The sequence below is a fragment of the Priestia megaterium genome (assembly GCF_009497655.1).
GTDB lineage: Bacteria > Bacillota > Bacilli > Bacillales > Bacillaceae_H > Priestia > Priestia zanthoxyli.
Genome location: NZ_CP023317.1, coordinates 2,086,374 through 2,201,716, shown reverse-complemented (window position 1 = coordinate 2,201,716; position 115,343 = coordinate 2,086,374). Strand labels below are relative to the sequence as shown.

The following is a 115,343-nucleotide window of genomic DNA, read 5'->3' as shown; positions in this document are numbered from 1 at the left end:
CTGTATAATACTCAAGATAAAAAATCTCCTTGATGAGCAAGGAGATTTTTTTCTATTGACTTTATCTTCTAGCACCAACCTATTTATTAAGCATTTCAACAATTTTTATACCTTTAGATGTTTGTACCATCACTATTATAAATTGCTGAATGGGATGCTTTTTCTTCCACTCATCATAATCAATTTTATATGTAACATTTCTTAGCTGTGTTTATCCTTTTCTGCTGAAGGTAATAATGAAGATGCATAAACTATATAAAGGGTGAAAAGTTATGATTAACGTCATTGAGACACTACTTGATTATATAAAGAACTCTTCTACAGATGATCCGCCCCCTCGCCCACATATCGGTGAGACTATGGGATGCTGGCTGTATTTTACTGCTTTAGCGGAAGAAATACCTGCCTTAGAAACTTGTCTTAATACAACAACCAACAGTGAACTGCTTAAGCTTGCTCAAGACTCAAAAAACCTGGCTGAATCTCAGATTGATACACTAAAAAAATTAATGATTAAAGAAGGAATTCCCCTTCCTGAAATACCGGCTACCAAACCGAAATCCGACCCTAACAGTATTCCATTAGGAGCAAAAGCCACGGATTCTGAAATCGCTAACTTAATATCTATAAAAATTGCCTCTAATATCGTCATGTGCAGCACGAATATGGGACAATCTATTAGAACCGATATTGGACTAATGTGGTTGAAATTCCACACTGAAAAGGTCATATTAGGATCAAAAATAAAAATTCTAATGCAGCAAAAAGGATGGCTCAAAATTCCGCCTTATTATTATCCACCTGGAGCCCCTCATAACTCTAATTGAAGTGTTCTTAGGTAAAACAGCATAGATAATCTTACATCCAACACATTTAACGAGGTGCTTGAACATGGATTTCCCTACAATTCATACAAATTTTTGGGACGCAGTCATTGGTGTTCCTGTCGTATTAATCGTGACGCAGCTGATCAAATGGCTTTTTCATCCTAAAAAGCAATTTGTTCCGACTATCGCTTTAGCTGTCGGCGTGCTTTTTTCAGTATTGATCAGTCACCCTCATCATATTATTGCCGGATTGTTTATGGGATATTTTTATGGATACGCCGCAATTGGAAGCTATGCAGGTCTTAAAACAACGTGGAGAACGATTAGAAAAGATACGTCTCCTTATTCATCAGACTAAAAACCAGCGAAGTATTCGCTGGTTTTTTATTCTTCATTGCTTATTTCTTCTGCTCCTAGCTCTTTGGCTAAGTGAACAACCGATTGATTGATTTTCCATACGTAATAAATGTTATGCAGCAGCTGCAGATGCTGTAAGTTTCTTGATTGAACGGACGTATCAAAATAATCTAAAGATTGTTCAATCTTTTGTCTTACATCTTCAAGCGTGTATACATACGTTCCTCTTTCTCCTCGTAATGCTTTTTCAAGCTGAGTGAAGTTGCTTGCCACTTTCTCTTCCACTTCCTTTACTACGCCATGAAATTCTGCTTCCTTATAAAAAGCTTCGTTTCTAGTAGAAGATGCCACCAAATGCTTAGCGTAATAATTAATAGCGGTAAAAACAGTTAAAAATTGCTGAAGACGTGAACGGCCAACGAAACCTTTGATAATAGGATCTGAATCGACATGAAGCTGTTTTAGCTTTTTTTCTAATTCCATTCCTTTATCAGCTAAATTGGCAAATGCGTACTGATTCGTAAAACGATGTAAATAAGTATGAACAAATTCTTTTAAAGCCGCTACGTATTCTACTGAAGTGTCGGTTATTTTATCTCTTGTTCTTTTAGGAAACACAAGAGCAGATACGGCTAAGCCAATTCCAACTCCTACGACCGTATCTAACACGCGGGCCAGCAATAAACTCTCTGAAATTCCGCCAAGAAGCATGTCATACATAAAGGCCAGCATCATCGTAATCCAAAAACTCATAAACGAATACGTAATGGGAAAGAAATAAAAAGCCATAAACACACAGATAAAAAGCAGCGTTACTTCAAGTATTCCAGGGGAAACGTAGCTTGCAACAACAAAGCCGACAGCTGCTCCTAAAAGCGTGCCTACGCTTCGCTGCACGGCTTTTACAAACGTACTTCCTATCGTTTCTGTACCGAGAAGCACTAAATAGCCTGCTAAGAGCGCCCAATATTGATGCGATGGAGATAAAAACGAGCCAAATATTAATGTCGCAACAGCAGTGATGACCGCTTGAATAGACTTTTTCGTAGACGGTTTTAATCCTTTTTCTTCATCATTATCCTCTTCGTCTTCTTGTTCTTCCGCTTCTTTTTGAGGCTGTTTTTCTTGTTTCACAATTGCTTGCTGCAGCTCATACGCTTCATCAATGACATGATTTGATATCGTTTCGATACGGCGTATTAAGTAAAGCCAGTCTTTATACCTTTCGTCTTGAGGTTCGAGTTCGCTTAATTTTTGGCGCAGCTCTTGCAAATGCTGAGCTGCATCCGTTAAGGAATGAGTAGGATTTTCATTTAATACCTCTGCTTCGCGAATCGATTCCACTAGCTTTAACAGCACCTGCTGAATATCAAAATGATTAAATGCCTTTAATTCACTGAGTTTTCGGATCGCCGGAGAATATGTCTGCAGCAGCATCACTGTATCAAATACATAAAGGCGCATTTGCTCAGCTGTTACGCCAGGCCATATGTCGTGAGGATCTGTATTTCCAAGCTCTTCTGATGCTACACGGGCATACTCCGCTAGTTTTTTAATATTGCGGTTATACTGTTTGATTTGAGCTGGTTCAATTTGTTTCTTTTGAATTAACTCAATAATTAAATCAAGCACCAAATTTACTTGAATATGAAAGGATTTCATTGAAGACCTTAGCACGTTGGAAGGCCGGTCTTTAAAAATAACAAAATTATAGATAAATGCACAGCAGGCTCCTACTATAACGCCAGCTAACAGCCACGGCAGCTGAGAAAATGTAACGTGTAAAATAGAAGCAAAATAAAACGACATAAATGCTACCATCGACAGAGAGAAGTAGCGAATACCAAATTTCTGTAAATAAAAAGACAAAAACACCAATAGAACGAGAAAAACATTTTCTGCTTGTCCATATCGTGATAAAAACGAGCCAATTCCAAGAGAAACGGCGCTAGAAAGTGCTACTAAGACGGTTGTCACTTTTTTTGCTTTTGTTGTTTCATCATTTACAACCAATATACCCATCAGGCCGATTACGCCGGATAAAATAGCAGCGGTAATTTGAGAGCTTCCCGCTGCTTTTAATACAATCAGCATAATAACGACCGCTGTAATGACACTGATTGTAGCTTTAGAAGCTGTTTTGAGCCTTTTTCGTCCAGGATCTGCAGCGACTAAGCGACTAAACCAATATGAAAAAATAAACACCCTCTCCTTTCGTGCTGTAAAGTTCTTTGTAGAAAGAGTAATATTATTACTTATACCCTTTTTAATTCTTTTCTATCGTATGTAAGTATGTTTTTCACTATAACATTGCAAACGGCTAAAGAGCTAAACAAATGATTAAAAACACATCTGTTTTCTGTCAGATGTGTTTTTAAAAAATAATGGTTCATTACAGTGTAAGAGAAGAAATTTCCCACCCGTTTGTTAACGGATTTCTTTTTAAAGTAAAAACCATCGTTGTCTTGTGAGCCCCTTTATTTTCGTAATAAATAAGGCAATCTACGGAGATTTTCTCTTTTGTTTTATACTTTTTTGCATGAAATAAGTCCGTTTTATAATAAATGGTGGAGATACTATGCAGCTTTGCCCATAGCTTATGCTCTTGCTTTACGCGCAAAACCGGCTGCATTAAGGCATCGTCATCTTGCTTTAATCCGGTTAAAAACATATTGACGACTTCTGCCGGCTCAGCTTTTAATGCATATTCATCAAGCTTTCCTCCTGCTTTTAATACCATTAACTGATGACCTGGATCTACATTTTGGGACTTGTGAGTCGTACTTCCTGCAAAATGAATGCAAAAATGACCGGGGAACCCATTGTCAAGCGCACCGGCTCCATGAGGCATTCCATTCATGGAAGCTGCAAGCATTTTTCCTTTAAATGGAATAAGAACAGCTCTTCGGTTCCAGCTCCATTTTCCATTATATAAGTGCTTCATTACTTTCGTATCTTGACGTGTAAGCGGCTGAACATCTGCGTGGTGTGAGCCTGCTCTTCGCTGCACATAAAAGTAAAAACCGGTTTCTACATCGATTACTTTAAATTTTTTTCCCTTTGGCAGTAAGGTTTCTACACGTTTCCACTTTAATACTTTTCCTGTGTCGCTTACCGGAAAGTACGTAAGGTTTTCTTCTGCTTTCATCTTTTGGGGATGCACAAAAAAACTAATAAGCATAAAGACTAAAATCATTAATTTTATCATTGTCTACCCTCATTACCTTGTAGTTTCTCTATGTAATATGCGAAAGTACACATACAATTATAAATAGAAATTTTTACACGCTCGTCTCATGGAAAATAATACAAAAAAGAGCTTGTGAATCCTATACATTAAACGGTTCATTTTATTCATACTAACAGGTGAAAGCGAGGTATATGATATGAATTTCACTTGGATGGTTGGACTTTTAATGCTTATTCAACCTCTTTCTACACAAGACCACCTCTCTATTACTCATGACGGTAAACCAATTGAACGGATTGAACGGGACAAAGTGGTAGTACCTCTTCTTCCTGTACCCATGGTGGATTATGATCGATACAATCTTCTTCTAAAAGAATTGGATAAAAAAACATATAGAGAGCCCATAAATGCCCGCATTGATAAAAGCGGACAAATTGTTCCTGAGCAAGCGGGTGTCAAACTATATCATAAAGATTTTGCGGAGAAATTTTATACTTATTTTTTTAACGGCGGTACGTCAATCTTAGAAATCCCGACGCTTCCTGTTCCGCCTCGCGTGGATAAGGAGCTGCTTGCAACGATTCGTATTAAGCAAATCGGTCATTATCATACGGTATTTAACCCCCATAATAAAAATCGTTCTCACAATATTTCTCTTGCAGCTGAATCACTAGACAGCAGCGTCATATTTCCTGGGGAAGTTTTCTCTTTTAATCAAACCGTTGGAAAAAGAACGGCAGCAAAAGGGTATATGCGTGCCCCAATCATTGTAAAAGGAGAGTATTCTGAAGGAGTTGGAGGAGGAATTTGCCAAGTTTCTTCTACTTTATTTAACGCCGTCGATAACGCTGGCGTCACGATTACGCAGCGCTACTCCCACAGCCGCAGTGTTTCCTACGTACCTCCTGGGCGAGACGCTACCGTCAGCTGGTATGGACCTGACTTTCATTTTAAAAATACGTATAGTGATCCTTTGTTGATTCGAGCACAGGTGCAAGGCGGAGTCGTAAGCGTAGCCGTTTATTCTACCGATGCGATTGAATATAAGCCTCGCCGCGTGCCTTGGTCTTCTAATGAACCCTTGCCAAAAGAGAAAAAACCTAAATCACATGTTCATAGTGACATTGCTGATTAAAACATAAAAAAGCAAGGAGTAAGTTCTCCTTGCTTTTATTTATACAGCTTTTGTTTCATCCGCTTCTTTAATCGCAGCATTTTTATCTACCTTTGTAGTTCGATCGTATTTGGCTGGATTTTGAGCAATTTTGACTAACGCAATAAGAACACCTATACCTAAAAACAGTGCAGGAACTCCTCCTAGATTGGCTAACATTTTAATTCCGTCTAGCTTTGCAAAACTAATCATTACCCATCCTACCAAACTTACGGTCACACCCCATACTACTTTAATCATAATGCCCGGAGACGGACTTTGAGGAGAAATCCCCGATGAACTGATTCCGCCCATCGCTTCCATGTTAGAATCCGCGGCTGTAACGAAGGAAATGAACACGATAAACAAGTAGAACGGAATAACAAATTTCGCAAATGGTAAAGCAGCAAATACTGCATACAAAACGGCTTCAGGCCCGTTTTGTGCCATAATATCTGCGAGTTCCCCTCCTGTCATTTGCATATGAATCGATGTTCCGCCAAATATCGTCATCCATACGCCTCCAAAAAAGGCTGGTAAAATAAAGTTAACAAGAATCATCGTTTTCACTTTATATCCATATGCAATTCTTCCTAAAAATAATGCGGTGATAGCGGCCCATGAAAACCAGCTTGCCCAATAAAAAGTAGTCCATGACTGCGGCCACGTATCACCTGCTGCCGCTCCTGTAAATAAACTTTTTTCAAAAAAATGAGTAAAATAATTACCCGCCGATTCCGTTCCTAAATTTAAAATATAAGAGCTTGGTCCTACAATAAAGATAAAGATGGCAATTCCATAGAATGCTTTCATATTAATATCTGATAAAATTCTAATTCCTTTCATTAAGCCGCTTGATGCGGATAAAATAAAGGTAATGGTAACGGCAGCCGTTATAATCGCCCACAGTAAAGGGTTGCTGGCAATACCGCTCAAATGATTAACGCCTCCTGCTAAATTTAAAACACTCGTTCCAAGAGAAGAGGCCATTCCAAGAGCAAGAGTGTACAAACATACTGCATCAATTACTTTTCCTGTTTTCCCGTTAATTTTATCCCCTAAAATCGGAGCTAGCGTAGACCCTAGACTGAACGGTTTTTTCATATTGTAATAAGCAAATGCAAATACAATTGCAGGTACGCAATAAATTGCATATGGCGAAATGGTCCAGTGAAGATACATAGAAGACATAGAGAAAATGGCTGCTTCTGGAGAATTCGGTTTAATTCCTAACGATTCAGGAGGTGCAGATACATGGTAAATCGGTTCCACAATCCCCCAAAACGTAACGCCTGCAGCTATTGTTGTACATAAGGTAATCGCAAACCAGTTGCCAAATTTAAGAATGGGTTTTGCATCAGGTCCTCCTATTTTAACATTGCCAAGCGGTGAAAAATAAACACCAATGCATGCAATTACCATCAGCAGCCCGCTAATGCTAAACAGCCAGCCTAGATTGGAAATAACCCAATTATTTGCATTAGTTGTAACTGTAGTAAATGTTTCACGGTTTGTAAAACTTAGTAATGCAGCTCCAATTAACAATAAAAATGGAGGCCAAAATACAGCATGTCTGATCTTTTTCATTACGCTTCCTCCTGCCTAATTAATGAGATGGTACATACCGCTTCTTGGAAACGGTATGTGCTTCTATCAAACTTTCGACGCTCCTACGCTCATAATTGCATGTGCAAACTGCTGTAAATCATCTTCACTGGCAAAACGTGCATTATTTACTCTCATCGGTTCATTTTCAACTGAAAGCATCACGTCCACAAAGTCAGAGATGTTCACAGCCGGTTCATGCCCCTCTCCAATCGCAAGGTTTAATCCACTTACAGCCACTAGACGCTTAAATTCTTCTGCCCCTGCATAAGCAAGCTCTTCCTTCGTTGAAAATGTTTCTTTTACTCCCAAAGCTCTTGCTACGTCTGCATACAGTTCCACTGCACCTTCAGTATTCCAGTCGTACACAGCGTGCAAGGCAATTGAAACCGCACGGCCGTGATGGATTTTCCCGACTGTTCCCAAGGCGTGTCCTATGCAGTGTGCAAGCCCCGTTCCTCCTTGTTCGATTGCCATTCCTGCAAGCGTTGCCGCTATCGCGAGGTTTCCTCTTGCCTCTAAGTTTTCAGGTTGTTGCAGAGCTGTTTCTAAATTTTGACTCACTAATGAAATCGCTTGAAGGCTCAGCGCTTGAATAAAAGGGTTCGTACGCTTGCCTGTGCATGCTTCAATTGCATGTACAAGCGCATCTAACGTAGTGGCAGCTGTCAAGAAATCCGGCAGTTTTGTAGTAAATCGCGGTTCTAGTATCGCTAGTTCCGGTGCCATATCTTGATCCCACGCCCACACCTTGACTTGATTATGTGTAGAGAAGACAACCGTGCTCGTGACTTCTGCTCCTGTACCGGAAGTAGTGGGAAGCATAATCGTTTTCACTTTCTTTTTCGCAAAAGGGTTCGCCATGAGAGCATAATGCATCGTTTCATACTGATCACCTGCAACTAGCGCAGCCATTTTAGCCACGTCCATAGCTGAACCGCCTCCAAGACCAATGACGCACTTTATCTGTTGTTCACGAATAAGCTGTGCAGCAGCATCTATTGAAGCGGCCGTAGGATCACTTTTCACATCATGAAAAACGAACGTTTCTACACCATTATTTTGAAGCGCTTTCAATGCAATGTCTGCTAAACCAACTTTTATTACCCCTGGATCCGTCACTAACACGGCTCTTTTTTCCCCGCTCACTGCTTCAACATCTTTTCCAATTTGCAAAGCTCGGTCTACTCCATACGCTATGCTTGTTTTTGTTGTAAATTCAAATACTGAATTCATTGTTTTTCCCCTTTCTTAGCTCATTTACATTATGAAACGATGTCAAATTCATCTCCGTTTTCTAACGAATCTTGAGATGCAATTGATGGAAATTCGATTACTGACCGGCCTACGTTTACACAATTACAATCGTGAAATGATTGAAAAGCTTCGTTAATATCGTCAAGCTGCATGCGCCCAAGAATCAGTTCGTCTAACATAAATTTTCCGTCTAAATAAAGCTGAGCAATTTTAGGGAAATCACGAAACGGCTGCGTGTCTCCGTAAAAGCTTCCTTTCAATATTTTGCCGACACGATGAAACCCTCCGCCTGGTAAACTGATAGACATGGATGGGTTAAAGGCTCCTACTACAACTACCGTGCCTCCTTTTCTCGTTCCATTCCAAGCAGATTCAGTAGCTTTTGTATGACCCGAGCAGTCAATCGCGAAATGGACGCCGTGGCCTCCTGTTAAAGCTTTTAAAGCTTCACTTGCTTCTTCTGAAGCTACATTTATCGTATGAGTAGCTCCGAATGTTTTAGCAAGTTCCAAATTAGCTGGTTTTACATCGCATGCAATAATTTTGCTCGCTCCTGCAATCCGAGCCCCTTGAATGGCGTTAATGCCTACTCCTCCGATGCCAAAGACGGCTACGGTAGAACCCGGCGTAACTTTGGCTGCGTTTACAGCTGCTCCGTACCCCGTCGCTACACCGCATCCAATTAAAGAGGCTTGAGCCATCGGCATCTCATCAGGAAGCTTAATACAAGACATTTCCGGCACCACCGCATATTCAGCAAAAGTGGAAAGCAGCGAGTTGTGAAAAACCAGCTCTCCATCTTTGCTTAATCGAGAGGTACCGTCTAACAGCGTTCCGTTAAACATCGGACCAAAAGCTGAATCACACAGATGTACGGCCCCCGTCACACAAAACTCACACGTGCCGCAGTAAGGAACCCAGCTAAGCGCTACTTTATCTCCTACTTTTACCGTTTTTACATTCAAACCGACTGCCGTTACAATACCTGCACCTTCGTGTCCTAAAATAGTAGGCGTTGGTGTAGAAGGATCTTCCAAAGCATTTAAATCACTATGACACACGCCCGTTGCTTCTATTTTCACAAGTACTTCATTGGCTTTTGGTGCTGCTAAATCCACCGCTAAAATTTCAAGAGGCGCATTAACGCCCGTCATGACCGCTGCTTTCATCTTCATCATACTTTCCTCCAGCTTTTTAATTTAATAAGCCATCCATATTGCTTTTACTTTTGTGTAAGATTGAAGAGAATGAATCGCATATTCTTTCCCCCATCCGCTTTGTTTCCATCCTCCAAACGGGCTAGCAAAATCATAGCAGCCGTATTTATTGATAAAAACCATGCCTGCTTCTAGCTTTTTTGCTACACGATTGGCTCTTGATACATCTTTTGTCCAGAGTCCAGCTGCTAAACCATAAATCGTATCATTCGCAATTTGCACCGCTTCATCTTCTGTATCAAATGGAATCACACACAGGACAGGGCCAAAAATTTCTTCTTGTGCAATAGTCATCTTATTATCAACATCTGCAAAAATAGTAGGACGGATAAAATACCCGTGCTTATTATCTCCGCTCATATCGCGCTCGCCGCCCGCTGCTAGCGTAGCTCCTTCACGTATGCCACTCTCGATATAGTGCAAGATTGACTGCATATGAGATTCAGAGACTTGAGCTCCTTGATTTGAATCAGGATCAAAAGGGTTGCCGCACTTGTAGCTATTTGCATAATCTGCTAGCTTATCAACTACTTGCTTATAAATGTCACGCTGTACTAACAAGCGCGTAGGCGCTGAGCATTTTTCTCCTTTATGTGTAAACAAGCCGTAAAAAGAACGTTCAATCGCTTCATTCAAATCCGGTGCATCGCTAAAGATAATATTAGGTGATTTCCCTCCAAGCTCAAGCGTGACAGGCTTTAAATTAGAGTCAGCAGAATCGTGAACCAATTGTTTGCCTACTCCTGTGCTTCCAGTAAAAGATACTTTATCAACTCCCATATGACGGCTGATATGAGAACCAATCGATCCTTTTCCTAGAATTAAATTTAAAACACCTGGCGGTAAGATGTTTGCTTCATCGATGATTTCTACCAAGCGAATCGCAGAAAAAGATGTGGTGCTAGACGGCTTTAAAATAACGGTGTTCCCCATTGCTAGAGCCGGCGCTAGTTTCCATGCGGCCATATCGATTGGAAAGTTAAATGGTACAATTTGACCGCATACACCGATCGGATCGCGGGTTGTATAACTCACAAAATCTCCTTCCACCGGATTATTTTCACCGTAATATTTATCCGTCCAGCCAGCGTAATACTCAAATAAATCGGACGCTTCTTGCACATCATCATGGTATGATTCTGTATAAAGCTTGCCGTTATCAAGAGACTCTAATGTGGCGAGCTCTGCCTGATGTTTTTTAATTAAGCTGCTTATTTCTCTTAAGATTCGCGCGCGTTCTTTTCTTGTAACGCTTGGCCAAGGACCGTGGTCAAACGCGTGTCTAGCTGAGGCTACTGCTTCATCGATATCTTGTTTTGCTGCACTTTGAATTTGACCATTAATTTCTCCGTTTGCAGGGTTAATAGAATCTATTAATTCGCCGCTTGAACTCTCTTGCCACTTGCCGTTGATGTATAGTTTTTTAGGCTCTTTCAGCCACTCTTTTGCCCATACCAATGCAGGTTGTTCCATTCCTTTAAATAAGGTTTTTTCATTTAGTTTTGTCATATTCACGTTCCCTCCATTTTTTGAGTCCTTCATATCCTGTCTTTTTTAAACGATCTGCAACGCGGCTGTAGCCATGCTTTTCTTTCATTTCTACAATCAATGGAATAAACGATTGAGAAAGCTGCTGACAGCGCTCTGAATTAGCTGATAAATCTTGCACACAAAAAGTCGCAAAATTCCTTACAGCTTTTGTTAAAAACTGAATGCTGTCTAAAATATTAATTCCAGCAGCTCCTTCAAATACATTTAAATTCAATTCTCCATGTTCAAGGGCAGCTTGAACGGTTCTGTCACACCCTAACACTTGAAAACAGCATTGAATCAACGTTTCTGGTACAACCGGGTTGACTTTGCCCGGAAAAAATGAGGAACCTGCTTGAACAGACGGCAATTGAATTTCTCCAAAGCCAGCTTCTGGTCCGGAAGACAGCAGTCTTAAATCTTTAGCAAATTTTATAAAAGATGTAGCCAGCTGTTTTAATTCGTTCGAAACATTAGCTAAATCATCAATATTTTGTGCTGCATCAAATAAATTAGCGCGGTGGTAAAGCCCCATACCAGATAGACGAGACAGCTGCTGAACGACTTTACTTCGGTATATTTCTGATGCTCCCGTCCCAGAGCCAATAACCGTACCTCCAAGATTAACAGCGTGCAGTTCTTCTGCAGCTCTTTTTAAATAGTGCGTACGCCGTGAAAAAACCGCTTCATATCCGCTGAATATATTACTAAGCGAAATACTCATCGCATCTTGCAAGCAAGTCCTTGCGATTGTCATCACAGGCTGGAACTCTTCAATCTTTTTTTGAAGAATAGAATGGAGATGCTCCATTTCTTTTTCTAAAAAATGATAGCTTTTAATAATCGCAATTCGAATAGCGGTATGACAAACATCAGAAGTTGATTGAGATGCATTTACATGTTCAATCGGATGAACGGGAAGATGATGTGGCCACTGCTGGTTTATCCAGCCTGCTATTACTTCGTTCACATTCATATTCGTCCCAATACCGCCTCCGCCGTGCAGCACATCAATCAAAAAATGATGTTGATAAGCAGTGCTTTGCAATTGGTCACATGCATTTGATATGGATTCTCCAATGTCTTTTGGAATTACGCTAGCTTCTACATTTGTTAAGGCAGCTGCTTTTTTTACGGTTAACAGTGCATACACGTAGTCCGGATATTCATGCAATCTTTTATTAGAAAATGATAAATTTTCAATTGTCCGGGCCGTCTGAATGCCATACAAAACCTCTGCTGGGAGCTCAACTTTTCCTACACTATCTTCTTCCACACGCGTTTTCTCCACCTGTGTTCACCTGCTTTTTAAAATTAAAATTTCATATAAACTGTTTTTACCTGTAAAAACTCTTCAAATCCATGCTTGCCATCGTCTCCGCCGATTCCCGACTGCTTCCATCCGGAGTGATAGCCTTGATACGCCTCGCCCTGCTGGCGGTTCACGTATACTTCACCGCATTCTAGCTGCGTAGTCAGCTCCATTACGTAGCGATAGCTGGATGTATATACATTAGCGGTTAAGCCGTATTCAGAATCGTTCGCTAGATCAATTGCTTCTTCAAGAGATTCAAACGAGATAATTGGAAGAACGGGTCCAAACACTTCTTTTTGCACGATGTTCATTTGTTGCGTGCACTGATCTAATAGCGTTGGCGGATAAAAGCTGTCACCTAATTCCTCTAGCAAATAGCCTCCGCATAATATAGCGGCTCCTTCTTCTGCGGCCTCAAGTACCATTTGATGAACGCGATTTGCTTCAGATTTGTTAATCAGACAGCTCATTTCTGCATCTGGATTAGCCAAACCATCTTTCACTTCTACATTTTGAAACGCTTTCAATAGTTTAGTAGTAAACGCTTCTTTTACACTTTTATGAACGTATACACGCTCAGTATTATTGCAGACTTGACCGGAGTTAGCTAACCTGCCTCCCTTAATTGCTTCAACCGCTAAATCAATATCGGCATCTTCCATTACAATAGCAGGAGCTTTTCCGCCTAATTCAAGCGATGTCCGGATCATATGACGAGAGCATTTTTCCATAATGCCTTTGCCTACTTTAGTACTTCCGGTAAATGTCACCATGTTCACATCAGGAGATGAAGTTAACGTTTCTCCTACAATGTCATCCATACCTGTTACGATATTAATAACACCTTTTGGAAAGCCGGATTGATGAATGCACTCCGCTAATGCTAAAGCAGATAAAGAAGATTTTACGCTTGGCTTGACTACAACCGTATTACCTGCGACAAGCGCCGGCACGATTTTTCTCATCAAAACATAAATTGGAAAATTCCAAGGTACAATCACCGCGACTACGCCAAGAGGCTCTTTATAAGAAATAATCTTTTCTTTTACGTTATCGCTGTCTACTACGTGACCTTCAATGCGTCTTGCCCACTGAGTTTGGTATTCGCCAAGCTCCGCTCCGTAAAACACCTCTGATTTCGCTGCATTTAAAGGTTTTCCCATTTCCTGTGTAATAGCTGTTCCAATGCGTTCAATATGTTCTTCTGTTTTCATGTTTGTTAAAAATTTTTTAATTTGTTCAGACCGGTCATATGAAGGACGAAGCTTCCACTCTTTAAAAGCTTGTTTAGCGCAATAAACAGCGTGCTCTGTTTCTTCTATACTGCAGGAAGAGACTTGGGCTACGACTTCACCCGTTCCTGGGTACGTAACATTCATTTGATTGCTGCTTTGAACAAATTCTCCGTTTATATAAGCACTATATTTCTTCATTTTGTGTTCACCCTTTATATCAGTTAAATAGAAACTGTATTTTTTTCACCCACGTAGAAATGATTAATTTCGTACTGCTTTAAAGCTTCTTCATCCAAATCGATACCTAAACCCGGCTGTTCTGGAGCTACTAAGTAACCATCTTTGTCGATCATAAGTGGTTTTTGCTGAATATAATCTCTCCGTTCGTTAGACCATGCCGGAGGATCATAAGGAAATTCTAAATACGGACAGTGGCTGACCGCCGCTGCTAGATGTAAATTTGCCAGTAAACCAATGCCGTTTGTCCATGTATGCGGGCTGAACCAAGCGCCGCTTCCTTGAACAAGATCCGCAACTTTTTTCGTTTGCGTAATTCCTCCTGACAATGCTACATCCGGCTGATAGACGTCTAATGCATTTACTTTGTTCAACTCTCTAAAGTCATGCATATGACGGTTCATCTCTCCCCCTGCGATTCGAATACCTACTGAGTCCCGAAGTTTTGCCATCAGTTCAAACTGATGAGAAGGCAGTGGTTCTTCAAGCCAAAAAACTTTCAGCTCTTCAAGTTCTTTCGCTACTTGATAGGCCATTTTTAAATCCCACGTCCGTTCAACGTCCCAAGGCATTTTCCATCCTTGATTTGCGTCAACCATAATTTCTAGCTTGTCGCCAACTGCTTTTCTGACCGCTTCCACTACTTGAATATCGTCTTTTACATCTTTGTGATGAAAACGAATTTTCATTGCTTTGAACCCTTGCTCTACAAATCGAACCGCACGTTCCGCACGTTCTTCAGGAGTCACGATTTCTCCCGTTGAAGCATAAGCGAGAAGCTTGTTAGATCGGGCTCCAAGCAGTTTATAGACGGGCTGTTTTGTTGCTTTTCCCATCAAATCCCATAGAGCTAAATCAAGCGGCCAGCATCTTCCATAGTGAAAATCTATATTTTGTATCACTTGTGCATGTCGTTCAATGGCAAAAGGATCTTGACCGATAAACAAATGTTCATGTCCCTCAAGCCCCATCATTAAATCTCCTGATCCCACTCCCGTTATTCCTTCATCCGTATGTACATAGACAACGGTAGAAGCAAACTTCTTGCGGGGCTCGGGGTCCCAAGCTGCTTTAAAAGGCGGATTTAAAGGCAGTAAATAATGTTTGATCTCTATTCCCGTAATTTTCATTGAATACTAATCTCCTTACATTTCAGCATTTTTACTTTCACTTATATCTATTGCAAGATGCGTGCCAAGTTTAAATGATTGATGTAATCAATACTTAATAGAAAACAAAAAATAAATTGTAGAAAATTCACACAATTAACTGTAGAAATTTTCTACACTCTACAATAAAAAAGAGGTTGAGACATAACGAAATAAATCCAATTGAAAGACGAACAAATGAGATACATGAGCTGGACTGCTTATGACACCGCAATTGATTTCCGTGCAAGACTTCGCTTTCCGCGGGCGGCCGCTGAGCCTCCTCGTCGCTTTCGCTCCTGCGGGGTCTCACCTGTTCCGCTTTTCCCGCAGGAGTCTTCGCCTTGCCCTCCAAATCAACTGCTAGAAGCAACGAAACAAATAAAACGATATGCACCATCACAAAAAAAACGAACCACTCATCAAACAGGTTGATGAATGGTTCGTTTTTTACTTGGGCTCAACTACTTTTGTCCCAGCCTCTTTTTTTATTATATCTATCAACGAGTAATCAAGTGATTTTCCAGTAAAAATTTATAGGCAACATCTGATACGTCTTTGTGTAAAATATCAACTTGGTAATTCAGCTCTACCATCTTTTTATTCGTTAGTTTACTTGATAGTTCATTTAAAGTGGAAACAACAGACGGATAACGGCTTGCTAATGATTGTTTTACTACAGGAGCCGCATAATAAGGCGGAAAAAGAGATTGATCTTCCTTTAGTAACACAAGGTCGTATGCTTGAATTCGACTATCAGATATCATTCCAATCCCTACGTCTACTCTGCCTTCTTTCACCGCCAAAGGAATAATTTCTGAATCGATTCCAATGATTTCAGTTGAAACGGACTTTAACTCATAGTTATTAGCTAATTGCATCAAGCCGTCTTTTCTTTTTAGAAATTCATTGTTTGTAGCTATCTTTACTTCTTTATTTTGCTTTTTTATGTAGGAAATCAAGTCAGAAACAGAGTTTAAATGATGCTCCTTTGCAAAAGAACGGTTAACTAAAACCCCCCAGCTGCTGTTAAAATGGCTAGTGTTCAGCCACGTTAAGTGGTTTTTCGCATCCGTTTCTTTCACCAGCTGATACAACTTTTTTTCATTATAAACCGGCTCTTGGTTTTGATGCACAATCCTTGCCGTACTCGTATATTCCCAGTACATATCAATATAGCCCGCCAAGCTTGCTTTTCGAATAGAATCGCTGTCTAAAAAGCGCCTTTCGTGTACAGTAGCTCCTTGTTCTTTTAATAGAAGCGCGGTCATTTTCATTAGTAGATATTGCTCTGTCATAGATTTCGACCCAACTGTAATACTAACAGAATCGAGAGACTTCTTTTCTTCCCTAAGAGGGGTAGTACTGTGCTGCTGACATGCTCCCAGTACTGTAAAACACAGTACTAGTAAGCTGAATATTTTACGATAGGTCATTTCTTTCATATCCTTTTTCTAAAATTTAAGACCCATTTTTTTCATTTTATAAATTAACGTATGGCGAGCAATTCCTAGTTTTTGAGCTGCTTTCGTTTGATTGCCTTTCATTTCTTCAAGAGCGTTTTTAATCATTTCTTCCTCTACTTCACCTAATGCATGTGATAAGTTTGTTTGTTTTGCTTTCACCTGCTGATTCCTATATGAATGAGACTCTTGCTTATTAAAAAGATATGTTAAATCAGAGAGCTCAATTGTCCCATACCGTTTTAAAATATGAACTCTTTCAATCGCATTTAACAGCTCACGAATATTTCCCGGCCACTCATAAGAAATTAGCTGTTGAAGTGCCGCGTTTGAAACAGTAAGCGTCTTATTGTATTTTGTATTTAACTTTATAATGTGGTGATGAATGAGCGGCTCAATATCTTCTTTTCGGTGCCTTAGAGGAGGAATGGTGATCTCCATTAAATTTAATCGATAGTATAAATCTTCCCGAAATTTCTTTTGTTCTACTAACTGTTGAAGCGGTTTATTTGTAGCTGAAATAATTCGGACGTCCAAGGATTCATACTCGTTGCTTCCGAGCTGCATTACTTTTTTTTCTTCGATTACATGCAATAGCTTTGCCTGCATGCTTAACGAAATTTCTCCAATTTCATCTAAAAAGATTGTACCGCCGTCCGCAGCAGAAAACTTTCCTTTTTGAGAAGAAGCAGCCCCTGTAAACGCTCCTTTTCTATAGCCAAACAGTTCACTTTCAAGAAGGGCTTCTGGTATGGCTGCGCAGTTGATAGCCACAAAAGGACTGTTTTTTCTATGACTCTGCTCATGTATCCATTTAGCCATCGCGGTTTTACCTACTCCGCTTTCACCTAGAATTAAAATGCTAGCGTCTGTATCTTTTACGTACTCTACCATTTCCACTAACTTGTTCATTTCTGAGCTTTTTGAAATAAAGTCTTTGTCTTTACCTTTTTCCATCACGGCATCCGGTTGCTTGTCCGTACATAGCGAAGCAATAATATTCTTTAGTTCTTCAAGTTCAACAGGCTTATTCAAATAATCAGCAGCCCCTATTTTCATAGATTGCACAGCGCTCTCAACATTTCCGTATGCAGTAAGCATGATTACTTTTGATTGCGTTACCTCTTTTAACTTCTTTAACACATCGATCCCCGTCATATCCGGAAGCATATAATCTAGTATCACCACATCGATATCCAGCGTTTTAGCCATTTCGATTCCTTTTCCTCCAGTATATGCCGCGTGCGTATGAAAACCAGATTTCTGAAGCTTTTTGGCTACCAGCTTACAAAGGTTCTGTTCATCATCAATCATTAACACACTGCACTTATTCTCCATGTTTTTTAGCCTCCTTTTGTATTTTTCTGTTTGGGAAAACGACATGTAATGGTTGTCCCTTTGCCTTCTATACTTTCAATAAATAATTCTCCTCCATGTTCTTTTACAATATCTCTTGCAATCGTTAACCCTAGTCCTGAACCTGTTTCTTTCGTTGAGTAAAAGGGATTAAACAGCCACTCTAAGTCCTGCTTGTTAATGCCTGAACCCGTATCTTCTATACGAACAACCACATATTCTTCGTTCATATTCATCGTTTGAATCGAAGCGATAATATACCCGCCCTCATCCATTGCTTCCATTGCGTTTAAGACAATATTTAAAAACACTTGAATCAATTGATCATAGACCCCTGCAATCAAACATTTTTCCTCAAAGTCTTTTACAATGCTAATGTTTGCTTCATTACACTTTAAACGCAGTAAATGAAACACTTCTTCTAACACTTGTACAAGTGACACTTCCTTCTTTTTCTTTTGACTCATGTTTGCAAAATTAAGAAAATTATTTGTAATCTCTTTGAGACGGTTTACAACGATGAATACATCCGCAGCAAGCTCTTTTACTTCTTCTGAGCAGGCGCTTTCTTCCGCTTCATCTAGCAAAAGTTCAGCTGATCCTGATAAAATGGCTAGAGGATTCTTTATTTCGTGGGCAATTCCTGCCGTAATTTGCCCAATAGACGCCAGCTTATCACTTTGCTGCAGTCTTAGCTGTAACTGCTTTATTTCGGTAATATCTTGCATGACCGCGATAATCCCCATCACTTCACTTGTGTCGGTATAAAAAGTAGAGGTCGTAACTTTAACAATTCTTTTTCTGCCGTCTGAATCGAGAATATAGCTTTCTACCTCTTCCATGTCTTTTCCCGATGCCAATGTGTGAAGCAAAATAAAATCTACGCTTTCCGATTTTATTGGTAAATCTTCTAAGTTAACACCAATCATGTCCTGACGCTGAAAAGCAACCATTCTTTCAAACTGCTGATTCACGTATGTAATTTTACTCCTCGGGTCAATTGTAATAATTCCATAAGGAATTCCTTCTAATACATCGTGAAGGTATCTCTCACTTTGCTCAAGCATTTTTTGTTTTTCATAATTGCTATTTCCCATTTCAATAATTGTACGTGTCAATATACTCAGCTCATCATCCCTTGCCGGCGCTTCTTTATTTAATGGCACGAACGTTTGAGAATTCCGGTACGTTTTTGCATAGCTTGTAAGCTTTACGATTGGCTGTAAAATATTTTTGATGCCTAACCATATAAAAAATAAAGCAAGCAGCAATATACTAATAAAACTAACGCGCAGTAAAAGAGATAATTTATGTAAAGGAGAAAAGGCTACGTTAGTCGGTACACCATAAACCAAGTTCCAGCCTTCTTGGTTCGTTTGATAAGCTGCTAAACTCTCTTGTCCATTATGATTTATTTGAGTATAGCCAGAAACGTTTGGTATTTTGTCTACTGAAAACTTCTTGTTAAGCTGCTTATCGCTTGTAGATGCGATGACATTTCCTTTGCGATCTGCTAAAAAACCGAAGTGTCCTCGTGACAGGCTGACGCTTTTTAACACCTCTGATAAATAATCCCGGCTTAGTTCTGCAACAATAATTCCTTTAAATTCTTTATCCTTAGTAAGAACGGGTACAGAAATGGTTACTACTTTTTGATGACGATAATTTTGAATAAGATCCGATAAAGCGTACGTATGTGTCCAATACACCTGGGTAAAATTAGGGTGATGATAAATTAAATTGTTTTGACTTGAAGCAAAAGGCGTTTCAAACTTTACGCGTTTTTGTTCATTGATATAGTAAATGGAATGAATAACTGAACTTTGTGAATTTGCTTGTTTAGCTCGGTTATACATTCTATTTATGTTAAGATCTGACTCTAGCCCCTCTCCTGCAATAAGCTGCAGCTGCGAAGCCACATGCTCAATTTCTGAATTCAGCCTTTTAGCTATAATATCTTTACTTGCAATGTTTTGAACCTTTACATCTTCTTTAATAATTTTGCTTGCATAACCCGTAATGATGTAATAAATGATGATGCCCGGTACAATTAAAATAACCGTAAATAAAAGAAGATATTTAGTTGTAATACTTTTCGAAATAGGAAAGTTCACCTTATGCCCTCTCTTTTTTGTTTGCTTCTTCATAAATGTAAGCGTTATTATCTTTATTAAAAGTATAGCAGATATCGATCGTAATAGGGTTTTTAATTGTTCAACCGTTCATCATAGCCGCTAATGGGTAAGTAATTCTCTTAAAAGCTAACGGACGTTTAAAACACAAAAAAGCCTAAAGAAATTTCTTTAGGCTATTCAGTGATCTAATTAGCAGCCGTAGCCGCCACCGTAACCACCGCTATAACAACTACATCCGATAATTACTAATAGAATAAATAATACAACTAATAAAGCGAAACCAGAACCAAATCCACATCCAGCATTAGACATACAAGCACTCCCTTTCAACGTAATTTTCTGTTGCTAAAACAAAGAAGGTTCAAACATGGGGTGTTTCTCATGGATAGGTTATTGTATGTCTGCCTAGACGTTTTGGTTTGCTGTCCTGCTCATTTTTTAAAAATTGGGCTTGTTTTCATCTTTACAACTCGTAAAATGTAATTCCTTAAGAGTAAAGCTCATTTCCACTCTTCCTTTAAAATCGCGTAATAATATTCATCCCACCATCCTTTTTCAGTTGGAATACATTTTTTGAAATACCCTTCTCTTCTCATCCCGATCTTCTCCATAACACGATAAGAAGAAATATTCTCAGGTTGACAAGTAGCAATAACCCGATGCAGTTTCATTGTATTAAAGCCATAGTCCACGATTGCTTTTGCCGCTTCTGACGCATATCCTTTCTGATGATAGAGGGAATTAAATACCCAGCCAATTTCATAAGTATGGTCCTCAAAATAGTTGAAAAAGACGATATGACCAATTAGGATTTTTTCGTTTTTTAATAAAACTGGAAAATTTTTAACGTTTTCTTTCATATTTTCATTTACAAATTTCTTCGCATCATCCTTACTAAAAACACCTTCTGGTATGTATTTCATGACATTAGCATCAGAAGTATATGTGTAGACATCTTGCCAATCTTCATATTTAAATTTGCGTATTAGTAGTCTGCTAGTCTCAATGTTCATGTGGTTCTCCCCTATCTCAAAGCTATCTTTCTATACGCTTGTTTCGATAGCGAAGAGATAAAAACCTCTTTGCACCAAGTTACTAGTGCTTTTGTTGACGCTTCTTTAAAACAAGGTAAAGCGACTCTGCAAAAAAGAAAAACAAAAGAGAAAAAAGGACAAATAATTCGGCCACTTCCATTACACGAAACGGGCTTAAAGCATTGTATAGTGCCTGCAGTACGTTCGCTCCTTGAAAAAGATCAATTCCTACAGAAAGAGCAATCACAGATCCAAATAGCAGCAGGCTAACTCCAATAATTTTCATTCCTTTCACTCCTTACCTAATGGTTACTTACCTCATAGGGTCGTCATTTTCATTTACCGTCATGCAAAAGATATTTTGTTAAAAATTACATAATTATACGGTTTTTGGTCAAATTAATAAAAACTATAGTAAGGGTGCTTTCATTTATGCCTTCGTTTTTTAAAAATCAAAAACTTAAAAATAAGCTTGAACCTCAGGCAGATCAAACAAACAGCGAACAAACAGCTTCTTCTCTTAAGAATCTGCTGTCGGAGAACCTTACCTTAATTAAAGAAAAAACTGGAAACAGCTCAGATATTGTGATTCGTCATTTTAAACTAGGTGTCAATAACAGCTTGGCTGCTGCTATCGTCTATATAGAAGGGATTGTAGATAATCAGGCTATTCAAGATTACTTACTGCAGTCTCTGATGAAAGATAATCAAAAAAATGACCTAAACGATCAAAATGCATTAGAGTTAATCTCCGAAGACATCGTCACAATCGGCAACGTATCGTTTGCAGACAACTGGAATGATTTACTTTCTTCTTTGATGTCAGGCGATAGCCTTCTTATTGTCGACGGCATAAACCGCGTACTCAGCGTGAGTACACAAGGCGGTGAAAAGCGTGCCATTTCAGAATCTACTACCCAAATGGTAGTGCGGGGACCAAAAGGTGCCTTTACTGAGTCTATTGGCACAAACTTAGCCATGGTGCGCCGAATTATTAAAACACCCGACTTATGGCTAGAGTCGATGAAGATTGGCCGAGTAACTAAAACGGATGTCACTCTTATGTATATTCATGGCATCGCAAACGATAAAGTTGTGAAAGAAATTCGAAAGCGATTAAAAAACATTGATATTGATAGTATTTTGGAATCAGGTTATGTTGAGCAGCTGATTGAAGATCAAACGGTCACTCCTTTTCCCACTATTTACAACACAGAAAGACCCGATGTGGTGGCGGGTAACCTTTTGGAAGGAAGAATTGCTATTTTTGTGGACGGAACTCCTTTTGTCCTTATTGCTCCAGCGTTGTTCATTCAATTTTTCCAATCGGCTGAAGATTACTACGCACGCTTTGATATTGCCACGTCCATTCGTCTTTTGCGGGTGTTTATGTTTATGATTTCACTTATCGCGCCTGCTACGTATGTAGCGGTTACAACATTTCATCAAGAGATGGTACCTACAACGCTTATTGTAGCTCTTGCAGCACAGCGAGAATCCGTTCCATTTCCCGCGTTCGTGGAAGCTTTTTTTATGGAAGTCACCTTTGAAATTTTGCGTGAAGCAGGTATTCGTTTACCAAAAGCTATCGGCTCAGCTGTATCGATCGTTGGAGCTCTTGTTATTGGGCAAGCAGCAGTTCAAGCAGGGATTGTCTCACCAGCTATGGTTATTATTGTATCGATTACAGCCATTGCTAGCTTTGCCACACCATCTTTCGATATGGCTATTTCAGCGCGTTTAATTCGTTTTTTATTTATACTAGGAGCGGCTACATTCGGTTTCTATGGCATTATCCTTATTCTTTTAATGGGGGTTGGACACCTATGCAGCTTACGTTCATTTGGTGTTCCTTACATGACCCCATTAGCACCCTTTATTCCTGCAAGCAATGAAGATACATTGCTGCGGTTACCTTGGTGGACGATGAGAAGAAGACCTAAATTAATTAGTGATAACAAAGTTCGTCAAAGCAAACATCAAAAGCCTGAGCCTCCTTCTTCAAGAGGTATGATTAACCAGGAACTTGAAAAAGGTGATCAAAATGAAACGTAAAAGTTTATTTTTACTGGTAATGACCATAATGATGGTATTGCTTACGAGCTGCTGGAGTAAAAAAGAATTAACAGACCTTGCATTTGTATCGGCAATGGGCATTGATAAAACGAAAAACGGACGGTATGAGCTTACCTTTCAAATTATTAACCCGGGAAACGTAGCTGGCTTACAAGGGGGCGGCGGTACCCAAAGTCCGCCTGTTACGATCTATTCTGCTTCTGGCGATAATTTAGTTGAAGCAAGCAGACGCGCTTCAGCTAGAATTTCCCGAAGACTTTATTATGCCCATACCAACTTAGTCGTGATCGGAGAAAAACTAGCGCGTGAAGAAGGAATTAACATTCTTATTGATTCTATTGATCGCGATCCTGAATTTCGAATTACGACTTCCCTAGTCATCGCAAACCAGTCAAGTGCTGCTGATTTGGTAAAAGCACTAACGCCTGTCGATAAAATTCCAGCAAACAAAATTATGAAAACGCTGGAGTTCACTCAAAGAAAATGGGGAGAAAATCTAAAGGTTTCCTTTCAAGAAGTGATGAGGTCTCTCGAATCTCCCGGAGGAGAAGCACTAGTCTCGGGTTTTCGTTTAGTTGGAAATCCTCAACAAGCAGAAAAATTAGATAACCTCCAGCAAAGCGCACCAGAAGCTACCCTTCGTGCTTCTGGCATTGCTGTTTTTAAAAATGGAAAGTTAATCGACTGGTTGTACAATAGTCCAGCCAGAGGCAGCGTTTGGATTCTTGATAAAATACAAGGAACGGATATTAATATAGATTGGAAAGGAAAAAAAGAAGCGCTTGCCTATCAAACAGTTCGTCAAAAAACGGATGTATCTGTAAAAATGAAAAAAGGAAAACCTTACGTGTCCGTTCACACTCGCGTAGAAGGCGATCTTGGAGAAGTGGAGGTCCCTGTTGATACACGTCAACCTGCCGTAATCAAAAAAATGGAAAAAGCTGCAGGTAAAGAAATAAAAAAAGAATTACAAACAGCTATTAAACAAGCTCAGACAGACAAAGTTGACATCTTTGGGTTTGGAGAAGCACTGGAACGCACGCGCCCCAATCAGTGGGAAAAATTCAAATCAGAATGGGATGACGTTTATTTTCCAAAATTAGATGTAGACGTTACAGTAGAAGCTTACATTCGCCGAACGGGTCTGCGCAATAAATCGTTTCTCTCTAGCGTAAAAGAAAAACAACAATGAGGTAAGGAGGTTCTGGCTATATGGAAAAAGCAAAAATCAGCGCCACTCAATTATTCATTCTCATGGTATTATTCGAACTGGGGAGCGCTTTATTAGTTCCTCTTGCAATGAGAGCGAAGCAAGATGCATGGCTAGCTATTTTAATTGGAATGCTGTTCAGCTTTTTTTTCTTCTTAGTCTATCATAAGCTCTATTCCTACTATCCGGACCTCCTGCCTACAGAGTATATGCAGAAAATTTTAGGTAAGGTACTGGGAACGCTTCTTGCATTCGTATATATTGTTTATTTTTTATACGATGCATCACGAGTTCTAAGAGATTTCGGAGAAATGCTTCTTACCTTTGCTTATCCCGATACGCCTTTATTTATTGCTAATGCTTTATTAATGCTGGTCATTATCTATATAACACGAAAAGGAATTGAAGCGATAGCGAGGTCAGGAGAGCTTCTGTTTATTTTTATGTATTTTCTGGCTGTTGCAGGCTTCATTTTAATTATTAGCTCAGGATTAATTGATTTTAAGAACTTACAGCCGGTATTAAAAGAAGGAGTGCTCCCTGTTGCAAAAATTGCTTTAACCGAAACGCTGTATTTTCCTTTCACAGAGGCTATTGTATTTACCATGCTTCTTCCTTATTTGAGCAATCCCAAAAAAGCAAGTGTCACCATGCTATGCGCAACGGGATTAAGCGGAATTAATCTAATTATTACGATGATCATTAACATTAGCGTGCTTGGAGTTGATCTGACGACAAGATCACAGTTCCCTCTTCTTAGTACTGTCCAAACGATCCAAGTAGCTGATTTTTTAGAGCGTCTAGATGTATTTTTTATGTTCGCTATGGTGATTGGGATTTATTTCAAAGTTAGCATCTTGTTTTATGCTTCTATAATAGGTACAGCTACTTTATTTAAAATTAAATCTCCTTCACGTCTAGCGTATCCTTTAGGCATCATTGTGTTATTTTTGTCGATTACAATCGCTAGTAATTTTCAAGAACACCTTTATGAAGGACTACACGTAGCGAGATTTCTTTTGCATATGCCGCTATTTTCTATCGTACCCCTACTGCTTCTGATTATCGCCTTTTTGAAGAATAGGAAGAAGCAGCACAGATAGTGTATCTCTACTAAATAAAAAAATGGCGTTAAAATTATTGAGGTGATGTGCGTGTATATATGGTTTTATGATCATTTTGTTAATACCATCTTATTTCCGCTTACTTGTATCATCCTAGTGTGCCTGTCATTAGGACTGTATGCATACTTTAAATTAAAAAAAATGAAAAATTGATACTAGACGGCTATTTTTCTCATTCAAAATAAGAAAGATACAACAAGATAGAAAGCAACTGTTATTCCCGCTGCAATTAAAGCTGGCTTTAATTTATATTTGGCATATTCAATAACAGATAAATCTAATATTTTGGCGATGGTATTCGTATCATCGCTTAAAGGTGAAGAAAACGCTCCAAAGGAACCGCTCGCAAACACCGCACCGATAATTAACGGCAAAGAAAGATCTGCAGAACTTGCAAGCGATACGCCAAGCGGCATTAAAATCCCCCACGTTCCCCAAGCAGATCCGATAAAGTAAGAAATAGCGGCTCCAAAGATAAACATGAACGGAGTGACAAACATTTGAGGAATCCACTTAGAATGTGCCGTCACGAAATTTGAAAAACCTAAGTCTTCTGTCACAGCGGATAATCCCCATACTACCGATAACAACAAAATAACGGACATCAAGTCATTGCCTCCTGTGATAAAACCATTAAGCAAATTCTGTAATGTAAAGCGCTGAAACAAGAAAAAAATGAGGGTAATTAACGTAGTCATAATTAAAGCTACTACCATCGCTTCTAACACGTCTGCTTTAATAAATGCTTCAAAAAAGGTGTGACTCTTACGATGTCCACTCCACCATGTTAAAAGTAAGGTAAGTGAAATCACAACAAGTAAAGGTACTAACAAATTCCAAGGCTTAGAAGGCAAATCCTTCGATACGCAAGGATGACAATCATGCCAATCTTTTTCGTCTTCTTCCTCGAGCTTCATAGGAGCCGTAGACGTTGAATGATGAAAAAAGCTGAAATAAATCCCTACTAAAATAATCACAATCGAAAAGAAATTATAAGGAATGCTTTGAATAAACAAAGAATAAGCGTCTTGTTTTATGCCTTGATGATCAATTGCCATTTGAATGATTGAGACCATATATCCCACAAATGCCGTTGCCACGGGAATTAAGACGATAACAGGAGTAGCAGTTGTTTCAATAACAAACCCTAGCTCTGCTGTCGTCATTTTCACTTTTTTCAGCAGCGCTCTCATAATGGGCGCGATCGTCACAAAACGAAAGGTGGGAGCACTGAATGTTCCAATGGTTGAAACATAGGTTAAAATAAGAGCTTTTTTTCTTGTATCAATTCTTTCTGCAGCTGTTTCCACAAAACCTTTAACTCCTCCAGCCATCTTAATCATTCCGATAAGCCCTGAAAACGCGTATAAAAAGACAACGATTTCTATATTACTTTTATTTCTAAGAGCTTGTACAACGTAGTGAAGTAACTTTTCAACACCTCCGACAATCGAATGATCAATCAAATAAGCGCCTACTAATAAGCCTAAAAACAACCCTGGCAGCACTTGTTTGGTGAAAATAGCTATTGGAATAACAATTAAAAACGGTATAATTGAAAACCAACTAGATTCCATAGGACTCTCCCCTATCTTAAAAACCATATTAGACGTCTTCACGTATCGTTCATTAGCTTTTAATGTAACCCCAATAATATGTGTATATTCATGAAAGCAATACGTATAAGCAGCACTGATTGAATAAACTATTTCTAATTAAAAACAGCATAGTAAAAATCTTTATTTCTACAACAAAAAAAGCAGTTTGCACATGCAAACTGCTTTTGAAAAGAAGCGGAAGACGAGGTTCGAACTCGCGACCCCCACCTTGGCAAGGTGGTGTTCTACCACTGAACTACTTCCGCGCAATATATAAAAGTAAAGATGCGGGTGAAGGGACTTGAACCCCCACGTCATAAGACACTAGATCCTAAGTCTAGCGCGTCTGCCAATTCCGCCACACCCGCGTGTGAATTGAAAAATAACTCCAAAATGGCAGGGGCAGTAGGAATCGAACCCACACTGACGGTTTTGGAGACCGTAGTTCTACCTTTAAACTATGCCCCTAGAAATGATTTCTTCAAAAGAACCTCGTTTATTGACGACGCTATATTATAATAAAACATATATGGAATTTCGTCAATAGGTCTTTTTATGAATCATGACTAGTACTGGCGACTTCAAAAAAACTGTGAGGCATATCACAGCTTTTCACACTTCCCACCACCAGTTGCAGCACCTTTTATCCTCTACCATTTATTTTTATAAGCTTTCTGCAAAAGCACTTTTTCAGGAAAAGTGCAGAACTATACAAAATGTCTCCAAAATCGCGTGAAGACTGAAAGAATATGGAGGAGTGCAGATTTTACAGGAGGCACGTTTTTTTGAGAATCCGTATTAAAACCCACAGGTTCCCCCTCATTTCCCACAAGCGTACTGTGAGAAATTTTAGTTTCAATAGCCCCTGTTAGCTCGGCTGCAAATTCTTCACTATCTATCATAACCATAGATTCAGTATTTAAAAATACAGAACGTGAATCTAAGTTAAAAGAACCAACTGCGCTCAAACGCTGGTCGTAAACAACGGATTTCCCGTGAATGGAATAAGGCTGTTGATATTCATAAAGCTTTGAAGCCGCTTTTATGACGCGGTTTTTCACTCCTAAGTATGCAGAAAAAGCCATAGCATTCGGAGTGGACGTAATAGAATTCGTTAAAATAATTCTTTGCACTTTAGATTTTACTGACTTATCTATATACTGTTCCATCTCTTTTGTTGGTACAATATAAGGACTTTGAACGACAATGGATTTTTCAGCTTGCTCAGAAAGCTTAATAAACGTTTTCCATATAAAAGGGCTTTTATTCATTCTTTGAATAGGATTTGCAATAAAAGAAACCTTTCTTGTAGGCATCGTTGATTCTCTCCATACAATATAAGGATGGACAAAGGGTTCGTTTGCTTTTTTGGCCTCTTCGTATTGATCTATTAACAATTTCTTTCCTGAAAGGCCACGAAATTGTTTAGTTTTCTTAAGCTTTGGAAAAGCTTTGCGCGTATACGGGTGGTTCCATAATTTCTCTACATACTTCTCCATTGAGAGAATGACACTATTACTTTCTTGCTTTGTATTATAAATCAGCACATCACGGTCATAGACAAAATTTTTATCCGGTTGACTGGCCAAGTATTTATCTCCGATATTTCGTCCTCCACTAATACCTAATTGGCCATCGACTACTATTATTTTATCGTGAAGACGGTTATGCCATGTCCAAGGTTTAAGAATAGTAAAGGGCTCATAGTACTTTAATTCAATATTATTGTGGAAAGCTAGAGCATAAAGAACATTTTTTCTCTTGCCTTTTAGCCCATGAGAGATCCCGTCTAACAGCACTCGAATACGTATACCTCGGTCCGCAGCTTCGAATAAAGCACCCATAAGTAAATCCGACGAACGACCTTTGCCGATGGAAAAGTACGCAATATCGATTGTATGCCTCGCTTCTTGAATCATCTGCATCCGAACAAGCCCTGAAAAATAACCGTTTTCCAAAAGCATAACACGGTCTGTGGATTCTTTCTTTCCGTAAAAATTCTCAGTATTCATTACTTTTAAGTCTTTTCCCTTGTGCAAAGGGACATAAAACAGTACCACTGCAGTTACGAATACATATATGAAGTACAATACGACAATCATTATTAGTATATTTATTAGCATGTTTCCTGTCACAATCCCTTTCCATTCTTATCGTTCTGTTTTTATTAGGATTCTTACTTTTTTAACTTCTATACCTTTTAAAATAAGAATGGAACGATGGATTATTTGTTACACTACTGTTGATTTCCGTGCAAGCCTTCGCTTCCGCTCCTGCAGGGTCTCACCTATTCTGTTTTCCCTATAGGAGCCTTCGCCTTGCCCTCCAAACAACTGCTAAAAGCCATTATATACACGAAACCTACATTCACTCTGCCAATAAAAAAAAGCAGAAGTTCATTATCTTCTGCTTTTGCAATTTATACTCTATTGTGAACCTGCTGTAAGTCTAAGTAAAACAGCTACTCTTTTATTGATTAAGGTCGTTTTCCATATCTTTTATGTCTTGCTGAAACTCAGTTAAACGCTGACGCTGTGTTTCAGAAGCATTTTCAAGCGCATTTTCGATTTGCTGAGAGGCTTCGTTCACTTCACCTATCGCTTGCTTCGCTTCATGTCCATACGATGCATCATTTTTAGCTTCATTTGCCTGTTCATATGCATCTACTGCTTCTTTATGCCCCTGCTGTGCTGCTTGAAATGATTGTTGTTTATCTTTGTTATATGGGAATTTTTTCATCATAGTGCTCCTTTCCATTTGTTCACTCTATAGTGTGGCATTTTTCCACTTATTCATACGACGTTTCGATAGGTTGAAGCTGCGTAAATATTCCGCATAACAAATTCCTTTATTATTTAAGAGCGTCCAATGATATCTTTTATCCCTTGAAATACTTTCTATATTTTACATAAATGTATAATCACTTTCTTTAGCGGACATCATACGAATAGCCTATTTGAACGTCAAAATATATTGGGGTTGACTGCATGCACTTGTTTCTTTCCTTTTTGATCATTTGTGCAGGGATTATATGGATGGAAATAAAAAGATTACCTCAACACTCTCATAAAAAAGAACGGAAAATTTTTATTGTATTCATGACAATCAGTATCATGATCGCTCTTGCAAAAATCTTTCGGCTGCCTCTACCGAACCCTTCTGATTGGGTAGAAGCAATGTTTCAGCCTTTAAGTCACTTATTATTCCGTTGGATCACTTAATTCGTGTATATGGCAAAAGGATGTGCTCATTTTGCTTAATGAAATCAATATTTCGGCTGCGCAATTTCGCAAGCTAGTAACTTTATATAGCATCGGAAGCACAATTATTGTTGTGCCTGCTGCTATTACGGCTGATGCTCATCAAGACGCCTGGATTGCAGCACTTTTCGGTGTAGCATCAGGAATTGGCTTAGTTTTGCTTTTTACCTCACTAGGAAAAATGTTTCCAACGCTTACGCTGATGGAAATGAACGAAAAAATTTTAGGTAAACTGTTTGGAAAGATTGTTTCTGCTGTTTTTGTATTATCCAATTTGTTTATCAGCAGTCAAGTTCTTTACTATGTAGGGAATTTTCTCACTACACAAATTCTTCCCTACACGCCGCTTACAGCCATCCACATTGCGTTTATGAGTGTGGTTATCGTAGGAGTACGCCTAGGAATAGAAGTTATTGCACGAAGTGCCGAGATTTTATTCCCTTGGTTTGTCGGATTGTTCGGACTTCTGATTTTGTCTATGATTCCGCAAATTAAAATAGAGCATATTCAGCCTGTGTTCGAAATACATCCAAAAGCTTTTATTCGGGCTGTTTTAACGTTTTTAAGCATGAGTTCTTTGACTTATACGATTCTGCTTATGATTTTCCCTTCCCATACACCAGACACAAAAAAGTCCACTCAATCTTTTTATATAGGGAATATAGCCGGTGGACTAGTGATGGTTACGTTAATCTTACTCGGAATTTTAGTGCTTGGTCCTTATTACTCCCAAATCACCATGTTTCCAAGCTATGAATTAGGAAGAAGAATTGATGTAGGAAACTTTCTTCAAGGAATTGAAGTAGTCATTGCTATTTTGTGGTTTATTACTCTCTTTTTTAAGCTTTGCATTTACTTTTACGCTACTCTTTTGGGGTTTGCCAATGTATTTCATATAAAGGACTACAAGCTATTTTCTTTTCCAGTCGCACTCATCATGATTACACTTTCCCTTATTGTGTATCCAAGCGTTTCTTATCAAAAAGATTGGGATACAAAAACGTGGATTCCCTACAGCTTACTTGTAGGCATCTTATATCCGCTTTTCCTTTTAATTGCAGGATTTATTCAAAACAAAAAGCAGCATTCTTCTAACAGCGACTAAAAAATCAAAAACCTTTAATAGAGAATGCACCTTCAGTATAAGTAGTTATTTTTCTGGAAAATATAACATTAATTATTCATGTATAGGAGCTAGTCTATGCTAGGGGTATTCGGGTTACTTATTGTTTGCACGCTCGTCATTTGGTTTGAAGTACCTAACTTACGGCAAAAAAAAGCGAAGAAAGAATTATGGCTATTCTACACAGTTCTTGTAATTGGAACGTCCGTAAGCATCTGTAAAGCACTGGGTTTGTATGTTCCAAATCCTTCTGATTTATCAGCTGCTATCTTTAGACCAATCAGCATATTTTTACTTCATTTATTATCTTAATACGTAAGACGAGGAAGTGAATACCGTGAAACCTGTAGTTAAAATTTCAACGATTCAATTTCGCATGCTCGTCATGCTTTATACAATTGGAAGCACAATTGTTATTGCTCCAGCGGCTATGACTGTTGATTCTAAGCAAACCGCTTGGATTCCGGCTATCCTTGGAGTAGCATGCGGATTTGTATTAGTGAAAGTATATATAGCTCTCGGACTTTTATTTAAAGATAAAAATCTGGTAGAAATCAATGATGTAGTATTTGGAAAATATCTAGGAAAAGGTGTATCTTGTTTATTTGTCCTATCTACTGTCATAACGTGCAGCCGCATTGTATACTACGTCGGAAGTTTTTTAAATACCCATATTATGATGGAAACGCCGCTGCTTGCTATTCACATTATTTTTATGCTTGTGGTTGTTTTCGGGGCAAGACTCGGGCTAGAAACAATTGCACGCTGCTGTGAAATCTTTTTCCCGTGGTTTGTTGGCCTTCTCGGGATTTTTATTTTTTCACTAACTCCTCAAATGAAACTTGAAAATCTTATGCCTTTAATGGACATTCACTTAAAGCCGCTGACTCATTCGGTTCTTATCTTTCTTAGCATTACTTATTTTACTTTTGCTCCTTTGATGATGATTTTCCCCCTTCATTTAAGAAAACCTGAAAAAGGAGCTAAAGCTTTAATGAGCGGCAGCCTGCTAGGTGGATTTATTATGGTAATTGTTATTTTTTCTTGTATAATCGTTATTGGTTCTTATCATTCTTCAACTACCATGTTTCCCGTATATGAAATGGCTAAGCGAATTGAGGTGGGAAATTTTTTGCAAGGAATCGAGGTAATTATTGCCATTATATGGTTTCTTACTCTTTTCTTTAAAGTTTCTCTTTATTTTCATGCTTCCATCGCTGGACTTTGTCATATTTTTAACATCAATGAAACTCGATTTCTAACGTTACCGATGGGATTAATTGTTACGACTTTTTCCATTATTGTGTACCCAACCATTACCTATCAAAAAACATGGTTAGCCGAAACGTGGATTCCCTATAGTTTTTTGATGGGAGCTTTATATCCTTTTATTCTTCTTATCATAGGATGGATTCGTTTTAAACCAGCTAAAATAAAAATAAAAAAGATAATAAAATCCACATAAAAAAAGGTTGAGACATAACGAAATAAATCCAATCGAAAGACGAACAAATGAGATACATGAGCTCTGGACTGCTTATGACACGGCAATTGATTTCCGTGCAAGGCTTCGCTTTCCGCAGGCGGCCGCTGAGCCTCCTCGTCGCTTTCGCTCCTGCGGGGTCTCACCTGTTCCGCTTTTCCCGCAGGAGTCTTCGCCTTGCCCTCCAATCAATTGCTAGAAGGAACGAAACAAATAAAACGATGTACACCATCACAAAAAAAGCGAACCACTCATCGAACAGGTTGATGAATGGTTCGTTTTTTACTTGGACTCAACTACTTTTGTCCCAGCCTCTTTTTTTATGCTTGAAGCGCTTGAAGCCCTGCTTGGTTTAAGAAATGCCAAGGCTTATTAAAGTGGGGTTGAAAGAAAAAGTCCATAAAGCCAAGCTCATCGATCGTCATTTCCTGCTGTACGCATACGGACAATGTATTAATTGCTTGAGTAGCATCAATTTTAGAAATAACCTGTGCACCTACAATTCGTCTCGTTTCTTCTTCATATACTACTTTTAACGTAATATTTTCGTACGTTGGCATGAATTCTGGTCGGTTATTTTCTGATATTGTGATACTTTTCACATTCATATCAAAAAGAGAAGCCGCTGTTTCAGTTATGCCGGTAGATGCAACATTGTAATCATAAATATGCAAGCCTGATGTTCCTTGTGTTCCCATATACTTGATCGTCGGTTTAACAAGGTTTTGAGCAACTAATGTTCCCATTCTAACCGCATTTGTAGCAAGCGGAATATAGGCATGTTTCTTAATCGGATTGTAGTAAATCGCACAGCTATCTCCGGCCGCAAATATATCTTTTTTGCTTGTTTGCATATATTCATCAACCACAATTGCGCCGTTTGGAAGCATGTCTACCTGCCCTTTTACTAAGTCTGTGTTTGGACGAAAGCCAACACACAAAATAACAAGATCCGCTTCATATTCACCTGCAGTTGTCACTACTTTTTCAACAGATCCATCGCTGCCTGCAAATTTAGTAACCGCTTGGTTTAATGCTAATGTAACTCCCCGCTTTTTAAATTCCGTTTCCATCAAGCTTGTAAACTCTGGATCAAGATATTTATTTAAAATACGATCAGCACTATCAATGAACGTGACTTCTTTTCCATACACTTCAAAGGCTTCTACTAATTCTGCACCAATATAACCCGCACCAATTACGGCGATTTTTTTTGCTTGTTTTGCTTTTTCGATAATGTGATTAGCATGCTGATAGTTTTTACAAAGCACAACATTATTTAAATCGATGCCTTCAAGGTTTGGAATAATCGGCCATGATCCAGTTGTCATCACTAATTTATCAAATGTATCTTCAAATTCTTCGTTTGTTTCTAAGTTTCGCACCGCTATTTTTTTGTCTTCTGTATCAATATTCGTCACTTCGTGTTTCATTTTCATATTTACACCCATCTCTTGCAATTCAGACGGTGAAGAGTAAAATAAACCATTTGCATCTTTTACGACCCCGCCTACATAGAGCGCAATTCCACAAGACAAAAATGAAACATTATCATTTCGCTCATAAACTGTAATTTTAGCTTCTGGATAAAGTTCTGCCATATTTTTTACTGCTGCTGTTCCTGCATGTGTACACCCTACTACTGCAATTTTCATAGATGATATCCCCCTTAGGATTATAGAAAATATAATTTGTGAAGTTTTTCACATATATTGTGAAATGTTTCACATATCTTTTACAATTCTTATTATACAAACATGTTTGTTCTTTTTCAAGATATATGTGAAAAAAATCACATACTTTTTTAAAAAAATATGTTACAGGGTTCTTTAAATAGCATTGAAGCTTGATATGATGCACTTTTTTTGTTGATGCGCTGCTGATGAACAATTTCATCAGCTTGTTTTTTCACGTAGAAACTCACTATCCAATGCACTCTCTAACAAAAAAAATAAACCGGATAAAATAATCATCGCTAAAATAGATACACGGATTCCGCTTACAAGCAAGTCTGCTATATAAACCGATAGAAAAGTAAAAAATATGTCCACAAAAGCCGCAGATGCTACAAATAATACTCTGTTCATCCTAGCATTCTTCATTAAAAAAATAAGCGCCTTTGAAAAAAGCTCTGTGAAAGAGCCAAACACAAAAATAAAAAATAGAAATAAACATATGGCCCAGTAAGAGTCATACTCCACTCCCATCACTCTAAGGAAGCCTATAAAACCAAAAAAGTAGCTTCCCATTAAGATAGCTAAAATGATTAGTACCATCGTTCCTACTATAAAGAACGCGATTAACCGATTCATTCCCCTGCTTTTTCTTTTCATTGTTCCACGCCACCTTGCTTACTCATCACTTAATCCATATTATACCAAAAAAGTGCGATACCATGGTATCGCACTTCTACGTTAATTATCTTTTTTATCTTGAAGAGCTTGTTTTAAAGCATCTCCCAAGCTCGAACCAAATGCTCCGTCATCGTTGTATTTGTTAAGAAGCTTTCGTTCTTCTCGCTTTGAAATCTTTTTCTTTTTGTCCTCAGCTTTTTCCACTACTTGACATGAACGGCACTGGAAGTACGTCCCAGCTTTTCCTGAATGAATTTCCATTCGTTTATGACACTGCGGACAGCGTCGGTTCGATAATTTAGGGTCTTTTGCGCGTCTATAGCTGCACTCAAGGCTTGAACAAACGAGCACTCTTCCTTGCTTTGTTTTCTTTTCTTTTAAGAACGAACCGCATTCTGGGCATTTAGAGCCCGTTAAATTATGGGGTTTGTACGTTTGATTACTTGTTTTCACTTGCTTGACAAGCTTTTCTGTTTGTTCGCGAATATTCGTTAAAAACTCTTTTGCATTTCCTTTTCCTTTAGCAATTGCTTCTAAGTCACGTTCCCATTTAGCCGTAAGCTCAGGAGACTTTAACTCGTCTGCTACCAAGTCAATCAGCTGCTTTCCTTTTTTTGTTGCGTGCAGACGGTTATTTTGGCGATCAATGGATTCGTTTTGCAGAAGTTTTTCAATAATATCTGCGCGTGTTGCCGGCGTACCTAAGTTGTGTTTTTCCATTTGTCCAAGAAGATCGGCTTCTGTATAGCGCTGCGGCGGCTCTGTAAATGCACTTTTCATCGTTACATTTTGAATGAGCAGCTTGCTGCCTTCTTTCATATCAGGCAGCTTCACCGTTGCTTCTGAGTCTCCACCAGAAACTTTTTTGAAGCCTGCATTCACAACTTGCTTTCCGCTCGCTACCAACAGTTCCCCGTTTACTTCAAGCTCTGCTTTAACCACTTCATACTCATATGCAGGATAAAACAATGAAATAAATCGCTTTGCAATTAAGTCATACAGCTTTCGTTCATCAGCTGATAAGTCCTGTAAAAACACAGGCTGATCCGTTACGATAATCGCATGGTGATCACTTACTTTTTCATTATTAACCACTCGCTTTGGCAGCTGTGCATTTTTTAAAATTGGACGAATTTCTTCTTTATATACAGCAGAGATGCTTTCCAAGCGCTCTTTCATAGTGGAAACCATATCTGTTGTTAAATAACGAGAATCTGTACGTGGATACGTGACTAACTTATGCTGTTCGTACAATTTTTGAAGTACATTTAATGTCTTCTTAGCAGAGAAGTTAAAGCGTTTATTAGCGTCGCGCTGCAGTTCATTTAAGTCATAAGGAAGCGGCTGCGCTTCTTTATGCATTTTACGCTTGATTGTTTGCACAACTGCTTCACCTGATAATTTTGAGTGCAGCTCTTTTGCACGTTTTTCATCAAAAATGCGCTTTTCACTGCCCTTTTGCCAAGCTGCTTCAAACGACGAAAACTGAGCTGTAAGCGTCCAATATTCACTAGGTTTGAATGTGTTAATTACTTGTTCACGCTCAATTATCATCGCAAGCGTCGGTGTTTGTACACGTCCTGCTGATAATGGTTCTTCGTATTTAGTCGTTAACGCTCTCGTTACGTTTAAACCGATAAGCCAATCGGCTTCTGAACGGCAAACTGCTGAATCATACAAACGATTAAACTCTTTTCCTGGTTTTAGCTGTTTAAACCCGTCACGAATCGCTTTGTCCGTTTGAGACGAAATCCAAAGACGTTTAAACGGCTTGTTCCAGCGTACCTTTTCCATAATCCAGCGTGCTACAAGCTCTCCTTCACGCCCTGCATCAGTCGCAATAATTAACTCGCCAATATCCTTTCTTTTTGCTAGATCGGATACTGTACGAAACTGAGAGCTCACTTTACGAATTACTTTTAGTTTCATTTTCTCAGGCATAATTGGCAGATCTTCTAATCGCCATGTTTTATATTGGTTATCATAATCCTCTGGTGTTTGTAATTCAACTAAATGGCCGAGTGCCCATGTTACGACATACTTTGGCCCTTCAATATACCCTTTTTTTGTTTGTGTGCTGCCAAGCACGCGCGCAAGATCACGTGCTACACTTGGCTTTTCTGCTAATACAAGTGATTTCATTTTATGTATACCTCCAATTCACTTGTTCCATTATACATGATTGTATACTTTTTGTACGACTTCAAGATTAAGTTTACATAATCATATTATAATAAATAAAGATGAAGAATTTCTCTTCATCTTCTAGCTACTTCTTTTTATAAAATAGTCGCGAGATAATTAAACCGATAGCTCCTAAAACGATAAATAACAAGGCTCGTATAGCCATTGGGATAAAAGGTAAATCATATAAAACGAGTTTAAAAAGTGTTAAGAACAAAATGCCCACGCCGACATATGTTGCTGTTTTAAAATTTCGAAGTGATCCTATTACGAATGCAGCAATGGACAAGCATAACCAAACAGCCGTCATAATAAGCGTTTGTGTATTAGCGGAAAGATCAGTGGTTCCAGCGACCGTCACTTCCGTTACAAAAATTAAAGAAAGAATAGAAAAAACAATACTTCCTCCAATTTTGAACGTATCGTGCTCATCTTTTTCTGTTTTTTGAATACTGATCCATACAAATACTAGAATAGAAGCTAACATAACAACCCAATTTAATGTCGGAAGAGACAGCACTTGTTCGATTGGCGTAACTAAGATATACGTGGCACTCAGTATATAAATCGTATAAGAAAACAGTTGATGAAGTAGATTTTTATACGTCATGGCGATATAGTAAACAGCAAGTCCTTGAATCACATATAAAATGACTCCTTCTCTTAAATCGACGAGCTGATGAATAAAAAACGCTACTGCAACAATTAAATAGGTAATAAAAAATTCAAATTTCTCTTTAGAACTTCTTACTGTGTAAACACCTAATGCGTAAATAATAACTAGCGCAAGCAGCACCATGGTGGTCGTGCCATCGTCAAAAACGGCAAGCAGCCAGCCGTACGTAACTGCTAAACTCGATAGAAGGGTAAACGCATATACTTGGAGTACGGATTGTGATAGAAAAAAGCTAGAAATTAAGCATAAATGCTGAATCAGAATCGCCATACCTAATAACGCTTTTACACCATTATCACCAACAAACGAGTAATAAATGAGTAGCGTAAGATTTAATAGTACCGCGGAAAGAACATATAAAATTGAATATTTTTGTTTGATTGCCACATATAAAAAGGCAATATACAGAAGCGTTTCATAGCCAATGAAAACCAGAGCATTAGGCGAATTACTTTCAATAAGAAAAGGAACTAGTACGCCTCCAACCGCGCTAATAATCCCTAATGCCTGTGAACGATAAAAGACTGTTGCTGCAATTCCTAAGATGATCCAACTCGCATTTAGCATAAAAGCAAGCGTTGGTCCTGCTAAATGATATAGGCTATGCATCGCAAACGTCGTTAACATGAGAATAGGAATAGCTCCTCCTACAAGTACTTGCCCGAGCACCAGCCTACCCTTTTTGATTTGAAAATGACCTGTCACAGCAAAACCTATCGAAACAACGAAACCGAGAACAACTTTTGCTTTTTCATTCATTAATCCATAGTCAGAGGCTGCTTTAAATCCCCATAGCACGCCAATAATAAATACGAAAATAAAAATTCTCGGCAGCCATGTTTGAAAAAGGACTTTTTCCCAATCAACAGGCTCTTCTATTGCCTGTGAGCTTTTAGCTGCTGTTTGAGCAGGACGTTTAGTCGTCTCCTGGCGCAGCTTGGGAGGAGCGTGAACTGCTGGTCTTGGAGAATTTGTTTTATATACAAGCGACTTTAGCTTGGCTACGTCTTCTTCTAAACTGCTTATTTTTCGTTCAAGCTCTTCTATTCTTTCGTTTTCCATATTTCCTCACCCTTCCTCTTTAAAGTATTTGTGATTTTTATATGTATACCTTACAGCACTTAACTATTATACCATTAAAAGGAATATCACTTAAAAACATTCTATTTTTAGCAAAAAAAAATACAGCGCCCTTTTCAAAAGAAAAGTTCGTTGTATAGGATGTGCTGCATTTTTTATGTCACTTTCTCGCTGTATGTACTGTGAAATCCCGCTTCGATATGGGCTACTTGAAAGCTATGATGACCAATTAAATATTTAACAATATCCACACGGTCAATTTTACCTGGCTTATTGTTCATTGCTTCTCGCACCATAGATTGAAATGTTTCTTTGCAAAACTTCTTTTCATGAAGCAGAATCGTTTCACAATACTCTTCATGGTCTCCCTCTGAAATACGATAATAATGCATTTCTTTCACCCCTTTTTAGTGTTATACCTATTACATACCCCAAATATTGCTATTTTAACAAATTAATTTTATTATTCTTTATTTTTCCATTTATATATAATTTACAGCGCAACGTTTCGAAACTCATCGTTATAAATGCTAATTTGAAGACGCTGAGAAAAACGTTCTTCTTCAATGTAGGTCTCAGGCATTAATCCAACAGGATATACCTTAGGGTTTTCGCCACTTCCTAATATGTATACATACATCTTTCCTTCGTTTGTATATCGAACCTTCGTCGAAATACCTCCTTGCCCTTGAAGAGGCGCATAAACCGCTCTTACATTATCTCTAATTTCTTGTACAAATCCATGTAGTTCAACATCCGAATCGTAATAGTGGTTTGCTTCATACAAGCCGTAAATACGAGACTTATCGATATCACATAATATGTTCCAAAATTCAGATAAATCTTCTTGGAACAACACTTGAATAAAATTTCGTGCAGCTTCTTGCTGTTCTTTTGTTAATTCTTTTGTTAGCGCAAACTCTTCATTTTTTAACATCTCAGTCACCTCCCTTATGTATGTAATACGACAAGAGATACAAATAACCTCTTTTTTCAGCTTATTAGCAACCAATTTATTTTTCACATTAAAAATTGAAAAGCTATCTCGACTAAGATGTCAAAATAACTTTTCAATTACTGTAGAATAATTACGTAAAATACTCGATTTTCGCATTTGGAAAATACTGATCAATGTAATATTCCAACGTCTCTCTCAATTCTTGTTCTTCATCTTTTGCGTATACATACTTTCCAATCCCGTAACGCCCCCATTTGTAGCGGCGCTCTTCTTCATTCATCTCAAGCTTTGTTTTCGGATAGTTTTTCTCAATCACTCGTTTGGCCGGCTTGGTAAAGCGATGCTGAATCATTTCAAATGTAATATCATCTCTTGACTCTTCAGGTATAGAAGCATCAAGCTTTTCAAACAGCTGACGGTATCCCTCTTGCCAACCTTCATGGATGTAAATAGGCGCCACAATAAAGCCAAGTGGATATCCGGCTTTTGCAACTTTATTAGCAGCTTCAATCCTGTAATCAAGAGGAGATGTACCAGGTTCAAAGTTTTTTATAACATAATCTGCGTTTATGCTAAAGCGAAAGCGCGTGCGACCATTATGTTTAGCATCCAATAAATGATCCACGTGATGAAATTTAGTCACAAAACGCAGTTGACCTAGTTCACTTTCTCCAAAATATTCAATCGCGCGCTTTAATGAATGTGTTAAATGATCAATTCCTACGATATCAGATGTACAAGCCGCTTCAAATCGCGTTATTTGAGGGGCTCTTTCCTGCATATATTGCTCTGCTTGACCTAATATTTCTTCAACATTCACGTACGTGCGAATATACGGTTTGCTTCCCATTGTTGTCTGCAAATAACAATAGTGACAGTGCCCCATACACCCTGTTGCAAAAGGTATTGCATATTCAGCTGACGGTTTAGATGTATCAAATTTCAAGGTTTTACGCACACCAACTACTAAAGTAGACTTGGCATTGCGGTATTTTTGCAAATCATTCTTTCCCGGTATATTACGCACTTGATTATGAGAAGTTGTTTGACGAATTTCAATTCCCATCTTCTCAAATTTTTCTTTTAATTGAACACCAAGCGGGTACTCCATTGCCCCTGGCTCAATGTATACTAATTGAGGTACAAAAGGTTTTATCATCATGTACACTTCCTTTTTTCTAATACTAATAGCGTTTGAAAAATAAAAAGACTCTATCCATGGTAATTATTTTCCACATCAAAAAAGACTCTCTATTTAAGAGAGCCTTTCGTCAATCATATTGTTCATAATCAAATATCTTGTTATACATGTTCTCTGCTTCTTCATACGTTGAATACACAGCATCATCTTCAGCTAACAAATGATAAGACTCATGCAGAAACAACGCTTTTTCACCTTTATTTTCAGGATGTTCAACAATTTCAGCTTGATTAATATTGGCAACGTTTGCCGTATGAGGATTTCGGTAAATAACAAATACTTGATCTCCTACTTGATATTCTTTTTTCTCCACGATCATCATCCTTTTCTTCTTTCTTTACTCGTATGATGTCCGCTTTTACTCATTTTATCCGATAAAAACACGTGGTGAGATCATCAAGAATTTATACGCTTTTACGCTCAATAAACCGAAAAGGAAGCTCAATTTTTTGAGGATCCTTGCTCCTAACTAGTTTAAAAAGCGTTTCGCCCATTTCTTTGAGAGGAAGTTCGATCGTTGTGATTTGTAAATAAGAAGAAAGCGGATGATTATCAAAACCAATAATAGCTAAATCGCCTGGAACTGATATACCCGCTTGTTCGCACTGAGCTTTTATACCAATAGCGACTTGATCGTTTGTTACTAAAAGCGCCTGAGGCCGATTTTTCATCTGCACCAATTTTTTCACCACTTTTTCACCATCTGTCACGTTCAAACAGCCTTGAAACACCCATTCCGGATGATAAGGCTCATTTATTCTTTCTACATATTCTTTGTATGCTTGCTGCCTCTGTTGACTATTTGTACCCGTCATTCTTCCAATACAGTAGCCAATATCCGTATATCCTTTTTCTTTTAAATACATGAGCGCTTTCTTAAAAGCTGCATAATGATCAACGTATACGGAGCGAATAGAACGATTTTGTACGTTTTCGCACACGGCTATCGGCCCGTACTGCTGATAATATTCAATCGTGCTCCAGCTGCCTGCTCTAGAACAAATAATCACTCCATCAACCTGCTTTGTTTTTAGCATATGAAGCGCTTCTTCTTCTTTTTTTACATCATAGTTCGTCTGACAAATAACAAGCTGATACTGCTTTTCTAACGCTTGAGAGGCCACTCCTTCTAAAAGCAGACTGAAATAAGGATGATTAATAAAAGGCAAGACGACAGCAATCATATTTGTTTTCCCTTTTGATAAGTGAACGGCATTAATGTTTTGTTCGTAATTAAGTTCTTGAATTACTTCTTCTACCAGACGGCGCTTTTCTTCTTTTACATACGGATGATGATTTAAAACCCGTGACACGGTCGAAACAGATACACCAGCTTTTTTTGCGATATCTCGGATATTTGTCATGTTTTCACCTTTTTCTCTTGCGCTGAAACGCGTTTCATACTTTATTCTCATTATAAAGTGAAACAGCAATAAGCTAAACCCGTTACAATCATGTTTTTATTCACTTATATAAGGAGGTCATATCATGGGTATTTTATTATTCATTTTATTATGCGGAATTGAAATCGGAGGAGCGGCTTATGCACTTAAACAAAATGAGACACTTTGGAAGGAGCTAGATGAAAAAAAGCCGACTGATTTTTTCAAACAGTAAAAAACCCTTAAAAAGAATGTTCTTTTTAAGGGTTTGATATTACGCAGCTTCTTTAGATGATTTTGATTTTTTATTTAAACGAGGAAAGCCAATTACAATCGCAATGATACCGCAAACCGCTGTTAACATTGGATAGAATGTAAATGGAATAATCTCAATTGGTGAAACTTTAGCAAATCCTGCTGCTAGAAGCATTTGTGCACCGTAAGGGATAAGCCCTTGAACGCTGCATGAAAACAAGTCGAGCAGACTGGCTGATTTACGATTATCAATTGAATACTTATCAGAGATTTCTTTCGCTAACGGACCTGCTGTAATAATTGAAATCGTGTTATTAGCCGTGGCTAAATTAGTTAAACTTACCAATCCAGCGATACTGAATTCTCCGCCTTTTTTTGTTTGAATGCGTCGTGTTAATAAGTTCAATAAGAACTGAATACCGCCGTTATAGCGAATGAGTTCAACCATTCCGCCAATTAAAAGAGATAAAATAATTAATTCCGACATTCCGCCAATACCTTCTGTCACAGTTTTAGCAAGAGAAGAAAGCGTGTAGCTTCCGTCAGCTAATCCAATCAAGCCGGCTAATACAATTCCTCCGGTTAAAATGCTTAATACGTTTGCACCAAATATGGCAGCAACTAGTACGCCGACATAAGGCAAGATTTTAAACCAGCTAAAATCTTTAATTTCTACTGATGACGTATTGCCTAGCGTCATTACAAGTAATAAAACTACCGTAACAATCGCTGCAGGAAGTACGATAAAAAAGTTTACTTTTAATTTATCTGACATATTTGTTTTTTGCGTACGAACTGCTGCAATGGTCGTATCAGAGATTACGGATAAATTATCTCCAAACATTGCACCACCAACAACGGCAGCAATTGCCAATGTAATGGATACATGCGCCTGCTCACTGATTCCTACAGCGATAGGCCCTAATGCAGCAATTGTTCCCATTGACGTTCCCATCGAAATTGAAATGAATGCGCCAATAACAAAGATTCCGACTACCACTAAGCTTTGCGGAAGAACAGACAGAGCTAAGTTTACCGTTGAATCAACAGCTCCCATGCCTTTAGCGACTTGAGAAAAAGCACCTGCTAAAATAAAAATAAGTACCATAATAATGATATCAGGATGCCCTGCTCCTTTAGCAAATCGTTCCACTTTTACATTAAGTGAATCTTTGCGGTTCATAGCCAGCGCCACAATGGCTGCAATGATAATAGCTACTAATACAGGCAGCTTATAAAAATCTCCCGTTATAATTCCTGATCCGACAAACAGGACTAAAAAGACGCCCAGCGGTAACAGCGCCCAGCCGTTTCCTTTTTGTTGTTCCATTCTTAACACCTCTTGTTTACGTAATAAAAAAAGACCTCTTCTTATTGATAAGAAGAGGTCTCTTATTTGTATCATAAGATTACCCTTCTCATCTTCCAAACGAAACATCGTCTGCTGGATTTGGCACCGCACTGCGTACAGCCAGTTGCCGAGACATCGTAGGGCCAGTCCCTCCGTCTCTCTTGATAAGAAGTTTGTAGTTGTTTTAAAAATAGTCTTTCACTACTGTAATCTCTTTTTATTTAATTGTCAAATGCTATTTTAGAAAAATATATAGTGTGAAAATTCTCACATCAATTAGCTACGTCACGTTTTAAAAACGCCACCCATGCTACCCCCATAAAGAAGACAAAGTGTGCAACTAAGATAAAGATTGAAAATGGAATTGTCATTCCGTCAAACATCGTCTTCATTCCGTCCATATACTGCACAAAGTTTGTGTTGGCGAACAGTAAAAATTTCCCCCACCATAGACCAAACTGTGATACTATCCCAGTTACTGCTTTCGCCCCAATACTTACGACAATAGCTAGACTTGAAGCAAGCGCGCTGTTTCTAAATAAAGACGACAGCATAAAAGCAAACGTCATCATCATAAACGTTTCCATATACGCGCTGTCATACGTAAGCGTAATGTTTTTAAGCAGCTGCGCATCTCCTTCTAGACTGGCAAATCCAAAGAACAATGCTCCCCATACAAACGAAAAAAGCAAATAGCTCAGCAAATAATACAAGCTAATTAAAATGAGCGTTATGTACTTGGACGTTAAAATCGTTGAACGTCTAGCAGGGCGAATTAAAAGAAGCTTAATGGTACCCGCTTCAAACTCTTTTGCAACCATTGATCCTCCAACAGCAAGCGCGAAAAATTGAACGAGGATCAGCATGCCTGCACTAAATGACAGGAAATTCAATATGTTGTCTTCCGTTCCTGCGCTGTTTGCTACTTTCTTCATTAAAAGAGCCATACAAAGAGTTAAGATGCCGATTGTAATAAACGTGACTTTTGTACTTCTTTTGTAAAACCATTTCATATGTTCATTTTGAATTAACTTAAGCATGGTGCTCTCCCTCCGTAACGGACATAAACGAATCTTCAAGCGTCTCATAAACAGGAGTGATTCGGTAGACTAAAATATCGCTGTCCACTAATTTTCTATTCACAGCTGGAATTTGTTCTTTCATAATCACTACATCAATACTATCGGATTTTATTGTTACTTGGAATTCTTGAGATAAAAGATCCGCTGCTTGTTGCACGTCAGATACTTCAAATTCTACATACATCCCTTGATCTTGACGATTTGGAGATAGATCTTGAACAGCTTTTAACTCGCCGTTTTGAATAATACCAACGCGGTCACATAATGCTTCCACTTCTTTTAATAAGTGGCTCGCGATTAAAATTGAAATACCTTCTTCCCTGCAGAGGGTTTGTAAATATGTACGAAATTCTCTCATTCCCGCTGGGTCTAGACCATTTGTTGGTTCGTCTAGTAAAAGCAATGCAGGCCTATGTAAAATAGCTTGAGCTACTCCTAAACGCTGTCTCATCCCAAGGGAATACGTCTTCACTTTTGCATGAATGCTGTTTTCAAGCTTTACTAGCGCAATCACTTCATCCAAGCGTTCTGCTGTGATCCCTTCATGCATATTCGCAAAGTGTTTTAAATTTTGATAGCCCGTCAGATAATCATAAAACTCAGGATTTTCAATAATCGCTCCAATTGATTTCATAGCTGATGTAAACTGTTCTTTTAAAGGAAACCCATTGACGGTAATTGTTCCCTTTGTTTCTTTAATGAGTCCTACGACGGTACGAATGAGCGTTGTTTTTCCAGATCCGTTCGGACCAAGCAATCCGAAAATCTCACCGCGCTCAACCGATAAGGATACATCATGCAAAATGGTTTTCTTCCCAATTACTTTACTGACATGATCTACTTGTAGCACTGTTTCTGTCATCATGTACATCCTTTCTTTAATTAGCAATACGCCTTCTATTGTTTCTCTTTTTTAACTATTTGTCTACTATAACCTTATTTTTGGAAAAGTAGCCCATTCAAATCATTCGTATTATCCGCTTACATTTGATAAAATAAAACAAATCTTAGTTAGAGGAGGACTTCTACATAATGAACTTAACCGTATACCTTGCCGGGCAAATTCACGATAACTGGCGAGACGAAATTAAAAACCAAGCGGAACAATTAAACCTTCCCCTTACCTTTGTCGGTCCCATGACAGACCATGACCGCTCCGACAACATTGGAGAAGAAATTTTAGGAAAACAGCCTAACGCTGTCTTAAAAGATGAAGCTGCTTCTCAAATTAATAATTTACGCACGCAGGTGCTCCTTAAAAAATCTGATGTGGTCATTGCTTTATTTGGTGAAAAATACAAACAGTGGAACAGCGCAATGGATGCGGCGACAGCCATCGCATTAGATAAACCGCTAATTTTGGTTCGCCCTGAAAAACTGCACCACCCGCTTAAAGAACTGTCAAACAAAGCCCAAGTTGTAGTCGAAACGCCAGAACAGGCTCTTCAAGCACTAGCTTATATTTTTGAATAACAACAAATAAGAGCTGTCGAAAACCGGCAGCTCTTATTTGTTGTTTGTTGAAGGCTCTGTACGAAGCATACGATGAGTATTTCGTGGGAAGTTCCGAGATTATTATTTTTTTAGGTTTTTTTCATTTTTGACATAACGATAAGCAAAGTTACAGTCAGGTGCTTACTTTTTTGATCCGGATGCTCCATAATCTTTAATCGTTAACTTCACATCATAGTTAATTGGCACTTCACTAAATGTTTGATCCCAATTTCCTTTGACCCTCATCCATGTTCTAGGCTGCTTAATTCTCAATTGATTTCCGAAACCTGCAACATCAACTTTATATTTTGTTTGCATTTTTTCTAGTACGTTTCTTACCAGGTACTTTACTTTTTTTTCTGAAGTTTTTTGCGCATTCTGTAAAAATTGATTATTAAAAGAGCTCCCTGAGGTCATCCAACTTTCAGATAGCCTTCCCACTGATTCAATGTGTACATCAAAAGAGATATTATCTCCTTTAACATGGGGTTGAATGTGACTTTTCATAGACTCTATTTCATATACAATCAGCTGACCGGTCTTTTTATCAAAGCTTTTTACTAGCCCGCCTTTCCCTTTCCCTGTAATCCAAGCCAAACCATCTAGTTCTTCTTCATTCAAAAAACCAATCATTTTGCTTGTTTCCCCTTTAATTATACCAGCACCCGCAAATTTGATTTCTCCATTTGCTGATAATACATTTTGCAACAGAAAACTAGATCCAGTTTGAATCTTGCTTGCTAATTTAATAAGCGGCATGGGCGGTAAAACCCGCGTTGTTCGATACGTATTGTCTATCATTCCATACAGGTGAAAAGCTGGGATCTCTCCTGCTGTTTTTGATTCTAACGTGTCGCTAGCTCTTCCTTTACTAATAAACACAAGGCAACTAGGTCTAAAATCATTGTCCCGAAGAGTTTGGTCCACTAATTGCTCTAAACTATACGCTCGTGCAAGGGCCTCACTGATAACCATTACTTTCATATGAGGACTAGTTAAAGGAGTGTCACTTCTTAAAGATAATTCACGAAGCATTTGAAAAGGAGAATCTCCTGTTTCCGAAATATTTACGTAAGATTTCTGCTGCGGTCCTCCTTGTTTAGTGGTTGAACTTGCGACTTGAGGAGTGATAAGTTGATAAGTTGACGTAATCAAGTTCTTTTTAGTATACCCTTCTCCTTGTTCATCAAATTCTTTTTCAGCTATGGACTCCTTACCTTTATCATAGGCCACACCCACTCCAAAACTTTGCTCTTCAATTTCATGACTGCTCCAGCAGCCTGCCAGAGGAAAGAGCAAAAAAACAGAAAACAAAACCAATAGGTACTGGAAATGGTTAAAGGTTTGTTTCATATTTTACTCCCTTTACTTTTGAAATAATGAGAAGAAGCAGCGGCAAAAAGCCAAATAAAACTAAGGCGATATTGCCAATCATATCTCCCAATTTAAATACATCATTAATATTTTTAGGAATCATGGAAATAAGATATATGACCGGAAGCAAACCATACATAAATGGATGAATGTTTTTTTGGAAAAGCTGAGACAGTCCTAATGAAGCGGCGTAATGGTTAATAGTAAAAGAAGCAAACATCTGCATGATCCATACAACTAGCAGCAAGGAATCAAATCGTTCAAAAATCAAGCCTGTCAGCTCAAAACTCCTTATTAAATCAAGCGTTGGCCATGTTCTTACTACTACTCCATCAATCGATAACGCTCCAATCACCATTACAACAGTAATCACATAAATAAATATAGGAATAGTAATTCCAACTAGCACAGCTTTTCCTGCTTTGTGCGGTTCTTTCATAAAAGCTAAAATGATTAACATGATTTCAGGACCGGTGAATGCAAGAGCAGTTGTTTTTACCCCTTTTAGTACAGGAAGGACTCCTGATCCAAGTACGGGGCGCAGATTATCTATTTCAAATATTTTCATACTCATAAAAGCTACCAGTAAAAAAAGAATAACGGTAATAGGGAATATAATTTCAAACAGTCGAGCGATCGGATTAATGCCCCCTCTAATTAAATAGAGGCTTATCCACATGAATGGCATAATAATAGCCCACGTCGGCGTTCCTTCCAGCAAGAGATATCCGGTTACTTCTGCCAATGAACGAGCGTGAAAACCACCAAGCAGTAAAAAATAACCTATCATAAGTAAGCTAATTAACTTACTCAACCATTTCCCTGTAATTTCTTTACTGTATTGATAAAACGTCTTTCCAGGGAATTTCCCGCTTAACTTCACCATGATTATCGCTGCTATCATGGTGACTATTCCTCCTAGAATAACAGTTAACCACACATCTGGTGTTTTCACTTGTTCCGCAGCTGTTCGAGGCAACGTCAGAATACCAGTTCCAAGTATAAAATTGATGACAATAATAGCTGTTTGTGGCGTCGTAATACGATCTTTTGAATTTATCATTACCTCTGATTCACTTCCTTTTATCATAAGCTGCTATCCTTTTCGTAGAGAATCTTTGGTGTGCATCATCTTTGGACGTCTTTTCATCATCATAAGAGGCATACGGACCATCAAGTCTTTCCATTCACTTAAACGATAGGGTACCGCTGGACTCATGTAAGATACGCCAAAACTTTTTAGTTTCACCAAATGACTGGTCATAAAAAGGAAAAATAAAACGACGCCGTATAATCCAAGTATGGCAGCGCATAGCATAGCTATGAAGCGAAGAATACGCAATGAAATCCCGACGCTATATTGCGGAATAGCAAACGATGAAATGGCAGTTAACGCCACAATAATCACTAAAATAGGGCTAACAATCCCTGCCTGCACAGCAGCTTCTCCAATAATTAATCCACCGACAATTCCCATTGCTGGACCAATTGGTTTTGGTAACCTGAGTCCAGCTTCTCTCAAGATTTCGATAGCTATTTCCATGAATAAGGCTTCTATAAGGGCTGGAAACGGCACTCCAGACTTTGTTCCTATAATGGAAATAGCCAATTTAGTCGGAATCATCCCTGGGTGGAACGAAATAAAAGCAATATACAAAGCCGGTGTAAAAAGGGAAAGAACTACTGCAATATAACGAAGAAAACGAATAAATGTACCGGGAATCCACCTTTCATAATAATCTTCCGGCGACTGTAGCATCATGCTAAACGTAACGGGGGCAATCAAAGCAAAAGGCGTCCCGTCTAATAAGATGGCTACTCTCCCTTCCATCAAAGCAGCAATTACACGATCAGGACGCTCCGTATTCTGCACCTGAGGAAATAGGCTAAGGTAATTATCTTCAATGAGTTGTTCCACATATCCTGACTCCGGTACATTATCAAGATCAATTTTTTTAATTCGTTTTTCTACTTTTTCAACTAGTTCTGGATCAACAATTTCCTTTATGTAAGCAACAACTAAGTCTTTTTTGGAACGCTTTCCTACTTGAAATTTCACCAGCGACAAATTTTCAATGTCTCCGCTTCCTCTTAATAAAGAAGTATTATCACTTAAAGATTCAGTGAAGCCTACTCTCGGCCCTCTCACTAATGCTTCTGATACGGGCTCTTCAATCGTCCTTGTTTTCACTTTGCTTGTACCAAGAATTAAAGCAGGTGATATTCCGTCAATTAAAAGAGCCGTAGATCCTGTTAAGACTTTTGATGTTACTTCTTTAATGAAATGAACCTCTTCTACATCACTGATTGATAATACTTGGCTTTTAATAAACTGTTTTGAAAGGCTTTCCTTTACGTAAAGCTGATCCTGTTGGTATTCTTTTGAAAAATCAGCCATCAATGATGACAAAATATGTTTTTCAATAAGATCTTTATCTGATAGCCCCTCTACAAAAATAATAGCTGCCTGAATGCCTGTACGTCCTATAATAAACTCCCGAAAATGAACGTCGGAGTTATGACCAATTTCATTTTTAACTGCTTTTAGAGTTAAAGCTAAATGATCCGTAACATGATTAGATGAATTTTGAGATGTAAATTCCTTTTTGTTTTCCTTTTCATTCGCATGGTTTCCTATTTTTTTTATTGTTGATCTCCATTTTTTCACTTTCATCACTCTTCCTCTGAATTACGAATCCCGCTTAATAATTTGTAGATTATATACGGGATGAAAAAAACCAGAACTGCTTGTATAAAAACTGGCCCTTCTGGAAGATAGGAAACAACTAATTTCCACATAATCATCACCCTATTTATGTCTATATCAAACCAACTTTAGAAATAAGCATCCGTAAAATATCAGTGTTTACTTCATAGAAATTCTTTTATTTACCAGGTAGTATTATTCTTCTTTTTGTTTCTTATACAAAGGAATACAACATCCATCTTAAAAATGAAAAAGAGCTGCTTACTGAAGGCTTAGATATACTAGTTTGCTGCTCAAAGTTTTGGTGAATGCTAGAATAATCAAGCGTTACCGCTCAAAAAATCCCTTAAATGGTTGACGAGTGCTTAAAGTGTCGGTTACACTTTATGTTTGAAATATTGTATTCATATCGCTCTTATCTCAAAAGAATGGTATAATTTTATAGATATTGAATTTGGAGGACTGCTCATACATGATTACAGTTAGTAATGTAAGTTTACGATTTGGCGACCGAAAGTTATTTGAAGATGTGAATATTAAATTCACGCCTGGTAACTGCTATGGATTAATCGGCGCAAACGGTGCTGGAAAATCAACGTTTTTAAAAATTTTATCTGGTGAAATTGAATCTCAGACTGGTGATGTACATATGGGCCCTGGCGAACGCCTTGCTGTCTTAAAACAGAACCACTTCGAATATGAAGATCAAGAAGTTATGAAAACCGTTATTATGGGGCACGCTCGCCTTTATGAAGTAATGCAAGAAAAAGATGCTATTTATATGAAAGCAGACTTCACAGATGAAGACGGAATGAAAGCAGCTGAGCTTGAAGGTGAATTTGCTGAATTAAACGGTTGGGAAGCAGAATCAGAAGCGGCTATTCTTTTAAAAGGATTAGGTATTTCTGAAGATCTTCACGCCAAAAAAATGGCTGAACTAACGGGTAGTGAAAAAGTAAAAGTGCTTCTTGCACAAGCTTTATTCGGAAAACCTGATGTATTACTTCTAGATGAGCCTACGAATAACTTGGATATCCAAGCAATTCAATGGTTAGAAGAGTTCTTAATTAACTTTGAAAACACAGTCATTGTTGTATCACATGACCGTCACTTCTTAAACAAAGTATGTACGCACATTGCTGACCTTGACTTCAGTAAAATCCAAGTCTACGTTGGTAACTATGATTTCTGGTATGAATCAAGTCAATTAGCACAAAAAATGGCGTCAGATGCGAATAAGAAAAAAGAAGAAAAAATTAAAGAGCTTCAAGCCTTTATCGCTCGCTTTAGCGCAAATGCATCGAAATCAAAACAAGCAACGTCTCGTAAAAAATTGCTTGATAAAATTTCATTAGATGACATCCGTCCTTCTTCTCGTCGCTATCCGTACGTGAACTTCACGCCGGAACGTGAGATTGGAAATGACGTACTTCGCGTTGAAGGTCTAACAAAAACAATTGACGGCGTAAAAGTACTTGATAACGTAAGCTTTATTATGAATAAAGATGATAAAATTGCTCTTGTAGGCCGAAACGAACTTGCAAATTCAACATTAATGAAGATTTTAATGGGTGAAATGGAAGCGGACAGCGGTACGTACAAGTGGGGTGTCACAACGTCTCAAGCCTTCTTCCCTAAAGATAACTCCGAGTACTTTGAAAACGGAGACTTAAACTTAGTAGACTGGCTGCGTCAATATTCACCTAATGACCAAAGCGAAAGCTTCTTACGCGGTTTCTTAGGCAGAATGCTATTCTCTGGTGAAGAAGTGTTGAAAAAAGCCAACGTTCTTTCCGGAGGAGAAAAAGTTCGCTGTATGCTTTCTAAAATGATGCTAAGCGGTTCAAACGTTCTTTTACTAGACGATCCTACGAATCACCTTGACTTAGAATCAATCACAGCACTAAATAATGGACTTATCAGCTACAAAGGTTCAATGATTTTCACATCTCATGACCATCAGTTCGTTGAAACGATTGCAAATCGTGTAATTGAAATTACGCCAAACGGAGTAATTGACAAGCAAATGACGTACGATGAGTATTTAGAAGACAGCAACCTGCAAAAACAAGTAGCTAGCATGTACGCTTAATAAAAAATCCCCTTTCTATAGAGAAAGGGGATTTTCTATATACGCACCTCTTGATTTAGCGATGACTTCGGAGAATACGTTAAAAACGCTAAGCTAGCAAATACTAGTGCTGCTCCGCATATGTTTACCAAAGTTAGAGATTCTCCTAAAAAAAAGACGCCAAGTAAAAAAGCGGTAACAGGCTCTGCTAGCGATAACGTCACGGCGGTAGACGCTTGCACCGACTTAAGCGCTGTAGAAAATAATACATAAGCAAGCGCCGTCGTAAGTATTCCTAAGTGAAGAGCGATGCCTATTCCATTTAAAGAGGCTAGCCAGCTCATATCATACATAAACCAGCATGGAATCAGTAAAACAGCGGCGGCTGTAAACACAAGCGAAGCTCCTACTTGCGGATCAACATGCTGAACAATTTTTTTATTAACAGTCGTATAGCAAGCAAAAGACGTCCCTGCTCCTATAGCCATACCCAAACCTATCACGTCGATTTGAGTATCTTTTTTTAACAACAAGCAGCTGCACCCTATAATACCAGTAACCGTAGCAAGCAACCATTTTTTTGTAGGTTTCTTGCGGTACACTATGTAATCTAATACTCCTGATAAAACAGGCGCACTGCCGATTGCCACCATTGTTCCTACTGCAACACCCGTTTCAATGACAGCTGAAAAAAATAAAGGCTGATAAGCGGCCATACTTGCTGCAGCAACCGCAAGAGGCAAAATAGGAAGACGTCTTACGTCCACATTCTTTCTTTGTATAAGACAAGCTGTAAGAAGCGATAGTCCCCCTACCGCTAAACGTACGGCTCCAATAGCCACGGAATGCGCTTCAGCAGATGCTAAAGCTTGGGCGGTTCCTGTTGTTCCCCACAAAACTGCGGCACATAAAATAAGTATTTTTGATAATGAAGTATTCATCGTTTCATCTCCTTTCTTTTATCATAGCTAAAAGAAAGAAAAAAGTTTTTCCGCTTTTATGATCTTATTTGTCTGTTTTTAAGATACTTCGATATTGCGTGGGTGAGACTCCTTCTTGTTTTGCAAACCATTTCGTAAATGAAGACAAGCTGTGATAGCCCACTTCATGCGCAATATACGTTACCGAGTAGCTGCTCTCTTTTAGCAGTTCTTTTGCTTTATTTAAACGTATATGCGCTACATAGCTTTGAGGCGAATAACCCGTTTTTTGTTTAAACCAAGTGGAAAAATAGGCAGGATGATAATTTTCCAGCTTAGCAAGACTTTCTATATTTAACTCTTGATTGAAGTTAGCATGAAGGTAATCAATGGATTTAAACGTTTGTTTCTTTGGCAAATAATGCTGAACGTAACGGACTAAATCTTCAAGCGCCCCCCTGTCAGTGCTTTTTTGAAGCCCCTCAAGTAACAGGTAGCGAAGTGCTTTCCACGTTGAATCCCATTGAATAAAAGCTGCTTCTTGAGAAAGATGCGCACTTTCTGTAAATTTCAAAGGAATATCAACAACCAAACATTCATTTGTATTTTTAGCTTGATACGTATGCAGTTGACGAGGCGGAATGTAAAAGCATCCTTCTTGCAGCGTTAAGTGCTGCTCGCTTGCTTGAATATCAAGAGCACCTGCTAGCGGAAACAAAAGCTGACTGTAGTTATGATCATGAGTATGAGGTGAATAGCTGTAGGCTCTTTTTTCGCAAATAATTTCACGTAGCGTATCCATTTTGTTCTCCTTTCCTTATTTCCTGTCTCACAGAAGCTGTTCTATGCCGTCCAAAACGGTTCCCAGCACCCTTAACGATTCTGCTGGAGCATACAAAACATCCAATGAATGATCGGCATTTTCGATGACTGCAATATTCATTGGATTTGTTTTTAATCGATAAACTTCTTCAGTATAATAGTGATCACCACTTCCTATTACAAGAAGACCTTTGTGAGAGCTTTTTAGTAAACTTTCAAACAGTTCTGTTCTTGTTAAAAGCGGCGTCAGTAAAAGCATCACTGCGTCTTTGTAAACTTCATCTTTCATAACTCGCTGAATTAGAGGAATGGTCCCAAGCGATTTCCCTGCAAATATGATATCTTTATAGCTATTTTGAGGCAAAACGTCCTGCAGCACTAAACAAATGTCTTTCATCATAACGTCTGCAATCTCATCTGTAGACTTTGTCATCAGCTCTTTTGAATATGTATAGTGAATCTGAACCACGTCAATTCCGTGTTTTATCATCAGCATCGTTACATAATACAACAGGGGCTTTTCGTACGTATAGCCTAGCCCTGAAAACATAAAGCAAATGCGAGGCCCTCCTGTTTTAATATATGTATAGGTAATCTTATTAGTTTGGCTGCTTACACTTTTTTGCTCTACTTGCATGTCACTCCTCCTTTTTAAATATTCTAACATTTAATTACGTAAAAAAACCCCATCTTTTTCTTAGAAAAATGAGGGTTGAGGAAATAGCTCTGCAAGCAGTTGATAAGACTTCTTTTTTGCTTCATAATCATGGATATTTGTAATAATTAAAAATTCGTCGTTATCGTATTTTTGCTGCAGCTGCGTTAATCCTTGTTTTACTTCAGCTGGATTTCCTACGATCATACGAGGACGATTGGTGCTTATTTTTTTAAGCTCTTCTTCTGAATAAGAACGATTGCGCACTTCTTCTATCGATGAAACCGTTGTGTCTCCGCCTTTGGCTACTTTCAACAGCCAATCATCTAGCGTTTTGGCGTGCTCCTCGGCTTCTTCTGTTGTTTCTGCACATACAACAAATACACATACGTTGGTTTTAGGCTTTGATTGATACGAAGAAGGGATAAATTCTTGTTTATAATGACGAATGGCTTCTTGTCCACCAACTGAATAAATAAAGTGTCCAAACGTAAAAGAAATGCCCAGCTCAGCAGCTGATCTTGCTCCTCTTTTATTGATACCAAGATGCCACAGTTCCGGCTTTGTTTCACTTAACGGATAAGCTGTCACACCGTAATACGGATGATCAGACGGCAAATTATGCTCAAGATGCCCTTTTAACGCCTGAATTTGACGCGGAAATTCATTGAGGCTTTTACGTACTCCATCTGTAAGCGCTAGCCGCGTCAGCGCATCTCCTCCCGGTGAGCGTCCAAGACCTAAATCGATTCGGTTCGGAAACAGATTTTCAAGCAGCTGAGCATCTTCTGCTACTTTATACGGACTGTATTGAGGAAGAAGGACTCCTCCAGATCCAATTCGGATTCGGCTCGTTTGAGAAGCTAAGTGCGTCATTAAAAGAGTTGGAGATGAGCCTGCAAGACCGTTCGTATTATGATGTTCCGCTACCCAAAAGCGGTGGTAGCCCAACTTTTCCGTTAATTTTGCCAGTTCCACCGTACGTTTTAACGCTTCCTTTGGTGTTGATCCGCTTGAAACTGGAGACTGATCCAATACGCTTAGCTTAATCATAGCTGATTCTTCCTTTCGATTTTCAATTTCTATTGTATCTATTGTAGGAGAAAAATATGAATTCGTCTTGAAATTTGCTTCACGCTCATAAAAAAAGCAAATGCTAAGGCGCGTTTGCTTTTTCTTTTTCTTATTTTGCTTCGTGTATTTCTTTCACACGCTTATCGCTCGGCAACAGCCATGTTAACAGCCCTAGGATTGGTAAATAGCTGCAAAACAGCATAATAAACTGAAGGCTGAAGACATCGGCTAATTTACCGAATACAACAGCTCCTAAAGCTCCCATCCCAAAAGCAAGCCCTACAATTAAGCCGGAAACCAAGCCAATTTTCCCCGGCATCAGCTCTTGAGCATAGACGACCGTGACGCTGAAACTTGACTGGAGAATAAAGCCGATTAGTATTAAAAGAGGCGCTGCGACTCCGAGAGAAACGTGAGGGAGTAATAAAGTAAACGGTACTGACCCTAACATAGAAAACAATAAAATATTTCGTTTTCCGAAACGATCGGCAAGCGGACCTCCAAAGAATGTTCCAAACACCCCTGCAATCATAAATAAAAAAACGTAAAGCTGAGCGCTTTTGATAGGCAAATTAAATTTTTCAATAATATAAAACTGAAAGAAATTAAGGATGCCTGCTCCGTACCATGAACGTGCAAAAACGAGAAAAATTAAAAGTCCAATCGCAAAAATAATTTGCTTGTTCATCGTAAATGAAGCATCTGACTGCTTTTTCTTCAAGCGTTGACGAGTAGCTAACTCTGATTTATACCATTTAGACACGCTGTATAAAACCACTACGCCAATACCTGCAATTAACGTAAACCAAATTGTTCCAAACTGACCAAGTCCGATAAAGATAAATGCCGTAAACAGCGGAGCCATCGACTGTCCAGTATTCCCGCCAACTTGATAAATAGACTGTGCCAGCCCCCGCTTTCCTCCTGCTGCCATATACGCTACGCGAGAACCTTCCGGGTGAAAAATAGCGGATCCGAATCCTACAAATAAAACAGATATAATCACAAAATAAAAATTTGGCGCTAAAGCGAGTCCAACCATACCAATCATGCTTAAACACATTGCAATTGGCAATAAAAACGGCGAGGGACGCTTATCGGCAAATACGCCGAATACCGGCTGCATAATCGATGACGTCATGTTTAAAGCAAAGGCAATCCAGCCGATTTGCGTGTAGTTTAAATTCATCGATTTTTCAAGGACTGGAAAAAGTGCCGGTATAACAGACTGCATACAATCATTTAGAAAATGTCCTAAACTAATAGCAAATAAAATACGGTAAATCGTCGCCGGCTGCGCTTGCTGCGTTCGTGCTGCTGCTTGCATTCATAACCCTTCTTTCTTATTTAATCTACATTAAAACTGTTAAAGTCTTACAATGTCTTTTTCTATTATACAGTGAAAAGTAAAATTATAGTTGTTTTCTTTTTTATAAAAAAGGGAAAATTGCCTGTGAGGTGAGAACAGTGAAAAAACATGTGCATATGATTGTAGACGGACGCGTTCAAGGGGTTGGGTTCCGTCACTACACGCAGCTAAAAGCAATGGAATGCTCCATTAACGGATGGGTACGAAATCGAGAAGATCAAAAAGTAGAAATTGATGCTGAAGGTGAAGAAAGTAATATCCAAAAATTTATTGAAGAAATTAAAAAAGGTCCCTCGCCGTTCGCTTCTGTCAGCAATGTGGAAGTAAAGGTAGTAAACACCCCTTCCCACACCCATTCTTTTCGCGTAAAGTACAGTTAAAATACTCGCTAAATTAAGATAATTTTTGATAAAATGGAAAAGTAAGCGATTTTATATCATCTACATATAAGGGGGAAAAAACGATGGTTGAAAACAAAATTGTGTTAATTACAGGTGCAGCTCAAGGTATTGGTTATCAAATTGGTGAGCGCTTTGCTGAAGACGGAGCGACTGTTGTCTTAACTGACTTGAATGAAGACGGAGTTAAGAAAGCAGCAGACAAATTGAAGACAAAAGGCTACGAAGCATTAGGCATTAAAGCAGATGTGACAAATGAAAGTGACATTGAACAAATGATTGCTCAAACGGTTGAAACATATGGCCGCCTTGATGTATTAATTAACAATGCTGGCATGCAATTTGTTTCCCCGCTCGAAGAATTTCCTACTGAAAAATTTGAACTTTTAACGAAAATTATGCTTGTTGCACCTTTTGTTGCGACTAAGCATGCGTTTCCTATTATGAAAAAGCAAAAATTCGGCCGCATTTTGAACATGTCTTCCATTAACGGATTGATTGGTTTCTCAGGAAAAGCGGCATACAACAGTGCTAAGCACGGCGTGATTGGCTTAACGAAAGTGGCTGCTCTTGAAGGTGCGGAGCACGGCATTACGGTAAATGCGATTTGCCCTGGTTATGTTGATACACCGCTTGTTCAAAATCAATTAAAAGATTTAGCACGTACGCGAAATGTAGCGCTTGAAAAAGTACTAGAAGAAGTTATTTATCCTCTTGTTCCTCAAAAACGCTTGCTGGCAGTTGATGAAATTGCAGACTACGCAATGTTTTTAGCAAGTGATTTAGCAAAAGGCGTCACCGGCCAAGCTGCTGTGATCGATGGAGGATATACGGCTCAATAAAAAAAGAGTGTCAGTTAGACTGGCACTCTTTTTTTATTTATTGAATTTCAAATTCTCCTAAAGAACCGGTCGTCTGACCTGCTTTTACTGCTTCTGCGTATAAATAATACGTTCCCGCTGGAAGAGCTTCACCATTAATTTTTCCGTCCCACGTTGCGCTAGAGAATCCTTTTCCTACATTCGTATACGAACTTAACAATTCCCCTTTTTCTAGCGTTGCATCGTAAATGTAATAGCTAAGCTTCTCTGCTCCTCCTGGTAAATAACTGCCGTATTCAAATGAGCCATTTCCTAGTACATCTACATACGCAGAAGTAACGCGAGGATAATCCGGCTCTTTTACAAATAAGATCGTTGGAACATCGTACGTTTCTTTATTGTTACTTACCGTAATGGTCCCTTCGTAATAGCCAGGAGATAATTTCCCCGCATCTACTTTTACATTGAGATTTACTTTTTGCGTTTTTCCTGCATTAACAACTAAATCGTTTGTTGATTTAACGTCAATTGCTTGATGGCTTTTCTTAAATTTCACTTTGACCGAGTATTTTTGACTGTGATTTGATAGATTTTTAATCTTAAAGCTTTGTTTTTCTACTTGTTTCCCTTTATCTTTATAAAAGACGCCGTACGAGTGACTTCCTGGGGTGATAAGCGTTTTTGCTTTAATTGCATCTACTACGCGCATGCTTCCTGCACCTTGCGTATTATGAGGGTAAATGAGCCCGTTGCGGTCACGAAGCAGTTCCGTTGTGTTCATTAAAGATGCTTTTACGTCTTCTACTTTATAATTGGGATGCGCCTGTAAAATTAACGCTGCTGCTCCTGCTACGTGCGGTGCGGCCATACTTGTGCCTTGTTTTGATCCATATCCATGAGGATTGCTCGGATCATCTGTTGGCACTGTACTGATAATATCGACTCCCGGTGCCGAAATGTCCGGCTTAATCATCCACGTATCCACAACGGGTCCGCGAGACGAAAAGTCAGCCATTGTTTCATCGACTGTCTGATCAAATGTTGCGTTAAAAGAGCCGGTGACGGATCCTTTTGCTAAAGAAGCTATCAAAGCTTGTCCATCGGCTTTCGATAGGCGAATACTCGGCAGAGATGTACCTGGAATATCAGGAATTGTTCCTTCTACGTTATTGTAAATGACCGTTGCAACAGCGCCGGCTTTTTTCGCATTGTCAACTTTATCTACAAATGCAATGTCACCGCGGGAAATAACCGCTACTTTTCCTTTTACATCCTTTCCTTCAAAGTCTTCTGGTTTTCCAAGTCCGACAGGGACAAATTCATAATTTTTACCGCTTGCATCCAGTAACGCCTTGTCGTTTGGAAAGCCCATTACTTCAGCTGAAGCATAGCTTGCGTTATCTACGGTTAATGTCGTTTTATACAAATTGTAAGGAAGCTGAGTCGCACCAACTGAAATAGCTTCACGAGACGTTCCCGGAGAGCCTACTGTCCAGTTAGCTGGTCCACTGTTTCCATTTGATGTAACGGCTACTACTCCTTCTTCCATTGCCCAATCTAATGCAATACTCGTTGCCAAGTCCGGATTATTAATCGTATCTCCAAGCGACAGGTTCATTACATCCGCCCCGTCTTCTACCGCACGTTCAATACCGGCAATTACGTCTTCTGTTGAACCTGTTCCTCCTGGGCCTAGTACACGATACGCAAGTAAATGAGCATCAGGAGCTATCCCTTTAATTTTCCCGTCCGCTGCAATTGTTCCCGCTACGTGCGTACCGTGCGTTGTCGCTTCGCCTTTTGGATCTCCAGCCGGCGTTTCTTGAGGGTCTTTGTCATCATCAACAAAATCCCATCCTTTATATTTCTCAAACGCCGACTTTAAATCCGGGTGGTCGTAATCAACGCCTGTATCGATAACAGCTACGGTCATATTTTTACCTGTATATCCTGATTTCCACGCTTGATCTGCTCCCACGTAGTAAATGCTTTTATCCATTTCAGAACCGTATTCTTCGGCGCTCACTTCTTTCGATTTCACTTCTGTTGTATGATATTCAACGCTTGGATAAATAGCTTTTACTCCAGGTAAACTTGCTACTTTTTCAAGGTCATTAGCCGGAAGTTCCGCTGAAAACCCAGAAAACACTTGGTCGTATTCTCGCTTTACTTTTGAAGTTTTAGAAGCTTTTGAAAGTTCTTTTTTCACTTCGTCACGCGCTTTTTTAATCTTTCCTTTACTTTGCGCTACTCCTTTTTTCTTGGCTTCCGCTACAGACTCTTCATTTAACTCCACAATAACTTTTACTTTTTTAGCCGATTTTAAGTTATAGTCTCCTTGAATTTTAACTAGTGACGGTTCCAGCGCCGGCTTTGAATTTCCATTAGCCGATGCTCCCATTGCAAAAGAAGATAAAGCAACCGAAAATGCTACTGTACTCAATACAGCCCGAATTGATACTTTTTTCATCGTTTTTCCCTCTCCATTTCTCTCTATAATTCGTACGACTATGTATGTCTTCATCCCCAAAACATACGCATCTTTTACTTAGCTAATGAGCTAAAAACTAGAATAGTATGGAAGTTCTATATATTACTATAAAATCCTTGAGTCTATGGAATCATTTTATATATTTCTCCAAATTGAGCACTACTGCTCAAAAAAGGAAGAATTTTGTCTGTTCTTTGCTTTTTCAGCACTTTTTTATTCCTAAAATTATGAAAAAATTAGATGAATATACAAGAATACTGACGATTTTCTGTTAATTTAGCTATTTCGATGAGGGACTCATTCCTACTTTCTCTTCGTTTACTTATAAGGTTTTTTTATTATTTTAAGAAAATTGTTCTTATAAGCGTTTTTTATTTTATTAATTATTATTTAGAACATAGTTTAATTAAATATTAAATATCACATTTAATTAAATGAAATTTTTAAAAATTACGAATAATAAAAGTAGTTCGTGCAGATACTAACGTCAACGCTCGCAAAAAGGGAGGTATGATTATGATAGATTTAAATTTCATCCTACTCATCCTTGATCTTCTTTCATCTCTTGTCACGATTGGCATCTACTTTACAACTAAGTAAGTGCTTAACCTTCTCTTTACTCTTCTAGCGTATGTACTTAAGCTATCACAAAAAAGAAGCAAGCCAATTTTTACTGGCTTGCTTCAACTATATAATAAAGTAGTTAGAGTGGAAGGGATTTATCCGCGTCTTCCGCCTCTGCCACCTCGTTTTGATTCAGTGCTGCGTTTTAGTGTAGATAAATTATCTTCACTATCTTTTAAGAAACGCGCCATTTTTTGTTCGAAGTTTTCCTTTGGTTGGAAGTTGCTTTTAGAACGATTATCATTATTTCTTGCCTGACGTGGCGGGCGTTGTGAATAAGAAGATGAGGGTCTTTCCGGTTTATCTATCGCTTTTTTAATCGATAATCCAATTTTTCCGTCTTTCTCATTAACGACTTTCACTTCAATTTCTTGACCAACTTTAAGATGGTCATTAATGTCTTTTACATAGCTGTCAGCTACCTCACTAATATGTACAAGCCCAGTTTGACCTCCAGGTAATTCTACAAATGCTCCAAAATTAGTAATACCTGTTACTTTACCTTGTACCTTGCTACCTACTTCAACTGCCATAAAAAATGTTCCTCCTCAATAATATTAAAAGCACTTCATTATACCAAAGTGCGTAAGAATAACAAAGTGTGTATGAGAAAACAATTTGTTAAATTACACTTTTTCCGCCACTTTTTTGTTTTATGAAAGAAATCAGTCAAAATAATGCCCATATTAGATATACCTAATATGGGCATTTCTCTCATTTCCACCATTCATCAAACATGCTAGCCGGTAACTGACGCTTATGTTCAGTAATACGATAGCGCTGTTCAATTTTTTCAACGGCTTCTTGTGATACTTCTTTTCCTTCCAAATAATCGTCTAGTTCATCATAAGAAATTCCTAGTTCCGTTTCATCAGATTGACCAGGACTATTATCTAATAAGTCAGCGGTTGGTACTTTTTCGTACAATCGTTTATCTGCACCTAATTCTTTTAGCAATGCTTTTCCTTGACGTTTTGTTAATCCCGTTAGAGGCAGCACGTCTGCTCCGCCATCTCCGTATTTTGTAAAAAAGCCTGTTACTGCTTCTGCTGCATGATCGGTTCCGATAACTAAAAGGCCGTTTTCTCCTCCGATTGCATACTGTACAATCATACGCGTACGTGCTTTGACATTTCCTTTATGAAAATCAGACAGTGCTATATCTGTAGAACCTGTAAACGAACTTTCAAATGCTTCCACCGTGTTTTTAATATTAAATGTATATGTTTCATTAGGTTTAATAAATTCTAGTGACGCCTTCGCATCCGCTTCATCATGCTGCGTGCCATGAGGCAAGCGAACGGCTACAAATTTTGCTTCATATTCTTCTTTTCGCAATTCGTCTACAGCAATCTGCGCTAATCGTCCAGCTAAACTAGAGTCCTGCCCTCCGCTTATACCTAATACAAAGCCTTTTGCATTTGCTGACTTTAGGTAGTTTTTCAAAAAATCAACGCGGGCACGAATTTCTTGTGCTGGATCAATTTCAGATTTCACATGTAGCTCTTTTCTTATTTTTTCTTGCATGTCTGACATGATACATGCTCTCCTTCCATTATATGTAGATTTCTTACTGATACAAACCATGTTCTTTACTATAAAAATAACAGAGATCAGGCATTAAATATCGTGGTTCTCCGCCCCTGGCAAATTCTTGACGAATATAAGTAGAGCTGATTTCCATTGCAAGCCCCTTATCAAGAAGCTGAAACCGGCCGTCGTCATAATTTCGAAGCAAAGGAGAATGACTAATAGCTTTCAACATGTCTATTCCCTCTCTTGCCATGATGATAAACTGGTTTTCACTAATAAGTTCATCTGCTTTCTTCCACTTGCCCTCACCAATATCTTGCAGTAAGTCGGCTCCCATAATAAAAAATAAGTCAGCGTGTGGGAGCAATTTTTTAAAGTGCTCCATAGTGTAGTATGTGTAATGATAGCCGGGCAATACGTCTAGCTCATACGTATCGAGCAAAAATTTCGGGTTGTCTTTAATCGCTAAGCTAACCATATTTACACGGTGTTCATCGGACGTTTGGAGCTTTTTATCTGTCCGTTTGTGCGATGAAGGCAAGAAGATAATAGCATCTAACTTCTTTCGATGCGCAACCGTTGATGCCGTCCAAAGATGAACGTTGGTAACCGGATCAAAAGATGAACCATAAATCCCAATTTTCGCTCCTTTTTCTAAAAGCGTATCTATTTTCTTATCAGGGTTTAGCTGTTGAAAATAAGCAAGCGTATCTGACATGTCTCCAGCTCCCTACTATTTTTTATTTAGGGCTTCCGCTACTTTTTGTTTTACGTACGCAATTTGACGCGTTTTATTTTCCCAACACTTTTCGCTTAAATCTACTGGATATTCTTCTGGATTGCGCGTGCGCTTATATTCATCCCAAAGCAGCTCTAAATTATCTTTTACGTACTGCTGAATTTCCTGAAGTTCTTCTGTTTCATACACAAGCTTTCCGTTTACAAAGATATCATGATGAAGTTCTTTTGCCTCAAAATTTGTGACGAATTTACTGATAAACGTATGAACAGGATGGAACATTTTTAAACGCTCTTCGCTTTGAGGGTCTTCGTCTTCCATCGTAATATAATCCCCTTCAGATTTCCCATTCAAATTATTAATAATACGATATACGCGCTTTAACCCTGGTGTACTGACTTTTTCAGGATTCGCACTAATTTTAATCGTATCCATCATCTCGCCATTTTCTCCTTCAATAGAGACGAGTTTATACACTGCTCCAAGCGCCGGCTGATCATATGCAGTAATGAGCTTCGTACCAATTCCCCACATGTCTATCTGTGCACCTTGCGACTTTAAATGCATAATCGTATCTTCATCTAAATCGTTGGAAGCAACAATTTTTGTCTCTGTAAACCCTGCTTCATCCAACATTTGACGAGCTTTTTTAGACAAATAAGTTAAATCGCCGCTGTCTAAACGAATCGCCGTAAAATTAATTTTGTCTCCTAATTCTTTTGCTACTTTAATCGCATTGGGAACTCCTGATTTTAACGTATCGTACGTATCAACTAGAAACACACAGTTTTTATGGCGACGAGCGTATTTATGAAATGCAATATATTCGTCTTTATAAGCTTGCACCATTGCATGGGCATGCGTTCCTGCAACTGGAATTCCAAATTTCTTTCCTGCACGCACGTTAGAAGTAGCACCAAATCCGCCAATATAGGCTGCTCTTGTTCCCCAAATAGCAGCATCCATTTCTTGAGCGCGTCGCGTTCCAAACTCCATTGCCACTTGGTCTCCTACTACATGTTTGATTCGGGCTGCTTTTGTTGCAATCAGCGTTTGGTAATTCACAATATTTAAAATCGCTGTTTCTACAAGCTGAGCTTCAATTAACGGTGCTTCTACACGTAAAATTGGTTCATTATGAAACACAAGCTCACCTTCACGCATACATCGAATTGTCCCAGTAAATGTAAGGTCTTTTAAGTAAGCTAAATAATCTTCTTTAAAACCTAATTCTTCGTGCAAGTACGTTAAATCAGATTCGCTAAATTTAAATGCTTTAATATATTCAATAATTCTTTCTAATCCAGCAAAAACAGCATACCCATTCCCAAAAGGAAGTTTGCGGAAAAAAACTTCAAAAACAGCCTTCTTTTGATGAATGTTATCTTCCCAATACGTTTCTCCCATATTAATTTGATATAAATCGGTGTGTAGCATTACGCTGTCATCTGTAAACATATTCATTGATTTCCTCCACTTTTATGTCCTTAAATAATTTCTGCTCTGAGGCAAGATTTAAAGTGTTCGAGCGCCCACTCATGGCCTTTTTGATTAAAGCTCGCTACGGCTTTTTCATAAATATAAATAGCAAATCCTTTATTATAAGCATCTACTGCTGTATGAAGTACACAGATATCCGTACATACACCTGCTAAGTAGACATCGGTGATCTGTCTTTCTCGCAGTTTAATCTCCAGATCTGTTCCAGCAAATGCGCTGTATCTCGTTTTATTTATCCATTCTACATTTGCCTTTGATTGATACACATTATATAAATCATTTAACTTTCCGTATAGCTTCCTTCCTGCAGAACCTTCAATATTATGAGGCGGAAACAGCGCTGATTCTGGATGCAAGGAATCATTTTCTTTATGAAAATCAATGGCAAAGACGACATACTCGCCTTGCTCAATAAATTGACGCGTGATATCGCTTATGGATGTTTCAATGTGTCGCCCTGGTTCTCCGCATGTCAAAGCCCCGTTTTCAGCTACAAAATCATTGGTATAATCAATGTTAATCAGTGCTTTTTTCATTATGTTTCCCCCTCATAAATAAAAATTAACAGTTAACATATTGTTAATTATTTGAATTGAAAGTTTTTTCTTTTAATAGCGTGCTGTATAGATTGGCTTCATCACATTCATCTCAACAAACCGGTAGAGCTTTGTTGGCTTTTTAGACGTTCTCGTCGTTGTTTTTCCGTCTACTTCTTCAATGAATGGCAGCATTCTTATTTTTCGTGCAAACGCCTGATCACTTTTAATTGCCGCATCATCCGTTACGGTAAGCAGCACAGCCTGCAGTTCAGAGTATGTAAACTGAGAAGGCAGAAACTTCTGAGCAATAGTCGTTTGCAATAAATCTTTCTTAATTTCCTTGATTGCATCTCGAATGATGATTTCATGATCAAAAGCTAAAGGCAATGAAAAGATTTCATCTATTTTAAATAATTCAACTCGAGCAGCATCATCATTCGCTTTTCGTTTTATTAGACTATCTTCTGGGACAATTGCATAATGTGCGTTTGTGATGACCCATCCCCTATCGTCTCTTCCGGGCTCATCATAGACACCATAGTGTTTTAAATGGATATCGTTCACGCCCGTTTCTTCTTCGAGCTCTCTTTTAGCCGCTTCAAAAGCTGATTCATCAGGATGGACAAATCCGCCGGGAAGCGCCCACTTTCCTGCTTCGCTGTTCTTTTCTCCCTCCGCGTTTAGCATTGCTCGCTGGATAAGCATTAATTTTAAATTCATTTTAGGTGGTTTGTAGGGTTCTTTTTCTTCCGTCACAATCGTAAATACAGCAATATCTGACGTATAGCCATAGGGTTTAGGGTATTCTTTTTTCATTTGATTAGTCATTGCTTTTTTGTTCGACATTCAGCATTTCTCCTGATCACTCTTTTTACAATTAACAATATGATTAATGTTAATTATATTTGTTTTATGGAAAATGTCAATACTTTTCCCACTAATTATAAAGAGAAGGTAATTTATGTTGTAAATAACGTTATGTTTCGTATTTTTTAGAGTTTATATGCATAAAAAGCCGAGTGAAGAAGTTCTCATTCCCCCTCTTCCCTCAGCTTTTTTCCCTTTTAATTAACGTGCTGCTAAACCAATCATCATTTTACCGTCTTTAAAATATTCAATGACATAGTCAACAGACGGACAGTAAATAAACGCTTCTTCTGTAAGATCAGCTGTTTGTTGGAAAAACGTTAGAGCCTGAGCTAAATCGACGCTTACGGCTTTAGTTGCTCGTTTCCAAAATAAAACAACCTGATGTTCTTTTATATTCATCTCTTGAAGCCATTTTTTGATTTCTTCAATATGCCGGGCGGACTTTTTAATTAATACTTTTCTCCAATTAATTTGCATGATTGTTAAAAAAGGAAAGGTGTTTGAAAGTTTTTCGAAGTAAATGCTTGTCTGCTTTTTCGTTAGCAAATCTGCACTGTTACCCAATGTTTGAATATAATGTTCTACTTTTGTCATAATCATCCTCCAGTCGAAATTGGAGTTTGCTAGAATTTTCAGAGACGTTCTCTACTCTTCTTGCTAAAAATCCTGCAGCTTTCCAACCGTGCTTTTTCTCAACAATGTTTAAATTTCACCTTTTTATACAAATTATTCAAAATAATTTGTGTATTTTAGTTTACCATAAAACTTAATCTTTGACTTTGTTTATGTAAAACCTTATTTGTGTTTCGACCAAAGAACGAATTCCATAGAAGAAAAGCTATAAAAAAGTTGACATTAACATTTATAAAAGTTAATATACTTACTAAAAGTAACTTAATTGCATATAACAAACAAGGTGAAGAAAATGAACTATCAAACAGATGTGTGTATAATAGGAGCCGGACCAGGCGGTGCTCTACTAGCCTATCTACTGGCTAAACAAAATATATCAACTATACTGATAGAGAGATCTGATAAGCTTGGAAAAGAATTTCGAGGCGAACATTTAAATGAAGATGGAGAAATGATTCTTAAAAAACATCATATATTTGAAGAAATTGAAAGCTTAGGCCTCCTTCGAATGTCTAGGGTCGAATACTGGAAAGATGGACATGTATTCAAAACGATAGAATCTGAACTTGGGCATGCAGGAATTCATGTTCCACAGCAGCATCTTCTTCAGTCTATAGATAGCCGAGCAAGCAGCCATCCCTCCTACAAACTTATGCTGGGCACAAAAGTAACGGAGCTAACGCAAAATGAAAAAGGACAATATACTGGAATAAAAGCTCAGCAAAAAGGCCGGGGTGAAATAATAGTTGAAAGTAAAATCATTATTGGAGCAGATGGTCGATATTCAACTGTTCGCAAACTTGCGCACATAAAAAACAATATTCATAATCATGGATACGATTTGCTTTGGGCGAAAATTCCTGCACCTGCCAACTGGGAGCCTTCTATTAAATTTGCGCTTGTGAAGCAGCAGCAGGTAGCGCTTTTTTCTCAAGCAAAAGGCTTTGTTCAAATCGGATGGAATATTGAAAAAGACAGCTATCCTGCTCTTCGAAAACAATCGTTTAAACCGTTTATTCAGCGTTTAATAGAGGCTTTCCCTAGCTTAAACCTTTCAATTGAAAGGTTTATTAAGTCGTGGTCAGACTTTACGCTTCTTTCTGTGCAAAGCAGCATAAGCGAAGTGTGGTCAAAACATCACCTGCTCTTGTTAGGTGATGCTGCTCATACGATGACTCCTACTGGCGCTTTTGGATTAAACGAGTCATTAAAAGATGCTGACTTACTGTCTGACTTACTGCATCAAGTTTTTTATCAAAACAAAGAGATTTCAGAAACATTGAGACAGTTTGAACAGAAAAGAAAGCCAAGATTAATAACTCTTGAACGTATTCAGTTTCAGCGAGAAAAAGAATTCCCGTCTCATTTTATTTCTTCTTAAGTCAACAAAAAAGAGATTCCATAGATAAATGGAATCTCTTTTTTGCAATCATGATTTTTTAGCAGTTGTGCTATGTAAGTTCTCTTTTATGTATATTCCGCGAAGTTAATCTTGCTTTGCCCGCTGCCATTTTTGAAATTCAAGAAATTGTTTAAACTGCTCTTTGCTTATTCCTGACTCCGCTGCTTCTTTTGCTAACTCAAGCCACTCATTATCAATATCCAACGACTCAGCTTTATCCATAGGCTCATGAATCAATCTATCAATACTCACGTTCAATGAGGTAGAAATTTTGTTTAGAAATTGAATAGATGGGTTGAGCTGAATTCCTCTTTCTACTGAAGATATGTACGATTTAGCAACACCCGCTCGGTTTGCAAGTTCTGTTAGCGATATTCCCTGTTTCATTCTAAGATCTCGAATACGTTGACCAATTGTCATTATAATCACCCTTACTAATGCTTACTTATCGATAATAATACCATAATTTCACTTTATCGTGCATTATAAATAAACGTTCTTACTGTAAAGGGATGATTATACATCTAGTGGACATAGCTTGAGACCCGCTATAAAGGTTAGCTATCCGTAACGAATTCTTTATTTCCTTACTGATGTATCGGCTAAGAATTTGAACTAATACTTTGTAAAAATTGTCTAACTTCCTCGATGCTTATACCTGTTTCTTTTGCTTCCATTATGAGCATAACCCATTCTAAGTCTAACGCATTTTCGTCTTTAAAATTCATAATTCGCTTCCTTTCTTCTTTTTCGGGAATTGAGAACGTTTTCTTTTTGCTGTTTTTGGACATTCTCCCTTATTTTTCACTATGGTTTTACAGTATAATGGATATTACTAGAACATTAGACATTTTACATTTGCTAAAAAGCACCAATTTTTTTGAAATTTTTGTCTATTCCTATCATAATGATTTTACCGTTACACAAACGCTACAGTTAGACACTAGGAGGATTGCTTTTATGCCTTTTCTGCATACGGCGACAGAAAAAATTTACTATGAAATTCATTCGCCCGTGTTCACTAACAAGACAGAAACCGTTGTTATGGTTCATTCTTGTGTCACTGATCATACGCTTTTTGATTCTATTACTGCGGAATTAACCCAACATTACCGTGTTATTCAATACGATTTGAGAGAGACAGGAAAGAGCGCCTCTGCTACAGGGGAATTATCGTTTGAGGCTCATATTGAAGACCTTTTCCTCTTATTACATACATTAAATATAAAGAAGTGCTACTTAGTTGGAGTGGGCTTTGGAGGACAAATCGCTGTTAAATTTACCGCCCGCTATGAATTTCTTATTGAAGGACTGATACTACTGTCTCTTCCTTTTTATTCAGATAGCACCATTCAAAAGATTAAGAGATGTTACAACGAAGAAAGCAAAAATCAAATACCGGTAGAAAAAATTTTCGAATTAGGCAGACTAGAAAGTATTGAACATGCAAATATACAACAGCTGATTGAAAGACTTAAACAAATGGATCCTAATGTATATTTCCGCTTCGTTAAACTTTCTATTACAGCCAGTCTATTTCAAGAGCTGAGCAGCATTTCACTTCCTGTACTCACTTTATCTGGCCAACATGATTTGCTGTTTTCATCTCAGTATCTGATTTCAAAAACGATGTTTTTAAAAAACTACAGTCATATGACCATACCTAACGCACATTCTCTATTTCTAGTAAAAGAAAAAACAGCTTTATTCAGAGAAATTGTCATAGATTTTATTAAAAGTAATACAGGCCAGCTGCCTTCTTTAAAGAATGATTCTATGAAAATACTTAAAAACTGGGAAAGTGATACGGCTATAGACATACAAAAAGATTTTCATGCCCACACACCCTCTCTTAAAGTAGATTTCTTATACTCTTTTTCCGTCTATGTAAATGGTCAGCTTATTACAGAAGGCTGGAATAAGCGCTTTGCTCAAGAAATTTTACTATATCTTATTTTTCATCATTCTATCAGCAGAGAACAGCTATGCGAAGCACTGTGGCCTGACATACCTTTAAGCAATGCTAAAAAGAATTTACGCGTCTACTTGTCTCATTTAAAAAAGTTATTGAACGCAGAAAATTCAGAGCCGGTTTTACTTGTTAACAGGCAGCTCATTTCTTTAAATGCCGATGTGTCAAGCGATGGATTAGATTTACTAACTGACCTTCAGTGGATAACCGAACAGTCTGACCCGTCGCTGAAATTCAAGGAAGCTGAACAGCGCCTACATCAATTAGTTCCTCATTATTTAACAACGATTTATGACGACTGGTTCCTTGATATCCGAGTGAAAATAGAGATTATTCTTCTTGATCTATTAATCTGGATGAAAGAATGGCTTTGTGAGAATGGAAAAGTTTCGAAAGCCGTATTTTTACTCGTTAAATTTATTGATTTAGTAGAAGAAAAAGAATTCATTTATGATGAAATTATCGATTGCTATATCAAGCTCGATAACAATGAAAAATCAGAGTACTGGCTGAATCAAAAAATGCAGTATTTAGTTGAATAAAAAGGATGTGAATACATGAATTCGTACTGTGAGATGGTGTTTAATCAAATACACGTCAACGTCCAGTCTCTCACCGCGATCATTGATGAGGTTACAGAAGAAGAGCTTGCTTATCGTCCCCTCCCTCACAAGCGGTCTATTCAAGAGCTGCTGCAGCATTTATGTCTCATTTGTAGTGCAGACTATTCTATTTCCTCAGGCTACTCTGCAGATAAAATGAACGACTTTTATCTGCAGCATCCAGCTTATACAAAGCTTGAACTCAAAACAGCTTTAATAGATGGCTTCAATCAGCTAAAAGCGGCCTACTCTTCTTTTGACGAACGAAAGCTTTTTTCATTGCAAACGTCCTATTGGGGATGCACGTATACATGTTTTGAGTGGCTACTTGAAATTCAGTCTCATTTATACCATCACCGTGCAGAACTGTATACGCTTCTAACCTGTTACCGCAGAAAGGGATTGGATATAGTGCTTTTTGAGTGATATAGTTTTTCACTCTCTATATTTTCGTAGATTTTTAGAGGCTTAAAGGAAGCTTTTTTTATTTATTTACCATTTTCCATACATTATGAAATATAATAGGAGAAATAGTAATAGCTTTTGTATATAGAAAGCATTAAAAGAAAATGAGGTTGGGTTATGAGAGAAACAATTGTTGCAGCTTTAAAGAAAATTGAAGAAGATTACGACGTAAAGGTATTATACGCTTGTGAATCTGGAAGTAGAGCGTGGGACTTTCCATCTAAAGATAGCGATTATGATGTTAGATTTATTTATATTCATAAGAAAAATAATTATTTAAGCATTGACCCAATCGGTGTAGGTAAAAAGCGAGATGTAATAGAGCTACCTATTAATGACCTATTAGATGTTAGCGGCTGGGACTTAACCAAGACATTAAAACTTTTTAGAAAATCAAACCCACCTTTACTAGAATGGATGCAATCAAACATTGTATATTACAAGGCGTATTCAACATTTGATAAAATGAAAAAACTACATTCTAACATCTTTACTCCTACTTCTTGTATATACCACTATTTAAATATGGCTAGAAATAACTTTAGAGAGTATTTACAAGGTGACGAAGTAAAAATCAAAAAATATTTTTACGTTTTAAGACCCGTGTTAGCTGCTAAGTGGGTTGAACAATATAATGAATTCCCTCCACTAGAATTCCCTATTCTCTTAGAGAAACTGTTACCAGAAGGAGAATTAAAAGAAGAGGTTAGTAAGCTGTTAAAGCGTAAAATTAGTGGTGATGAGTTAGATTTAGAACCACGCATCAATGTTATTAATGAATTTTTAAACTTAGAAATTGGCCGTTTAGACAAATACGTCAGAACTTTATCTGTAGAATTAGATGACCCTACATATGAATTAGATCAATTGTTTAGAGATACTTTAGACGAAGTTTGGAACTAAGTATAAAACAAAAAGGCTTATCCCTAATGCAAGTAGCAGCGGATAAGCCTTTTATTTATAATTTCTATTAAAGCGGTATATTATTATTCGTATTTTTTGTTTCATTCAAATAGCTCTCCACATATATTTGTTCTGCATCTGTAGCATTTTTAATTCCATCCTCCGGACTAAATTCAATGTTTCTCATTATTGCTACACGATCTGCAATGTAACCCATTGCTAACAAAAACACTATACATCCGCCTGCCCATAGCCACATTGTCATTTTAATATCCCCTCTTTCTTCTTTAGTTCACCTAGCGTCGCGTAATACAGCATATATCCTCCGCAGGATAAAAGCCCTCCAACAAGTAAAATGGCAAGTTTTTTAATAACTATCCCCTCCACATTCTTTTAAACAAAACAGAACTAACAGATGATTCGACTTTATGTTAAACGTTTTTCCGCAAAAAGGAATTTAAATTAACATTCCCTATACTTACTATACGTTATAGCACTAATAAAAGTTTCAGAAAATTACATCAATAATTCCCAAGTTGATTTTCAACAAATCTTATTATAATTTTTTATGTTTCATCCTAAATAATTTCAAAACCGCTGCCAATCTATCTATAAAGCATTCGAGGCTTTACGCCGCTTCAATCAGATTTACTATTATTGCCAGGTGCATTAATTATGATGCCGATTGTGACTGAATGCATCAACCAATTACCTCAACATTTAATTTCTCACGGTACAGCTTTAAATAATACAATTCGTCAAGTTGCAGGTTCAATTGGTACTGCTATACTTGTTACAATTATGACGCAACAAACTACGGAACACCTCGCTAAAGCAATAACAACTTCGACTATAGCTATGGCAGTAACGATGTATTCTTATTTGCGACGCTATTGACTCTAATTGCGTTATTACTCTCTCTCTTCTTACGTACACCAAAGATCAATAGAGAGAAATAATAAAAAGCCGTTTCTTTGGTTAAGAAACGGCTTTTTATTTTAATAAACAATTGTATTTAAAGCATATATTTTACATTTGGATATCATATTTAGATTCAAATGCAGACACTTTTTCTTTAGCATCTAAAAATTGTGTTTCAACAGCTTTTGTGTTTTCTTCTAAAGTTGATTTATCCTTACCACTTTCTTTTTGTAGAACTTCTAGCATTTCAACTTGTTTATTTAATGACGAAGTTACGCTAGTGACTGCGGAATTCAATTGATTATATTCTTCAGTACTAAAGCTAGCTTTATATTTCTCCAACTCTTCCTTAATAAGCTTTATTCTTTTCATAGGCATTCCTTGTATAGACTTAATAGCCTCAGTTGCGTCTGCATCAATTTTTTCATAATCGTAGCTATCTGCATTAAAATCTTTGTCTAACTCAATAGTGTTCACCGCATTAAAGTGCTGAGTAATATCCGCTTTAGTTAACACAATATGCATATGAGTACCAATTGCAGCCTCGTACACATCTACTGCCGAACCATAACGCTTCTGAGCTTTTATTGCTTGATCATTACTTAAATGGTCTATCTCAGTTTTTAAGTCTTTTACATGTTTGTCTAGTTCACCATCATCGCCCTGAAGAATATTCTTGCTTTCAATTGACTTTGCTAGTATGTTAAAGTCTGCTTCAAAAACAAGATAATCATCAGATTCCATATATCCTTTTTCTTTTGTATATTCTTCATACTCACTCTCTAATTTAGAGAGTTTTTGTTCGAGTTTTTTCTGCTCTTTCCCCATTTGTTTCTGCTCTTGCTTAGCAGATCCTTGTTTTTGTTCTTCTTTCGTTGATCCACAAGCTACTAAACTAATAGATAGCAAAGATGCTACAAGTCCTAGGCCGATTTTTCTTAAATTCTTCATTTTTTCTCCTTTTTTTGGTATGTAGTTTTTTCACCAAACAATGATAGCATATATTATGTACTCCAAAAGAACGATTTTAGAAAAATTATCAAGTTTTCTATAGATAAACCATTAAAAGCAACAGTATTTTATCTGTTAGTAGCAGCTTTAAAAAATCTCTTATCCTCAGTTTTACGAACAATTGCTTAATTATTAGACCTTTTATCTGACGCGCAACGAAACTAATTAGAAAAAAAGTAAAAACCGTTTCACTGTTTAGAAAACGGTTATTTACTTTAACATATAATTCTATACTTAGAGTTAATTTGATATTTCACCCCCTATTTCTGATTTAAAATAATAAATTTGTAATCTTTTTAGCGGGTTTACTTGTTTTTTAAAATATAAATTAACCATTTTCTTCATAAAAATAGTACTATTTTCAAAAGGAATCTTTTATTTCTCCTGAGAATAGTACTACACTATATTAAATAACCTTTATTTTTGTTTTAATTGTATAATATGTATCTGCTATGAGTCCTACTGCAAGTCCACTAATCATCCCGTACGGTAATACACCTGGTACATTTTGATAAAAAGTGCCGATTAACATTGCAGCTAGGATGCCGAAAAGTACGCCTATCACAATATGCGAACCAAACTTCACCTGTTTTGCGGTATACATTCTTCCTCCTCCTCACTTTTTTTCCATTATATCACAACAGTATCGTTTATTTAATGATAACTGAGCGAGGAATGCGAATGTAATAAAACTGTAACCTTATATAACTATTTTAGTATTACTCTTTTGGCGAATAAAATGTCATATGAGGCTTTTCTTCTTGGTAATACGCTAAACGGTCTTGGAGCGTACCAGTATGAAATTCAAATTTATGACCGTCAGGATCCGTAAAATAAATAGATTTTTTGTCTCTCTCGTCACGATTTCTTCCAGGTAAGATATTTACATTATGCTGTTTTAACAGCTCTTTTGCTTGGTCAAAGCTTTCAATGGAAATAGAAAATGCTAAATGAGTATACGAATACTGAATTTCTGATCTAGGAATATCTTTTTCTTCATTTAACGCGAGCCACAATCCATTTAGACTAAAGTAAGCGGTGGACTTTCCTTCTACTAAAAGTTCCGCCCCTAACACTTTTTGATAAAATGTGATGGACCGTTCTAAATTTGACACAGAAAAGCATATATGATTAATTCCTTGAATCATCTTTACCCCTCGCTTTCTAGAAAAAAGTACTTCTTTCTATTATATAACTTTTCTTTTAGCGTCTATTTTACTGAAAAAACATACTTTTTGCCATGTAAAGAGCTACTCCCCAAATCATACATGCAGAAAACTTATTGACCCAAATCATTATTTTCCCATTCGAATCCATTTTCCCTACCGCTTTTCCGGCAAAAGCTAAGGATAAAAACCATATCCATGAAACGCATATCGTAACGAGCGTAAAAATCCATTTTTCTTTTCCACTGTATAGCAGAGAATTTGTTCCGATTACGCCCATAATATCCATCAGCGCGTGAGGATTTAGCAGAGATACAGAAGCAGCAAATAAAATTTGTGCTTTCACCGTCATCCCTTCCTTTACTGACGTTTTTGAAGGTTCGCTCTTCCACGTCACAAAGCCCATATACGCTAAAAAAAGAAAACCTATTCCAAAAATAAGCGCTTGAAAAAATGAAAAAGCAGCGGCTACTGCTGAAACTCCCAGCACTGCTACTAGAATTAAAATCGTATCACAGACAGAAGCCGTTACGACTACGGGAAGCGCCTGTTTGATCGTTCGTTGATTTGCTCCTTGGTTAAAAACAAACACATTTTGTACTCCTAAAGGTAAAATCAAACCGAATGCTAACAATAAAGCATGCATAACCACTGTAAACATATTACTCTCTCCTTCCTCTTTCATCTTACAATTGACGTACCCTGTTGTCTCCATCCAAGTTTTGATTTATAATACCAACCAAATTACAAAAAGGTGGTATCACATGAATTGGATTCCAGATCCGGCTGATAAAAAGCCAATACACAAACAAATTCAAGAGTATATGAAAGAGAAAATTACAAATGGAGAGTGGCCTATTGGAACGAAAATTCCTTCGCAGCGCCATTTAGCTGCTAGCTTTTCTGTAAATAGAAGCACGGTGGTGACGGCAACCGAAAACTTAATTGCTGAAGGACTTCTCAGTGGAAACAAAGGTGGTGGCACCAAGGTCATCAATAATACGTGGAGCTTACTCGCATCAGCTTCTCAGATGAACTGGAATTCGTATGTAGAAGCAGGAATCTACCAACCAAATTCTCCGACTATCCGCCGTATTAATGAAGCTGAATTTCAACCGGGCATTATTCGTTTAGGTACTGGAGAGTTAGCACCTGACCTGCTTCCTTCCCATCAGCTTTCGGAGCTATTTGGCGGAATGAAACATAGAAGCGTACACTTGGGCTACGAGCCTCCAAAAGGCAACTATGAACTGCGACAAGAGTTAGCCAAGAATTTAAAAGAACGGGGAATTGAAACGTCTCCGTCGTCCATTTTAATTGTATCTGGTTCACTTCAAGCGCTTCAATTAATTTCAATAGGCCTTCTGCCTCCAGGTGCCAATATTTTAGCTGAAAAGCCTTCTTATCTGTATTCTCTACCATTGTTTCAGTCCGCAAAAATGAAACTAATGGGCATTTCGTTAGACAAAGAAGGAATTCATTTATCTTCATTAAAAGACCAGCACGAAAAAGAAAAAGGCACAGTTTTATATACGATACCAAACTTTCATAACCCCACCAATGTGACGATGAGCGAACAAAGGCGTCAAGAGCTGCTTCGCCAGTGTGAAAGAATGCATTTACCTATTATTGAAGATGATGCGTACGGAGAGCTTTGGTTTCATTCACCGCCTCCGCTTTCATTAAAAGCTCGAGATAAAAATGGAATGGTTCTTTATTTAGGAACGTTCTCTAAAACATTCAGTCCCGGATTTCGAATTGGATGGATCGTTGGGCCTGAACATGTAATTGAGCGATTGGCCGACCTTAAAATGCAAGTTGACTACGGAGCCAGTTCCTTATCTCAATGGGCAGCTGCTGAAGCTCTAAAAACCGGAATTTATGACAAGTACGTTGCCAGCGTACGCTATAAATTAAAAGAAAAATCTCAGCAAACGCAGGCTATTTTAGAGAAGCATTTAAAAAGGCTTGCTACGTGGAATACTCCGAGCGGAGGTTTTTATTTTTGGCTGACGCTGCATAAGCCTGTTTCGATGCGGAAATTATTTAAGCACTGTCTCCACGAAGGAGTTCTGTTAAATCCAGGCGCATTGTATGATCATGAAACGTCACAGCATATCAGAATATCCTTTTCTTATGCAACTCTTGCAGAATTTGAATACGGCATCAAAACAGTCGCAAAAAGCCTTAAGAATCTTTACAAGTGATTCTTAAGGCTTTCTTGTGTTAACGGCAGCTTTATCAAAAAAGTGAGCTTATTATGCTGACGCTCTGCTCGTATCTCTCCTTGATGCAGCTGAATGATTTGTTTTGCAATAGCCAGTCCTAAACCTGAACCATTTGCGTCCGTTCTTGATTCATCACCTCGATAAAATCGATCAAATAACTTTTCCACCTCAATTTTTTCACTGATGTTAATGCTGTTCCTAAAGGAAATTACCAACGAATCCTCATCAATTTCCTGATTCACCTCTAATACGGAAGGCTTTTTGCTGTACTTCTTGGCATTTTCGAGCAAGTTTTGAAAGACTCTTACCATTTTTTCTACATCAATAAATGCATGCCATTCACAAGCAAAGTTAGTCTGAACGTCAATGCCTTCTCTTTTTAACATCGGCTCGTACTCTCCTATTACCTGCTGAAGCAAACGTTTCATATCCACTTCATTTCGCTGAAGCTGAAAATCCGGACTCGTTAATTTTGTATAGTCAAACAACTCGTCTATTAAATCCGTTAAATAATTTGCTTTTGAATCAACAATATATAAATAGCTATCTAATGTTTCATCGTCCATATTTTCTCTTTTTTTGATTAAATCGAGGTATCCCACAATGGACGTTAAGGGCGTACGCAAATCGTGAGACACGCTGGATATTAGCTCATTTTTTGCTTGTTCGATTTCTCGTTCCCGATCAAACTTTGTACGAAGCTGTGCAGACATTTTGTTAATATTTTGACTCAATTCAGCCAGTTCATCTTTTCCTCGCACATGGATGGTTGCGCCTAAATCTCCATTTGATATTTTTTGAACCTGTTCGGAAATTTCTTTCAGGTAACGAATATGGGAACGAATAAGTACTAAAAAAACAAAAATAAAGACCACAACCGCCATAGAAATAAGCCCAAACGCCAATAGATTATATGCAGAAACATTCATTTTCTCTTCTTGTATATACCTGCTTAAAACAAGCCTAGCAATTAAAATAAAAGTTAAATTGGTGACCAAAAAGCTTATAATCACAGCGAAAAGAAGCTTTACACTTAATTTTCTCATATCCTGTATCCTACGCCCCATATGGTTTTAATATAAATAGGCTTTTTCGGATCATCCTCAATTTTTTCACGAATCTTTGTGATATGAACCATTACGGTACTATCCGATTTAAACGCGTCTGCTTGCCACACGGCTTCATATATTTTCCCCATGCTCATTACCGTTCCTTTGTTGCGTGCCAGCAGCTCTAAAATATCAAACTCTTTTGGTGTTAAACGAATCTCTTGACCGCGCACAAAGACAAGGCGAGTACTGCGGTTAATTTCCAAATCGCCAATTTGAATAACGTCACGCTCAGCGCGTTCATTGTATTTTTTATAGCGTCTAATTTGTGATTTCACTCGTGCGATGAGTTCGAGTGGGTTAAATGGTTTTGTTAAGTAATCATCTGCTCCTGCTGTTAGACCAGAAATTTTGTCCATATCTTCTGACTTAGCCGAAAGCATAATAATGGGCATATTTTTTTCTTCACGTATTTTAAAAGCAGCGTCGATTCCATTCATCTGCGGCATCATAATATCTAATATAATTAAATCTACTTCTTGTTCCTCTAAAAGCGCTAAGCCAGATACAGCATTAGAAACTTTCAGCGCTTCAAATCCTTCATTTTCTAAGTAAATAGCAATTAAATTACGAATTTGCTCATCATCATCTATAATTAAAATTCTGTCTTTCATTTACAAACTCCTTATATCCCATTCTTTTCGCATGTAAAAATGTATGCGGGAGGAACGTTTCTCCACTCTTTTTCGACTTTAATATGCGGAAAAAACGTGCGAATTAACTCTTTTTTTAAATTTGTATACTGAAACGTAATAAATTTCCCTTCATTAGCTAATACACTTCGCGTGTTTTGTAAAATACCGTCTGACACTTCAGACGCTAAAGAAGCAAAAGGAAGACCTGATAGTACGTAATCCACTTTTGAAATATCATACTGGATCAAGTACTTTTGAACATTTTCAGCCGAGCCGTGTATCACATACACATTTTTTTCATCTCTTACTTGTTCTTTTACTTTTTCGTAAAAATGCCGATTGTATTCGATAAGAAGTAAAGTTGTACAAGCGCTTCGTCTTCTTATCAATTCACGGGTAAAAATTCCGGTTCCTGGCCCGTACTCTACTATACAGGCTGCATGTTCAAAATCAATCCCTTTCACCATTTTTTTCGCTAAGTGCGTAGAGCTTGGCAAAAGCGCTCCTACCGTTCGCGGCTGGTGAAAATATTGATACATAAAAGCTAAATTCATTTTCTATTCCTTCTTTCTACTCTTTCTTTCTAGAATAGAAAAAAAATCTAAAGAAACGTTAAGTAAATTTCTTAAGAATTCTTAAGAAAACAAAAAGGAGGATGGGACATAACGGAATTAACCCAATCTAAAGACGAGCAAATTGGATTAATAAACTCATATGGATTGCTCTTGACACCTCTGTTGATTTCCGTGCAAGACTTCGCTTTCCGCGGCCGGCCGATGAGCCTCCTCGTCGCTTACGCGCCTGTGGGGTCTCATCTGTTCCGCTTTTCCCGCAGGAGTCTTCTACCTTGCCCTCCAATCAACAGCTAGAAGCGGTGAAACCAACGTTTATAATAACAGTAAAAAATCCGAATGGTCAGTCAATAATACCGATTGATTATTCGAATTTATCCTTAACTAAAATATTTTTGTCCAGCCTCGATTACTCGTTTAAAAGATAATTTATCGTAAATAACATCCGCTATTTAAATCAAAGGTAGCTCCTGTATAATGTTTTGCTTGAGGACTCAGTAAAAAAAGAACGGTATCTGCCACGTCTTGAGTCGTAACAAAGCTTGGAATCAGCTGATGATCGATGTATTCATTTTTGCGCCACTCTGGAATATTTTTCATCATATCGGTATTTACCATTGTAGGTGCTACGGCATTCACACGGATATAAGGAGAAAAATTCATTGCACAGCTTTTGGTTAATCCTAATATCGCTGCTTTAGACATTCCATATATAGCATCGGAGCTTCCTTCCATTCCTGATACGGACGATATATTAATAATTGCTCCTTCTGTTTCCTTTTCCATTAATAATTCGCCAAAGTATTTGGAGAAATAAATATATCCTTTAATATTAATGTCCATCACAAAATCTATTTCCTTTTCTTCATAATCCAATAAATTTTTCCCTAAATACACGCCTGCATTATTAACTAATCCATATAAATTTTTATCTTTTATTTGATAGAAAAGATTTCTTACGCCCTTCCCTTCTTTAACATCTATTACATACGTTTCAATATGACCTTTCGTATCTTCAGCTAGCTGTTTCAAAGCTCCTTCATTACTATCACAAGCAATAACTGAATAGCACTTCAACACACACTCTTTTACAATTTCTTTGCCAATTCCAGCACCTGCACCCGTGACGATTACCCATTTTTCTTTCATCTCTACACCTCTTATCTACTTTCTGTTACACATACTTGTTATGTAAATATTCAAACATTCATTATACCATTATTTTCTATATAGACGTCCCTTTCTTACGCTCTTTTTTAGCTTACCTGACAAAGCGCGTATAGTTTTTTATGGGAGTGATAACGATAAGACAGTACATTATTTCAAACAAGAAAGAGATGATAAAACGTGGCAAAAGTACTTTATATTACAGCTCATCCTCACGATGAGTCTCAATCATTCAGTATGGCAACTGGAAAAGCATTTATCGATGCTTACAAAGAGCACAATTCAAGTGACGAAGTTGTACATATTGACCTTTATAAAGAAAATATCCCTCATATTGATGCAGATGTATTTAGCGGCTGGGGCAAACTTCAGTCTGGCTCGGAACTCTCTTCTCATGAACAGGAAAAGGTCAATCGCCTTGCAGAATTGAGCGAACAGTTTGTAGGAGCGGACAAATATGTTTTTGTAACGCCTATGTGGAACTTTTCGTTTCCACCGGTTATGAAAGCTTATTTAGACTCTGTAGCCGTAGCGGGTAAGTCATTTAAATACACGGCCGAAGGTCCGGTTGGACTATTAACAGATAAAAAAGCGCTTCATATTCAAGCACGCGGAGGCATTTATTCTGAAGGTCCTGCAGCTGATATGGAAATGGGGCATCGCTATATTGGAATTATGATGAATTTCTTCGGAGTACCTTCGTTAGACGGCATTTTTGTGGAAGGGCATAATGCAATGCCAGATAAAGCCCAAGAAATTAAAGAAAAAGGAATAGCTGAAGCAAAAAAACTTGCCCAAACTTTTTAATATAAAGAGGCTGTAACAAAAATATTTTGATTGAAGGAAGATCCGAACGAGGACTTGAGACTCTTAATGGAGCATCAACTTTGTTCGGATTTTTCTGTTGGTAAAGTGAACGTAGCTTTCATGCATGGTGGCTGCTTCCAGCAGTTAATTGGAGGGCAAGGCGAAGACTCCTGCGGGAAAAGCGGAACAGATGAGAACCCACAGGCGCGTAAGCGACGAGGAGGCTCATCGTCCGCCCGCGGAAAGCGAAGCCTTGCACGGAAATTAACTGCGATGTAACAAGCCATTCATACTAGATCATTTATCCCGTTTGTTCGTCTTTCGATGGAAGTGATTTCGTTATGTCTAAGTCTCTTTTCTACGCAAAAAAGCTTTCTCTTTCCCTTTCGATCCACCTGTCCATTTCTCGATCACTTTTTTCTACAAGTCTGTTAACGAGGATATCATGCCAAATATAGTTTTCAAGTAAATTAATGTTAACTCCGTTATTGGTATAGTAAGCCATTTCTTTATGACCATAAATCATTTCACTGCTGTCAACAGATATAATAAACCAGTTTTGATTCCCAATATTTTCGGTATAGCTTGTATGGCGGTGCCGGTCAAATTCCTCCATCGCTTCATCTTGTTCAAACACAATTCCTTTTAGTGTGACACTCTCCCTTAGCTGTAATAAAAGAAGCTTCAACTCATTATAAATATCAGGCCAAAGCGAGATGACAATTTTATTTTTTGCTTTTAACAATAGCGACTCACAAAAAGCAAGAATGGCTGTTTCTCCTCTCATCGTCATAACCCGGCTTTCTTCTATAGACTCTGCAGCTTCAAGACGTTTAAGCGTTTCGCTAACGTCTTCATACGTTTCGTTCCATTTTTTCTGCAGCGAATGCAAAAAAGCATCGACGGGCAGCGACGTGTACTGGGTGCCATCATTACTCTCTTCTTTTAACACCATGCCTTTTTCCTCTAGTGTTTGTAAAATATCGTATACACGCGCTCTTGGCACACCTGAATGTTTACTAATGCTATAAGCAGTGGAAGATCCTTTTTTGACAAGCGTCACGTATACTTTTGATTCATACTGATTAAATCCAAGCGACTGCAGCTGCTGAATAATATTTTCCATAAAGGAAACCTCCCTGTTTTTTAAGTTATTTGAAATTTTCATCATTTACATATTTACAACTGCTTTTTATATAGTTACTATTTAAGTAGTCACTATATATATATTATGACATGAGGAAGGTGCTTTATGGAAGAATTAAGTTTACAGATTGTTCTTTTGCTTTTACTCTTTGGTTTTTTAGCTGCATTCATTGACTCCGTAGTGGGCGGAGGCGGTTTAATTTCTACACCCGCTCTTTTATTTTTAGGCCTGCCGCCCGCTGCTGCCTTAGCTACAAATAAATTAGCTGGAACGATGGGCGTATTAACGAGTACCATTCGATTTGTCAAATCCGGAAAAGTCGATTTTCGCGTTGTGGGTAAATGGTTTCCTTTTGTATTTATTGGCTCTTTGGGAGGTTCAATCACCGTTCATTTTCTATCCTCTGCTTTTTTGAAACCTGTTATTTTGATTCTCCTTGTTTTAGTTGCTATTTATACAATCTTCAAAAAAAACTGGGGCACCACGTCCACGTATAAGCCGCTGTCTATTAAGAAACTTATTTTCTTTACTGCACTTATTTTTATTATTGGCTTTTACGATGGATTTTTAGGAGCAGGCACAGGTTCATTTATTTTATTTGCTTTTTTATTTATGGGATTTGATTTCCTGCAGTCAGCAGGCAGCGCAAAATTTTTAAATTTCGGCAGTAATTTAGGTGCTTTGCTTGTATTTCTGTATTTTGATTCTGTTGTATTTTCTTACGGATTAATTATGGGGTTTGCGATGATCGTGGGTTCTTTCGTTGGATCAAACGTCGCTTTATCAAAAGGCGTGACGTACGTCCGAACGCTTTTTATTCTTGTCACTTTAAGCCTTATTAGCAAAAACATATTCGACTATGTAAATCAGTACAAATAGATCAATGGTTTCTTTAGAACTATAACAATAAACTTATATATCTATTAGATTAATAAAACCACCTCTTACTATTTTCTTATTTTTAGGTAAATGTGTAAAAAGACACTAAAATTGTTGTATACTGATCGATGTTGTTTTACATAATTAGAAATATTATACAGAGGTGAACGTTTTGTTTAAGAAATTTAGGTTTTTATGGTTTATTTTGCTGATCTTTGCACTTATTTTTGTCAAAAATACGGTCTTTTCTTCTTCAGAGAACGCCGCTGAGACGCTAGCAACGTCAGATGTTCCACAAGCCGCAGCTACTTTCAAAGAGGGAAACAATCAGCAGGACGGAGTCATTATTCAAAAATATCGCAAACAGCTAGATGCAGCACAGAAAAAAAATGACGAAAAAGCTACTAAAGAAATACAAGAAAAAATTTATGAAGACGGAAGACAGACGGCACTAAACTTTTTACCGCGCAATAAATTTCAAAGAGCTTTTTCTCAGCCTTCGAAAAAATCGGCCGATGACATTTATAACTTTCTAATTGCCCAAGTAGGGTTTGGAGGATATGATTCTCTTTATCAAGAAGCAATAGCCGCAAAAAAAGAAGCAGCTTCTTCTACTGATGAATTAAATATGAGTGGCATTCAAGCTAAAACTGCTGCACTTACATACGGCACACTCGCACAAAGAGAGCAGCTGCTTGTTACAAGTCTTGCCTATGACTTAAGCAGCGTAGGCGTCATTTCTTCCGATACAGCTAAAGGTATTGATAAAAAAGCTACTCATATGCTAGAAGTTAGAAAAGAAGGAATAAATGCCGCGATGCAAGAATAAGCGAAACAGCTCTTTTCTTCTTCCTAATAAAAACGTGTCCGCCTGTTTGGCGAACACGTTTTTTTGTTTAATAAATAATAGCCTGTACGCTCATTATTGTAACGGTTAAAATAAGAATCACGTTTCCTATAATTAACCACGGCTTTGCGCTTCCTCTTCTACCTTTAATAGCCGTGATTAGTCCAGCAATGGGCAATAAAGCCATAATGATGACCCAAATTTTACGAAGAATGCTGGAATCCAAATAAAAACCAAACTGCATCATCGCAAATAACACGACTGTAATAAGGAAGAAAAGTGTAGGCACAGCTAAATGAATGCCTCTTGGTCTCATTGAGTAGTACACAACATCACTTTCTTTCTATGTAAAATCTTACGTAAAATAACGTTATCATTTACACAGAGTTTTGACAACTTTTTGAAGGATTTTGTCAACAAATTTTAATAATCCAGAAGAAATCACTTCTCATTCAGCTGCCCGAAGACTGCCGGAAGTGCAGAAATAACGTCACTTGCTAACATATCTATCATTGTATGCCCCTGATCGAGCAGCACATCCGCTGCTTTTCCATGAACATATACCGCATTGCTGATTGCTTCTTGAAGAGAATCATGCTGCATAATAAAAGCGAGGATGATTCCGGTTAACGTGTCACCCGTTCCACCTTTTGCAAGTCCTGCGTTTCCAGTGGTATTTACGTATTGTTTTCCATCCGGCGTTGTAACGATCGTGTTTGGGCCTTTTAATACAAGATACACACCATTTTCCACTGCGTATTGGCTAGATATCGAAAATCGATTTGCTTCTACTTCTGCGATTGTTGTATCCACGAGTCTAGCCATTTCTCCGGGATGAGGTGTTAAAATCGTTGCGTGTTCTCTTTCTTTTACTTCTTTCATCAAATCCGGCAGATGAAAAAGAGCATCTGCGTCGATTACAACAGAAACGGGCTGTTGAAGTACTTGTTCGACAACTTTCTTTGTTTCTTCCGTTCTCCCAAGCCCTGGTCCAACTGCAATTGCATCGTACTTTGCTTCTTCTAAAGGAATCTCGCCTGCAAAAAAGCCATCTTTGCTTGGGCATGGCTTATACATCACTTCTAACATGTGAGCAGCTGCAATCGCATGAATATCATTCGGAAGCGCAAGCGTTAAGAGCCCTGCTCCGCTTGTGAGTGCTGCTTTTGACGTTAGCATCGGCGCTCCGGGTGTTTGAAGTGAACCTCCTATTACGATTCCTTTTCCATGTGTACCTTTATTGGACGAAGCATTCCGAATGGGAAAAGATTGTTTAATATGCTGAGTTGACCATACCTCTTTAAGGGATGAGCTTTTTCCAATTGCTAGCGGTGGGATACCGATATCTACTACAATCAATTCACCATAGCTTTCTTTGCTCGGGTATGTAAATGCCGTGATCTTTGGCTGCTGAAGCGTAATCGTAGCATCTGCACGTACCGTAAGCTCTTGCTTCTGTTCCATTACTCCACTTGGGACATCGATGCTGTATATGTAAGCCTTAGAGTCGTTTATTTTTTTTATAATGTTATCATAAGGAGATTTGATGCTGCCTTTTACGCCTATACCTAATAAACAATCAATAAGGACCGTATACTTTTTTACAGAGAAGTTGTCTCCCGCCGATTGCCACGCGAATTCAGCATTTTCATAGATGATCATGGCTTTTTTAGCTGCGCCTTTTATTTTCTCCCGTGCAGGAACTACCCAGACGTCAACTTCATAGCCTTTTGACTTCAAAGCACGGGCAATAACAAAGCCGTCTCCTCCGTTGTTTCCCGTTCCTATAAGCAGCCCTATTTTTTCATATTTTTCGATTCGCTCACTCAGCGCGTTTGCAGCAGCCTGTCCGGCATTTTCCATAAGGGACTCTTCACTCATCCCAATTGTATTCGTCATATAATCATCTACTTGATACATCTCTTGATTCGTTACAATTCTCATTATGCTGCTCCTTACTGAAACGGAAATGGTTCGTCTGTATTTACCGTTCCTTTTATTTTCGTTATAGTTAATTGTTCTCCTTTCACCCAATCCTCAAACGAGAAAATAAGAGGTTTTGCTTTTCGTCCAATTCCCACAATGACTTGCAGCGTCTCCGGTACATATGCCACTGTATGAAGCGTTCCAGCAGAATTCCGGTAATCTTCTTTAAAAATACCGTATTCACCTTCATTAAATAAAGAAAAAGCTTCAAGAGGCGATAGCTTTTTTTCAATATGATCTCGAATATGATCGAGCCTTTCCTTTGACTCTACCAAATGATGACGATTTTCTTCGACCAGCTGATTAAAATGGTTCGTACACCCCATCATCGTTCCTCTTTGTACATGAACGCCTCGTCCAGATGCTTCGACTACTGCTCCCTGTCCGCTGCGGTCGTAAATGGAATAATTAAACGCATGACGGTGCGGTGCCCTTTCTAAAATAGCAACAGCCTCTTCTGTCGTTTCACATGTTTCTAAAATAAACCGAGCAAGCGTACAGCAAATAAATCCGTTCGTTTGACGGCGGCGATTAACAAAATGATAGCCAATTGCTAATCCTTTTTCGTTCATTCCATCCATTCGCCCAATCATTCTTGTTCCAAACCCGACGCTTGCATATCCTTCATTTGGCTGAAAAAGCAAAAATCGACCTTCGTACGTTTTCGGATGATAATCGTAATTCCGCACATACACACCGTGCTGCATAAGAGCAGAACATCCCGTTTTCTTCCACTCTTGCTGATACCCGCTGTACTCATGTATGACGTCTTCAAGAGGCCAATCTAAGCCTTCTGCTAAGCCCAATAGCTCGTCCCACAGTCCGGGAGCAAATAAGTCGTAATAATGACGAGCTTCTTTTGCTATCGTTTGATAGCTTCGTAATGAACGTTTTCTTCTTTTTTGATGATTTTCAAACAGCTTTGTTCCTTTATGTGATTCCCCTTGCATTTTACCAAGCTCTCGGTAAGAGCCTCGCCCTTGAATAACTTCTACCTGTATTTCTTTCACTTCTATCACTCCAATTTTCCAGTACCTTTATTGTGCAGCAAGCGCTCTATTCTTTGCAACTTTCTCCTCTCATAGAACGCTCTTCCTTTGAATACAGTTATAAAGAAACAGGTCGAAAGATTGAAAAGCATTATCATAAGAGGTGATCATATTGCTAAAGGAAGTTCAGCTAGAGATTCAGCGAAGAATCGCCTATCTGCGCCCAACACAAAAAAATGACGGGTCATTTCGCTACTGTTTTGAAACAGGCGTTATGCCTGATGCGTTTTTAATTATGCTTCTTCGCACCTTTGATTTAGATAAAGAAGTGTTGATTAAACAATTAACCGAACGGATCGTTTCCCTTCAAAATGAAGATGGTCTTTGGACGTTGTTTGATGATGAAGAACACAACTTATCCGCTACTATTCAAGCTTATACAGCTCTTTTATATTCAGGCTATTACCAAAAAAATGACCGGATTTTGCGAAAAGCAGAAAGATATATTATAGATTCAGGAGGCATTTCTCGCGCTCATTTTCTCACAAGATGGATGCTTTGTGTTAACGGCTTATACGAGTGGCCAAAGCTATTTTACCTCCCGCTTTCTCTTTTGCTCGTGCCTACCTATGTACCGCTTAACTTTTATGAACTAAGCACCTATGCCAGAATTCACTTCGTCCCGATGATGGTAGCTGGAAACAAAAAATTTTCACTTACTTCTAGGCATACACCTTCTCTTTCTCATTTAGATGTAAGAGAGCAGAAACAGGAAGCGGATGAAGCTGCTCAAGAATCACGCGCTTCTATTTTTTTAGTCGACCATTTAAAACAGCTGGCTTCTTTACCTTCTTACATCCACAAGCTTGGTTATCAAGCAGCCGAGCGTTACATGCTAGAAAGACTTGAAAAAGATGGAACACTCTACAGCTACGCAACCTCTACTTTTTTTATGATTTACGGTCTTTTGGCTCTTGGCTATAAAAAAGATTCGTTTGTGGTTCAAAAAGCAATTGACGGTATTTGTTCACTACTTAGTACATGCAGCGGTCACACGCACGTAGAAAACTCCACGTCAACCGTTTGGGATACCGCCCTGCTATCTTACGCTCTACAAGAAGCAGGTGTACCGCAGCAAGATCCCATGATTAAAGGCACAACTCGTTACTTAAAGAAAAGACAGCATACAAAGCTTGGAGACTGGCAGTTTCATAACCCAAATACAGCGCCTGGAGGCTGGGGATTCTCCGATATTAATACGAATAACCCTGACTTAGACGATACGTCTGCTGCTATTAGAGCTCTTTCTAGAAGAGCGCAAACCGATACAGATTATTTGGAGTCTTGGCAAAGGGGCATTAACTGGCTGTTGTCCATGCAAAACAAAGACGGGGGTTTTGCTGCATTTGAAAAAAATACCGATTCTATTTTATTTACTTATCTGCCGCTTGAAAACGCAAAAGACGCAGCAACGGATCCGGCTACTGCCGATTTAACCGGTCGAGTGCTTGAGTGCCTCGGAAACTTTGCCGGTATGAATAAATCCCACCCTTCGATTAAAGCTGCAGTAAAATGGCTGTTTGATCATCAATTGGATAACGGAAGCTGGTACGGCCGGTGGGGTGTTTGCTACATTTACGGAACGTGGGCCGCTATTACTGGACTCCGTGCTGTAGGAATTTCCGCTTCTGATCCGCGTATCATCAAAGCCATCAATTGGCTCAAAAGCATTCAACAAGAAGACGGCGGATTCGGAGAATCATGCTATAGCGCTTCTTTAAAAAAATATGTGCCACTATCGTTTAGCACTCCTTCTCAAACGGCTTGGGCTCTCGATGCTTTAATGACAATATGTCCATTAAAAGATCGAGCAGTTGAAAAAGGAATTAAATTTTTACTGAATCCAAATCTTACAGAACAGCAAATTCATTATCCCACGGGAATTGGTCTTCCTGGACAATTTTATATTCAGTACCACAGCTACAATGATATTTTTCCTCTTCTTGCACTTGCCCACTACGCAAAAAAACATTCTTCATAAAGGGGTTGAGACATGACGAAATGAATCCAATCTAAAGACGAACATATAGGATACATGAGCTCCTATGGATCGCTTGTGACACGGCAGTTGATTTCCGTGCAAGGCTTCGCTTTCCGCGGGAGTCTTCGCCTTGCCCTCCAATCAACTGCTAGAAAGACTTACACACATGAAACCTATGTTTACCCTAACAAAAAAACGAACCACGAATCAAACATCTTGATCAATGGTTCGTTTTTCACTTTGTCTAAAATCCTTTTATTCCAGCCTCTTTTTGTACATAAAAGCAGGTTTTTTTAGGAGACAAGTGGAATACCTTTTTAATGTTGGGAAAGAAAGGATGCATCAAATGAATAATGTTTCACCACTTTTAAAAGGAAAAAACGTGATACTAAGAAAACCAAAAGACAGCGATGTACATGACTATCTAGCGTGCAAGCAAACAAAAGAGCTTATTCGTATGTACGGAGGCGATACCCGAAACTTAAAACCTCTTACATTACAAGATGCCAAGCGGCACGTCGAGTACATAAAGTCTCAAAAGCTGAATTGGTGTGTTGAATATCAGCAGCAGTTTGTTGGAGAAGCCCGGCTGACCGTTAACGAGTACGACCGGCGCGCACGATATGCTATTGGTTTATTCGATTCTTCCGTTTGGAATCAAGGGCTCGGCACTGAAGTTACAAAATTGGTGCTGGCCTACGCATTTGAACACCTTCACTTGCACAGAGTCGATTTACGAGTGCTCGAATACAACCATAGAGCCATTGCTTGTTATGAAAAATGCGGTTTTGTAAAAGAAGGAATAGAGCGTGAAGGTGCTTTTATTGAAGAAGCATTTCAGACAGATATTATCATGAGTATACTCGAACAAGAGTATTATCAGCTTTAGAGGAGAGAATCAGCTGTCATCATCGTACTTCTTTAAAAGTTCGTATAGCCCAAGCCTTTTGTGAATAAAGTAACATAACGATATAACCAAAGGAGCCAACGATGACAGCTTATGATTCCTCTTCTTTTGTATTTGTAACCATTGATAAACATGACATTGCTGCTTTTTTACTCATTGATATTATTTGCAGCACCACTATTTATGTAGCATGTAAACATTATCTCCACAATGAGCTTGTTTCCATTGCAAGCAGCGCTCTTTTTCCCATGGTATGTAAGAAGGTTTCTCGACGCTAGCTCAGCTTTTTACCGGTTCTTTTAATGACAGCCAAGTGCGTTCCTTCTGCTGCTGAATCTCTACGGAGTGATTAAAAAATTTAGAAAGATGCGGCTCAGTGAGCTGGTCTTTCGTTTTTCCAGAAGAAAACACTTCTCCTTGGCGCATACAAAGCGTATGGGTAAAGCAAGGCAAAATTTCTTCTACATGGTGAGTAACATAAATAAGCGTAGGAGCATTTGGCTGCTCTGCCATTTTTGCAATCAGCTGAAGAAGCTGTTCTCGGGCCATTATATCTAGACCTGTACATGGCTCATCAAGTATTAAAAGCTTTGGTGAAGCCATAAGAGCTCGAGCAATTAGCACTCGCTGGCGCTCTCCTTGAGAAAGTGTTCCGTAGGCCTGATTTTGTAAATCTTCGCAATTTAGCAGCTTCATTAATTCTATGGCTTGGTTCATATCTTTTTGCTCCACTTGTTCATATAACCCAATAGATGCAAATTTTCCGCTTAAAATCATTTCTACAACCGTATCGTCATCTCGAAACCGCTGTTGAAGCGAAGAGCTTACCCATCCAATTTCTTTTCTGAGCTCAGACAGATTTGTTTCTCCAAATTTCCTTGAAAGAACTTCTACTTCCCCTTTTGTAGGCCAGATATATCCGTTGATGATATTTAAAAGCGTCGTTTTTCCGGAACCATTTAACCCAAGCAAACACCAATGTTCCCCTTTTTCCACTGACCACGACACGCTTTTTAAAATTTCTTTTTCTGCTCGTTTTACCGAAACGTTGTTAATGTTGATCATGCTAACACTCCTTTACTCTCATTTTTCATTATATATACTATAAAAGAATAATGATTTATCCCATTTGTTAACTTGCTTTTCTTTTTTCATGCCAATTCTTTCAGCCACTTTAATCGATGGATAATTGGCCGGATCAATTAATGATATAATCTTCTGAAATTTCAGCGTATGAAGGCCATAATCTAAACAAGCTTTTGCTGCTTCACTCGCATAGCCTTTTCCCCAGCGGCTGCGTAAAAATAAATAGCCAAGCTCCGGGTCTACCTTGCCGTCTACTTTTTGAAGAACCATGCCGCACTGCCCTAGAAACTCTCGATTCTGTTTATCCTCAGCGATCCACATGCTAATGCCATATGTTTGATAATGCTGCTTCATCCATTGAATCCAGCGATATGTGTCTTGTTCATTTTTAGTAGAAGAATAATACTTCATTGCTTCAGCATCTTCAAATATTTTCATTAAATTGCCTGCATCGCTTTCAGCCATAGCTCGCAGCGTCATTCGCTCTGTCTCAATAATCGTATAAATCCTCTCCTTTCTTCCATTCCAACATCTACTATCTTTATTATCCGCTACTATTTTCTTTTCGTAAAGTTTTCCTTTTTTTATTTAAATGAAACAGAAAAAAGGCACCAAAAAAGGCTGCTACACACAGCCCTTTAATCTGGATCACACGTTTTCCCGTACCGTAATACGTTATATATAGCACGTCCATCACTTGCAGATGTTTCTGTATATTGAATTGGCAGCAGTGAAAAAATAACATAATAGACTGAAAAATAAACAAATTGATAGCAAAATATATCTTCAGGCAGAATATTAGCCATAATTAATCCATTTATTATAAAAATAGTAAGTAAATTAAACAGTACACCGCCCGCATACACCACTGCATGGGAAAAGCGACTGTCGTTCTTAAGATTTTCATATTTACAAAACGAGTCTAGAAAATAGACTGACTTAATTTTAAACTTCCCCATTTTAAGAATCGTTTTCCCCCGCCCAATAGTAAAATCGACCTTCCCTCCGAAAATAATTGCCATGACGGAATGCCCCAGCTGATGAACAAATGATACAAGTGGCAATACAAGACAGAATGACCACACAAACTTTGGAAGATCATTTAACCCAAACACGTTTATCCCTCCTTTTTGTTTCTTCTCTCTACTTTTCCTCCCCGTTTTTACTTAAAACTACATTTAAATTCTTTTTTTAAAACTCATACGAAATAACTAGCATCCACATCATTTCTTATAACCTAGATAAAACCCAATGTATGTAACTTATGAAAAATACATTTTCCGAAAAACAGTTGGAGTCACGTTTTCTTGTTCTTTGAAGCGCTTGATAAAATAGCTTGGATGTTCATACCCTACTTGTCTTGCTATATCTTGTACAGAGATTTGGTTGTTTTTAAGCAGCAGTTTCTTTGCTTTTTGAATTCGGACGCGCGTTACGTATTCAAACGGCCGGATACCAAGAGATTGTTGAAAAAGCAAACACGTATACTGCTCCGTTACGTTGAGCTGCTTCGCCAGTACTTCTAGCGTTAACGGCTGATGATAATATTCCTCAATATAGCGAAGGACTGGGTTTAGCTGAGTAATTTGCTGCAAGCGACTTTTGCTTTCTATATATACGCTGTCTTGGCGAAGTTTCAAAATGACGCTATATAGTAGTTCAGAGCACTTCATGGTGCTAGAGGTATGATTTTCTTCTAACAAATTCATTATCTCTTGCAGCATCCTATAAAGGCTTTCAGCATGTGTAAGGACGATTTTTCCGGAATTAATAAATTGAAGAGAAAGCATGATATCATCAATTACACTTCCATTAAAAGAAACCCAGCATACTTGCCATTCGCTCGTAATGGGGTAGTATTCGTGCGGAACATGCGGCGTCAGAAACATCCCTTCATTTTCTTTTATAATATAAACCTCGTCATTTACACGAAGCTCGCCTCTTCCTTTTATACATTGAATCCATTGATAATCAGGAAACTCTCCCTGACGTTTAATATGCGTTTGATGTCTCCAACTTCCAGCGCTTGTAACATAGAATGGGAGTTTCATATCTTCATCTGAAAGAGCCGGAAAGTACATACGGTCCACATTACTTCCTCCTTTTTATATGAATATAGTTATATTATCATGAAAATAATTAGATTGATAAGGTTTTTAGAAAACGTTATCATTTTCATATAAACTAATAACCTAGTAATCTAGAAATGAGGGATCGACATGTTAAAAACCGGCAAGAAATTTAATTATACAGCACCTGCAAACGGATACCCTGAATGGAATAACAACCCTGAAATTTTTCAATTGAACCGTTCGAAAGCACACGCTTTACTAATGCCTTATCAAACGGTCGAAGAGGCCTTAAAAAATGATAGAAAATCTTCTGTTTACTACCAAAGCTTAAATGGAAGCTGGTACTTTCATTTTGCTGAAAATGCGGATGGCCGCGTCAAAAACTTTTTCGCTCCTGAATTTTCATATAAGAAATGGGACTCTATTTCAGTTCCTTCACACTGGCAGCTGCAAGGATATGACTATCCTCAATATACAAACGTGACATACCCTTGGGTTGAAAACGAAAACCTCGAACCTCCTTTTGCACCGACTAAATATAACCCTGTCGGTCAGTACGTCCGTACTTTTACACCTAAATCAGAATGGGAAAATCAGCCGGTGTACGTCAGCTTCCAAGGCGTCGAATCTGCTTTTTACGTCTGGGTTAACGGTGAGTTTGTTGGATACAGCGAAGACAGCTTTACTCCAGCTGAATTTGATATAACTTCTTATCTTCAAGATGGTGAAAATACGATAGCAGTAGAAGTATATCGCTGGAGTGACGCAAGCTGGCTTGAAGACCAAGATTTTTGGCGAATGAGCGGCATCTTCCGAGATGTGTATCTGTACTCTACTCCACCGGTTCACATCTATGACTTTAGCGTTCGTTCGTCGCTTGATAACAACTACGAAGATGGTGAACTTAGCGTTTCAGCTGATATTTTAAATTACTTTGAGCACGATACTCAAGCTCTAACATTTGAAGCCATGCTGTATGACGCGAATGGCCAAGAAGTACTACAAGCTCCGCTGCAAACAAATGTAAGTGTAAGCGATCAATATACAGCGTCCTTACGTACACACATTAAAAGCCCTGCAAAATGGAGCGCAGAAAGTCCTAATTTGTATACGCTTGTACTCAGCTTAAAGAATGCTGCTGGTTCTATTATCGAAACGGAAAGCTGTAAAGTCGGCTTCCGTACGTTTGAACTAAAGAATGGCCTTATGACAATCAACGGCAAGCGTATTGTACTTCGAGGAGTAAATCGCCACGAATTTGATTCAGTAAAAGGCCGTGCAGGCATCACACGCGAAGACATGATTCACGATATTTTGCTGATGAAACAGCATAATATTAACGCAGTGCGTACATCCCATTACCCTAACGATTCAGTATGGTATGAGCTGTGTGATGAATACGGACTGTACGTAATTGATGAAACCAATTTAGAAACGCACGGAACGTGGACTTATTTACAAGAAGGCGAGCAAAAAGCCGTTCCAGGAAGCAAGCCAGAATGGAAAGAAAACGTACTAGATCGCTGTCGTTCGATGTACGAACGTGACAAAAACCACCCTTCTATTATTATTTGGTCGCTTGGTAATGAATCATTTGGCGGAGAAAACTTTCAGCATATGTATACTTTTTTAAAAGAGAAAGATTCCACGAGACTTGTTCATTATGAAGGAATCTTCCATCACCGCGACTATGATGCTTCTGATATAGAAAGCACGATGTACATTAAGCCAGCAGATGTAGAGCGCTATGCTTTAATGAATCCGAAAAAACCTTATATTCTGTGTGAATACAGTCATGCGATGGGTAATTCTTGCGGAAATCTATACAAATACTGGGAGCTGTTCGATCAATATCCAATCTTGCAAGGCGGTTTTATATGGGACTGGAAAGATCAAGCTCTTCAAACAACAGCAGAAGACGGTACTTCTTACTTAGCTTACGGCGGAGATTTTGGTGATACGCCTAACGACGGCAACTTCTGCGGAAACGGCTTAATCTTTGCTGATGGGACAGCTAGCCCGAAAATTGCAGAAGTAAAAAAATGCTATCAGCCTGTAAAGTGGACAGCAGTCGACGCTGCAAAAGGAAAGTTTGCCGTTCAAAACAAACACCTGTTTACAAACTTGAACGCCTATGATTTTGTTTGGACTGTTGAAAAAAACGGTGAACTACTTGAAAAGCATGCGTCCCTTTTAAATGTAGATCCTGATGGTACAGACGAACTGACGCTTTCTTATCCTTTTTACGAGCAAGAAAACGAAACTGATGAATTTGTTTTAACTCTTTCTATCAGATTATCCAAAGATACAGCCTGGGCTTCAGCTGGATATGAAGTGGCGTACGAACAGTTTGTACTGCCTGCCAAAACCGCTGTACCTTCAGTAAAAGCTATTTATCCTGCTTTATCAGTTGACCAAAACGAACAAACGCTGACGGTTACAGGAACTAACTTCACGGCTATTTTTGACAAGCAAAAAGGGCAGTTTATCTCTTACAACTATGAGCATACCGAGCTGCTTGCATCGGGTTTCCATCCGAACTTTTGGCGCGCAATCACCGATAATGACCTCGGCAATAAATTGCATGAAAGATGTCAAACGTGGCGTCAAGCAAGTTTAGAGCAGCACGTGAAAAAAGTAAGTGTTCAACCGCAAATTGACTTTGTTATCATTTCGGTTGAGCTAGCTTTAGACATCTCTCTTGCTTCTTGCTATGTAACGTATACGCTATATAACGATGGTGAAATGAAGATTGAACAATCTTTAGCACCTTCTGAGTCAATGCCTGAAATTCCTGAAATTGGGATGCTGTTTACGATGGATGCGGCTTTTGATTCTTTAACATGGTACGGCAGAGGCCCTCATGAAAATTATTGGGATCGTAAAACTGGCGCTAAGCTTGGCCTTCATAAAGGCAGTGTAAAAGAGCAAGTTACACCGTATTTACGCCCTCAAGAATGCGGAAACAAAACGGACGTTAGATGGGCAACTATTACAAACGATCAAGGACGCGGCTTTTTACTAAAAGGTTTGCCAACAGTCGAGCTGAATGCTTTACCTTACTCACCTTTTGAACTGGAGGCTTACGATCATTTTTACAAATTGCCGTTAAGCGATTCCGTAACCGTGCGGGTTAACTACAAGCAAATGGGCGTTGGCGGAGACGACAGCTGGGGAGCTAAAACACATCCTGATTACACACTATACGCCAACCGCTCGTATACAAACACGTTTACGCTAAAACCTCTATAAAAATAAAAAGGACTTTCAAATGAAAGTCCTTTTTACTTATGATGTCACCTCTGGCTTTCGCTGAGAAAGCAAAAATACCGTAGCGATAATAAGAATTGTACCTAGCCACTCCGTCCACCCAAAAGTCACATGAAGCCATAGAACAGAGAGCGCCGCTGCTGACAAAGGCTCTGCTGACGCAAGAACAATGGCTTCAGAAGCGCCAATGTGCTTCAAACTTTCCAAGTAGCAATAAAAGGCAATGAGCGTTCCAAAGATAATCACAAATAGCACCGCACACAGCGACAATAGCGACCACTCACCGGCTATATGCCACGGCGGATGAATAAATGAAAAACTTACGCCGCCTATTACCATTCCCCAGCCTACTACTTCAACTGAGCTCCATTTTGCAAGAAGACGTTTAGGCTGAAGCGTATAAAAAGCAGACGTCACAGCTGCTCCAATCCCCCAAAACAACCCCCATCCTGTAATAGACAGCTCGTTAAAATTTCCGCTTGTTGCAAGAAAAAATGTCCCCGTTATGACGAGCGCAACAGAAATCATTTCTACTTTCACCGGCCACTTTCTTGCTTGCACGGCTAAATAGCCAATAATAAATATTGGCGACGTATATTGAAGCACTGTAGCTGTAGCAGCGTTTCCTGCTTCAATAGCTGCAAAATATGTATACTGCACGCCGAGCATACCGATTACACCAAACAAAAGCAGCGAAGTCCTCTCTTCTTTTGTTTTCCAAATTGCAAAAATATTGCGCTGCTTAGAGGCTATTGCCAAAAGCAGCAATCCAGATACTAACATACGAACGACGACCAGCCACTCTGCGTTAAAACTCTTATGCTGAAATAAATATTGAGCTACCGTGCCAGACACTCCCCACATCGTGGCACCAATGATTACAAGCAGCAGCCCCCACGCTCTTTTAGATGAAGTTTGAACTCCTTCCACTTACCATTCCTTCTCTCTTTTTCATATATATTTAACTTACCTCCCTCCGCATTAACGGTCAATAACAAAAAAAGTCGAAGCAATATGCTTCGACTTTTTTTAAATGCTTTTATGAAGTAATTTCTTGAGTAAAGGAAATAGCACATCGGGAAGTTCTTCGATGTTTGGTACTAGAATACTATATTTGCCGTACATATTTTGAATGGTTTTCTTTTGTCCTTCATCAATTTCCCCGTTGGATAAAAAGACGTTGATGACTTCAATTCCGTGCTTGCGTGCTTCTAATACCGCTTCGTGCGTATCTACAATACCATTTTGTTCATATCCCATAGCGGCTGGTTCACCGTCTGAAAACACAAGTAAAAACTTTTGCTGTTCAGAACGCTGAAGCAAGCGGCGTGTCATATGGCGAATGGCAAATCCATCACGGTTGTCTTCTTCAGGCTCAAGCTGCATAATTTCAGGACCGCTTTTACGCTTTAATGATGCTTGAAAGTCCATCACCGTCTGCAGGTAGTTAGGCTGGCTTGTTTCAGTAGCATCATTTGTATCTTCCCAAAATCCAACAATTTGATGAGGCACCATAACAGACTTTAACGCTTCATGAAATAGCGTAATCCCGAGCTTCGTTTCATCCATTTTGTCGTACATCGATGCCGAACAGTCAACTAGAAGAGAAAACACAGCATCAATTTGGGCAGAATCTTCATCTTTTTTATAAAACAAACGAGGATTATCATCCGTCCATAGTTTTAGAAGTTTTTTATTTAATCGGCCAAAGTGCAGCTCGCTTCTAGGTAGCGTTTTTTTATGTTCAAGCGTTTTTTCAATCATTTGCTTTAATTTTTTTTGATACGATGCAATGATTTTTTTATTCTCATCATACTGAACAACGTGATCGTCGCTTGGAAGTTTAGAATCTACAAAAACAGCATAGGCATGCTTATTTTCTTTCCCATACTCATAATCCGCTTCCCCGTCTTTTTCCGGATGCGTTTGCTCCATGGCTTCTATTTGAGAATAATCGTTCCGTGATGTTTTTTGAGAAGATCCTTGCACCATTCCCATTGCTTGATCTCCATCGTCGCCTTCACGAACACCATCGCCTAGCATGTCTGTTTTTGAACCTTGATCCATATCAAACTGTAGAAAACTTTGCGTCGCTTCGCTTGTCTCTCGATGCCACATTTCCATTTTCTCTTCGTGAATGTCTTCATCTCCGTCTTTTTCATGCTCTAAAATATCATCGTTCACTAATGAATCTTTGCGTTTTAAATCTTCAAATGTTAACCCTTCTTCTAACTGATCATACTGAAGTTCAGCCAAGAAGAAATAAGTATTAAGCATATCTTTTTCGATAATATCATCAAAAACATCTACGAGTTCAAGGCAGATGCGCGATACATCTTTTGTTGTTTTCGCTTCATATACATTTGTTAGCTGTCTGCGAATAAAAGGCATCGCTAAGTTAATCGATTCACTCATTGAAGGAATTTCTTCAAACGGATTTTCAGCCGTTAATAGCAAGTAAATGCCGTTAAAAAGTGCATCCGTGTACACGCTTTTTGTTAAATTTGCGCTCATTTGTGTAGCAAAATATTTTCTATAGAGCTGCCTTCTGACGGCGAAGGCTTTTTTCGTTCCAGGACGTTCGCGTTTGCATACTTCTTCTAAACGAATATCTTCAAACAGCATAAACAGCTGCTTAGCTAAGCTAGGTACCGACGTTTTATTTATTTTCTTTAAATATGCATTAATTTCTTTGAAGTTTGAATGCTTATAGCTTCCAATACTTCTTAAAAATACATCACTTTTTAAGCCGTACACTTTGTCTTCTTCTGGACGGTTATCCCAAAAGTGACTGAGATAAATAATGCCGTGTACAGGATCATAATAAGATGAAACGCGATACTCTACTTCAATTTCATCATTTTTTGTTAATGTTTTCGTTAAATCTGCCAGCTCCATATAGAGAAAGGAATCTACATTTTTGTCGTTAAATTTAATAAATCGCATAGCGCCACTCCTTACTCAAATAATGTTTCAGCAATATTTTGAATGGCGGCTTTTTCCCTTTCATCTTCTAGCTTTTCAATAATACCGCGTTTAATCGCGCGAAGAGGCGGCATATAAAGAGCTAAATCACACGTATCAATAAGCGCACGAATAGACGCAGCTTCTTCTGATACATGGCCGCTTTGAACTTGAGTAATTAAATCTGCAGAGAGCGTGACAAATTTATCAATTAATTTTTCGTCTTTTAACTGAGACTGAGACATTAGAACTTGCTTTAAGCTGCTCCCTTGAATATATGGCACTTCAATGACAACAAAACGATTTTTTAACGCTTCGTTTAATGGAACAGTCCCAACATACCCTTCGTTAATAGCCGCTATTACGCCGAATGTTTGCTGACCGCGCACTACATCTCCAGTGAATGGGTTTGTAATCATTTTCCGGTAGTCAAGTACCCCGTTTAAAATAGGAAGCGTTTCAGGTTTCGCCATGTTAATTTCATCAATATATAATAAATGGCCTTTTTTCATTGCCTGAATAACAGGTCCTTCTACAAACTCGATACCTGTTTTCCCTTCTTGTTCAGAAATTGTTTTAAAGCCAAGCAGCGCTTCTGCATCTAAATCAACCGAGCAGTTAACGCTATGCATCGGCTGAGAAAATAAATGCGACAGCGTTTCAGCAAGCTTTGTTTTACCTGAACCTGTTGGCCCTTTTAAAAGTACGTTTTTCCCTAGTGATAAGGCAATAATGGCATCTTCTAAAATATCTGCTTCTTCTGCTGTATAGCCGCCTTTTCCGATTAATAGCTGATCAGCATGAGACAGATTTTCATATTTACGATTCGCTAAAAGCGAAAGAACCTCTTTTGGTAATGATAATTGTGATAATTGAATTGACATAACAAAAAATCCTTTCTTTCTACATACTTTCTATAGTTTACTAAAAAACATTCTTCTTCTCAAAGAATTGCTTTACCTATGCGTTTCTCTAAAGTTTCCGGTAGAAAAATCGCCGTCTTTAAACATATATTCAGTAAAAAAAAGTAGGTTATTCACCTACTTTTTTACGATTTTATAGTTTTTATGATTAACGACTGTTTTCATGGATTCGCCCGTTTCAGCATCTTTTCCAAAATCTACGATAACCGAATTGTCTCGCACTACCATAACAATTCCTTTAAATCCTTTATAGTCGCCTTTTTTAGGCTGAATCGTATCGCCAACTTTAGCTGCCTTGACTTTAGGTGCTTGTTCTTCTGTACCTTGTGTATTTTCTACGTCCATCATGACCCCACCTTTTCCAATTTACCGTGTTTTTTATAAGTGAAAACACAATTTAATTTACTTTTTGTTGAAAATACTTAGTTTATTTTCCCACAAACATCGATGGTTAAACACCATGTGTTTGTCCATTTTCATTCTGCAAACAAACGCTGTATTTTTTATTATGTATGTAGCTGTTTTTTGTAAGAGCACATCCTTGTTCTATCATAACATTTTCTGTTTCCTTCGAACACCAATTACCCTTTAGTTTTTTAAAAAAATGACAAATTACACGGAATTATGTCGAATTTCATATGATTTTCTTTTTAGTATGATAAGCTATATATCGTATTTTAAGCATCTTTTATCTATTACATACGATTTTTGATAAAAAAACCGAAACTTTTATCCACAAATTGCGTTGATTAAATGAAAGGGGGAGAAAATGGCACAACAGCATAACTTTGAACACATTTATAAACAGCACATGCATGATTTGCTGCGCTATCTTCTCTCTCTTACTCGCAGAAAAGAATCAGCGGAAGATTTAATGCAGGAGACCTTTTACCGGGCACTTTTACACTTAGAAACGTATAAAGGCGAGGAAGTAAAGCCTTGGCTGTTCAAAATTGCTTATCACGCCTTTATTGACTGGTATCGAAAAGAAAAAAAACGCCCTACTGTCGAAATAGAAGAATGGCACTTTACTCCTCAGCCAAGTGCTGAAGAACAAGTGATGATTCAAAGTGAAATCGACGGCTGGCTTTCTGATGTATCTGCTTTGCCTCCGGCTAAGCAGAATATTGTACTGTTACGAGATTATCATGGCTTCACATATGAAGAGATTGCAGAAATGACTGGCTTTACTCTGTCAAAAGTGAAAATGGACTTGTATCGTGGTCGTCAACAATTGAAAAAAAGAAAGGAAGAGGACGGATGAGCTGTCAAGATATGAAGCATCAATGGGAAAAATATAAAAACGGCACTTTGACAGACAAAGAAGCAGAAACACTTGAACAACATACGGAAAATTGTGAAGCATGCTCAGCTCATTTAGAGCACTTGCTAACTGAAGATGAACCGTTATCGCCAACTCCATCAACTACTTCACTAAATGACGATACGATGTTGGATAATAAAAAAGTGAAAAAGTCCATTTATATCGCCAAATGGAAGCAGCGCCTTTCAAATGTGACAACTGTCATTAGCTCTGTGGTTCTGCTATGGATGATTGGCAGCTTTTTATCCATTGTATATTATCATCAATCAAAAACCGAATACATAAACAGCGTCAATCAAGCGGCTATCGAATCTGCTTTTCCGAACGTTCATATACGTGAAACCACTTCTGATACACAGTCCTTTTTCCGAATGCAGTCGCAAATGGAAGCTTATAAGCAAATTGGACGTGAAGAGCAGGCCATTGGGACGTTTACATTTCATCAGCTGTTTGATAAAACGAGCGGTGTAGAAAAAGAATTTTCTGGTGGTAAATACGACCTTAACCTTTCCTTTGTCTATCCTGATCCAAAAAAACTAAAGCTGCATGCAAAAGAGTATAAGGAATGGACGAATGAAACATGGAATGCATTAGAAAACCTACCAAAAGGAACGGTAAGCGAAGTGGCTATTTCTTTTGATAATACGTATTCGCTAAAAGAAGTTCAGCAAAAAATGAATGCCATCGACAGCCGTGATTTTTCTACCTCTTGGTACGCGCTTAATACAGGGAACGAACAAAAAACAAGCACAAAAGATGAGCCATTAATTGACTTAACATCAACATTTGGCTTTCCAGAGTTTTTAGACTTGCCTTACGAGCACAAAGGAAATCAAACGCACTCTACTAGCAAGTCGAACGTTTTAGATATGATGAAACTATTAGCCGATAATGAAGAAACAGTCCAAAAAGTTCGTCAGCTAGACCATTCCGATTTGTTGCTAAAGCAGCGATATTCTTATGTAAAGAAACATGGAGTCGGTGTGTACGGCGTTGTGATTACAGGACCTACCAAAAAGCTGCTGAAATTAAAAAACGATCCGTCTATCACCTACGCGTCACTTGGAGATGTAGAGCTATGGAATTGGTTCAACCGCCCTTCATCCGGCACGTTAATGAATCAGTAACAAGCACTTGAAAACAAGTGCTTGTTTTTATTTCTTGGTTAATTCTTCAAACCTTTCTACAGCTTCGCTTTTATCAAATGAACTAAACCATCGATAGTCTTGGTCATCTAAAATACGATAGTGCTGACTAATCATATTTTGCTGCAGACGAAAAGAACCTTCTTTTTGAATCTCTTTCCACCATACTCTTCCTCCGAGCGTTTTATCTTTTGGAGAAGATACGCCGTTATGAGCAATGATTTCTACTACTTCTAAGGGGACGTCTCCTAAAACCGATTGAAGGATTTCACTGTCACGAAACAAACCGCATACTGCAACAGTGGTCGTCCACCCTGCTTCCGTGCGCCCTTTTTCAATTTGAACCAATGTTTTTTTTGAAATACCAATAACTTCAGCCATTCTGTCTTGTGAATAGTTTCTTTCTAAACGAATTAATCGTATTTTATCCGATACGGATTTAATCACTTCTTGTTTATCCATTTTTACAGCCCTTTCTTTCTATACACGCACATGTCTTTAGTGTAATATTACACCTAATTAAAGAAGAGTTTCAAGCGTTTCCCTTCATCACAAAACGGGGAAATATACTGAAATGGTTTTTGTATACTAAAACAATTAAAAGGAGTTGAGAATATGTACATCATTGTATGGACTATGCTTGTACTATACGCCTTTCTGCTAGCTCCGGGAGCAAGCGCCGCTGATGATATGCTGTTTAAAAACCTTGTCACAGGAAATTTTCAACAGGTAGATCCGCTCGTAGTTATGGTATTCTCTTTTTTAGGACTTTTCCCAGTATTGTTCATGGTAATGATTTGTAAAAAAGATACGTACAAACTGCCTGGATGGCCATTTTCTCTCCTATCATTTGCGCTTGGAGCTTTTTCTCTTTTGTTCTATTATCATTGGAAAGGACAAAAAGTTCGAACACGTTCGCGTATTCCTTCACGTTTCATTGCCATCATTTCTTCTCGTCTATGGATTGGACTATGCTTAGCACTCACGATTGCTGGTTACGTATACGGACTATCCATAGGTTCAATAAGAGCTTATGAAGATGCTTTTATGCAGTCACAGCTTGTTAGGGTGATGACCGCTGATTTTTTTGTTTTAACGTGGCTTTCTTATTCCGTTATGACAAAAGAAAAGATAGCATCCCGGCCTTACCTTCTCTCATGTTTCATTCCAGTTGCGGGCCCTTTTTTTATTTTGTTACGGCATAACCGCCAAGATGTTAGAGAAGAAAAACTTTAAATAAAAGTCTTGCGTTCCATTCATTATTCCGTTATAATCATTTCTTGTACGATGAAAGTTGATTAATTAGAAAACATTTATATATCGGCATTTTATTTACATTTGTTATACATACCTGCGCTGTGCGTATACTCATGTTGTCTTAAACCTTTGAGTGTTAAAAGGGAGCTCAAAATTTAGCTGCAGATAGCACGCCCTTCTTGGGACGCTAAACCCGGCTATGAGGGCACCCACCTAGTAGATCTGGGTATTTAAGACACTTAGGGTTACGGCAGTGCGGGCTTATTTTTTAGTTAGCTGTAGCTAGCTTTTTTTATTTTTTTATTTATTAGTTTACATAATTATTTTATTGTTAACTTATATTTTTTTTAGACATGTATGTTTTATTTATCTTCGATTGAGGAACATAAAAAGTAATAAAGGAGATGGATAAAATGAATGAACAAAAAATTGCTAAAAAAGTAAATGAAGTATTAGAAGGAAATCGTGTAGGAACATTAGCCACAGTTGTAAACAACAAACCCCACTCTCGCTATATGACATTTTTCAGCGATGAAGATGGTATCGCTCTTTACACACCAACAAATATCAATACACATAAGGCAGAAGAAATCGAAGCCAATCCGAACGTGCACGTACTATTGGGCTACAGCGGCGAAGGATATGGCGATCAATACTTAGAATTATCCGGGACAGCTGTTCTTCGTACCGGTGATCAATTAAAAGGACGTATATGGAACGATCACATGAAAGAATGGTTTGACGGTCCAAATGACCCTGAGTATGTTGTTCTGGAAATTACACCAAACGAAATTCGCTTTATGAATGAAGGCGAAGAAACTCCTCAAACCGTTCAGCTATAATAAAAAAGCGCACACTGTGCGCTTTTTTTATTTTCCTACCGCTTCTTTCAATTGAGCTGCTTTTTCTTTTGGAGACGCTGCTAAGCTAATCGCGGTAATAATAGAAACACCATCTGCACCTGCTTCTACTACTTGTTTGGCATTTTCAGGCGTGATGCCACCGATTCCTACAATTGGAAAGTCAATATTCTGGTTTCGCACTTCTTCAATTAATTTTGTACCTTGCACTGCTTTTGCGTCTTTTTTTGTAGAAGTAGGAAAAACAGGTCCCATTCCTACATAATCCGCCCCGTCTTTTATGGCTTGCTGCAGCTCTTGTACATTATGAACAGAGACGCCCACAATTCCTTTTCCTATTTTTTCTCGAACAATATGAGCTTTTTCATCTTCTTGTCCAATATGAACGCCATCTGCTTGTAAACGGATCGCTAAGTCAAGATCATCATTCACAACAAAAGGAACGTTGTGCTGCTGACAAATTTGCTGAAGTTCTTTCGCCAGCTGATATTTCGCTTCTCCTTTTAGTGCACCTTCGCCTTTTTCACGAAATTGAAACACGGTAACGCCGCCTTCAATTGCTTCTTTTAATACTTCTTTCGGATTTTTTGTACAGTTATTGCTGCCCATTATAAAATAAACTTTCAGCAGCTTTTTGATTTCTTCGTTTGTCATTTTCCGGCTCCTTTTAACGTTGATGTACTCTTGCATATGATTCAATATCCTGCCCAGATAAAAGATGAAGCTGGTTTAAGAGCTCAATTTGAAAGCTTCCCGGCCCTTCTTCACCTTTTTTCGCTGCGGCGATTTCACCTGCCACTCCGTAAAAACTTAAAGCAGCAACGCTTGCCTCGACATATTCTTTTTCTACAGCAGCGAAAGCTCCTATAATTGATGTCAACAGACATCCAGTCCCCGTCACTTTCGTAAATAACGGGTGACCGTTGTCTACTGTATACGTTGTGTTTCCATCGGTGATTACATCTTGTTTACCCGTAATAACAATCACTGTATCTAATTTGTTCGCCGCTTTCTCAGCAAGTTCAATGACGTCTCCTTGCCCTTCTAATGAATCAACGCCTTTAATGAGCCATGACTCGCCTACTACATTCGCAACTTCAGCAGCGTTACCACGAATAACTGCAATATTTAATTCTTCTACAAGCTGACATGCTACTTCTGTACGAAACGGTGTCGCTCCGGCTCCTACAGGATCGAAAATAACCGGCACGCCATTTTCATTTGCTGATTTTCCTGCTATTCTCATCGCTTCTACTTCTTGAGCCGTCAGTGTACCCATATTTAAGACAAGCGCTCCGGCGATTCGAGCCATATCAGCCACTTCTTCCTTCGCATAAGCCATAACAGGTGACGCTCCTAGGGCAAGCAGTCCATTTGCTGTAAAATTTGTTACCACAACATTCGTAATATTATGAACAAGCGGACTTGTATCTCTTACTTTTTCTAATTGAGCTGAAATTTTACTAATATCCATGTTCTCTCACTCTTTTCATTTAGTTTTAACACTGCAAAAAAAAGACAAAAAAGCACCTTGCATGCGCAAAGTGCTTTGGTATGTACTCACATTCCCTGCGCTGGCATTATCCAACAGGTTCAAATGGTCAACAGGCGCCCCTGTACTCTCAGCCTGCCCCGCGCAAGCTCCCATACTATTCTTGTTACGTTTAAAGTTTACTATTAACCTTTTTTATTTGCAACCATTTCACTGTTTTGCCCATAAAATAAAGCTTCGCTATAGGCTGAGTGGTGTTGTAAATCTTACAGCTTTACTAAAAGCATCATTAAAAGACCTCCAGTAAACTACTGGAGGTCTTCTATCCCCTAAAAATTCTATCATTTTTCTTGAATCGCTTGATTTCTCACAGCTGTTTTTCGGTCCTTTCCTGCTCTTAAAGATAAAAGAAAACAAAGCAGCAGTACAAGTGCAGCTGATACGTACGGGTAATTAATGTTTATATCAAAAAGAAAGCCTGCTACAACAGGTCCAATAATATTACCAAGACTTGTATAAGCAGAATTTAGTCCGGCTACATACCCTTGGTCGTCTTGTGCCATCATCGACATTTGCGTGCTGATTGCCGGACGTAAAATATCTGTTGCTAAAAAGACGATAAATGTCACAACAATAATAAGCCAGTACGTGTGCACAAATAGTGTAAGTAAAATAAAAAGTCCCGTCATCATCAAGCAAAACGAAATCACTCTTTTTTCACCGAATTTATTTAAAATCCAGCCAAAAATCGTAACCTGCACAACAGCCCCTGCAATAGAGCCAAACGTAATAACAAACGCAATATCTTTTGGCGTAAAGCTAAATTTATGATCAACAAATAGTGAAAAGATCGTTTCATAATTGGATAATCCAAACGATGTCACAAAAACGATAATTAAACTTAAAAAATAAGGTTCTTTGTAGGAATTCATAAGCTGCAGTAGCAGCCGATCTTCTTTTGGATTCTCATTGTTTGAAACAGCATGACCTTGTACAGGACGAGACTCCGGCAAAACAAAAAGCGTAATCACTGCAGCCAAGCCTCCTGCTACTGCGGCCATGTAAAATGGCACGCGCATGCCGTATTCAGCTAAAAAGCCTCCAATACCGGGCCCGATAATAAATCCTGTTGTAATCGCTGCCGTCACATAGCCCATTCCTTTAGCGCGTTCTTTAGCAGACGTCACGTCCGCTGTATAGGCCATAACAGCAGGCATAATAAGCGCGGCCCCGACCCCACCTAGCATTCTGGATACAAATAATAAAAGAGGTGTACTCACTGAACCAAAGAACCATTCAGACAGGGCAAAAACAATCATTCCCGCTACAATAATTTTCTTTCTCCCTAACGAATCTGATAATCGCCCCGCTAAAGGCGAAAACAGAAATTGAGTTAGTGAAAACACCGCTACTAAAAGCCCCATCACGCTGCCGTTGATATGAAGCTCCGTCATATAGGTTGGCATAATTGGAATAACGAGACCGATTCCCGTAAAGATAATAAAAATATTTAGCATGAGCAGCAAAATCGCCGCTCGATTTCTTAACAATAATGACATATAAACCTCCTGATTACAAAAATACTGAACGTTCGGTCTATAAAAATACAAAATAATGAGGGATTACTCATTGCCGCAATAAGCATCCCCGCTTATTTAAGAAGACCTTGCTATAATTCCGTTTAAAAATACATCGATTGCTGAATGGTAAAGCTGCAGGGCATTTTCCGTACTCGTTTTTCGAGACATGCGGCTCATTCCAACAAACAACCCTTCTAAAATTACTGCAAGTTGCTCTGCATTTTTATGAGAAAACTCGCCTTCATCGATGCCCTGTTGCAAAAGTTCCCGGTTAAACTCCACGTGTCGTTTCACCATCTCATCAATTCGCTCTTCGATGTCGCTGCCCTTCTCCTCGTTGTTAAAAAACTCATCGGCAGCTTTCGTAAGAGGATGATTCAAATCATCTAAGATGATTTGCTCCGCTATTCCAAAAAGCTTATCTCTTGTTGTTTTGTAAAGAGACTCTCTTTCTTTCCAGTTTCGTTCCCACTCAAGATCCCATTCGTCTATTAAATAAAGAAAAAGCCCTTCTTTACTTTTAAAGTGATAATAAATATTCCCTTTACTGCTTCCCGTAGCTTCTACAATTTCCTCAATAGATGTAGCTTTATAGCCTTTTTGAGAAAACAATGCTTTAGCGGCATCTGCCACTTTTCTTTTGGTTTGTTCACTTTGAAGCTTTTTTTTATTCAAGCTATTTCCACCGCCCCGTACATTTATTATTTATACTGAACATTCGTTTTGTATTATCTGACACCTATACTACATAGGAAAAACCTTTTTGTCTAGTGAGAAAACCTAGTTTATACCTTTTTATATGAATCATTACCAAAACAAAGCCTCCTAAAAAGGCTTTGCCTAAAAAGCTTACTTGCTAACAGGATAAATGACAGCTGCTTGCCCGCACAGTTTGCATACAAACAAATCATCTGCGCCTTCTTTCCTGTCTTTTACTCATTCAATTTCTTTGTCATAAACACACTGTATGGATCTTCTTTGTAGGTAGAAAACGGTTCGCACTCGTAAAATCCAAAACTGGCGTATAGCTTTCTAGCCGGTTCAAAAGCGGGTGCGGATCCTGTTTCTAAGCTTAAGCGTCGGTACCCTCGTTTTTGCGCTTCATTTATTATGTACTGCAGCAGCTCTCTAGCAATTCCTTTCCGCAAATGAGCGGTAGCTGTTCGCATCGATTTAATTTCTCCGTGGTGCTCATCTAACTCTTTTACAGCTCCGCACCCTGCTAGCTGACTTCCTTCCCACACGCTCCAAAACGTAATATGACGTTGTTTTAAACTTTCAATATCTAGAGCATGAATACTTTCAGGGGGGGAATGTAAGTTCATTCCTTGAAGGTGAGAACTTACTAGCTCAATAACTTCATTGTTCGTTAAGTGGTCTCTTTTTATTTTAACCATCTTCTCTTCCTTCCTGCTACTAAAGGGTGGTCAACTACAAACCAACTTATGAATACATTCACTGTCGACCTTTAAAAATCCTTTTATACACTCCCTTCTTTTTCTCCAGTTATTAAAACAGACTTTGCCAAGCAGATGTTTCATACATTGTTAAACGGAGGTGAAATTCGTTGAAGAAAGTTTTATTTTGTCTTGTCCCTCTTTTGTTTTTATTATCCGCCTGCTTTAGTGATCCTGTTCAAGATGATTTAATCGATTATAACAATCAAGATTTAAAGAAAGCCGCTCAGCTTGAAAAAGAGGCGATTGACGCATACGATTCCGTTACAGGCGCTAACTACACAAGTGACGCTGTTATGTACGATACGATGACGAGTGAAGTCATTCCTACCTATCGTAAATTTGTTGACGAACTGGAAAACATCGATGTAGAAACCGACGATCTTCGAAAGGTTCATGAAGGCTATATAAAGGCTGCCAATACCCAGTATAATGCTTTTATTAAAATTGTCAGTGCTTTGGAAAAGCAGGACCGCAACCTTATTGCTGAGGCAAACGCTATGCTTGATGAAGCACGAAAAGGTATACGCGATTACAATGCAGCTATTAAAAAGCTGGCTAAAGAACATGATGTAAAAATTGAAGAACCAAAAACACAGCGCGAAAACAGCCTATAGTTTTGATGCAAAAAGAAGGTCTCTAAAAACAGTAAGAGACCTTCTTTCGTATGATGTTTCAATTTCTCCACGTTCGTTCAATAAATGAAGAAGAATATCAGGAAATATTGCTTAACGATGCATAATAAGAGGCAATAATTTCTTCATCTGAATGCGGAATTTCGTTTCCTTTTACAAGCTGAGCGCCGTTAATACAGCCGCTTGTAAGTAAAATAATATCATTCGCCTTTCCTAAAGAAAGCGACTTTAATACTCCTTCTGTTCGAGTAGGGGCGCGGTGAATATTGCTTGCGCTCGGATTCGAAAAACCTGTCATCACTTGATCTACAATTACGTTAGGATCATGATAACCTGGGTGATCAACCGTTACGATAATTTCATCAGCTTTTCCTTCAATGGTACGCGCCATTTTAGGCATTTTATTAAAATCTCGAATGCCGATCCCTGCAATCATGACAATCAGCTGGTTATACTCCATCTTTTTTACTTCTTCTACCAAACGCGTAAGGGCAACAGGCGTATGGGCATAGTCTAAAATCACTTTTTGGTTATTAGGACCTTCTATCACCTGAAATCGCCCTTCTGGACTTTCCAATTGAGGAAGTACGCTAATAATATCTTCAATGTGGTATTCAAAGTGAAGAGCTGTACCAATGGCCGCTAGCACGTTAGCAATGTTGTAATCACCATATACAGGCACTGCTACTTTGTATGACTGTCCTTTATAAAGTAAATCAAAGAAAGAGCCTCCTTCTTTGACGGTGATGTTTGTTGCTTGCAGAGTTGCCTCCTTGTTATTTAATAAACTATACGTGACTTTAGGTCCTTCAAATACCCTGCTTAAGTCTTTGCCCATGTCCTGATCATCTATATTAATAACGGCATGTTTGGCCTGTTGAAATAATTTCATCTTGCATTTTTTATAGTGCTCAAACGTTTTATGATACTCTAAATGTTCTTCCGATAAGTTTGTATGAATGGCTACATCAAAATAAATATTTTCTACTCGTTGCTGATCAATCGCAATCGAAGATACTTCCATCACTGCCGCTTCATCACCTCTTGTATACAAATCATAAAAAATTTTATGCAAGTCTACCGACTCAGGTGTTGTAGGCGTACTTTTTTTATAAACTAACTTCTGCTTTGATGACCAAATGCCGGTCGTTCCAATCGATCCTGTTGGCAATTTTAAAAGAGTTAAAAGCGACCTTACGTAAGCTGCTACGGTTGTTTTGCCATTTGTACCTGTAACGCCAATTGTCTCAATTTTTTCATCCGTATAATCAAAATACATTTTAGAAAAAGACGCCATTACTTTGCGAACGTCGTCAACAGCTAAAAACGTACAGTGAGAATACTGAGTGCTCAAAAGACGAAGCTCCTCGATGCTTGTCCCAAAGACTGCTACGGCTCCTCTAGCTATAGCTTCTTTAATATATTGATGTCCATCTTCATTTTCACCTTTTATACTAAAAAATACGGATCCGTCGTGAACTTGTTTTGAATGATATGTGAGATGGGTGATTGTTTGAGATGCAGGCCCAAAAATATGTTTAATTGATAAATTCGTTAATGTATCAAAGTAGATGTTCATAGCTATTCCTCACAGTGTATAAATTTTATTTTTAATATGTTCTAAAATCCCTTAAATACTCTTTGAAGGATATTTTTTCTTTATTTCCATTTATAAAGAACTTTCTACAATTCAATCTTTTTATTTTGCTTTCATGTGTAGAACGAAAATAAAGAAAAGACGGATCACTATTTTTTAAAACTAAAAGCATGTAAAATATGGATGAACTGTGTATATCATACCAGCAGCAAAAGCGAAGTATTGTAGTAAAATATTCCCCCTACACGTGCAAAACGAAACCCTTCTTTAAAATAATTTCATAGAGTAAGTTGAATCATGATAAATACTTGAACGTGGGTAAGAAAGATTACTGTATGAATCAATCCCTCCCTTTGCAAAATAACAAAGAAAACATCATAATAAAAGATGCGCAATAACAGCGTGAATGACTTTGCTTTGAAAGGATGGACTACAGCAAATGACGCGTTCTCTTTTAGCGATTGAACCACTTCCTCTTTCGTTTTATCAACAGCCTACGCTTGAACTAGCTCAGTCGCTGTTAGGATGTCTTCTTGTTCACGAAACGGCAGAAGGAGCTGCATCTGGTTTTATTGTGGAAACAGAGGCTTATAAAGGGCCTTTCGACCGAGCAGCTCATAGCTTTAATAACCGGCGCACAAAAAGAACAGAGGTAATGTTCGGTCCTCCTGGTCATGCCTATACGCATACAATGCATACACATTGTTTACTCAATGTTGTAAGCAGCGACATCGATTGTCCAGAAGGCGTCCTCATTCGAGCTATTGAGCCATTTAGCGGAAAAGATTTGATGAAAACTAGACGTCGAGGTATGGAAAATGAAATAAATTGGACAAACGGTCCTGGGAAACTAACAAAAGCACTAGGGGTTTCAATGGATTTGTACGGTCATGATTTAACCACCCCTCCTCTTTATATTGCTCGTGGCTTCACTCCTTCAGCGATTTCCGCCGGACCTCGCGTTGGCATTGATAATTCTGGTGAAGCGAAGGATTACCCTTGGCGCTTTTGGGTTACCAATCACCCGTTTGTATCGAAATTCAGGTGAACAAAAGGCAAATAATTTATCAACGAAAATAAAAGAAGCACCTCTTTTTAAGAGATGCTTCTTTTTGCTTACGCCCACCACATTTGTGACGGAGTTTCTTCAATTAATACACTTTGTAAGTTTGTAACCGCGCGTTTAAATCCTTCTTCAATCGACATGATTGGATCTTCATGCTCAATGCTGACTACATAATCGTATCCGTATGTGCGAAGGGCACTCATCATATCAGACCACTCTTTTACATCATGTCCGCATCCTACGGATCTAAACGTCCATGCACGCGTTTGGACTTCTCCGTATGGCTGCATATCCGTCAGTCCATACATGTTAATATTATCCTGGTCCAAGTACGTATCCTTTGCATGGAAATGATGAATCGCATTTTCTTTTGCTAAAATTTTAATAGCTCCTACCGGATCAATTCCTTGCCACCATAAATGACTTGGATCAAGGTTAGCGCCAATCGCTGGACTTGTTTTTTCGCGAAGCTTTAGGAGCGTATACGGAGTATGAACTAAAAATCCACCGTGAAGTTCTAAACCAATTTTTACGTTATGCTCCTCCGCTAGTTCTCCAATTTCTTTCCAATAAGGAACAAGCTTATTTTCCCACTGCCAATTCAATACGTCTCCATACTCGTTAGGCCAAGGAGTAACAGGCCAGTTTGGGTACTTCGCTTCTTCGTGATCTCCTGCTGTTCCAGAAAAGCAGTTAACCACTGGAACATCTACTAATGATGCTAGTTGGATGGTCTTGCGAAGCGTTTCGTCAGATTCTTTTGCAAAAC

General features: G+C 38.3%; 115 protein-coding genes, 3 tRNA genes, 1 other RNA gene, 1 pseudogene and 2 riboswitches (2 of these 122 cut by a window edge). Of the genes and pseudogenes, 38 read left to right on the top strand and 82 right to left on the bottom strand.

Features of this window, described 5'->3' with window-relative positions; genetic code table 11:
• The 3 genes from CEQ83_RS11050 to CEQ83_RS11040 form a co-directional block, all read left to right on the top strand.
• Positions 1-8 carry the 3' portion of a hypothetical protein gene (locus tag CEQ83_RS11050; protein ID WP_028413424.1) on the top strand. The gene continues 250 nt to the left of window position 1, outside the view, so only the last 8 of its 258 coding nucleotides appear in the window; its start codon lies beyond the left edge, outside the window; it ends in the stop codon at positions 6-8.
• A 264-nt stretch (positions 9-272) separates the two neighbouring features.
• Positions 273-827 (top strand): DUF3231 family protein, encoded by a 555-nt coding sequence (locus tag CEQ83_RS11045; protein ID WP_033578924.1) that lies wholly within the window; start codon positions 273-275, stop codon positions 825-827.
• Positions 828-891: 64 nt separating this feature from the next.
• Positions 892-1,185, top strand: a complete 294-nt coding sequence (locus CEQ83_RS11040; RefSeq protein ID WP_028413425.1) for a hypothetical protein — start codon at positions 892-894, stop codon at positions 1,183-1,185.
• 26 nt (positions 1,186-1,211) lie between these two features.
• Here the strand turns inward: CEQ83_RS11040 and CEQ83_RS11035 are convergent, their stop codons facing one another.
• On the bottom strand, positions 1,212-3,389 hold the full coding sequence (locus CEQ83_RS11035) for an FUSC family protein (RefSeq protein ID WP_098112575.1): 2,178 nt from the start codon (positions 3,387-3,389) through the stop codon (positions 1,212-1,214).
• 187 nt (positions 3,390-3,576) lie between these two features.
• Positions 3,577-4,392 (bottom strand): hypothetical protein, encoded by an 816-nt coding sequence (locus CEQ83_RS11030; protein WP_028413427.1) that lies wholly within the window; start codon positions 4,390-4,392, stop codon positions 3,577-3,579.
• Between the two features lie 178 nt (positions 4,393-4,570).
• On the opposite strand from CEQ83_RS11030, the gene CEQ83_RS11025 reads away from it, so the two are divergent.
• Entirely contained in the window at positions 4,571-5,509 is a 939-nt protein-coding gene (locus tag CEQ83_RS11025) for a VanW family protein (protein ID WP_098112574.1), read from the top strand.
• A gap of 39 nt (positions 5,510-5,548) precedes the next feature.
• Here CEQ83_RS11025 and CEQ83_RS11020 read toward each other — a convergent pair whose 3' ends face one another.
• From CEQ83_RS11020 to CEQ83_RS10990, 7 genes are all read right to left on the bottom strand, one after another.
• Positions 5,549-7,114, bottom strand: a complete 1,566-nt coding sequence (locus tag CEQ83_RS11020) for a BCCT family transporter (RefSeq protein ID WP_034327768.1) — start codon at positions 7,112-7,114, stop codon at positions 5,549-5,551.
• A 66-nt stretch (positions 7,115-7,180) separates the two neighbouring features.
• The gene (locus CEQ83_RS11015) at positions 7,181-8,368 is read right to left on the bottom strand and encodes an iron-containing alcohol dehydrogenase (RefSeq protein ID WP_028413429.1); all 1,188 of its coding nucleotides are present in this window, start codon (positions 8,366-8,368) and stop codon (positions 7,181-7,183) included.
• 29 nt (positions 8,369-8,397) lie between these two features.
• A complete protein-coding gene (locus CEQ83_RS11010) occupies positions 8,398-9,567 on the bottom strand; it encodes a Zn-dependent alcohol dehydrogenase (RefSeq protein WP_223546581.1) in 1,170 nt (389 codons plus the stop codon).
• Between the two features lie 21 nt (positions 9,568-9,588).
• Positions 9,589-11,115, bottom strand: a complete 1,527-nt coding sequence (locus CEQ83_RS11005) for an aldehyde dehydrogenase family protein (protein ID WP_028413431.1) — start codon at positions 11,113-11,115, stop codon at positions 9,589-9,591.
• On the bottom strand, positions 11,099-12,427 hold the full coding sequence (locus tag CEQ83_RS11000; protein ID WP_028413432.1) for a lyase family protein: 1,329 nt from the start codon (positions 12,425-12,427) through the stop codon (positions 11,099-11,101). Before CEQ83_RS11000 ends, CEQ83_RS11005 begins: the two co-directional genes overlap by 17 nt.
• 23 nt (positions 12,428-12,450) lie before the next feature.
• Positions 12,451-13,884, bottom strand: a complete 1,434-nt coding sequence (gene aldA, locus CEQ83_RS10995) for an aldehyde dehydrogenase (RefSeq protein ID WP_028413433.1) — start codon at positions 13,882-13,884, stop codon at positions 12,451-12,453.
• Between the two features lie 23 nt (positions 13,885-13,907).
• Positions 13,908-15,053: a mandelate racemase/muconate lactonizing enzyme family protein gene (locus tag CEQ83_RS10990; RefSeq protein ID WP_033578916.1), complete on the bottom strand. Its 1,146-nt coding sequence runs from the start codon at positions 15,051-15,053 to the stop codon at positions 13,908-13,910.
• 201 nt (positions 15,054-15,254) lie between these two features.
• Between CEQ83_RS10990 and CEQ83_RS10985 the strand changes: the two genes are divergently transcribed.
• A complete protein-coding gene (locus CEQ83_RS10985) occupies positions 15,255-15,506 on the top strand; it encodes a hypothetical protein (RefSeq protein ID WP_154988855.1) in 252 nt (83 codons plus the stop codon).
• Positions 15,507-15,571: 65 nt separating this feature from the next.
• Here CEQ83_RS10985 and CEQ83_RS10980 read toward each other — a convergent pair whose 3' ends face one another.
• The 6 genes from CEQ83_RS10980 to CEQ83_RS10955 all read right to left on the bottom strand — a co-directional run bounded on the left by CEQ83_RS10980 (position 15,572) and on the right by CEQ83_RS10955 (position 21,345).
• Positions 15,572-16,507 carry an ABC transporter substrate-binding protein gene (locus CEQ83_RS10980; RefSeq protein WP_176521395.1) on the bottom strand — a complete coding sequence of 312 codons (936 nt, stop codon included), beginning with the start codon at positions 16,505-16,507 and terminating at the stop codon, positions 15,572-15,574.
• 18 nt (positions 16,508-16,525) lie between these two features.
• Complete coding sequence (locus CEQ83_RS10975; protein ID WP_176521394.1) at positions 16,526-17,872, bottom strand: sigma-54-dependent transcriptional regulator; 1,347 nt, start codon at positions 17,870-17,872, stop codon at positions 16,526-16,528.
• 5 nt (positions 17,873-17,877) lie between these two features.
• On the bottom strand, positions 17,878-20,004 hold the full coding sequence (locus CEQ83_RS10970; protein ID WP_165573429.1) for a sensor histidine kinase: 2,127 nt from the start codon (positions 20,002-20,004) through the stop codon (positions 17,878-17,880).
• A gap of 210 nt (positions 20,005-20,214) precedes the next feature.
• The gene (locus CEQ83_RS10965) at positions 20,215-20,337 is read right to left on the bottom strand and encodes a YjcZ family sporulation protein (RefSeq protein WP_013056948.1); all 123 of its coding nucleotides are present in this window, start codon (positions 20,335-20,337) and stop codon (positions 20,215-20,217) included.
• 188 nt (positions 20,338-20,525) lie between these two features.
• The gene (locus CEQ83_RS10960; protein WP_028413439.1) at positions 20,526-21,038 is read right to left on the bottom strand and encodes a GNAT family N-acetyltransferase; all 513 of its coding nucleotides are present in this window, start codon (positions 21,036-21,038) and stop codon (positions 20,526-20,528) included.
• 82 nt (positions 21,039-21,120) lie between these two features.
• Positions 21,121-21,345 (bottom strand): YczF family membrane protein, encoded by a 225-nt coding sequence (locus CEQ83_RS10955; protein WP_028413440.1) that lies wholly within the window; start codon positions 21,343-21,345, stop codon positions 21,121-21,123.
• Between the two features lie 146 nt (positions 21,346-21,491).
• Between CEQ83_RS10955 and CEQ83_RS10950 the strand changes: the two genes are divergently transcribed.
• The 3 genes from CEQ83_RS10950 to CEQ83_RS10940 are packed head-to-tail and all read left to right on the top strand — an operon-like array spanning position 21,492 to position 25,448.
• On the top strand, positions 21,492-23,114 hold the full coding sequence (locus tag CEQ83_RS10950; RefSeq protein WP_098112571.1) for a spore germination protein: 1,623 nt from the start codon (positions 21,492-21,494) through the stop codon (positions 23,112-23,114).
• Positions 23,104-24,327: a Ger(x)C family spore germination protein gene (locus tag CEQ83_RS10945; protein WP_028413442.1), complete on the top strand. Its 1,224-nt coding sequence runs from the start codon at positions 23,104-23,106 to the stop codon at positions 24,325-24,327. The genes CEQ83_RS10950 and CEQ83_RS10945 overlap by 11 nt, the downstream gene beginning before the upstream one ends.
• A gap of 20 nt (positions 24,328-24,347) precedes the next feature.
• On the top strand, positions 24,348-25,448 hold the full coding sequence (locus CEQ83_RS10940; protein ID WP_028413443.1) for a GerAB/ArcD/ProY family transporter: 1,101 nt from the start codon (positions 24,348-24,350) through the stop codon (positions 25,446-25,448).
• Positions 25,449-25,645: 197 nt separating this feature from the next.
• On the opposite strand, the gene CEQ83_RS10935 is transcribed toward CEQ83_RS10940, so the two are convergent.
• The 6 genes from CEQ83_RS10935 to CEQ83_RS10910 form a co-directional block, all read right to left on the bottom strand.
• Positions 25,646-27,046: a Na+/H+ antiporter NhaC family protein gene (locus CEQ83_RS10935; RefSeq protein ID WP_028413444.1), complete on the bottom strand. Its 1,401-nt coding sequence runs from the start codon at positions 27,044-27,046 to the stop codon at positions 25,646-25,648.
• A gap of 215 nt (positions 27,047-27,261) precedes the next feature.
• A tRNA-Gly gene (locus CEQ83_RS10930) sits at positions 27,262-27,333 on the bottom strand.
• A gap of 20 nt (positions 27,334-27,353) precedes the next feature.
• Positions 27,354-27,435, bottom strand: a tRNA-Leu gene (locus CEQ83_RS10925).
• Between the two features lie 26 nt (positions 27,436-27,461).
• A tRNA-Trp gene (locus CEQ83_RS10920) sits at positions 27,462-27,535 on the bottom strand.
• Positions 27,536-27,774: 239 nt separating this feature from the next.
• Positions 27,775-29,169, bottom strand: coding sequence for a phospholipase D-like domain-containing protein (locus tag CEQ83_RS10915; protein ID WP_028413445.1), 1,395 nt, complete (start codon positions 29,167-29,169; stop codon positions 27,775-27,777).
• A 367-nt stretch (positions 29,170-29,536) separates the two neighbouring features.
• Positions 29,537-29,806 (bottom strand): hypothetical protein, encoded by a 270-nt coding sequence (locus CEQ83_RS10910; RefSeq protein ID WP_014460213.1) that lies wholly within the window; start codon positions 29,804-29,806, stop codon positions 29,537-29,539.
• 296 nt (positions 29,807-30,102) lie between these two features.
• On the opposite strand from CEQ83_RS10910, the gene CEQ83_RS10905 reads away from it, so the two are divergent.
• The 4 genes from CEQ83_RS10905 (at position 30,103) to CEQ83_RS10890 (ending at position 32,915) form a co-directional block, all read left to right on the top strand.
• Complete coding sequence (locus CEQ83_RS10905; RefSeq protein WP_028413446.1) at positions 30,103-30,288, top strand: hypothetical protein; 186 nt, start codon at positions 30,103-30,105, stop codon at positions 30,286-30,288.
• A 22-nt stretch (positions 30,289-30,310) separates the two neighbouring features.
• Entirely contained in the window at positions 30,311-31,432 is a 1,122-nt protein-coding gene (locus CEQ83_RS10900) for a GerAB/ArcD/ProY family transporter (RefSeq protein ID WP_224980117.1), read from the top strand.
• A gap of 96 nt (positions 31,433-31,528) precedes the next feature.
• Positions 31,529-31,762, top strand: coding sequence for a hypothetical protein (locus tag CEQ83_RS10895; protein WP_028413448.1), 234 nt, complete (start codon positions 31,529-31,531; stop codon positions 31,760-31,762).
• A 25-nt stretch (positions 31,763-31,787) separates the two neighbouring features.
• Positions 31,788-32,915 carry a GerAB/ArcD/ProY family transporter gene (locus CEQ83_RS10890; RefSeq protein WP_028413449.1) on the top strand — a complete coding sequence of 376 codons (1,128 nt, stop codon included), beginning with the start codon at positions 31,788-31,790 and terminating at the stop codon, positions 32,913-32,915.
• 72 nt (positions 32,916-32,987) lie between these two features.
• Here CEQ83_RS10890 and CEQ83_RS10885 read toward each other — a convergent pair whose 3' ends face one another.
• The 10 genes from CEQ83_RS10885 to CEQ83_RS10840 form a co-directional block, all read right to left on the bottom strand.
• Entirely contained in the window at positions 32,988-33,125 is a 138-nt protein-coding gene (locus tag CEQ83_RS10885; RefSeq protein WP_186806706.1) for a hypothetical protein, read from the bottom strand.
• A gap of 128 nt (positions 33,126-33,253) precedes the next feature.
• Positions 33,254-34,588 (bottom strand): FAD-dependent oxidoreductase, encoded by a 1,335-nt coding sequence (locus tag CEQ83_RS10880; protein WP_028413450.1) that lies wholly within the window; start codon positions 34,586-34,588, stop codon positions 33,254-33,256.
• Between the two features lie 240 nt (positions 34,589-34,828).
• A complete protein-coding gene (locus tag CEQ83_RS10875; RefSeq protein ID WP_028413451.1) occupies positions 34,829-35,266 on the bottom strand; it encodes a YrvL family regulatory protein in 438 nt (145 codons plus the stop codon).
• A gap of 81 nt (positions 35,267-35,347) precedes the next feature.
• Complete coding sequence (locus tag CEQ83_RS10870; RefSeq protein ID WP_155017233.1) at positions 35,348-37,429, bottom strand: DNA topoisomerase III; 2,082 nt, start codon at positions 37,427-37,429, stop codon at positions 35,348-35,350.
• 127 nt (positions 37,430-37,556) lie between these two features.
• Positions 37,557-39,209, bottom strand: a complete 1,653-nt coding sequence (locus CEQ83_RS10865) for a DUF2339 domain-containing protein (RefSeq protein ID WP_155017232.1) — start codon at positions 39,207-39,209, stop codon at positions 37,557-37,559.
• Positions 39,210-39,382: 173 nt separating this feature from the next.
• Complete coding sequence (locus CEQ83_RS10860) at positions 39,383-39,619, bottom strand: hypothetical protein (protein ID WP_013056931.1); 237 nt, start codon at positions 39,617-39,619, stop codon at positions 39,383-39,385.
• Positions 39,620-39,720: 101 nt separating this feature from the next.
• Positions 39,721-40,164 carry a hypothetical protein gene (locus CEQ83_RS10855; RefSeq protein WP_028413454.1) on the bottom strand — a complete coding sequence of 148 codons (444 nt, stop codon included), beginning with the start codon at positions 40,162-40,164 and terminating at the stop codon, positions 39,721-39,723.
• Between the two features lie 151 nt (positions 40,165-40,315).
• A complete protein-coding gene (gene splB / locus CEQ83_RS10850; RefSeq protein ID WP_025752275.1) occupies positions 40,316-41,344 on the bottom strand; it encodes a spore photoproduct lyase in 1,029 nt (342 codons plus the stop codon).
• Between the two features lie 112 nt (positions 41,345-41,456).
• Positions 41,457-41,705 (bottom strand): transcriptional regulator SplA domain-containing protein, encoded by a 249-nt coding sequence (locus CEQ83_RS10845; RefSeq protein WP_033578899.1) that lies wholly within the window; start codon positions 41,703-41,705, stop codon positions 41,457-41,459.
• Positions 41,706-41,790: 85 nt separating this feature from the next.
• Positions 41,791-42,750: a LacI family DNA-binding transcriptional regulator gene (locus CEQ83_RS10840; RefSeq protein ID WP_028413456.1), complete on the bottom strand. Its 960-nt coding sequence runs from the start codon at positions 42,748-42,750 to the stop codon at positions 41,791-41,793.
• Between the two features lie 124 nt (positions 42,751-42,874).
• On the opposite strand from CEQ83_RS10840, the gene CEQ83_RS27580 reads away from it, so the two are divergent.
• Positions 42,875-43,003, top strand: coding sequence for a hypothetical protein (locus CEQ83_RS27580; RefSeq protein ID WP_255219815.1), 129 nt, complete (start codon positions 42,875-42,877; stop codon positions 43,001-43,003).
• A 39-nt stretch (positions 43,004-43,042) separates the two neighbouring features.
• Here CEQ83_RS27580 and CEQ83_RS10835 read toward each other — a convergent pair whose 3' ends face one another.
• From CEQ83_RS10835 to CEQ83_RS10825, 3 genes are all read right to left on the bottom strand, one after another.
• A complete protein-coding gene (locus CEQ83_RS10835; RefSeq protein WP_098112568.1) occupies positions 43,043-44,353 on the bottom strand; it encodes a Na+/H+ antiporter NhaC family protein in 1,311 nt (436 codons plus the stop codon).
• An 85-nt stretch (positions 44,354-44,438) separates the two neighbouring features.
• Positions 44,439-44,545, bottom strand: a riboswitch (SAM riboswitch).
• Between the two features lie 101 nt (positions 44,546-44,646).
• Positions 44,647-45,414 carry an ABC transporter permease gene (locus tag CEQ83_RS10830; protein ID WP_028413458.1) on the bottom strand — a complete coding sequence of 256 codons (768 nt, stop codon included), beginning with the start codon at positions 45,412-45,414 and terminating at the stop codon, positions 44,647-44,649.
• Positions 45,407-46,318: an ABC transporter ATP-binding protein gene (locus tag CEQ83_RS10825; protein WP_028413459.1), complete on the bottom strand. Its 912-nt coding sequence runs from the start codon at positions 46,316-46,318 to the stop codon at positions 45,407-45,409. Before CEQ83_RS10825 ends, CEQ83_RS10830 begins: the two co-directional genes overlap by 8 nt.
• A gap of 170 nt (positions 46,319-46,488) precedes the next feature.
• On the opposite strand from CEQ83_RS10825, the gene CEQ83_RS10820 reads away from it, so the two are divergent.
• Positions 46,489-46,929 (top strand): YtoQ family protein, encoded by a 441-nt coding sequence (locus CEQ83_RS10820; RefSeq protein WP_025752263.1) that lies wholly within the window; start codon positions 46,489-46,491, stop codon positions 46,927-46,929.
• Between the two features lie 162 nt (positions 46,930-47,091).
• Here the strand turns inward: CEQ83_RS10820 and CEQ83_RS10815 are convergent, their stop codons facing one another.
• From CEQ83_RS10815 to CEQ83_RS10805, 3 genes are read right to left on the bottom strand one after another with little or no spacing between them, the layout of a single operon-like run.
• Positions 47,092-48,303: a Ger(x)C family spore germination protein gene (locus CEQ83_RS10815; protein ID WP_028413460.1), complete on the bottom strand. Its 1,212-nt coding sequence runs from the start codon at positions 48,301-48,303 to the stop codon at positions 47,092-47,094.
• Positions 48,287-49,414, bottom strand: a complete 1,128-nt coding sequence (locus CEQ83_RS10810; RefSeq protein WP_155017231.1) for a spore germination protein — start codon at positions 49,412-49,414, stop codon at positions 48,287-48,289. The genes CEQ83_RS10815 and CEQ83_RS10810 overlap by 17 nt, the downstream gene beginning before the upstream one ends.
• A gap of 6 nt (positions 49,415-49,420) precedes the next feature.
• A complete protein-coding gene (locus CEQ83_RS10805) occupies positions 49,421-50,998 on the bottom strand; it encodes a spore germination protein (protein ID WP_098112566.1) in 1,578 nt (525 codons plus the stop codon).
• 505 nt (positions 50,999-51,503) lie between these two features.
• Between CEQ83_RS10805 and CEQ83_RS10800 the strand changes: the two genes are divergently transcribed.
• On the top strand, positions 51,504-53,123 hold the full coding sequence (locus tag CEQ83_RS10800) for an ABC-F family ATP-binding cassette domain-containing protein (protein ID WP_013083037.1): 1,620 nt from the start codon (positions 51,504-51,506) through the stop codon (positions 53,121-53,123).
• Positions 53,124-53,158: 35 nt separating this feature from the next.
• Here CEQ83_RS10800 and CEQ83_RS10795 read toward each other — a convergent pair whose 3' ends face one another.
• The 5 genes from CEQ83_RS10795 to CEQ83_RS10775 all read right to left on the bottom strand — a co-directional run bounded on the left by CEQ83_RS10795 (position 53,159) and on the right by CEQ83_RS10775 (position 57,900).
• Complete coding sequence (locus tag CEQ83_RS10795; RefSeq protein WP_098112565.1) at positions 53,159-54,043, bottom strand: DMT family transporter; 885 nt, start codon at positions 54,041-54,043, stop codon at positions 53,159-53,161.
• A gap of 64 nt (positions 54,044-54,107) precedes the next feature.
• Positions 54,108-54,824 (bottom strand): helix-turn-helix transcriptional regulator, encoded by a 717-nt coding sequence (locus CEQ83_RS10790; protein WP_098112564.1) that lies wholly within the window; start codon positions 54,822-54,824, stop codon positions 54,108-54,110.
• Between the two features lie 27 nt (positions 54,825-54,851).
• Complete coding sequence (locus CEQ83_RS10785; protein ID WP_028413466.1) at positions 54,852-55,481, bottom strand: hypothetical protein; 630 nt, start codon at positions 55,479-55,481, stop codon at positions 54,852-54,854.
• 60 nt (positions 55,482-55,541) lie between these two features.
• Positions 55,542-56,552, bottom strand: a complete 1,011-nt coding sequence (locus tag CEQ83_RS10780) for an LLM class flavin-dependent oxidoreductase (protein WP_028413467.1) — start codon at positions 56,550-56,552, stop codon at positions 55,542-55,544.
• 130 nt (positions 56,553-56,682) lie between these two features.
• Positions 56,683-57,900 carry an MFS transporter gene (locus tag CEQ83_RS10775; RefSeq protein WP_028413468.1) on the bottom strand — a complete coding sequence of 406 codons (1,218 nt, stop codon included), beginning with the start codon at positions 57,898-57,900 and terminating at the stop codon, positions 56,683-56,685.
• Positions 57,901-58,040: 140 nt separating this feature from the next.
• Between CEQ83_RS10775 and CEQ83_RS10770 the strand changes: the two genes are divergently transcribed.
• Together CEQ83_RS10770 and CEQ83_RS10765 are read left to right on the top strand one after the other, a co-directional pair.
• Entirely contained in the window at positions 58,041-58,322 is a 282-nt protein-coding gene (locus tag CEQ83_RS10770) for an acylphosphatase (protein WP_028413469.1), read from the top strand.
• Positions 58,323-58,405: 83 nt separating this feature from the next.
• The gene (locus CEQ83_RS10765) at positions 58,406-59,182 is read left to right on the top strand and encodes a 3-hydroxybutyrate dehydrogenase (protein ID WP_013056911.1); all 777 of its coding nucleotides are present in this window, start codon (positions 58,406-58,408) and stop codon (positions 59,180-59,182) included.
• 37 nt (positions 59,183-59,219) lie between these two features.
• Here the strand turns inward: CEQ83_RS10765 and CEQ83_RS10760 are convergent, their stop codons facing one another.
• From CEQ83_RS10760 to CEQ83_RS10725, 8 genes are all read right to left on the bottom strand, one after another.
• Positions 59,220-61,631 carry a S8 family serine peptidase gene (locus CEQ83_RS10760; RefSeq protein ID WP_028413470.1) on the bottom strand — a complete coding sequence of 804 codons (2,412 nt, stop codon included), beginning with the start codon at positions 61,629-61,631 and terminating at the stop codon, positions 59,220-59,222.
• Between the two features lie 740 nt (positions 61,632-62,371).
• Entirely contained in the window at positions 62,372-62,809 is a 438-nt protein-coding gene (locus tag CEQ83_RS10755) for a S1 domain-containing RNA-binding protein (RefSeq protein ID WP_013056909.1), read from the bottom strand.
• A 181-nt stretch (positions 62,810-62,990) separates the two neighbouring features.
• Positions 62,991-63,812: an ammonia-dependent NAD(+) synthetase gene (gene nadE / locus CEQ83_RS10750; RefSeq protein ID WP_028413471.1), complete on the bottom strand. Its 822-nt coding sequence runs from the start codon at positions 63,810-63,812 to the stop codon at positions 62,991-62,993.
• Between the two features lie 34 nt (positions 63,813-63,846).
• The gene (nadD, locus tag CEQ83_RS10745; protein ID WP_028413472.1) at positions 63,847-64,527 is read right to left on the bottom strand and encodes a nicotinate (nicotinamide) nucleotide adenylyltransferase; all 681 of its coding nucleotides are present in this window, start codon (positions 64,525-64,527) and stop codon (positions 63,847-63,849) included.
• A gap of 15 nt (positions 64,528-64,542) precedes the next feature.
• On the bottom strand, positions 64,543-66,012 hold the full coding sequence (locus CEQ83_RS10740) for a nicotinate phosphoribosyltransferase (protein WP_028413473.1): 1,470 nt from the start codon (positions 66,010-66,012) through the stop codon (positions 64,543-64,545).
• A 23-nt stretch (positions 66,013-66,035) separates the two neighbouring features.
• On the bottom strand, positions 66,036-66,584 hold the full coding sequence (locus tag CEQ83_RS10735) for a cysteine hydrolase family protein (RefSeq protein ID WP_028413474.1): 549 nt from the start codon (positions 66,582-66,584) through the stop codon (positions 66,036-66,038).
• A gap of 72 nt (positions 66,585-66,656) precedes the next feature.
• A complete protein-coding gene (locus CEQ83_RS10730) occupies positions 66,657-67,433 on the bottom strand; it encodes an NUDIX domain-containing protein (RefSeq protein WP_028413475.1) in 777 nt (258 codons plus the stop codon).
• 222 nt (positions 67,434-67,655) lie between these two features.
• Positions 67,656-68,051 (bottom strand): CDI toxin immunity protein, encoded by a 396-nt coding sequence (locus tag CEQ83_RS10725; RefSeq protein ID WP_014460246.1) that lies wholly within the window; start codon positions 68,049-68,051, stop codon positions 67,656-67,658.
• A 331-nt stretch (positions 68,052-68,382) separates the two neighbouring features.
• On the opposite strand from CEQ83_RS10725, the gene CEQ83_RS10720 reads away from it, so the two are divergent.
• Positions 68,383-69,471, top strand: a complete 1,089-nt coding sequence (locus CEQ83_RS10720) for an FAD-dependent monooxygenase (RefSeq protein ID WP_028413476.1) — start codon at positions 68,383-68,385, stop codon at positions 69,469-69,471.
• 105 nt (positions 69,472-69,576) lie between these two features.
• On the opposite strand, the gene CEQ83_RS10715 is transcribed toward CEQ83_RS10720, so the two are convergent.
• Both CEQ83_RS10715 and CEQ83_RS10710 read right to left on the bottom strand, forming a co-directional pair.
• The gene (locus CEQ83_RS10715) at positions 69,577-69,912 is read right to left on the bottom strand and encodes a helix-turn-helix domain-containing protein (RefSeq protein WP_028413477.1); all 336 of its coding nucleotides are present in this window, start codon (positions 69,910-69,912) and stop codon (positions 69,577-69,579) included.
• A gap of 182 nt (positions 69,913-70,094) precedes the next feature.
• A complete protein-coding gene (locus CEQ83_RS10710; RefSeq protein WP_080754447.1) occupies positions 70,095-70,220 on the bottom strand; it encodes an anti-repressor SinI family protein in 126 nt (41 codons plus the stop codon).
• A gap of 232 nt (positions 70,221-70,452) precedes the next feature.
• On the opposite strand from CEQ83_RS10710, the gene CEQ83_RS10705 reads away from it, so the two are divergent.
• The 3 genes from CEQ83_RS10705 to CEQ83_RS10695 all read left to right on the top strand — a co-directional run bounded on the left by CEQ83_RS10705 (position 70,453) and on the right by CEQ83_RS10695 (position 73,434).
• On the top strand, positions 70,453-72,006 hold the full coding sequence (locus CEQ83_RS10705) for an alpha/beta hydrolase (protein ID WP_155017230.1): 1,554 nt from the start codon (positions 70,453-70,455) through the stop codon (positions 72,004-72,006).
• A gap of 15 nt (positions 72,007-72,021) precedes the next feature.
• Positions 72,022-72,492, top strand: coding sequence for a DinB family protein (locus CEQ83_RS10700; RefSeq protein WP_034265804.1), 471 nt, complete (start codon positions 72,022-72,024; stop codon positions 72,490-72,492).
• Between the two features lie 156 nt (positions 72,493-72,648).
• Positions 72,649-73,434: a nucleotidyltransferase domain-containing protein gene (locus CEQ83_RS10695; RefSeq protein WP_098112563.1), complete on the top strand. Its 786-nt coding sequence runs from the start codon at positions 72,649-72,651 to the stop codon at positions 73,432-73,434.
• A 67-nt stretch (positions 73,435-73,501) separates the two neighbouring features.
• Here the strand turns inward: CEQ83_RS10695 and CEQ83_RS10690 are convergent, their stop codons facing one another.
• Positions 73,502-73,699, bottom strand: a complete 198-nt coding sequence (locus CEQ83_RS10690) for a hypothetical protein (RefSeq protein ID WP_098112562.1) — start codon at positions 73,697-73,699, stop codon at positions 73,502-73,504.
• A 332-nt stretch (positions 73,700-74,031) separates the two neighbouring features.
• Between CEQ83_RS10690 and CEQ83_RS27790 the strand changes: the two are divergent.
• Positions 74,032-74,265 (top strand): annotated as a pseudogene (locus CEQ83_RS27790) (hypothetical protein); the annotation flags it as partial.
• A gap of 198 nt (positions 74,266-74,463) precedes the next feature.
• On the opposite strand, the gene CEQ83_RS10680 reads toward CEQ83_RS27790, so the two are convergent.
• The 4 genes from CEQ83_RS10680 to CEQ83_RS10665 all read right to left on the bottom strand — a co-directional run bounded on the left by CEQ83_RS10680 (position 74,464) and on the right by CEQ83_RS10665 (position 77,193).
• Positions 74,464-75,306 (bottom strand): hypothetical protein, encoded by an 843-nt coding sequence (locus CEQ83_RS10680; RefSeq protein WP_098112561.1) that lies wholly within the window; start codon positions 75,304-75,306, stop codon positions 74,464-74,466.
• A 466-nt stretch (positions 75,307-75,772) separates the two neighbouring features.
• Positions 75,773-75,970 (bottom strand): hypothetical protein, encoded by a 198-nt coding sequence (locus CEQ83_RS10675; protein ID WP_016763981.1) that lies wholly within the window; start codon positions 75,968-75,970, stop codon positions 75,773-75,775.
• Positions 75,971-76,085: 115 nt separating this feature from the next.
• Entirely contained in the window at positions 76,086-76,514 is a 429-nt protein-coding gene (fosB, locus tag CEQ83_RS10670; RefSeq protein WP_098112560.1) for a FosB/FosD family fosfomycin resistance bacillithiol transferase, read from the bottom strand.
• 67 nt (positions 76,515-76,581) lie between these two features.
• Positions 76,582-77,193: a LysE/ArgO family amino acid transporter gene (locus CEQ83_RS10665; RefSeq protein ID WP_098112559.1), complete on the bottom strand. Its 612-nt coding sequence runs from the start codon at positions 77,191-77,193 to the stop codon at positions 76,582-76,584.
• A gap of 103 nt (positions 77,194-77,296) precedes the next feature.
• On the opposite strand from CEQ83_RS10665, the gene CEQ83_RS10660 reads away from it, so the two are divergent.
• On the top strand, positions 77,297-78,739 hold the full coding sequence (locus CEQ83_RS10660; RefSeq protein WP_155017229.1) for an aminotransferase-like domain-containing protein: 1,443 nt from the start codon (positions 77,297-77,299) through the stop codon (positions 78,737-78,739).
• Here the strand turns inward: CEQ83_RS10660 and CEQ83_RS10655 are convergent.
• From CEQ83_RS10655 to CEQ83_RS10635, 5 genes are all read right to left on the bottom strand, one after another.
• Positions 78,730-79,806 carry a HAMP domain-containing sensor histidine kinase gene (locus tag CEQ83_RS10655; protein WP_014460259.1) on the bottom strand — a complete coding sequence of 359 codons (1,077 nt, stop codon included), beginning with the start codon at positions 79,804-79,806 and terminating at the stop codon, positions 78,730-78,732. The two genes, CEQ83_RS10660 and CEQ83_RS10655, sit on opposite strands and share 10 nt — an antisense overlap.
• Positions 79,803-80,483, bottom strand: a complete 681-nt coding sequence (locus tag CEQ83_RS10650; RefSeq protein WP_028413486.1) for a response regulator transcription factor — start codon at positions 80,481-80,483, stop codon at positions 79,803-79,805. The genes CEQ83_RS10655 and CEQ83_RS10650 overlap by 4 nt, the downstream gene beginning before the upstream one ends.
• Positions 80,484-80,494: 11 nt before the next feature.
• Positions 80,495-81,058: a class I SAM-dependent methyltransferase gene (locus CEQ83_RS10645; RefSeq protein ID WP_028413487.1), complete on the bottom strand. Its 564-nt coding sequence runs from the start codon at positions 81,056-81,058 to the stop codon at positions 80,495-80,497.
• 127 nt (positions 81,059-81,185) lie between these two features.
• Positions 81,186-81,362, bottom strand: coding sequence for a hypothetical protein (locus tag CEQ83_RS10640; protein WP_223546567.1), 177 nt, complete (start codon positions 81,360-81,362; stop codon positions 81,186-81,188).
• Positions 81,363-81,505: 143 nt separating this feature from the next.
• On the bottom strand, positions 81,506-82,225 hold the full coding sequence (locus tag CEQ83_RS10635) for an SDR family NAD(P)-dependent oxidoreductase (protein ID WP_028413488.1): 720 nt from the start codon (positions 82,223-82,225) through the stop codon (positions 81,506-81,508).
• A gap of 198 nt (positions 82,226-82,423) precedes the next feature.
• Between CEQ83_RS10635 and CEQ83_RS10630 the strand changes: the two genes are divergently transcribed.
• Positions 82,424-83,050 carry an FMN-dependent NADH-azoreductase gene (locus tag CEQ83_RS10630; protein WP_028413489.1) on the top strand — a complete coding sequence of 209 codons (627 nt, stop codon included), beginning with the start codon at positions 82,424-82,426 and terminating at the stop codon, positions 83,048-83,050.
• 66 nt (positions 83,051-83,116) lie between these two features.
• On the top strand, positions 83,117-83,329 hold the full coding sequence (locus tag CEQ83_RS10625) for a hypothetical protein (protein ID WP_033578872.1): 213 nt from the start codon (positions 83,117-83,119) through the stop codon (positions 83,327-83,329).
• 79 nt (positions 83,330-83,408) lie between these two features.
• Here the strand turns inward: CEQ83_RS10625 and CEQ83_RS10620 are convergent, their stop codons facing one another.
• Positions 83,409-84,176, bottom strand: a complete 768-nt coding sequence (locus CEQ83_RS10620; RefSeq protein WP_028413490.1) for a TrmB family transcriptional regulator — start codon at positions 84,174-84,176, stop codon at positions 83,409-83,411.
• Between the two features lie 126 nt (positions 84,177-84,302).
• On the opposite strand from CEQ83_RS10620, the gene CEQ83_RS10615 reads away from it, so the two are divergent.
• Both CEQ83_RS10615 and CEQ83_RS10610 read left to right on the top strand, forming a co-directional pair.
• The gene (locus tag CEQ83_RS10615) at positions 84,303-85,076 is read left to right on the top strand and encodes a sulfite exporter TauE/SafE family protein (RefSeq protein ID WP_013056888.1); all 774 of its coding nucleotides are present in this window, start codon (positions 84,303-84,305) and stop codon (positions 85,074-85,076) included.
• 163 nt (positions 85,077-85,239) lie between these two features.
• Positions 85,240-85,905: a hypothetical protein gene (locus tag CEQ83_RS10610; protein WP_228123051.1), complete on the top strand. Its 666-nt coding sequence runs from the start codon at positions 85,240-85,242 to the stop codon at positions 85,903-85,905.
• A gap of 67 nt (positions 85,906-85,972) precedes the next feature.
• On the opposite strand, the gene CEQ83_RS10605 is transcribed toward CEQ83_RS10610, so the two are convergent.
• The 3 genes from CEQ83_RS10605 to CEQ83_RS10595 all read right to left on the bottom strand — a co-directional run bounded on the left by CEQ83_RS10605 (position 85,973) and on the right by CEQ83_RS10595 (position 88,919).
• The gene (locus CEQ83_RS10605) at positions 85,973-86,251 is read right to left on the bottom strand and encodes a hypothetical protein (RefSeq protein WP_223260155.1); all 279 of its coding nucleotides are present in this window, start codon (positions 86,249-86,251) and stop codon (positions 85,973-85,975) included.
• Positions 86,252-86,364: 113 nt separating this feature from the next.
• Positions 86,365-87,867 (bottom strand): bifunctional ADP-dependent NAD(P)H-hydrate dehydratase/NAD(P)H-hydrate epimerase, encoded by a 1,503-nt coding sequence (locus CEQ83_RS10600; RefSeq protein WP_028413492.1) that lies wholly within the window; start codon positions 87,865-87,867, stop codon positions 86,365-86,367.
• 11 nt (positions 87,868-87,878) lie between these two features.
• Positions 87,879-88,919: a C45 family autoproteolytic acyltransferase/hydrolase gene (locus CEQ83_RS10595; protein ID WP_155017228.1), complete on the bottom strand. Its 1,041-nt coding sequence runs from the start codon at positions 88,917-88,919 to the stop codon at positions 87,879-87,881.
• A 142-nt stretch (positions 88,920-89,061) separates the two neighbouring features.
• Between CEQ83_RS10595 and CEQ83_RS10590 the strand changes: the two genes are divergently transcribed.
• The 3 genes from CEQ83_RS10590 to CEQ83_RS10580 all read left to right on the top strand — a co-directional run bounded on the left by CEQ83_RS10590 (position 89,062) and on the right by CEQ83_RS10580 (position 92,124).
• Complete coding sequence (locus CEQ83_RS10590) at positions 89,062-90,939, top strand: terpene cyclase/mutase family protein (protein ID WP_098112556.1); 1,878 nt, start codon at positions 89,062-89,064, stop codon at positions 90,937-90,939.
• Positions 90,940-91,285: 346 nt separating this feature from the next.
• Positions 91,286-91,828 carry a GNAT family N-acetyltransferase gene (locus CEQ83_RS10585; protein ID WP_028413495.1) on the top strand — a complete coding sequence of 181 codons (543 nt, stop codon included), beginning with the start codon at positions 91,286-91,288 and terminating at the stop codon, positions 91,826-91,828.
• A gap of 101 nt (positions 91,829-91,929) precedes the next feature.
• The gene (locus CEQ83_RS10580; protein ID WP_013056879.1) at positions 91,930-92,124 is read left to right on the top strand and encodes a hypothetical protein; all 195 of its coding nucleotides are present in this window, start codon (positions 91,930-91,932) and stop codon (positions 92,122-92,124) included.
• Between the two features lies 1 nt (position 92,125).
• On the opposite strand, the gene CEQ83_RS10575 is transcribed toward CEQ83_RS10580, so the two are convergent.
• The 4 genes from CEQ83_RS10575 to CEQ83_RS10560 all read right to left on the bottom strand — a co-directional run bounded on the left by CEQ83_RS10575 (position 92,126) and on the right by CEQ83_RS10560 (position 95,013).
• Positions 92,126-92,911 carry an ABC transporter ATP-binding protein gene (locus CEQ83_RS10575; protein WP_028413496.1) on the bottom strand — a complete coding sequence of 262 codons (786 nt, stop codon included), beginning with the start codon at positions 92,909-92,911 and terminating at the stop codon, positions 92,126-92,128.
• An 18-nt stretch (positions 92,912-92,929) separates the two neighbouring features.
• Positions 92,930-93,412: a GNAT family N-acetyltransferase gene (locus tag CEQ83_RS10570; protein ID WP_098112555.1), complete on the bottom strand. Its 483-nt coding sequence runs from the start codon at positions 93,410-93,412 to the stop codon at positions 92,930-92,932.
• A 158-nt stretch (positions 93,413-93,570) separates the two neighbouring features.
• A complete protein-coding gene (locus CEQ83_RS10565; protein WP_028413498.1) occupies positions 93,571-94,047 on the bottom strand; it encodes a site-2 protease family protein in 477 nt (158 codons plus the stop codon).
• Positions 94,048-94,194: 147 nt separating this feature from the next.
• The gene (locus CEQ83_RS10560) at positions 94,195-95,013 is read right to left on the bottom strand and encodes an AraC family transcriptional regulator (protein ID WP_205827060.1); all 819 of its coding nucleotides are present in this window, start codon (positions 95,011-95,013) and stop codon (positions 94,195-94,197) included.
• A 138-nt stretch (positions 95,014-95,151) separates the two neighbouring features.
• Between CEQ83_RS10560 and CEQ83_RS10555 the strand changes: the two genes are divergently transcribed.
• Complete coding sequence (locus CEQ83_RS10555) at positions 95,152-98,256, top strand: beta-galactosidase, LacZ type (RefSeq protein WP_028413500.1); 3,105 nt, start codon at positions 95,152-95,154, stop codon at positions 98,254-98,256.
• A 36-nt stretch (positions 98,257-98,292) separates the two neighbouring features.
• On the opposite strand, the gene CEQ83_RS10550 is transcribed toward CEQ83_RS10555, so the two are convergent.
• The 4 genes from CEQ83_RS10550 to CEQ83_RS10535 all read right to left on the bottom strand — a co-directional run bounded on the left by CEQ83_RS10550 (position 98,293) and on the right by CEQ83_RS10535 (position 102,509).
• Complete coding sequence (locus CEQ83_RS10550; protein WP_028413501.1) at positions 98,293-99,204, bottom strand: EamA family transporter; 912 nt, start codon at positions 99,202-99,204, stop codon at positions 98,293-98,295.
• Positions 99,205-99,303: 99 nt separating this feature from the next.
• On the bottom strand, positions 99,304-101,220 hold the full coding sequence (locus tag CEQ83_RS10545) for a vWA domain-containing protein (RefSeq protein ID WP_028413502.1): 1,917 nt from the start codon (positions 101,218-101,220) through the stop codon (positions 99,304-99,306).
• Positions 101,221-101,231: 11 nt separating this feature from the next.
• The gene (locus CEQ83_RS10540) at positions 101,232-102,122 is read right to left on the bottom strand and encodes an ATP-binding protein (protein WP_028413503.1); all 891 of its coding nucleotides are present in this window, start codon (positions 102,120-102,122) and stop codon (positions 101,232-101,234) included.
• A 156-nt stretch (positions 102,123-102,278) separates the two neighbouring features.
• Complete coding sequence (locus tag CEQ83_RS10535) at positions 102,279-102,509, bottom strand: YkvS family protein (RefSeq protein ID WP_013056869.1); 231 nt, start codon at positions 102,507-102,509, stop codon at positions 102,279-102,281.
• A gap of 421 nt (positions 102,510-102,930) precedes the next feature.
• On the opposite strand from CEQ83_RS10535, the gene CEQ83_RS10530 reads away from it, so the two are divergent.
• Together CEQ83_RS10530 and CEQ83_RS10525 are read left to right on the top strand one after the other, a co-directional pair.
• Positions 102,931-103,425, top strand: coding sequence for an RNA polymerase sigma factor (locus CEQ83_RS10530; protein WP_013056868.1), 495 nt, complete (start codon positions 102,931-102,933; stop codon positions 103,423-103,425).
• Positions 103,422-104,612 (top strand): anti-sigma factor, encoded by a 1,191-nt coding sequence (locus tag CEQ83_RS10525; RefSeq protein ID WP_155017227.1) that lies wholly within the window; start codon positions 103,422-103,424, stop codon positions 104,610-104,612. Before CEQ83_RS10530 ends, CEQ83_RS10525 begins: the two co-directional genes overlap by 4 nt.
• 27 nt (positions 104,613-104,639) lie before the next feature.
• On the opposite strand, the gene CEQ83_RS10520 is transcribed toward CEQ83_RS10525, so the two are convergent.
• Positions 104,640-105,092, bottom strand: a complete 453-nt coding sequence (locus CEQ83_RS10520; RefSeq protein WP_033578859.1) for a helix-turn-helix transcriptional regulator — start codon at positions 105,090-105,092, stop codon at positions 104,640-104,642.
• 153 nt (positions 105,093-105,245) lie between these two features.
• Between CEQ83_RS10520 and CEQ83_RS10515 the strand changes: the two genes are divergently transcribed.
• The 3 genes from CEQ83_RS10515 (at position 105,246) to CEQ83_RS10505 (ending at position 106,729) form a co-directional block, all read left to right on the top strand.
• Positions 105,246-105,866, top strand: a complete 621-nt coding sequence (locus CEQ83_RS10515; RefSeq protein ID WP_098112553.1) for a hypothetical protein — start codon at positions 105,246-105,248, stop codon at positions 105,864-105,866.
• A gap of 109 nt (positions 105,867-105,975) precedes the next feature.
• Positions 105,976-106,153, top strand: a non-coding RNA gene (ssrS, locus tag CEQ83_RS10510) — 6S RNA.
• A gap of 147 nt (positions 106,154-106,300) precedes the next feature.
• A complete protein-coding gene (locus CEQ83_RS10505) occupies positions 106,301-106,729 on the top strand; it encodes a pyridoxamine 5'-phosphate oxidase family protein (protein WP_013082985.1) in 429 nt (142 codons plus the stop codon).
• A gap of 27 nt (positions 106,730-106,756) precedes the next feature.
• Here CEQ83_RS10505 and thiE read toward each other — a convergent pair whose 3' ends face one another.
• The 5 genes from thiE to CEQ83_RS10480 all read right to left on the bottom strand — a co-directional run bounded on the left by thiE (position 106,757) and on the right by CEQ83_RS10480 (position 111,216).
• Positions 106,757-107,401, bottom strand: coding sequence for a thiamine phosphate synthase (gene thiE, locus CEQ83_RS10500; RefSeq protein ID WP_098112552.1), 645 nt, complete (start codon positions 107,399-107,401; stop codon positions 106,757-106,759).
• A 13-nt stretch (positions 107,402-107,414) separates the two neighbouring features.
• Positions 107,415-108,221, bottom strand: coding sequence for a hydroxyethylthiazole kinase (thiM, locus tag CEQ83_RS10495; protein WP_028413508.1), 807 nt, complete (start codon positions 108,219-108,221; stop codon positions 107,415-107,417).
• 75 nt (positions 108,222-108,296) lie between these two features.
• Positions 108,297-108,405, bottom strand: a riboswitch (TPP riboswitch).
• A gap of 175 nt (positions 108,406-108,580) precedes the next feature.
• A complete protein-coding gene (locus CEQ83_RS10490) occupies positions 108,581-109,798 on the bottom strand; it encodes an MFS transporter (RefSeq protein ID WP_028413509.1) in 1,218 nt (405 codons plus the stop codon).
• Between the two features lie 96 nt (positions 109,799-109,894).
• Positions 109,895-110,494 carry a TetR/AcrR family transcriptional regulator gene (locus CEQ83_RS10485; protein ID WP_028413510.1) on the bottom strand — a complete coding sequence of 200 codons (600 nt, stop codon included), beginning with the start codon at positions 110,492-110,494 and terminating at the stop codon, positions 109,895-109,897.
• A 257-nt stretch (positions 110,495-110,751) separates the two neighbouring features.
• On the bottom strand, positions 110,752-111,216 hold the full coding sequence (locus tag CEQ83_RS10480; RefSeq protein WP_028413511.1) for a GNAT family N-acetyltransferase: 465 nt from the start codon (positions 111,214-111,216) through the stop codon (positions 110,752-110,754).
• 170 nt (positions 111,217-111,386) lie between these two features.
• Between CEQ83_RS10480 and CEQ83_RS10475 the strand changes: the two genes are divergently transcribed.
• On the top strand, positions 111,387-111,893 hold the full coding sequence (locus tag CEQ83_RS10475) for a hypothetical protein (RefSeq protein WP_013082979.1): 507 nt from the start codon (positions 111,387-111,389) through the stop codon (positions 111,891-111,893).
• Positions 111,894-111,990: 97 nt separating this feature from the next.
• Here CEQ83_RS10475 and CEQ83_RS10470 read toward each other — a convergent pair whose 3' ends face one another.
• Positions 111,991-113,490 (bottom strand): UDP-N-acetylmuramoyl-L-alanyl-D-glutamate--2,6-diaminopimelate ligase, encoded by a 1,500-nt coding sequence (locus tag CEQ83_RS10470; protein ID WP_028413512.1) that lies wholly within the window; start codon positions 113,488-113,490, stop codon positions 111,991-111,993.
• 457 nt (positions 113,491-113,947) lie between these two features.
• Here CEQ83_RS10470 and CEQ83_RS10465 point away from each other — a divergent pair, with 457 nt between their 5' ends.
• Positions 113,948-114,556 carry a DNA-3-methyladenine glycosylase gene (locus CEQ83_RS10465; protein WP_028413513.1) on the top strand — a complete coding sequence of 203 codons (609 nt, stop codon included), beginning with the start codon at positions 113,948-113,950 and terminating at the stop codon, positions 114,554-114,556.
• A 68-nt stretch (positions 114,557-114,624) separates the two neighbouring features.
• Here CEQ83_RS10465 and CEQ83_RS10460 read toward each other — a convergent pair whose 3' ends face one another.
• Positions 114,625-115,343 carry the 3' portion of a sugar phosphate isomerase/epimerase family protein gene (locus CEQ83_RS10460; RefSeq protein ID WP_028413514.1) on the bottom strand. Its footprint extends 250 nt past the window's final position, so the window shows 719 of its 969 coding nt (coding positions 251-969); the start codon falls outside the window, past its right edge; it ends in the stop codon at positions 114,625-114,627.

Coding starts and splice junctions, on each gene's coding strand:
- CEQ83_RS10680 (WP_098112561.1), bottom strand. CDS start 75,306: ATGAAGAATTTAAGAAAAATCGGCCTAGGACTTGTAGCATCTTTGCTA.
- CEQ83_RS10915 (WP_028413445.1), bottom strand. CDS start 29,169: ATGATTGTCGTATTGTACTTCATATATGTATTCGTAACTGCAGTGGTA.
- CEQ83_RS10840 (WP_028413456.1), bottom strand. CDS start 42,750: ATGACAAATATCCGAGATATCGCAAAAAAAGCTGGTGTATCTGTTTCG.
- CEQ83_RS10525 (WP_155017227.1), top strand. CDS start 103,422: ATGAGCTGTCAAGATATGAAGCATCAATGGGAAAAATATAAAAACGGC.
- CEQ83_RS10795 (WP_098112565.1), bottom strand. CDS start 54,043: ATGAATACTTCATTATCAAAAATACTTATTTTATGTGCCGCAGTTTTG.
- CEQ83_RS10835 (WP_098112568.1), bottom strand. CDS start 44,353: ATGGAACAACAAAAAGGAAACGGCTGGGCGCTGTTACCGCTGGGCGTC.
- CEQ83_RS10480 (WP_028413511.1), bottom strand. CDS start 111,216: ATGGTTAAAATAAAAAGAGACCACTTAACGAACAATGAAGTTATTGAG.
- CEQ83_RS10820 (WP_025752263.1), top strand. CDS start 46,489: ATGAACTTAACCGTATACCTTGCCGGGCAAATTCACGATAACTGGCGA.
- CEQ83_RS27580 (WP_255219815.1), top strand. CDS start 42,875: ATGGGTATTTTATTATTCATTTTATTATGCGGAATTGAAATCGGAGGA.
- CEQ83_RS10560 (WP_205827060.1), bottom strand. CDS start 95,013: ATGTACTTTCCGGCTCTTTCAGATGAAGATATGAAACTCCCATTCTAT.
- aldA (WP_028413433.1), bottom strand. CDS start 13,884: ATGAAGAAATATAGTGCTTATATAAACGGAGAATTTGTTCAAAGCAGC.
- CEQ83_RS10950 (WP_098112571.1), top strand. CDS start 21,492: ATGCCTTCGTTTTTTAAAAATCAAAAACTTAAAAATAAGCTTGAACCT.
- CEQ83_RS10620 (WP_028413490.1), bottom strand. CDS start 84,176: ATGGAAAATATTATTCAGCAGCTGCAGTCGCTTGGATTTAATCAGTAT.
- CEQ83_RS10895 (WP_028413448.1), top strand. CDS start 31,529: ATGCTAGGGGTATTCGGGTTACTTATTGTTTGCACGCTCGTCATTTGG.
- CEQ83_RS10830 (WP_028413458.1), bottom strand. CDS start 45,414: ATGCTTAAGTTAATTCAAAATGAACATATGAAATGGTTTTACAAAAGA.
- CEQ83_RS10555 (WP_028413500.1), top strand. CDS start 95,152: ATGTTAAAAACCGGCAAGAAATTTAATTATACAGCACCTGCAAACGGA.
- CEQ83_RS10700 (WP_034265804.1), top strand. CDS start 72,022: ATGAATTCGTACTGTGAGATGGTGTTTAATCAAATACACGTCAACGTC.
- CEQ83_RS10860 (WP_013056931.1), bottom strand. CDS start 39,619: ATGCATTATTATCGTATTTCAGAGGGAGACCATGAAGAGTATTGTGAA.
- CEQ83_RS11005 (WP_028413431.1), bottom strand. CDS start 11,115: ATGACAAAACTAAATGAAAAAACCTTATTTAAAGGAATGGAACAACCT.
- CEQ83_RS10580 (WP_013056879.1), top strand. CDS start 91,930: ATGACAGCTTATGATTCCTCTTCTTTTGTATTTGTAACCATTGATAAA.
- CEQ83_RS11010 (WP_223546581.1), bottom strand. CDS start 9,567: ATGATGAAGATGAAAGCAGCGGTCATGACGGGCGTTAATGCGCCTCTT.
- CEQ83_RS10910 (WP_014460213.1), bottom strand. CDS start 29,806: ATGAAAAAATTCCCATATAACAAAGATAAACAACAATCATTTCAAGCA.
- CEQ83_RS10540 (WP_028413503.1), bottom strand. CDS start 102,122: ATGTCAATTCAATTATCACAATTATCATTACCAAAAGAGGTTCTTTCG.
- CEQ83_RS10775 (WP_028413468.1), bottom strand. CDS start 57,900: ATGCAAGCAGCAGCACGAACGCAGCAAGCGCAGCCGGCGACGATTTAC.
- CEQ83_RS11040 (WP_028413425.1), top strand. CDS start 892: ATGGATTTCCCTACAATTCATACAAATTTTTGGGACGCAGTCATTGGT.
- CEQ83_RS10600 (WP_028413492.1), bottom strand. CDS start 87,867: ATGAGAATTGTAACGAATCAAGAGATGTATCAAGTAGATGATTATATG.
- CEQ83_RS10965 (WP_013056948.1), bottom strand. CDS start 20,337: ATGTCTAATGCTGGATGTGGATTTGGTTCTGGTTTCGCTTTATTAGTT.
- CEQ83_RS10465 (WP_028413513.1), top strand. CDS start 113,948: ATGACGCGTTCTCTTTTAGCGATTGAACCACTTCCTCTTTCGTTTTAT.
- CEQ83_RS10735 (WP_028413474.1), bottom strand. CDS start 66,584: ATGAAAAAAGCACTGATTAACATTGATTATACCAATGATTTTGTAGCT.
- thiE (WP_098112552.1), bottom strand. CDS start 107,401: ATGACAAACGAAGAAATCAAAAAGCTGCTGAAAGTTTATTTTATAATG.
- CEQ83_RS11025 (WP_098112574.1), top strand. CDS start 4,571: ATGAATTTCACTTGGATGGTTGGACTTTTAATGCTTATTCAACCTCTT.
- CEQ83_RS10940 (WP_028413443.1), top strand. CDS start 24,348: ATGGAAAAAGCAAAAATCAGCGCCACTCAATTATTCATTCTCATGGTA.
- CEQ83_RS10815 (WP_028413460.1), bottom strand. CDS start 48,303: ATGAAACAAACCTTTAACCATTTCCAGTACCTATTGGTTTTGTTTTCT.
- CEQ83_RS10470 (WP_028413512.1), bottom strand. CDS start 113,490: ATGAACATCTACTTTGATACATTAACGAATTTATCAATTAAACATATT.
- CEQ83_RS10865 (WP_155017232.1), bottom strand. CDS start 39,209: ATGGAAAACGAAAGAATAGAAGAGCTTGAACGAAAAATAAGCAGTTTA.
- CEQ83_RS10810 (WP_155017231.1), bottom strand. CDS start 49,414: ATGATAAAAGGAAGTGAATCAGAGGTAATGATAAATTCAAAAGATCGT.
- CEQ83_RS10695 (WP_098112563.1), top strand. CDS start 72,649: ATGAGAGAAACAATTGTTGCAGCTTTAAAGAAAATTGAAGAAGATTAC.
- CEQ83_RS10740 (WP_028413473.1), bottom strand. CDS start 66,012: ATGAATATGTTTACAGATGACAGCGTAATGCTACACACCGATTTATAT.
- CEQ83_RS10545 (WP_028413502.1), bottom strand. CDS start 101,220: ATGCGATTTATTAAATTTAACGACAAAAATGTAGATTCCTTTCTCTAT.
- CEQ83_RS10690 (WP_098112562.1), bottom strand. CDS start 73,699: ATGACAATGTGGCTATGGGCAGGCGGATGTATAGTGTTTTTGTTAGCA.
- CEQ83_RS10625 (WP_033578872.1), top strand. CDS start 83,117: ATGGAGCATCAACTTTGTTCGGATTTTTCTGTTGGTAAAGTGAACGTA.
- splB (WP_025752275.1), bottom strand. CDS start 41,344: ATGATAAAACCTTTTGTACCTCAATTAGTATACATTGAGCCAGGGGCA.
- CEQ83_RS10725 (WP_014460246.1), bottom strand. CDS start 68,051: ATGACAAAAGTAGAACATTATATTCAAACATTGGGTAACAGTGCAGAT.
- CEQ83_RS10780 (WP_028413467.1), bottom strand. CDS start 56,552: ATGATTAAGCTAAGCGTATTGGATCAGTCTCCAGTTTCAAGCGGATCA.
- CEQ83_RS10980 (WP_176521395.1), bottom strand. CDS start 16,507: ATGACCTATCGTAAAATATTCAGCTTACTAGTACTGTGTTTTACAGTA.
- CEQ83_RS10615 (WP_013056888.1), top strand. CDS start 84,303: ATGGAAGAATTAAGTTTACAGATTGTTCTTTTGCTTTTACTCTTTGGT.
- CEQ83_RS11015 (WP_028413429.1), bottom strand. CDS start 8,368: ATGAATTCAGTATTTGAATTTACAACAAAAACAAGCATAGCGTATGGA.
- CEQ83_RS10490 (WP_028413509.1), bottom strand. CDS start 109,798: ATGTCATTATTGTTAAGAAATCGAGCGGCGATTTTGCTGCTCATGCTA.
- CEQ83_RS10870 (WP_155017233.1), bottom strand. CDS start 37,429: ATGAAATCACTTGTATTAGCAGAAAAGCCAAGTGTAGCACGTGATCTT.
- CEQ83_RS10800 (WP_013083037.1), top strand. CDS start 51,504: ATGATTACAGTTAGTAATGTAAGTTTACGATTTGGCGACCGAAAGTTA.
- CEQ83_RS10715 (WP_028413477.1), bottom strand. CDS start 69,912: ATGACAATTGGTCAACGTATTCGAGATCTTAGAATGAAACAGGGAATA.
- CEQ83_RS10905 (WP_028413446.1), top strand. CDS start 30,103: ATGGAAATAAAAAGATTACCTCAACACTCTCATAAAAAAGAACGGAAA.
- nadD (WP_028413472.1), bottom strand. CDS start 64,527: ATGTCAGATACGCTTGCTTATTTTCAACAGCTAAACCCTGATAAGAAA.
- CEQ83_RS11020 (WP_034327768.1), bottom strand. CDS start 7,114: ATGAAAAAGATCAGACATGCTGTATTTTGGCCTCCATTTTTATTGTTA.
- CEQ83_RS10990 (WP_033578916.1), bottom strand. CDS start 15,053: ATGAAAATTACGGGAATAGAGATCAAACATTATTTACTGCCTTTAAAT.
- thiM (WP_028413508.1), bottom strand. CDS start 108,221: ATGGATATTAGTAAAATTTCAGCTCAATTAGAAAAAGTAAGAGATACA.
- CEQ83_RS10575 (WP_028413496.1), bottom strand. CDS start 92,911: ATGATCAACATTAACAACGTTTCGGTAAAACGAGCAGAAAAAGAAATT.
- CEQ83_RS10960 (WP_028413439.1), bottom strand. CDS start 21,038: ATGAACATTGAGACTAGCAGACTACTAATACGCAAATTTAAATATGAA.
- CEQ83_RS10710 (WP_080754447.1), bottom strand. CDS start 70,220: ATGAATTTTAAAGACGAAAATGCGTTAGACTTAGAATGGGTTATGCTC.
- CEQ83_RS10935 (WP_028413444.1), bottom strand. CDS start 27,046: ATGGAATCTAGTTGGTTTTCAATTATACCGTTTTTAATTGTTATTCCA.
- CEQ83_RS10945 (WP_028413442.1), top strand. CDS start 23,104: ATGAAACGTAAAAGTTTATTTTTACTGGTAATGACCATAATGATGGTA.
- CEQ83_RS10535 (WP_013056869.1), bottom strand. CDS start 102,509: ATGATGGACGTAGAAAATACACAAGGTACAGAAGAACAAGCACCTAAA.
- CEQ83_RS10530 (WP_013056868.1), top strand. CDS start 102,931: ATGGCACAACAGCATAACTTTGAACACATTTATAAACAGCACATGCAT.
- CEQ83_RS10955 (WP_028413440.1), bottom strand. CDS start 21,345: ATGAAAATTATTGGAGTTAGCCTGCTGCTATTTGGATCTGTGATTGCT.
- CEQ83_RS10635 (WP_028413488.1), bottom strand. CDS start 82,225: ATGAAAGAAAAATGGGTAATCGTCACGGGTGCAGGTGCTGGAATTGGC.
- CEQ83_RS10655 (WP_014460259.1), bottom strand. CDS start 79,806: ATGAGAAAATTAAGTGTAAAGCTTCTTTTCGCTGTGATTATAAGCTTT.
- CEQ83_RS11030 (WP_028413427.1), bottom strand. CDS start 4,392: ATGATAAAATTAATGATTTTAGTCTTTATGCTTATTAGTTTTTTTGTG.
- CEQ83_RS10650 (WP_028413486.1), bottom strand. CDS start 80,483: ATGAAAGACAGAATTTTAATTATAGATGATGATGAGCAAATTCGTAAT.
- CEQ83_RS10760 (WP_028413470.1), bottom strand. CDS start 61,631: ATGAAAAAAGTATCAATTCGGGCTGTATTGAGTACAGTAGCATTTTCG.
- CEQ83_RS10660 (WP_155017229.1), top strand. CDS start 77,297: ATGAATTGGATTCCAGATCCGGCTGATAAAAAGCCAATACACAAACAA.
- CEQ83_RS10665 (WP_098112559.1), bottom strand. CDS start 77,193: ATGTTTACAGTGGTTATGCATGCTTTATTGTTAGCATTCGGTTTGATT.
- CEQ83_RS10585 (WP_028413495.1), top strand. CDS start 91,286: ATGAATAATGTTTCACCACTTTTAAAAGGAAAAAACGTGATACTAAGA.
- CEQ83_RS10805 (WP_098112566.1), bottom strand. CDS start 50,998: ATGAAAGTGAAAAAATGGAGATCAACAATAAAAAAAATAGGAAACCAT.
- CEQ83_RS10825 (WP_028413459.1), bottom strand. CDS start 46,318: ATGACAGAAACAGTGCTACAAGTAGATCATGTCAGTAAAGTAATTGGG.
- CEQ83_RS10720 (WP_028413476.1), top strand. CDS start 68,383: ATGAACTATCAAACAGATGTGTGTATAATAGGAGCCGGACCAGGCGGT.
- CEQ83_RS10645 (WP_028413487.1), bottom strand. CDS start 81,058: ATGAATTTAGCTTTTATGTATCAATATTTTCACCAGCCGCGAACGGTA.
- CEQ83_RS10515 (WP_098112553.1), top strand. CDS start 105,246: ATGTACATCATTGTATGGACTATGCTTGTACTATACGCCTTTCTGCTA.
- CEQ83_RS10880 (WP_028413450.1), bottom strand. CDS start 34,588: ATGAAAATTGCAGTAGTAGGGTGTACACATGCAGGAACAGCAGCAGTA.
- CEQ83_RS11045 (WP_033578924.1), top strand. CDS start 273: ATGATTAACGTCATTGAGACACTACTTGATTATATAAAGAACTCTTCT.
- CEQ83_RS10520 (WP_033578859.1), bottom strand. CDS start 105,092: ATGGATAAACAAGAAGTGATTAAATCCGTATCGGATAAAATACGATTA.
- nadE (WP_028413471.1), bottom strand. CDS start 63,812: ATGTCAGACATGCAAGAAAAAATAAGAAAAGAGCTACATGTGAAATCT.
- CEQ83_RS10790 (WP_098112564.1), bottom strand. CDS start 54,824: ATGGATACGCTACGTGAAATTATTTGCGAAAAAAGAGCCTACAGCTAT.
- CEQ83_RS10505 (WP_013082985.1), top strand. CDS start 106,301: ATGAATGAACAAAAAATTGCTAAAAAAGTAAATGAAGTATTAGAAGGA.
- CEQ83_RS10845 (WP_033578899.1), bottom strand. CDS start 41,705: ATGATCGTGGAGAAAAAAGAATATCAAGTAGGAGATCAAGTATTTGTT.
- CEQ83_RS10975 (WP_176521394.1), bottom strand. CDS start 17,872: ATGGAGAATAAGTGCAGTGTGTTAATGATTGATGATGAACAGAACCTT.
- CEQ83_RS10705 (WP_155017230.1), top strand. CDS start 70,453: ATGCCTTTTCTGCATACGGCGACAGAAAAAATTTACTATGAAATTCAT.
- fosB (WP_098112560.1), bottom strand. CDS start 76,514: ATGATTCAAGGAATTAATCATATATGCTTTTCTGTGTCAAATTTAGAA.
- CEQ83_RS10570 (WP_098112555.1), bottom strand. CDS start 93,412: ATGACGCTGCGAGCTATGGCTGAAAGCGATGCAGGCAATTTAATGAAA.
- CEQ83_RS10730 (WP_028413475.1), bottom strand. CDS start 67,433: ATGTCGAACAAAAAAGCAATGACTAATCAAATGAAAAAAGAATACCCT.
- CEQ83_RS10765 (WP_013056911.1), top strand. CDS start 58,406: ATGGTTGAAAACAAAATTGTGTTAATTACAGGTGCAGCTCAAGGTATT.
- CEQ83_RS10755 (WP_013056909.1), bottom strand. CDS start 62,809: ATGGCAGTTGAAGTAGGTAGCAAGGTACAAGGTAAAGTAACAGGTATT.
- CEQ83_RS10785 (WP_028413466.1), bottom strand. CDS start 55,481: ATGCAAGTAGAGCAAAAAAGTGTAAGCAGCCAAACTAATAAGATTACC.
- CEQ83_RS10855 (WP_028413454.1), bottom strand. CDS start 40,164: ATGTTAAAAAATGAAGAGTTTGCGCTAACAAAAGAATTAACAAAAGAA.
- CEQ83_RS10675 (WP_016763981.1), bottom strand. CDS start 75,970: ATGTATACCGCAAAACAGGTGAAGTTTGGTTCGCATATTGTGATAGGC.
- CEQ83_RS10875 (WP_028413451.1), bottom strand. CDS start 35,266: ATGAAAAGAAAAAGCAGGGGAATGAATCGGTTAATCGCGTTCTTTATA.